Annotated in this window: 102 protein-coding genes, 11 tRNA genes and 1 rRNA gene (1 of these 114 running past the window's edge); 32 read left to right on the top strand and 82 right to left on the bottom strand. The window is 57.2% G+C overall.

The features are described from left to right. The 5 genes from EP166_RS00570 to ccoM all read left to right on the top strand — a co-directional run. Positions 1-350: the 3' portion of a gamma-glutamylcyclotransferase family protein gene (locus EP166_RS00570; RefSeq protein ID WP_127554872.1), read on the top strand. It extends 232 nt beyond the left edge of the window; the window shows 350 of its 582 coding nt (coding positions 233-582); the start codon falls outside the window, past its left edge; it ends in the stop codon at positions 348-350. 83 nt (positions 351-433) lie between these two features. Beyond that, positions 434-976 carry an adenine phosphoribosyltransferase gene (locus EP166_RS00565; protein WP_127554871.1) on the top strand — a complete coding sequence of 181 codons (543 nt, stop codon included), beginning with the start codon at positions 434-436 and terminating at the stop codon, positions 974-976. Positions 977-1,089: 113 nt separating this feature from the next. Then, positions 1,090-2,046: a tRNA 2-thiocytidine(32) synthetase TtcA gene (gene ttcA / locus EP166_RS00560; RefSeq protein ID WP_127554870.1), complete on the top strand. Its 957-nt coding sequence runs from the start codon at positions 1,090-1,092 to the stop codon at positions 2,044-2,046. Between the two features lie 115 nt (positions 2,047-2,161). After that, on the top strand, positions 2,162-2,902 hold the full coding sequence (gene fnr, locus EP166_RS00555) for a fumarate/nitrate reduction transcriptional regulator Fnr (protein ID WP_127554869.1): 741 nt from the start codon (positions 2,162-2,164) through the stop codon (positions 2,900-2,902). Between the two features lie 137 nt (positions 2,903-3,039). Next, a complete protein-coding gene (ccoM, locus tag EP166_RS21590; protein ID WP_281276727.1) occupies positions 3,040-3,162 on the top strand; it encodes a cytochrome c oxidase subunit CcoM in 123 nt (40 codons plus the stop codon). 26 nt (positions 3,163-3,188) lie between these two features. Here ccoM and nudC read toward each other — a convergent pair whose 3' ends face one another. Further along, positions 3,189-4,004 (bottom strand): NAD(+) diphosphatase, encoded by an 816-nt coding sequence (gene nudC, locus EP166_RS00550; RefSeq protein ID WP_220432463.1) that lies wholly within the window; start codon positions 4,002-4,004, stop codon positions 3,189-3,191. Further along, the gene (locus EP166_RS00545) at positions 4,005-6,707 is read right to left on the bottom strand and encodes a bifunctional acetate--CoA ligase family protein/GNAT family N-acetyltransferase (RefSeq protein WP_127554868.1); all 2,703 of its coding nucleotides are present in this window, start codon (positions 6,705-6,707) and stop codon (positions 4,005-4,007) included. Positions 6,708-6,802: 95 nt separating this feature from the next. Between EP166_RS00545 and EP166_RS00540 the strand changes: the two genes are divergently transcribed. Next, positions 6,803-7,741 carry a histone deacetylase family protein gene (locus tag EP166_RS00540; protein WP_127554867.1) on the top strand — a complete coding sequence of 313 codons (939 nt, stop codon included), beginning with the start codon at positions 6,803-6,805 and terminating at the stop codon, positions 7,739-7,741. A 205-nt stretch (positions 7,742-7,946) separates the two neighbouring features. Here the strand turns inward: EP166_RS00540 and ylqF are convergent, their stop codons facing one another. The 21 genes from ylqF to EP166_RS00435 all read right to left on the bottom strand — a co-directional run bounded on the left by ylqF (position 7,947) and on the right by EP166_RS00435 (position 24,681). Next, positions 7,947-8,819 carry a ribosome biogenesis GTPase YlqF gene (ylqF, locus tag EP166_RS00535; protein ID WP_127554866.1) on the bottom strand — a complete coding sequence of 291 codons (873 nt, stop codon included), beginning with the start codon at positions 8,817-8,819 and terminating at the stop codon, positions 7,947-7,949. A 37-nt stretch (positions 8,820-8,856) separates the two neighbouring features. Next, a complete protein-coding gene (locus tag EP166_RS00530; RefSeq protein WP_164743768.1) occupies positions 8,857-9,789 on the bottom strand; it encodes a 1-aminocyclopropane-1-carboxylate deaminase/D-cysteine desulfhydrase in 933 nt (310 codons plus the stop codon). Continuing rightward, entirely contained in the window at positions 9,786-11,216 is a 1,431-nt protein-coding gene (locus EP166_RS00525) for a hypothetical protein (RefSeq protein ID WP_127554864.1), read from the bottom strand. Before EP166_RS00525 ends, EP166_RS00530 begins: the two co-directional genes overlap by 4 nt. Before the next feature lie 359 nt (positions 11,217-11,575). Then, positions 11,576-13,594 carry an oxidoreductase gene (locus EP166_RS00520; protein ID WP_127554863.1) on the bottom strand — a complete coding sequence of 673 codons (2,019 nt, stop codon included), beginning with the start codon at positions 13,592-13,594 and terminating at the stop codon, positions 11,576-11,578. Between the two features lie 321 nt (positions 13,595-13,915). Beyond that, positions 13,916-13,992 (bottom strand) — tRNA-Asp (locus EP166_RS00515). Positions 13,993-13,999: 7 nt separating this feature from the next. Then, a tRNA-Val gene (locus EP166_RS00510) sits at positions 14,000-14,075 on the bottom strand. Positions 14,076-14,333: 258 nt separating this feature from the next. Further along, positions 14,334-14,410: transfer RNA gene (locus EP166_RS00505), tRNA-Asp, on the bottom strand. Positions 14,411-14,417: 7 nt separating this feature from the next. Further along, positions 14,418-14,493, bottom strand: a tRNA-Val gene (locus EP166_RS00500). A gap of 60 nt (positions 14,494-14,553) precedes the next feature. Continuing rightward, a tRNA-Asp gene (locus EP166_RS00495) sits at positions 14,554-14,630 on the bottom strand. Between the two features lie 71 nt (positions 14,631-14,701). Then, positions 14,702-14,778: transfer RNA gene (locus EP166_RS00490), tRNA-Asp, on the bottom strand. Between the two features lie 7 nt (positions 14,779-14,785). Continuing rightward, positions 14,786-14,861, bottom strand: a tRNA-Val gene (locus EP166_RS00485). Positions 14,862-14,974: 113 nt separating this feature from the next. Continuing rightward, a complete protein-coding gene (locus EP166_RS00480; RefSeq protein ID WP_127554862.1) occupies positions 14,975-16,252 on the bottom strand; it encodes a TRAP transporter large permease in 1,278 nt (425 codons plus the stop codon). Further along, on the bottom strand, positions 16,249-16,731 hold the full coding sequence (locus EP166_RS00475; protein ID WP_246026191.1) for a TRAP transporter small permease: 483 nt from the start codon (positions 16,729-16,731) through the stop codon (positions 16,249-16,251). The genes EP166_RS00480 and EP166_RS00475 overlap by 4 nt, the downstream gene beginning before the upstream one ends. Beyond that, positions 16,728-17,726, bottom strand: a complete 999-nt coding sequence (locus EP166_RS00470; RefSeq protein WP_127554861.1) for a TRAP transporter substrate-binding protein — start codon at positions 17,724-17,726, stop codon at positions 16,728-16,730. The genes EP166_RS00475 and EP166_RS00470 overlap by 4 nt, the downstream gene beginning before the upstream one ends. Before the next feature lie 66 nt (positions 17,727-17,792). After that, complete coding sequence (locus EP166_RS00465; RefSeq protein WP_127554860.1) at positions 17,793-18,668, bottom strand: TRAP transporter TatT component family protein; 876 nt, start codon at positions 18,666-18,668, stop codon at positions 17,793-17,795. A 135-nt stretch (positions 18,669-18,803) separates the two neighbouring features. Then, positions 18,804-19,343 (bottom strand): hypothetical protein, encoded by a 540-nt coding sequence (locus EP166_RS00460; protein WP_127554859.1) that lies wholly within the window; start codon positions 19,341-19,343, stop codon positions 18,804-18,806. 1 nt (position 19,344) lies between these two features. Next, a complete protein-coding gene (locus EP166_RS00455) occupies positions 19,345-20,046 on the bottom strand; it encodes an OmpA/MotB family protein (RefSeq protein ID WP_127554858.1) in 702 nt (233 codons plus the stop codon). Continuing rightward, complete coding sequence (locus EP166_RS00450) at positions 20,043-21,287, bottom strand: hypothetical protein (RefSeq protein ID WP_127554857.1); 1,245 nt, start codon at positions 21,285-21,287, stop codon at positions 20,043-20,045. The genes EP166_RS00455 and EP166_RS00450 overlap by 4 nt, the downstream gene beginning before the upstream one ends. Positions 21,288-21,431: 144 nt before the next feature. Then, complete coding sequence (locus EP166_RS00445) at positions 21,432-22,598, bottom strand: sodium ion-translocating decarboxylase subunit beta (protein ID WP_127554856.1); 1,167 nt, start codon at positions 22,596-22,598, stop codon at positions 21,432-21,434. An 11-nt stretch (positions 22,599-22,609) separates the two neighbouring features. Then, the gene (gene oadA / locus EP166_RS00440) at positions 22,610-24,409 is read right to left on the bottom strand and encodes a sodium-extruding oxaloacetate decarboxylase subunit alpha (RefSeq protein WP_127554855.1); all 1,800 of its coding nucleotides are present in this window, start codon (positions 24,407-24,409) and stop codon (positions 22,610-22,612) included. 41 nt (positions 24,410-24,450) lie between these two features. Beyond that, positions 24,451-24,681 (bottom strand): OadG family protein, encoded by a 231-nt coding sequence (locus tag EP166_RS00435; protein ID WP_127554854.1) that lies wholly within the window; start codon positions 24,679-24,681, stop codon positions 24,451-24,453. A 334-nt stretch (positions 24,682-25,015) separates the two neighbouring features. On the opposite strand from EP166_RS00435, the gene EP166_RS00430 reads away from it, so the two are divergent. Further along, on the top strand, positions 25,016-25,978 hold the full coding sequence (locus EP166_RS00430; protein WP_127554853.1) for a tRNA-dihydrouridine synthase: 963 nt from the start codon (positions 25,016-25,018) through the stop codon (positions 25,976-25,978). Between the two features lie 113 nt (positions 25,979-26,091). Here the strand turns inward: EP166_RS00430 and EP166_RS00425 are convergent. The 9 genes from EP166_RS00425 to EP166_RS00385 all read right to left on the bottom strand — a co-directional run bounded on the left by EP166_RS00425 (position 26,092) and on the right by EP166_RS00385 (position 33,614). After that, a tRNA-Arg gene (locus EP166_RS00425) sits at positions 26,092-26,168 on the bottom strand. A gap of 145 nt (positions 26,169-26,313) precedes the next feature. Beyond that, a tRNA-Arg gene (locus EP166_RS00420) sits at positions 26,314-26,390 on the bottom strand. A gap of 86 nt (positions 26,391-26,476) precedes the next feature. Then, positions 26,477-26,566: transfer RNA gene (locus EP166_RS00415), tRNA-Ser, on the bottom strand. 106 nt (positions 26,567-26,672) lie between these two features. Then, positions 26,673-26,867: a carbon storage regulator CsrA gene (csrA, locus tag EP166_RS00410; protein ID WP_028670139.1), complete on the bottom strand. Its 195-nt coding sequence runs from the start codon at positions 26,865-26,867 to the stop codon at positions 26,673-26,675. Between the two features lie 251 nt (positions 26,868-27,118). Next, positions 27,119-28,351, bottom strand: a complete 1,233-nt coding sequence (locus EP166_RS00405; protein ID WP_127554852.1) for an aspartate kinase — start codon at positions 28,349-28,351, stop codon at positions 27,119-27,121. A 112-nt stretch (positions 28,352-28,463) separates the two neighbouring features. Continuing rightward, on the bottom strand, positions 28,464-31,067 hold the full coding sequence (gene alaS / locus EP166_RS00400; RefSeq protein WP_127554851.1) for an alanine--tRNA ligase: 2,604 nt from the start codon (positions 31,065-31,067) through the stop codon (positions 28,464-28,466). A 335-nt stretch (positions 31,068-31,402) separates the two neighbouring features. After that, positions 31,403-31,879 (bottom strand): regulatory protein RecX, encoded by a 477-nt coding sequence (locus EP166_RS00395; protein WP_127554850.1) that lies wholly within the window; start codon positions 31,877-31,879, stop codon positions 31,403-31,405. Positions 31,880-31,950: 71 nt separating this feature from the next. After that, the gene (gene recA / locus EP166_RS00390) at positions 31,951-33,039 is read right to left on the bottom strand and encodes a recombinase RecA (protein ID WP_127554849.1); all 1,089 of its coding nucleotides are present in this window, start codon (positions 33,037-33,039) and stop codon (positions 31,951-31,953) included. Between the two features lie 86 nt (positions 33,040-33,125). Further along, complete coding sequence (locus EP166_RS00385; RefSeq protein WP_246026190.1) at positions 33,126-33,614, bottom strand: CinA family protein; 489 nt, start codon at positions 33,612-33,614, stop codon at positions 33,126-33,128. Between the two features lie 69 nt (positions 33,615-33,683). Here EP166_RS00385 and mutS point away from each other — a divergent pair, with 69 nt between their 5' ends. Together mutS and fdxA are read left to right on the top strand one after the other, a co-directional pair. Further along, positions 33,684-36,266, top strand: a complete 2,583-nt coding sequence (mutS, locus tag EP166_RS00380) for a DNA mismatch repair protein MutS (RefSeq protein WP_164743854.1) — start codon at positions 33,684-33,686, stop codon at positions 36,264-36,266. Between the two features lie 157 nt (positions 36,267-36,423). After that, positions 36,424-36,747, top strand: a complete 324-nt coding sequence (fdxA, locus tag EP166_RS00375) for a ferredoxin FdxA (protein WP_127554848.1) — start codon at positions 36,424-36,426, stop codon at positions 36,745-36,747. A 92-nt stretch (positions 36,748-36,839) separates the two neighbouring features. Here fdxA and rpoS read toward each other — a convergent pair whose 3' ends face one another. The 29 genes from rpoS to rpsB form a co-directional block, all read right to left on the bottom strand. Further along, positions 36,840-37,871, bottom strand: coding sequence for an RNA polymerase sigma factor RpoS (gene rpoS, locus EP166_RS00370; protein WP_246026189.1), 1,032 nt, complete (start codon positions 37,869-37,871; stop codon positions 36,840-36,842). 54 nt (positions 37,872-37,925) lie between these two features. After that, on the bottom strand, positions 37,926-38,237 hold the full coding sequence (locus EP166_RS21400; protein ID WP_246026188.1) for a peptidoglycan DD-metalloendopeptidase family protein: 312 nt from the start codon (positions 38,235-38,237) through the stop codon (positions 37,926-37,928). A gap of 725 nt (positions 38,238-38,962) precedes the next feature. Next, a complete protein-coding gene (locus EP166_RS00360) occupies positions 38,963-39,856 on the bottom strand; it encodes a DUF368 domain-containing protein (RefSeq protein WP_127554847.1) in 894 nt (297 codons plus the stop codon). Positions 39,857-39,924: 68 nt separating this feature from the next. After that, on the bottom strand, positions 39,925-40,605 hold the full coding sequence (locus EP166_RS00355) for a protein-L-isoaspartate(D-aspartate) O-methyltransferase (RefSeq protein WP_342775565.1): 681 nt from the start codon (positions 40,603-40,605) through the stop codon (positions 39,925-39,927). Then, on the bottom strand, positions 40,602-41,627 hold the full coding sequence (gene truD, locus EP166_RS00350) for a tRNA pseudouridine(13) synthase TruD (RefSeq protein WP_164743767.1): 1,026 nt from the start codon (positions 41,625-41,627) through the stop codon (positions 40,602-40,604). Before truD ends, EP166_RS00355 begins: the two co-directional genes overlap by 4 nt. Beyond that, complete coding sequence (gene ispF / locus EP166_RS00345) at positions 41,627-42,112, bottom strand: 2-C-methyl-D-erythritol 2,4-cyclodiphosphate synthase (protein WP_127554845.1); 486 nt, start codon at positions 42,110-42,112, stop codon at positions 41,627-41,629. Before ispF ends, truD begins: the two co-directional genes overlap by 1 nt. A gap of 36 nt (positions 42,113-42,148) precedes the next feature. After that, positions 42,149-42,856, bottom strand: coding sequence for a 2-C-methyl-D-erythritol 4-phosphate cytidylyltransferase (ispD, locus tag EP166_RS00340; RefSeq protein WP_220432461.1), 708 nt, complete (start codon positions 42,854-42,856; stop codon positions 42,149-42,151). Between the two features lie 27 nt (positions 42,857-42,883). Further along, complete coding sequence (locus EP166_RS00335; RefSeq protein WP_246026187.1) at positions 42,884-43,198, bottom strand: septum formation initiator family protein; 315 nt, start codon at positions 43,196-43,198, stop codon at positions 42,884-42,886. A 186-nt stretch (positions 43,199-43,384) separates the two neighbouring features. Next, complete coding sequence (eno, locus tag EP166_RS00330) at positions 43,385-44,680, bottom strand: phosphopyruvate hydratase (RefSeq protein WP_127554844.1); 1,296 nt, start codon at positions 44,678-44,680, stop codon at positions 43,385-43,387. A gap of 190 nt (positions 44,681-44,870) precedes the next feature. Next, entirely contained in the window at positions 44,871-46,493 is a 1,623-nt protein-coding gene (locus EP166_RS00325; protein WP_127554843.1) for a CTP synthase, read from the bottom strand. Between the two features lie 174 nt (positions 46,494-46,667). After that, entirely contained in the window at positions 46,668-48,020 is a 1,353-nt protein-coding gene (tilS, locus tag EP166_RS00320) for a tRNA lysidine(34) synthetase TilS (protein WP_127554842.1), read from the bottom strand. Then, positions 48,017-48,499, bottom strand: a complete 483-nt coding sequence (locus EP166_RS00315) for a GNAT family N-acetyltransferase (protein WP_127554841.1) — start codon at positions 48,497-48,499, stop codon at positions 48,017-48,019. Before EP166_RS00315 ends, tilS begins: the two co-directional genes overlap by 4 nt. Positions 48,500-48,650: 151 nt before the next feature. Then, on the bottom strand, positions 48,651-49,607 hold the full coding sequence (gene accA, locus EP166_RS00310) for an acetyl-CoA carboxylase carboxyl transferase subunit alpha (protein ID WP_127554840.1): 957 nt from the start codon (positions 49,605-49,607) through the stop codon (positions 48,651-48,653). Between the two features lie 462 nt (positions 49,608-50,069). After that, on the bottom strand, positions 50,070-53,579 hold the full coding sequence (gene dnaE, locus EP166_RS00305; protein WP_127554839.1) for a DNA polymerase III subunit alpha: 3,510 nt from the start codon (positions 53,577-53,579) through the stop codon (positions 50,070-50,072). Positions 53,580-53,663: 84 nt separating this feature from the next. Continuing rightward, the gene (gene rnhB / locus EP166_RS00300) at positions 53,664-54,278 is read right to left on the bottom strand and encodes a ribonuclease HII (protein ID WP_127554838.1); all 615 of its coding nucleotides are present in this window, start codon (positions 54,276-54,278) and stop codon (positions 53,664-53,666) included. Beyond that, positions 54,275-55,429: a lipid-A-disaccharide synthase gene (gene lpxB / locus EP166_RS00295; RefSeq protein WP_127554837.1), complete on the bottom strand. Its 1,155-nt coding sequence runs from the start codon at positions 55,427-55,429 to the stop codon at positions 54,275-54,277. The genes rnhB and lpxB overlap by 4 nt, the downstream gene beginning before the upstream one ends. Then, positions 55,429-56,199, bottom strand: coding sequence for an acyl-ACP--UDP-N-acetylglucosamine O-acyltransferase (gene lpxA, locus EP166_RS00290; RefSeq protein ID WP_127554836.1), 771 nt, complete (start codon positions 56,197-56,199; stop codon positions 55,429-55,431). Before lpxA ends, lpxB begins: the two co-directional genes overlap by 1 nt. After that, positions 56,196-56,654, bottom strand: a complete 459-nt coding sequence (gene fabZ / locus EP166_RS00285) for a 3-hydroxyacyl-ACP dehydratase FabZ (protein ID WP_127554835.1) — start codon at positions 56,652-56,654, stop codon at positions 56,196-56,198. Before fabZ ends, lpxA begins: the two co-directional genes overlap by 4 nt. Next, positions 56,651-57,712, bottom strand: a complete 1,062-nt coding sequence (gene lpxD / locus EP166_RS00280) for a UDP-3-O-(3-hydroxymyristoyl)glucosamine N-acyltransferase (RefSeq protein ID WP_127554834.1) — start codon at positions 57,710-57,712, stop codon at positions 56,651-56,653. The genes fabZ and lpxD overlap by 4 nt, the downstream gene beginning before the upstream one ends. A 20-nt stretch (positions 57,713-57,732) precedes the next feature. Then, positions 57,733-58,302: an OmpH/Skp family outer membrane protein gene (locus tag EP166_RS00275; RefSeq protein ID WP_127554833.1), complete on the bottom strand. Its 570-nt coding sequence runs from the start codon at positions 58,300-58,302 to the stop codon at positions 57,733-57,735. 122 nt (positions 58,303-58,424) lie between these two features. Then, positions 58,425-60,545 carry an outer membrane protein assembly factor BamA gene (gene bamA / locus EP166_RS00270; RefSeq protein WP_425470005.1) on the bottom strand — a complete coding sequence of 707 codons (2,121 nt, stop codon included), beginning with the start codon at positions 60,543-60,545 and terminating at the stop codon, positions 58,425-58,427. Between the two features lie 300 nt (positions 60,546-60,845). Continuing rightward, the gene (gene rseP, locus EP166_RS00260; protein ID WP_246026186.1) at positions 60,846-62,195 is read right to left on the bottom strand and encodes an RIP metalloprotease RseP; all 1,350 of its coding nucleotides are present in this window, start codon (positions 62,193-62,195) and stop codon (positions 60,846-60,848) included. After that, positions 62,192-63,394 (bottom strand): 1-deoxy-D-xylulose-5-phosphate reductoisomerase, encoded by a 1,203-nt coding sequence (ispC, locus tag EP166_RS00255; RefSeq protein WP_127554830.1) that lies wholly within the window; start codon positions 63,392-63,394, stop codon positions 62,192-62,194. The genes rseP and ispC overlap by 4 nt, the downstream gene beginning before the upstream one ends. Positions 63,395-63,396: 2 nt before the next feature. Continuing rightward, positions 63,397-64,221, bottom strand: a complete 825-nt coding sequence (locus EP166_RS00250) for a phosphatidate cytidylyltransferase (RefSeq protein ID WP_127554829.1) — start codon at positions 64,219-64,221, stop codon at positions 63,397-63,399. Positions 64,222-64,223: 2 nt separating this feature from the next. Further along, entirely contained in the window at positions 64,224-64,979 is a 756-nt protein-coding gene (uppS, locus tag EP166_RS00245; RefSeq protein ID WP_127554828.1) for a polyprenyl diphosphate synthase, read from the bottom strand. 182 nt (positions 64,980-65,161) lie between these two features. Continuing rightward, on the bottom strand, positions 65,162-65,719 hold the full coding sequence (frr, locus tag EP166_RS00240; RefSeq protein ID WP_127554827.1) for a ribosome recycling factor: 558 nt from the start codon (positions 65,717-65,719) through the stop codon (positions 65,162-65,164). Next, positions 65,716-66,456, bottom strand: a complete 741-nt coding sequence (gene pyrH / locus EP166_RS00235) for a UMP kinase (protein WP_181952696.1) — start codon at positions 66,454-66,456, stop codon at positions 65,716-65,718. The genes frr and pyrH overlap by 4 nt, the downstream gene beginning before the upstream one ends. A 205-nt stretch (positions 66,457-66,661) precedes the next feature. Next, on the bottom strand, positions 66,662-67,528 hold the full coding sequence (gene tsf, locus EP166_RS00230; protein ID WP_127554825.1) for a translation elongation factor Ts: 867 nt from the start codon (positions 67,526-67,528) through the stop codon (positions 66,662-66,664). A 169-nt stretch (positions 67,529-67,697) separates the two neighbouring features. Next, positions 67,698-68,444 (bottom strand): 30S ribosomal protein S2, encoded by a 747-nt coding sequence (gene rpsB / locus EP166_RS00225; protein WP_127554824.1) that lies wholly within the window; start codon positions 68,442-68,444, stop codon positions 67,698-67,700. Between the two features lie 351 nt (positions 68,445-68,795). On the opposite strand from rpsB, the gene map reads away from it, so the two are divergent. The 5 genes from map (at position 68,796) to dapD (ending at position 74,995) form a co-directional block, all read left to right on the top strand. Next, entirely contained in the window at positions 68,796-69,572 is a 777-nt protein-coding gene (map, locus tag EP166_RS00220; protein WP_127554823.1) for a type I methionyl aminopeptidase, read from the top strand. A gap of 76 nt (positions 69,573-69,648) precedes the next feature. Next, positions 69,649-72,330, top strand: a complete 2,682-nt coding sequence (gene glnD, locus EP166_RS00215; protein WP_127554822.1) for a [protein-PII] uridylyltransferase — start codon at positions 69,649-69,651, stop codon at positions 72,328-72,330. Further along, entirely contained in the window at positions 72,327-73,514 is a 1,188-nt protein-coding gene (gene dapC, locus EP166_RS00210) for a succinyldiaminopimelate transaminase (protein WP_127554821.1), read from the top strand. Before glnD ends, dapC begins: the two co-directional genes overlap by 4 nt. Positions 73,515-73,569: 55 nt before the next feature. Next, the gene (locus EP166_RS00205; RefSeq protein ID WP_127554820.1) at positions 73,570-73,923 is read left to right on the top strand and encodes an arsenate reductase; all 354 of its coding nucleotides are present in this window, start codon (positions 73,570-73,572) and stop codon (positions 73,921-73,923) included. Positions 73,924-73,963: 40 nt separating this feature from the next. Then, a complete protein-coding gene (gene dapD / locus EP166_RS00200; RefSeq protein ID WP_127554819.1) occupies positions 73,964-74,995 on the top strand; it encodes a 2,3,4,5-tetrahydropyridine-2,6-dicarboxylate N-succinyltransferase in 1,032 nt (343 codons plus the stop codon). A gap of 192 nt (positions 74,996-75,187) precedes the next feature. Here the strand turns inward: dapD and EP166_RS00195 are convergent, their stop codons facing one another. Together EP166_RS00195 and EP166_RS00190 are read right to left on the bottom strand one after the other, a co-directional pair. Beyond that, a complete protein-coding gene (locus tag EP166_RS00195) occupies positions 75,188-75,976 on the bottom strand; it encodes a DeoR/GlpR family transcriptional regulator (protein WP_127554818.1) in 789 nt (262 codons plus the stop codon). 6 nt (positions 75,977-75,982) lie between these two features. Beyond that, the gene (locus EP166_RS00190) at positions 75,983-76,873 is read right to left on the bottom strand and encodes a hypothetical protein (RefSeq protein WP_127554817.1); all 891 of its coding nucleotides are present in this window, start codon (positions 76,871-76,873) and stop codon (positions 75,983-75,985) included. Positions 76,874-77,071: 198 nt separating this feature from the next. Here EP166_RS00190 and EP166_RS00185 point away from each other — a divergent pair, with 198 nt between their 5' ends. Further along, the gene (locus EP166_RS00185; protein WP_127554816.1) at positions 77,072-77,653 is read left to right on the top strand and encodes a superoxide dismutase; all 582 of its coding nucleotides are present in this window, start codon (positions 77,072-77,074) and stop codon (positions 77,651-77,653) included. Between the two features lie 81 nt (positions 77,654-77,734). Here the strand turns inward: EP166_RS00185 and EP166_RS00180 are convergent, their stop codons facing one another. After that, the gene (locus tag EP166_RS00180; protein ID WP_127554815.1) at positions 77,735-78,049 is read right to left on the bottom strand and encodes a YqcC family protein; all 315 of its coding nucleotides are present in this window, start codon (positions 78,047-78,049) and stop codon (positions 77,735-77,737) included. A gap of 425 nt (positions 78,050-78,474) precedes the next feature. Here EP166_RS00180 and EP166_RS00175 point away from each other — a divergent pair, with 425 nt between their 5' ends. The 3 genes from EP166_RS00175 to moeA all read left to right on the top strand — a co-directional run bounded on the left by EP166_RS00175 (position 78,475) and on the right by moeA (position 81,253). Continuing rightward, on the top strand, positions 78,475-79,509 hold the full coding sequence (locus EP166_RS00175) for a DUF3549 family protein (RefSeq protein WP_127554814.1): 1,035 nt from the start codon (positions 78,475-78,477) through the stop codon (positions 79,507-79,509). Continuing rightward, a complete protein-coding gene (locus EP166_RS00170; RefSeq protein ID WP_127554813.1) occupies positions 79,506-79,937 on the top strand; it encodes a YchJ family protein in 432 nt (143 codons plus the stop codon). Before EP166_RS00175 ends, EP166_RS00170 begins: the two co-directional genes overlap by 4 nt. A gap of 83 nt (positions 79,938-80,020) precedes the next feature. Then, positions 80,021-81,253 (top strand): molybdopterin molybdotransferase MoeA, encoded by a 1,233-nt coding sequence (moeA, locus tag EP166_RS00165; protein WP_127554812.1) that lies wholly within the window; start codon positions 80,021-80,023, stop codon positions 81,251-81,253. A gap of 290 nt (positions 81,254-81,543) precedes the next feature. On the opposite strand, the gene EP166_RS00160 is transcribed toward moeA, so the two are convergent. The 3 genes from EP166_RS00160 to EP166_RS00150 are packed head-to-tail and all read right to left on the bottom strand — an operon-like array spanning position 81,544 to position 83,432. After that, positions 81,544-82,095, bottom strand: coding sequence for a biotin transporter BioY (locus EP166_RS00160; RefSeq protein WP_127554811.1), 552 nt, complete (start codon positions 82,093-82,095; stop codon positions 81,544-81,546). 9 nt (positions 82,096-82,104) lie between these two features. After that, positions 82,105-82,737: an energy-coupling factor transporter transmembrane component T family protein gene (locus tag EP166_RS00155; RefSeq protein WP_164743765.1), complete on the bottom strand. Its 633-nt coding sequence runs from the start codon at positions 82,735-82,737 to the stop codon at positions 82,105-82,107. Further along, positions 82,734-83,432: an energy-coupling factor ABC transporter ATP-binding protein gene (locus EP166_RS00150; protein ID WP_127554809.1), complete on the bottom strand. Its 699-nt coding sequence runs from the start codon at positions 83,430-83,432 to the stop codon at positions 82,734-82,736. The genes EP166_RS00155 and EP166_RS00150 overlap by 4 nt, the downstream gene beginning before the upstream one ends. A gap of 197 nt (positions 83,433-83,629) precedes the next feature. Here EP166_RS00150 and EP166_RS00145 point away from each other — a divergent pair, with 197 nt between their 5' ends. Further along, positions 83,630-84,391, top strand: coding sequence for a sulfite exporter TauE/SafE family protein (locus EP166_RS00145; protein ID WP_127554808.1), 762 nt, complete (start codon positions 83,630-83,632; stop codon positions 84,389-84,391). Between the two features lie 34 nt (positions 84,392-84,425). On the opposite strand, the gene EP166_RS00140 is transcribed toward EP166_RS00145, so the two are convergent. The 5 genes from EP166_RS00140 to EP166_RS00120 form a co-directional block, all read right to left on the bottom strand. After that, positions 84,426-85,289, bottom strand: coding sequence for an alpha/beta hydrolase (locus tag EP166_RS00140; protein WP_127554807.1), 864 nt, complete (start codon positions 85,287-85,289; stop codon positions 84,426-84,428). Positions 85,290-85,361: 72 nt separating this feature from the next. After that, positions 85,362-86,846 carry a 2-methylcitrate dehydratase gene (gene prpD / locus EP166_RS00135; RefSeq protein WP_127554806.1) on the bottom strand — a complete coding sequence of 495 codons (1,485 nt, stop codon included), beginning with the start codon at positions 86,844-86,846 and terminating at the stop codon, positions 85,362-85,364. Between the two features lie 271 nt (positions 86,847-87,117). After that, the gene (gene prpC, locus EP166_RS00130) at positions 87,118-88,242 is read right to left on the bottom strand and encodes a bifunctional 2-methylcitrate synthase/citrate synthase (RefSeq protein WP_127554805.1); all 1,125 of its coding nucleotides are present in this window, start codon (positions 88,240-88,242) and stop codon (positions 87,118-87,120) included. A gap of 102 nt (positions 88,243-88,344) precedes the next feature. Then, positions 88,345-89,235, bottom strand: coding sequence for a methylisocitrate lyase (prpB, locus tag EP166_RS00125; RefSeq protein ID WP_127554804.1), 891 nt, complete (start codon positions 89,233-89,235; stop codon positions 88,345-88,347). Then, positions 89,232-89,891: a GntR family transcriptional regulator gene (locus EP166_RS00120; RefSeq protein ID WP_127554803.1), complete on the bottom strand. Its 660-nt coding sequence runs from the start codon at positions 89,889-89,891 to the stop codon at positions 89,232-89,234. The genes prpB and EP166_RS00120 overlap by 4 nt, the downstream gene beginning before the upstream one ends. Before the next feature lie 199 nt (positions 89,892-90,090). Between EP166_RS00120 and EP166_RS00115 the strand changes: the two genes are divergently transcribed. Then, positions 90,091-90,765, top strand: coding sequence for a hypothetical protein (locus EP166_RS00115; protein ID WP_127554802.1), 675 nt, complete (start codon positions 90,091-90,093; stop codon positions 90,763-90,765). A 4-nt stretch (positions 90,766-90,769) separates the two neighbouring features. Here the strand turns inward: EP166_RS00115 and EP166_RS00110 are convergent, their stop codons facing one another. Continuing rightward, positions 90,770-92,251: a sensor domain-containing diguanylate cyclase gene (locus EP166_RS00110; protein ID WP_281276762.1), complete on the bottom strand. Its 1,482-nt coding sequence runs from the start codon at positions 92,249-92,251 to the stop codon at positions 90,770-90,772. 274 nt (positions 92,252-92,525) lie between these two features. On the opposite strand from EP166_RS00110, the gene EP166_RS00105 reads away from it, so the two are divergent. After that, complete coding sequence (locus EP166_RS00105) at positions 92,526-93,764, top strand: MFS transporter (protein WP_127554800.1); 1,239 nt, start codon at positions 92,526-92,528, stop codon at positions 93,762-93,764. A 5-nt stretch (positions 93,765-93,769) separates the two neighbouring features. Here the strand turns inward: EP166_RS00105 and EP166_RS00100 are convergent, their stop codons facing one another. Then, positions 93,770-94,105, bottom strand: coding sequence for a chaperone modulator CbpM (locus tag EP166_RS00100; RefSeq protein ID WP_127554799.1), 336 nt, complete (start codon positions 94,103-94,105; stop codon positions 93,770-93,772). Next, on the bottom strand, positions 94,102-95,070 hold the full coding sequence (locus EP166_RS00095) for a DnaJ C-terminal domain-containing protein (RefSeq protein ID WP_127554798.1): 969 nt from the start codon (positions 95,068-95,070) through the stop codon (positions 94,102-94,104). Before EP166_RS00095 ends, EP166_RS00100 begins: the two co-directional genes overlap by 4 nt. 207 nt (positions 95,071-95,277) lie before the next feature. Between EP166_RS00095 and EP166_RS00090 the strand changes: the two genes are divergently transcribed. Next, positions 95,278-96,318, top strand: a complete 1,041-nt coding sequence (locus EP166_RS00090; RefSeq protein WP_127554797.1) for a GGDEF domain-containing protein — start codon at positions 95,278-95,280, stop codon at positions 96,316-96,318. Positions 96,319-96,333: 15 nt separating this feature from the next. Here EP166_RS00090 and EP166_RS00085 read toward each other — a convergent pair whose 3' ends face one another. Together EP166_RS00085 and EP166_RS00080 are read right to left on the bottom strand one after the other, a co-directional pair. After that, entirely contained in the window at positions 96,334-97,665 is a 1,332-nt protein-coding gene (locus EP166_RS00085) for an amidase family protein (protein WP_127554796.1), read from the bottom strand. A 49-nt stretch (positions 97,666-97,714) separates the two neighbouring features. Beyond that, positions 97,715-99,211, bottom strand: coding sequence for an adenylate/guanylate cyclase domain-containing protein (locus EP166_RS00080; RefSeq protein ID WP_127554795.1), 1,497 nt, complete (start codon positions 99,209-99,211; stop codon positions 97,715-97,717). A gap of 107 nt (positions 99,212-99,318) precedes the next feature. Between EP166_RS00080 and EP166_RS00075 the strand changes: the two genes are divergently transcribed. Then, positions 99,319-99,912, top strand: coding sequence for a nitroreductase family protein (locus tag EP166_RS00075; RefSeq protein ID WP_127554794.1), 594 nt, complete (start codon positions 99,319-99,321; stop codon positions 99,910-99,912). Positions 99,913-100,049: 137 nt separating this feature from the next. Beyond that, positions 100,050-100,137: transfer RNA gene (locus EP166_RS00070), tRNA-Ser, on the top strand. A 655-nt stretch (positions 100,138-100,792) separates the two neighbouring features. Here the strand turns inward: EP166_RS00070 and queF are convergent. Genes queF through EP166_RS00055 form a run of 3 tightly spaced genes read right to left on the bottom strand, consistent with a single transcriptional unit; the run spans position 100,793 to position 103,347 of the window. Further along, on the bottom strand, positions 100,793-101,623 hold the full coding sequence (queF, locus tag EP166_RS00065; protein WP_127554793.1) for an NADPH-dependent 7-cyano-7-deazaguanine reductase QueF: 831 nt from the start codon (positions 101,621-101,623) through the stop codon (positions 100,793-100,795). Positions 101,624-101,647: 24 nt separating this feature from the next. Further along, positions 101,648-102,418 carry an ABC transporter permease gene (locus tag EP166_RS00060; protein ID WP_127554792.1) on the bottom strand — a complete coding sequence of 257 codons (771 nt, stop codon included), beginning with the start codon at positions 102,416-102,418 and terminating at the stop codon, positions 101,648-101,650. Beyond that, positions 102,415-103,347 (bottom strand): ABC transporter ATP-binding protein, encoded by a 933-nt coding sequence (locus tag EP166_RS00055; RefSeq protein WP_127554791.1) that lies wholly within the window; start codon positions 103,345-103,347, stop codon positions 102,415-102,417. The genes EP166_RS00060 and EP166_RS00055 overlap by 4 nt, the downstream gene beginning before the upstream one ends. Before the next feature lie 166 nt (positions 103,348-103,513). Here EP166_RS00055 and EP166_RS00050 point away from each other — a divergent pair, with 166 nt between their 5' ends. Continuing rightward, complete coding sequence (locus tag EP166_RS00050; protein ID WP_127554790.1) at positions 103,514-104,401, top strand: TIGR01777 family oxidoreductase; 888 nt, start codon at positions 103,514-103,516, stop codon at positions 104,399-104,401. Between the two features lie 90 nt (positions 104,402-104,491). Then, positions 104,492-105,103, top strand: coding sequence for a beta-phosphoglucomutase family hydrolase (locus EP166_RS00045; protein WP_127554789.1), 612 nt, complete (start codon positions 104,492-104,494; stop codon positions 105,101-105,103). Positions 105,104-105,108: 5 nt separating this feature from the next. Here the strand turns inward: EP166_RS00045 and EP166_RS00040 are convergent, their stop codons facing one another. Beyond that, positions 105,109-106,128 carry an asparaginase gene (locus EP166_RS00040; RefSeq protein WP_127554788.1) on the bottom strand — a complete coding sequence of 340 codons (1,020 nt, stop codon included), beginning with the start codon at positions 106,126-106,128 and terminating at the stop codon, positions 105,109-105,111. 151 nt (positions 106,129-106,279) lie between these two features. Between EP166_RS00040 and EP166_RS00035 the strand changes: the two genes are divergently transcribed. From EP166_RS00035 to EP166_RS00010, 6 genes are all read left to right on the top strand, one after another. Further along, positions 106,280-106,732 (top strand): dCMP deaminase family protein, encoded by a 453-nt coding sequence (locus tag EP166_RS00035; protein ID WP_127554787.1) that lies wholly within the window; start codon positions 106,280-106,282, stop codon positions 106,730-106,732. A 502-nt stretch (positions 106,733-107,234) separates the two neighbouring features. After that, positions 107,235-108,050 carry a carbohydrate ABC transporter permease gene (locus EP166_RS00030; protein ID WP_246026184.1) on the top strand — a complete coding sequence of 272 codons (816 nt, stop codon included), beginning with the start codon at positions 107,235-107,237 and terminating at the stop codon, positions 108,048-108,050. 3 nt (positions 108,051-108,053) lie between these two features. Further along, entirely contained in the window at positions 108,054-108,905 is an 852-nt protein-coding gene (locus tag EP166_RS00025) for a carbohydrate ABC transporter permease (RefSeq protein ID WP_127554786.1), read from the top strand. Between the two features lie 2 nt (positions 108,906-108,907). Beyond that, positions 108,908-111,013: an alpha-galactosidase gene (locus EP166_RS00020; RefSeq protein ID WP_127554785.1), complete on the top strand. Its 2,106-nt coding sequence runs from the start codon at positions 108,908-108,910 to the stop codon at positions 111,011-111,013. A 142-nt stretch (positions 111,014-111,155) separates the two neighbouring features. Next, positions 111,156-112,373 carry an ABC transporter substrate-binding protein gene (locus EP166_RS00015; protein ID WP_127554784.1) on the top strand — a complete coding sequence of 406 codons (1,218 nt, stop codon included), beginning with the start codon at positions 111,156-111,158 and terminating at the stop codon, positions 112,371-112,373. Between the two features lie 136 nt (positions 112,374-112,509). Further along, positions 112,510-114,681, top strand: coding sequence for a LemA family protein (locus EP166_RS00010; RefSeq protein ID WP_127554783.1), 2,172 nt, complete (start codon positions 112,510-112,512; stop codon positions 114,679-114,681). A 378-nt stretch (positions 114,682-115,059) separates the two neighbouring features. Here the strand turns inward: EP166_RS00010 and rrf are convergent. Beyond that, a 5S ribosomal RNA gene (gene rrf / locus EP166_RS00005) occupies positions 115,060-115,175 on the bottom strand. Positions 115,176-115,343 lie beyond the last annotated feature (168 nt).

The following is a 115,343-nucleotide window of genomic DNA, read 5'->3' as shown; positions in this document are numbered from 1 at the left end:
AGCGCGGCTATGACCGACTTCGCATCGATTGGAGCCAGGTCGAAAATCTGGGTGATATCCCGCTACCCACACACCGGCCATTGTGGGCCTATGTCGGTACCCGCGCGGATGATCCGATTCCCGAACGTCCTATCCTGCAAACCTATCTGGATGTCATTCTGAACGGCTGCCTGGCGATCAGCCCGGACTTTGCGGAACGGTTCATCGCCTCGACAACGCCGTGGCAGCACCTGCGCGATGACCGCCAGGCGCCTGCCTATCCGCGCGCCCTGTCGGATCACAGCCGACGCCCGGACATTGATGCCCTGCTGCATCGCAGTCTGCCCGAGCTTATCGGGGCCCGTCGCTAAGTCTGCTAAACTCTCGGTAAATGAACAGCCAAGCCAATGAACGGCCAGAAGACTTGTTTGCAAACCGACCCGGAGAATCGACGATGCGCTTTGACCAGATCACCCTGAAAAACCGGATCAAAAGCTACCCGGACTGGCCCGAAGCCGGTATTACTTTTCGCGACCTGACCCCACTGTTCAACGATAACCGAGCCCTGCACCTGTGCGCTCACGCCTTTGTCGAACGCTACCTGGACGCAGACATCACCCACGTTGCCGCCCTGGAAGCCCGGGGTTTTATTCTGGGCAGTATCATCGCCTACCAGTTAAACTTACCCATTATTCTGGTGCGCAAAGGTGGCAAATTGCCGGGCAACGTCGCCAGCGAACATTTTACTCTGCCTCACGGTGAACGCAGCCTGGAACTGCAGAAAGGCAGCTGTGGCGACGGTGACCGGGTACTGATTTTTGACGACCTGATCGCCACCGGCGGTTCGGCGCTGGCCGCCTCCACATTGATTCAGAGCCAGGGTGCTAGCGTGGTCGAGGCCGCCGCTGTGGTGGATCTCCCCGACATGGGCGGTGTAAAGATTCTGGGTGAAGCCAGCATACCCACTTTCACCCTACTGGCTTATGAGGGCAAATAACGACTGCTGTACTTTGAGCAGACTTTTTTATCGCAAAGCTTGTTCCCTGGGAGCGTAGGTGGTAGAACACGCGCCCGCATTGTCGCTACAGCTATACAGGTATGGATTCAGGCATGACCCTCACGTCAAACCACCCGACTACAGACGCAGCCGCCCTCGCTGAACCCTCTGCAGACTCGCCGACCGTCGCAGCCGAAAAGAAGGCCAAAACCGAGTTCAACAAGGTGCAGAAACGCTTGCGCCGTGAAACCGGCCGCGCCATTGCCGACTTCAACATGATTGAAGAAGGCGACAAGGTCATGGTATGCCTTTCGGGCGGGAAAGATTCCTACACCATGCTGGAAATCCTGATCAGCCTGCAGCGCAGCGCGCCGGTGAATTTCGAACTGGTCGCGGTGAACCTGGATCAGAAACAGCCCGGCTTTCCCGAAGAGATTCTGCCCAACTACCTGAAACAGCGCGGCGTGCCATTTCACATTCTGGAACGGGATACCTACAGCATCGTGCAAGACATGGTACCCGAGGGCAAAACGACCTGCGGTATCTGCTCGCGTCTGCGTCGCGGCACCATCTATGCCTTTGCCGATCAGATCGGGGCGACCAAGGTCGCCATGGGTCACCACCGGGATGACATTATGGAAACCCTGTTTCTGAACATGTTTCACGGCGGCAAACTCAAAGCCATGCCACCCAAGCTACTGAGCGACAGCGCCACCAATGTTCTGATTCGACCACTGGCTTACTGCCGGGAAGCCGACATCGAACGCTACGCGGCCTTTATGCAGTTTCCGATCATCCCCTGCAATCTCTGTGGCTCTCAGGAGAATCTGCAGCGCCAGTCGATCAAGGCCATGCTACGGGGCTGGGAGAAAGAATTTCCGGGTCGGGTGGAGAACATCTTCCGGGCGATTCAAAACGTCGCGCCATCTCAGCTGGCGGACCGCTCCCTGCACGATTTTGTCTCGCTACAAGCAACCGGTATCCCATTGGCACCGGTCAGCGATGGCGGAGAATTCAGTCCCATGGCACAGACATCGGTCAATACCTGGGTTCCGGGCAGTGAACACTGAGTTCACCCTGCGCGATTAACCGCATGGGGCTGGTAATGGACGTTGATTCAGCTACCATGGCTGATAGACAAAACCGACCTGCATCTACGGTCAAACCGCCTGGAGCGAGCACACTGTGAAGCTGAATACTCATTGCAACACCTGCAGCCTGCACCCTCTTTGCCTGCCGTTGGCGCTGAACAACCAGGAAATGGATCAACTCGATTCCATCATCCGGCGTGGGCGCCCTGTGCAAAAAGGTGACATTCTGTTCCATCAGGGTGAAGCCTTTCATTCCATTTTTGCGGTTCGCACCGGCACCATCAAAACCTTTACGCTGACCCAGGAAGGTGAAGAACAGATCACTGGCTTCCACCTGGCCAGCGAGCTGGTCGGTCTGGACAGCTACGACGCCGTCAGCTATTCCGCCACCGCCCGGGCACTGGAAACCTCGAATATCTGCGAGATACCGGTTGACCGCCTCGACGACCTTTCAGGACAGATGCCGGAGCTGCGCCGTCATCTCATGCGGCTGATGAGCAAGGAATTGCGTGAAGAACAAAAAATGATGCTGTTACTGAGCAAGAAGAGCTCCGAAGAACGCCTGGCTTCATTCCTGCTCAACCTGGCTGCCCGCTACAAGCGCCGGGGTTACTCAGGCACCAGTTTCCGGCTGACCATGTCTCGCGGCGACATCGCCAACTACCTGGGTATGGCCGTGGAAACGGTGAGCCGGGTGTTCACTCGCTTTCAGAAGCAAGGCATTCTGGGTGAGAGTGACAGCGCCAAAGACATCGTCATTGACGACTTCAACGCCCTGACCCGCCTGGCCAGCCTGGCTGATTGCGAACGCATCGAGCTCGGCATCAGCGCCTGAGCCAAGCCTGCAGACTACCCTCCCGGATACTTGATCCAGATCAAGTATCCGACGTGCTTTGCCTGACAGACATCAAGCCCCACACGCCTACCGCTCCCTATACTGATCTCAAACATTCTGAACTGAGGAGTCTGATCATGTATATGGACACAGTTGTATTCGCAAGCTTGCTGACCGTAGGTCTTATCGTCGGCTTTATGGGCATATGGGGCTATGTGGTCTATCAGGGCCTGCACAACGACCACAACAGCGACGAATAGGCATCAGATGGCGCCAGGACGACGAACTATACCGTCCCCGCCTGTCTGGCCTGGCGATAACGGTTGATCAGCCAGCCGGCGATTGAAAACCCCGGAGGTACGGTTGGTAGCGCATCCAGCGAAAACCAGCCCGCGTCGGCGATTTCGTTTTCCTGAAGCCGGATATCGCCGCCGTCGTAATCGGCCCAGTAGCCCAGCATCAATTGATGTGGGAAAGGCCAGGTCTGGCTTCCCTGATACCGCAAATTGGTCACTTCAACGCCCACCTCTTCGCGCACCTCACGGTGCACGGCCTGTTCGGCCGATTCACCGGTTTCGATGAAGCCCGCCAGGGTGCTGTACCAGCCTCGAGAGCGATTTCGAACCCCTTGCGCCAACAACACTTCAGACCCTCGGGTAATCAGCACAATGATGCACGGGCTGACTCTGGGGTAAAACCTCAGCCGGCAGGGTTCGCACACCATGGCTGGCTCTCCGGCCAATGACTGGGTGGGTTGACCGCACTGGCCGCAATAGCGGTGCTGGCGTCGCCAGTCGAGCAGGCCCCGGGCGCGGGCCGCCAGCATAAAGGCGGTTTCGCTGACGGAGGCAACGTCACGCAGGGCCTGGGTAGTCACCGGACTGGTCGATTGTAAGCGGCCAGTGTAATAGCCATGGCCATCCAGCAATCCGACAAATTCCTCCTGGTGCCACTCAAAACGGCACTCACGGCGCTGGTGGATATGGCTGTCGCCGTTCAACACCAGTTCATCACCCTGCCACAGCATCAGCCGATCGGTTGGCGCTGGTGCCGGCGCATAGCCCGGCAGTTCTATGCTGTGCTGACCCAATTCGTATAGCACTTACTTGCCTCTGTTGTTGGTGTTTCCTGAGCGATTCGGCAACTCTTCAGCCCTGTCTCTGGTTGCGTTCAGCGGCAATGTCAGGCGGACCGTTCCATCCTGCTCATGGTGAGCCTTGAAGCCAAACCGACGCCCCAGCATCAGCATGGGGGTGTTCTCGGGCAGAACATCCGCCACAATGCGGGCAATGCTCTGTGCGGCTGCGTAATCCAGCGTCTTCTGCATCAATTGGCGGCCGAGCCCGGTCCCCTGAAACGCCGATTCGACCATGATGGCGAATTCCATCTCATTGGTATTCACGTCGGTCCACAGCCGCATTTCACCCACGATGTGTCGCTTCGATAAGGCCACGAACACCATCTCGCGGCGGTAATCGATCTGGCACAGGGTGGCCAGCTCCCGGTGTTCAAAATGCAGTCGACTGCCAAAAAAGCGCAAGCGCAAGGCGTCGGCATCAAAGCGACCGTAAAAGGCTTTCAACTGGGGCTCATCCTCGCCCCGTATCGGCCTCAGAATAACAGACTGGTCGTTTTTCAGCGTAACGGTCTCGATCAGTTCGCTCGGATAGGGGTTCAATGCTGGCCGTTGTGGTTCGCCAATGCAGGCGGCCACGCCAATCACCAGCAAGCCCTCACCGGGTTGCAGCAGCACGTTGGCTTCCAGCCCGGCCAATTGGGGCCAGTCGATCACCATCTGCGACAGTGCCTTCAGCGCCCGCACCAGTTGAGTCAGGTCTTGCTCCAGATTGTCACTGCGCTCGGCCAGTACCTGATAGCCGTGTGACCGCATGATCATTTGCCGGGCCAGTGAACTGTTCAGCGGCGGCAGCGCCACCTGGCGGTCGGCCAGCATGTCGGCCCGGGAACCGCCTTCTCCAAATAAAATTAGCGGGCCGTAATCGTCATCCCGGGTCATACCCAGGCTGAATTGCAGATGATCGATCTTGCGCCGCATGGGCTGAACGCCCCAGCCCAGAGTGCGACTGTTTGGAAACTGCTCGGCTTTCTCGGCAGCGAGCGATTCACGGGCTTCCCGCAAGGCGGCTTCATCGGCCAGTTCAATGCGAACACCACGCCAGCGCTCTGAGGGGGCTTCATTGTAAGCAAACGGATAGCAATAGGCTTCATGTACCAGGCGCAGAGACGCCGGGAAATACCGCGGCGTCAGACGCTGAACCACCTGGTCAAAATCGACCCCAAAGGTACTGTCGACCAGGGTAAAGCCATAGAGTCGCATCAGTGCACGGGCTTCGGCCCAGGTAAAGTAGCGGCGCTTCTGGTCTTCAATCTGCCGGAACAGATCCTGCCCCTGCTGACGATCCGGGGTAAAACCCAGAGACGTTGATGTCGGGGTTTCTCGAAGGCGCTCCTGCGCCAGCTCGTGCCGGGCCACCGTGAAAAAAGCTTCAACCGCATCGTTGGGTGAATCGAAATTCAGCAAGCCGGCCTTGTCGAACTGCTTGCGCGCCTCGACAATGCTGACACCGCCCATAAAACAGGTCAGAAACATGCGTCGGCTGCGTTTGATGTAGGGCTGCAATAACCGGGCTACGTCAGTGCTGTCGGAGCGCTGATTGGGGCTGTGGATGACCAGAATGCCGCCAATCGCCGGGTCCCGCTCCAACACTTTCAATACATCCAGATAATCCTGACCGGTGGATTCGGGGGGTAGGATCGCTGGGTTGTAACCAGTCTCCTCGGCGTACCAGAGAGTTGGCAACTTCGCCTTGTGATCTTCAATGTGAGCCAGCTCGCCCCCCAGAGCCTGCAATTGCTGACTGGCCAACATGGCCGTGCCCAGGCCGTTGCTGACAATGGCCAGGTTTGCCCGGTGCAGCGGACGCGCCCGCGACAACACTTCCAGCCCGCTGAACAAGCCATCGGCACTGTCGACCTGCAATACACCGGCACGATTGAAGTATTCATCGTCCACCGGTCGCCGATCGAGCAAGCCCGGTGGCACACTGCGCCGGGCCTGGGTGCGGATCGCAAGCACCTTTTTGGAGCGGGCAGCGGCCCGCATCGCAATCAGCAACCGGTTGGCATCACGGATGTGCTCCAGATGAATCAGAATGGATCGTACCCGGCGATCGGTAGACAGATGGTCGACAATATCGGAAATGCGCAGATCAGCGCTCGAACCGACCGTCATGAAATGGGAAAAACCGATGCCTCGGGCGCCGGCCCAGTCGAGCAGGGCCGACCCCAGGGAAGCCGAATGGCCGACATAGGCCGATGGCCCGGGCAACGCGTTCAGGTGGGCAAAGCTGGCGTTGAGGTGTTCATCGGGCACCAGGATGCCCAGGCAATTGGGGCCCAGAATGCGGATATTCAATTCACGGGCCAGGGCTAGAATGCGTTCGTTCCGTGCGGTACCCAGCGACTGACGGCGCGACAGGCCGCCGGTCAGAATGATGGCCGCTCGAATACCGACCCGGCCTAACTGGCGCAGGACGCGCATCAGCGATTCGGGCGGCAAACAGATGACAGCCAGATCAACCGGATCACGGATTTCACGTACATAGCGAAACGCCGGACAGCCAAATACGCTGGCGTAGCCTTTGATATTAACGGCATACAGCGGGTGCGGGTATTCACTCTGGCGCAGGTTCTGCATGACCACCGCGCCCATGCTGCCTTCCCGCTCCGATGCCCCGATGACGGCGATGCTCTTGGGTTGAAAAAAGTTGCTCAGGTCGGGCATGCTACCACCAAAGTAGAAGGGGTTTGGGCGGGGTGCGCAGTGGCCCCTCGCCTAATGTAGTCGTATACTGCCTTGCCTTTCAACGGTGATGCCTGATGATTCCAACAGCCTTACTCCATCATGCGGTTTACCACCTGCACGATATGGGAAACGACCATCCCGAGTCGCCCCTGCGTCTGGATGCCATTCTCAATCAGCTGGAAGCCAGCGGCCTGAGCCAGCAAATGGATCACCGCGAAGCGCCCCTGGCCAGCAAAGAGGCGGTGCTGCGAGTTCATCACCCGATTTACGTTGAGCAGCTGGAACGCATCAGCCCCTCACACGGTCTGATTCAGGCAGACCCGGATACACTGATGGGCCCCTATACCTGGGAAGCGAGCTACCGCGCGGCCGGGGCCGGCATTCAGGCCGTCGACGATATCATGGCTGGCCAGTATCAACGGGCTTTTTGCGCTGTCCGCCCGCCCGGTCATCATGCCGAACCCGCCTCCACCATGGGGTTCTGTTTTTTCAATAACATTGCAGTGGCCGCTCAGCACGCCCGTCAGCACCATGGGTTGAAACGCGTAGCGATTATCGATTTTGACGTCCACCAATGCAACGGCACCATCGAAGCCTTCACCGACGAACCCGACGTACTGGTGTGCAGCAGCTTTCAACACCCCTTCTACCCCAATACGCACTGGCAAAGTGAGCACCCGCACATGATCCTGACCCCTCAGGTCGCTTTCGCCACCATCGATGATGTTAAGGACGACTGGGAAGCCCGCTGGAAACCTGCGCTCCAGGCCCACAAACCCGAGATGATCTTCATCTCCGCAGGCTTCGATGCTCACACACTCGACCCCATGGGTCAGTTGAACTGGCAGACCGAGGATTATTACTGGATCACCCAGGTGATTATGGAGCAGGCCGAGCAGCTGTGTTCGGGACGTGTCGTCTCAATGCTGGAAGGTGGCTATCACCTCAAAGCTCTGGCCGCCTCGGCCGAACAACACATTCGGGCCATGATGGGGCTAGAGTCGAAAGACTAGTTAGGTCAAATACATTTCAGTGGTTCTTTATAGTTCGTTGCCTGAGACCCGTGCCAGATACCGGGTATGCCGCTCCGGGGTCGGCGTAAACCCTTCCATGGGGCCTAGACCGCAGCATCCTTGCTGCGGACTACCCCGGATCGGCATACCCGGCACCTGTCACTCTGTCGGTTGCAAATTCCGAGACTGTGTTAACACTGAGAATTCAGATCGCGTGCGGATCCACATCAAGCTCACGATATGGCACATCCCGGTCAGGCTCTTCCAGGCTGATTCGGCCCAGTACCCCACTGCGCATTTCCTTCAGAATAATTTCACTGACCTTGTGCCAATCGACGTCGCGACCCTTGATGCAGGCGCGTTTGCGGGCAATGGCTTCCATACATTCCATCGCACCGTCGGGAATACTGCCCAGCTTATAGCGCTCGATCAGCCGCTCAGGATAGCGCTGCATCAGATAGTCGACCGCGAACAGGGCAATGTCTTCATATTCGACGGCGGTATCACGAATCGCGCCGGAGGCCGCCAGACGGTAGCCGCCAACTTCCGATTCCGGTGATGGCCACATGATCCCGGGCGTGTCCATCAGGGTGAAATCGTCGGCGATCTGAATGCGTTGCTGCCGGCGGGTGACGGCCGGTTCATCGCCGACTTTGGCAATGCGACGCCCTACCAGCCCGTTGATCAGAGTCGATTTACCCACGTTGGGGATGCCCACCACCACGGCGCGTACCGGCTTGCCGATACCACCCCGGTAAGGCGCCAGCTTGCGGCACAGGTCGGGGATTCGGGCGAGTTGGCGGCGGTCGGTCATTACGATGGACAAGACCGTCATGTTGACGTCATCGCTGTAGTAGCGGCGCCAGGCCTCGGTAACCTCCGGGTCGGCCAGGTCATCCTTGCTCAACAGGCGCACCACGGGTTTGTCTCCGCGGGCTTTGGCGATCACCGGATTCATGCTCGATTTTGGCAGGCGAGCGTCCAATACCTCGATCACCACGTCGATGGCGGGCATGATTTCTTTGATTTGTCGCCGGGCCTTGTTCATGTGCCCCGGGAACCAGTTAATTTTTGCCATCGAGCCTGTTACCTGCGCTTTAAAAACGCGCAGTGTATCACAGCCCGGTCTTGCTGCGCCGTCCCTGCAAGCCGCCGGTGTGCAGAATGCCCAGGCGTTGCTCGACCAGGCCCGGGTCGTCGTTCAGGCGTTGCTGCAGTGCCATAAAGGTTTTACCGGTGTAGACCGGGTCCAGCTCAATGCCCTCCCGCTGCTCAAAATCGGCCATAAAGGCGGTTTGCTTCTCGGTTACCCGGCCGAAGCCTTTACCTGCGGCGTCTGTCCAGAGGGTGTAGCTGCCAGGCTGAACGCCCACTGAGGCGAGCTTTTCGATCAGAGAGATGTAGTGGTCCGGGTCGCGATACACCGGCACGCCGATGACACGGGTTGATTCTGGTGCGGTACGGACAAGCCCAGCCAGAGTGGTTCCGGACCCCACCGGGCAGACAAGAGCATCCAAGTCGGTTCCGGCCAATCGCCACCAAGCGCCAGAACCGTCGATCGCCTGCGGTGACCAGCCTCCTTCGGGAATGAACAGGGCGTTTTCCAGGCTGTGGCAAGCCCAGGCTGCGAATTCGCTGGTTTCGCGTTGCCGGTAGTGCTCACGGTCGATGAAGTGCAGCTTCATGCCCCAGCGCTGGCAGTCGAGAAGCGTGGCAGACCAGGTCACAGGCTCCGGCCCCCGCACCCACCCTGTTGTCGCTAGCCCCATCACATATCCGGCATAGGCTAAGGCATGGAGGTGATTGGAATAGGGCCCACCAACCGACACCAGATGACGGGCACCCTGCTGTTCGGCTCGAACCAGCCAGGCACGCAGCTTGAACCACTTGTTACCGGAAATAATGGGGTGAAGACGGTCGCCACGGACAGTGAAGACCAGCGGTGATGCCGCCCAGGGGGTTCGGTCAATAACCAGTTGGCCGGGCTCTGCAGGCAGGCGGGGAACGCCGGTCGAGGTGACCGCTTCCTGGTTACTGATCCGGGTCAACTGGACTTGCGAAAGGCCGTGACGTTTCCGGACACCACCCGATGACGGGAGCAGAAGTTGTGAGTGCCCGATTCGAAGTCACTGGGCTGGTCGACGCGCTTAACCGGCACGCCGCATTCGTTGCATTCCGGGCTATCGTAGTGAACCAGCCAGGCTTTGTATTGCTCCAGTGTGACGCTGCATTTTTGGGCGGCAAACGCCATCGGCCGCTCCAGATAATCGGCCAGCTGCCGTGAAGGCATACTGATGTGGCCAGCACCGGGGTGATAGGCCACAAACACCAGGTCGAGCCCATCCAGCCGATCCATTAGGTCATCGTTGTTGTCTTCACTCTGTTCAAGTTCAGCGACCTGATCGGTCAACGCCTCAATCCTGGCCTCGGCATTGCGCAATTCTTCTTTGAACTCGTCGATTTCGAAATTCTTTTCGGTCAATGCCTCTTTCAACGCAACCACCTTGTCCTGCTCATCGGCAGTCGAGGATTGCTGGGAATGCAAGGCGGCCAGATGTTCTGCTTTCAGTTCATCGTGTCGCTCTTTCAGGGTATCGAACTGCTCCTGCAACACCAGGTTATCCCGCTCCAGCTTGCGAAAGCTGCTCTGGAGTTTATCGCCCAATACGCTGGACTGATTGGTTTGCTGCTCGAGTTCCTGAATACGGTTGCGATAGGTCTGCGCTTCATTGCGCATGGCCCGCTTAACCTGCTCAACCTCCTCCTTGTGCTGCTCTTCCAGCCCATGAATACGTTGTTTCTGGCGACGTGTCAGTAAGGCGAGCTTTTCCTGATACTCCCGGGCCTGTTTGGCCAACTCTGCTTTCAGGTCTGCTTCGCTGTATCCGGTGAGTGCCTGGGGTTCCACCTGGTCGGAAATGACCGGCAGGTCTTCGAAGTCGCCAACGTCGTCGACTTGCTCACTGATGGTGGGTGGATCTGCCGGGGCCTTGGCCGCCGGAGACGCCAGGGGTTTAGTGGGCTCGTCGTCGGTAATGATGCCCAGTTTGTTGCGTCTGACGGCTTCGTGAATCAGTTGAAAGTGGTTAAGTCCGTCACGGATCTTGGGCTCCCAGAGTTCTCGCTGATACCAGGATACTGAACATTGGCTGCGGCAGGCCAGCCGAATCGGCCCCTGTCCAAGATCCGGCCCCGGACCGGCGGTGTCTGCCAGGTGACGTAGTGGAATGTTCCAGTCTTGATCGGCAAAGCCGCGATCATCGAATTCAATCAGAAAGAGAACAACGCTGTGGACTTCAAGTGACGGCGTGATTTTAAGATAGGCAGCCTGGACCTCGCGCGACGACAGGCCAGTCATACCGACCACACCATCGAGCACGGCTTCGAACTCGGTATAACGCATTTCTTTGGTGATGCCTTTGCGCCCAAAGAAAAAGACCGCTTCGATCAGTTCTTTGCTGTTGCGATATGCCATACCTTACCTCTATTCATCCCCACACCCTTTAACAACAACCGGGTCTGACCCTCTCGCCATTAAAAGACCCATGCCTGTCGGGCCAATCTGCCCGAGACTCAGAGTAGCACGCATGCCCGGCATACGTAATTTCAGAGAGTGACCCCAGACGCACAAGTCTACCCCCTGAAAGTCACTGGAAGTGTGACCTGATCGTCACTTAAATGGCCATTTAGGGGTCAAAACGTCAGAGTGTGACCAATGTTGTGGAAAAAATGTCGATTGGGCAAGGTTGTTGTAGGAATTTAGAGAGGATTTTACGGCAAGATGACCCTGAATCACCGCCGACAAGGCGGTGATTCATCTGAGTAACGGTCTTTCTAAAGCGATGCGGCCAGTTCGGACCCTTGCCGGATAGCCCGTTTGGCATCCAGCTCACCGGCTTGCATCGCCCCGCCGACCCGGTGTGCTTCGATACCAAGTTGCGCGAGGTCATTAAACAGTTCCAGGCGCGATTCCTGACCGGCACAGATGACAACCTGATCGACCGGCAAACACCGGTATTCGCCATCAACCATCAGGTGCAAGCCTTCGTCATCGATACGCTGGTAGTCTGCGCCGGTTACAAAGTGGACGCCTTTGGCCTGCAAGGTGGCCCGGTGAATCCAGCCGGTAGTTTTACCGAGGTTCTTACCCATTTTGCTGGACTTGCGCTGCAGCAACCAGACCTCGCGCGGGCTAGGCTCCGGTTGCGGTGCCACCAGTCCACCGCGACCTGAGACGGTCAAGTCCACGCCCCACTCCCGGGAAAATGCATCGATATCGAGACTGGGTGACTGATCACCGTGAATCAGTACTTCGCTGACGTCAAAGCCAATGCCACCAGCGCCTACGACAGCGACCCGATTGCCCGGCGCGACAGCACCACTGACCAGGTCGGTATAAGACACCACCATAGGATGGTCAATGCCGGGGATAGCCGGCGTACGCGGTACGATGCCGGTGGCGACCACAACCTCGTCAAAGTCGGCCAGGTCGGCCGCCGTCACGCGCTGCCCCAGCTTGAGTTCGACCTTGTTGCGGTCCAGCTGAACCCGGAAATAGCGCAAGGTCTCGTAGAACTCTTCCTTGCCGGGAATTCGTTTTGCCAGATTAAACTGACCGCCGATGTCGTCATGCTCATCAAACAGGGTAACCTGATGCCCCCGCTGCGCAGCAACCGTCGCTGTTGCCAGCCCACCCGGGCCGGCGCCGACAACAGCTATTCGCCGGGCTTGCGTCACCGGAAGATAATTCAGCTCTGTCTCACGGCAGGCACGGGGGTTTACCAGGCATGAGGTCAGTTTCATCTCAAAGATGTGATCGAGGCAGGCTTGATTGCAGGCAATGCAGGTGTTAATCGCCTCTGCGTCGCCCTGCTCAGCCTTGTTGACAAAGTCCGAATCCGCCAGAAAGGGACGCGCCATGGACACCATATCGGCCTGACCGGAGGCAATGATGGTCTCGGCGATCTCAGGGGTATTAATCCGGTTACACGCCACTACCGGTATGCTGACCTCCTTGCGAATGCGCTCGGTAACCCGGGCAAACGCAGCCCGGGGCACCGAGGTGACGATGGTCGGTACCCGCGCCTCATGCCAGCCGATGCCGGTATTCAGCAAGTTGACTCCGGCAGACTGCAGCTGCTTGGCCTGAAGCACAATTTCATCCCAGGTATTGCCGTCTTCTACCAGATCAATCATCGACAGGCGGTAGATCAACAGGAAATCATCGCCACAGACGTCACGAATTTCCCGAACAATACGCTCGGCGAGCGTTATACGGTGCTCAATATCACCGCCCCACTCATCGGCGCGGTGATTGGTGCGCAAGGTGGTGAACTGATTGATCAGGTACCCTTCAGAGCCCATCACCTCTACCCCGTCATAACCCGCCTGCTTTGCCAGGCGTGCACAGCGGACAAAGTCGGCAATGGTTTTCTCAATGTCCTCACCGGACAGCTCGCGTGGTTTGAAGGGGTTAATGGGCGCTTGCAGGGCTGACGCCGACACATTGTTAGGAACATAAGCGTAACGACCGGTGTGCAGGATTTGCAGGCAGATACGGCCTCCCTCAGCCTGAACCGCCTCAGTAATTAAACGGTGCGACGCCACTTCGGCTTCGCTGGTCAGTTTGGCCGCACCCGGGTATGTAACCCCCTCGTCGTTCGGTGCAATGCCACCCGTCACAATCAACGCCACCCCACCCCGGGCTCGCTCGGCATAGAAAGCCGCCATGCGCTCAAAACCCTGCTTGGCCTCTTCAAGACCCGTATGCATTGACCCCATAAGGAACCGGTTCTTGAGTGTGAAGGGGCCTACATCCAGTGGTGTAAACAAAGCGGGGTATGTCTGGGTCATAGCGAAACCTATCATCCGTTTCAAACGATCGTTTTAATCGGGTTATAGCACCATAGGCGATAGACTGAGTCAAGCAAGTTTAGACCGGGGATGATGCAGTCAATTCAGAACAGATGGGCTAGTCGGGGGATTGTTCTTTGAAACAGGACAGCAGAATTAAAAGAAAGCAGGAAGTTTAGAATAAAGAAGACAGGGCTGGCGTTCCAGCTCGCGACCAGGGTCTTACTTTGGAATTTGGAATAAATGGCGGAACGGACGAGACTCGATCGGGCTGGCGCTCCAGCTCGCGACCAGGGTCTTAGCTTAAAATGGGAATAGAAATGGCGGAACGGACGAGACTCGAACTCGCGACCCCCGGCGTGACAGGCCGGTATTCTAACCAACTGAACTACCGCTCCACGGTATTGGTGGGTGTGAACGGGATCGAACCGCTGACCCTCGCCTTGTAAGGGCGATGCTCTCCCAGCTGAGCTACACACCCGGGTAAAACTGGATATAAGGCCTCCCGGCCACAACAAAGGTTGGTGAGTCTATAGCACTTCGTGCCCCAGCTGCACCCTCCGGGCATAAAAGCTACACACCCGGGTAAAACTGGATACAAGGCCTCCCGGCTTAAAATCATCACTTTCCTAATCAAAGGAAATGGCGGAACGGACGAGACCCGACCGGGCTGGCGCTCCAGCTCGCGACCTTGGCCTTACCTTTCCTTACTACCCTTGCACTTCTTCTTTAGAAGAAGTGGCGGAACGGACGAGACTCGAACTCGCGACCCCCGGCGTGACAGGCCGGTATTCTAACCAACTGAACTACCGCTCCACGGTATTGGTGGGTGTGAACGGGATCGAACCGCTGACCCTCGCCTTGTAAGGGCGATGCTCTCCCAGCTGAGCTACACACCCGGGTAAAACTGGATATAAGGCCTCCCGGCTTAAAATCATCACTTTCCTAATCAAAGGAAATGGCGGAACGGACGAGACTCGAACTCGCGACCCCCGGCGTGACAGGCCGGTATTCTAACCAACTGAACTACCGCTCCACACTCAGTTTACAGTCCTGCGACCACTGCACTTAACTCACTTACCTTTCCACTTCTCCTATTGAAGGAAGTGGCGGAACGGACGGGACTCGAACCCGCGACCCCCGGCGTGACAGGCCGGTATTCTAACCAACTGAACTACCGCTCCACGGTATTGGTGGGTGTGAACGGGATCGAACCGCTGACCCTCGCCTTGTAAGGGCGATGCTCTCCCAGCTGAGCTACACACCCACACCAAATCGGATACAATGCCTCCCGGCCCCTTCCAAAGAACCACTCTGTGATCCTCGAAAGTGGAGCGCATTTTAGCGATTTTCCCAATTAAGTCAAACGTTTAGCGCAGATTATTTTACCAGAAACAGCACCATGTCGGGCCAGTAGGTAATCAGTAGCACCACCCCCATCAGTACGAGCATCATCGGCAAGGTCGCCACGTAGAGCTCGGTGATGGATCGTTTGAACCGGTAACTGGCAATAAAGAGGTTCATGCCGACCGGTGGCGTAAAATAGCCGATCTGCATGTTGGCCACAAAGATGATGCCCAGATGAATTGGGTCAATCCCGTATTCCAGAGCAACCGGCAGTATCAACGGCACGATGATAATCAGGGCAGCAAAGATGTCGAGTACCGCGCCCAGCGCCAGCAAACCCACATTCAGGAACAACAGGAACGCCCAACGACTGTCGATGTGCGTACTGACCCAATCAAACACCTGTGCAGGCACCTGCAGATCAATGAGCAGATTGGTAAACGCCAGAGCAACGCCCAGAATCAGCAGAATGCCACCCACCATTTTCATCGATTCTGCCGCAACGGCTGGCAGTCGCCGTAACGGTATCTCGCGGTATACGGCGACTTCAATGATCAACACATAGAGCGCGGTGATCGCGGCGATATCCGATACCACCAGCCAGCCACTGAACAGCCCTCCCATAACAATGGCCGGAATGCCCAGCTCCCACTTCGATTCCCACACCGCACTGACCAGTTCGCGCAGGTTGAAAGGCGTCAATGGCACCGGCTGGTGCCGTTGCTGCCACAGCCCCAGTAACCAGAGCGAGATGATCATGATCACCGCGGGAATGAATCCAGCCAGAAATAACGATTGGATATCAACGCCCTGCACGTCCATTTGCTGAGCGACAATGCCGTACAGGATCAACGGTATGGCGGGTGGCAGTAACAAGCCCAGACTGCCGGAGGTGGTGATCAGCCCCAGCGAGAAACGCTCGGAATACCCTGCCTGGGTCAGCGCCGGTAACAATAGCGCACCAAGCGCGACGATAGTGACCCCTGAGCCACCGGTCAGCATGGTGAAAAAGGCACAGGCCAGCAACGCGATGAGAATCATGCCACCGGGCAGCCAACCCAGCGCCGCTCTCGAAACTCGAACCAGACGTTCCGCCGTGCGCGACTCACTGAGCAAGAAACCGGCAAAGGCGAACAGGGGCAACGCCATCAGCAGGGTATTTTCAGTAAGCCGGTAGAGCTCGATAGGCAGAACCATCAGGTCGATTCCGCTCACCCAGAAGCCCCAGGCCGCTGCGGCCAGAATGATAACAAACAGAGGCGCGCCGAGAGCGGCAATGAGTGCCAGCAGCGCCGAAACTAGAGCATTCATATCGCAGGTTTCACCGGTGGTTTAACAGTATTGAGCCCAAAGCGGAAACACATCCAGGCGAACCCCAGTGGCATGATCAGTTCAAACGGCCAGACGGGCAGCCCGGAAAAGGTCGTACCCCCATAGTGGAATTCATCCAGTACGAAACGGCTGGCGTGCCACGCCATCAGGCCGGTGACTAGCGCCGCAAAGGCATTGGCCAGAGCGCTTATCAGCCTCGCCATGCGCGGCTTCAAAAAATGCCCGAGCGCATCGATGGCAATGTGCTCCCCGGTTCGAGTGGCGACCATGGCCCCCAGTACGGCCAGCCAGAGCACCAGCAGGCGTGTGAACGGGTCTATCCAGTACCAACTGGTATCCGCCAGGTTGCGCAAACCAATCTGCAAGACACTCAGACTGATCATCGTCAACAGTATGGCCGCCAGCAAGACTCGCTCAGCCGTGGCCATCCACCGGTCCAAAAAACGCCAGACTGTCACAGCGCATCCCGGTGACGGGTCAGGATGTCACTGACTTTCTGATAGATATCGGCCGAGAACTGATCGCGTTCGATCAGCAGGCGAGTGGCCGCTTCCGATTCAGCTTCCAGGGCCGCCCGGTCGGCGTCACCCGGTTCAACGATATCGATACCCAATGTCTCCAGCGCCGCGAATGATCTCAGGTTGTCGACGCGCGTTTGCTGATCAATGGTCTCGCTGGCCTTGCGGAATTCAGCCTCAACAATGGCTTGGTCCTCAGGTGAAAGCCCACTGTACGCGCGCTCCGACAAGGCCAGCACACCGTAGGTATACATAAAGGGCGCGTCCGTCAGGTAATCGACCCGGCTGTACCATTGCAAGGTAATGGCACCTACGGGCGGTGCAACGATGGCGTCTATTGCGCCAGTCTGCAGTGCCGTCAGCACATCGCCAATGTTCAGAACAATGGGGTTGATGCCAAAAGCCCGGGCTATCTGTTCGGAAAACGGATCGTTAGCAGGCAACCAGAGTTTCTGGGCCTTTAAGGTATCCATGGAGCTAATGGGTTGCTGGCTCATGCCGTAGGCAAAGCCTGCCTCGATCAAACCAAAGGTTTTCCAGCCACCCTCGTCAAACCCCTGTTCAATGTCACCGTCCAGCTCCTCGCGAACGGCATCGACCTCATCATAATCGCGAAACAACAGGGGAGCATTAAGCACCTGGGAATCCCGGAAGGCGCTGGCAAGGGCGCCACTTTGCACAAAAGCACCCTGCAACTGGCCAATCCGGATTTTGCGCTGAACCGCTTGATCATCGCCCATGACGCCACCCGGGTAATAGCGGATATCGACCCGGCCATCGGTTTGCGTCTTTATGGCTTCCCCGGCCCGGCGCAACTCATTCAATACCGCATTACCATCGGGGTACTGTGTGGAAATCTTCAATTCTTCGGCCTGTGCCATCAAGGCAGTAACGGCCAGAAAGATGCCGGCAGTCAGCATTCGAATGGGTGTCATCGTGTCCTCACTGGGGTGCGTACACCCCGAATCAGTCGCCGCGGCCGGCGCTCTGCCGGTAACGGATTAAAAGTAATCATCAGCGCTGGCCAGCAGTTGCTCGGCTTGTTGCTGGGCGTATCGGTTTTGCAATGTCAGGCCTTCAACATACGGATCGCGGCTTAACGCATCCTGAAGCAGCCGGTCGTGAAGCTCCCGGTCAAAGACCAACCGGGCAAACTGGGACGCATAATACACCTGAATGATCAGGTTCTGGCCATCGGCTGCGTCAAGTGCCTGCTCATAATAGGCCTGAGCGACGCCGGGCTTGCCACCCAGGCTAGGCGGCAGGATGCTGTTCATCACCCCCAGATACAACAGCGCGGTACCCCGTTCATAGCCGGGTTCAATAGCCACTGTGCGCTCAAGCACCGCCTGGGCCTGGCCCAATTGAGCGACGGCAAGCCAGTCGTCGCTGTTGTTTTGAATGTAACTGGCCCAGGCGGTTCCCAGGGTGTAAAGGTAAGGTAAGTCATTGGGGTGATCCCACTGCGACAGCGCCGCTTCGATCTGATCTGGCTTTACTTCACGCAGGCCGCAGGCGTCGTCATCGTAAGTGCAAAAGGCCGAAAAGGCATAGTTCAGCGCCTTTGCCGACATGGCACGGCGACGCTCAGCTTGCTCTGGCGGAATGAACACACCGGCATAGGCACTGTTCAGGGATGCAGCTGTCAGTTGCATCTGCTCGCTGTCGGGGTAGGTCTCGACCAAGGCATCAATCATCAGCAGATAGCTGGGCAGCCCATCTTCGACCGTTTGCAGGTCATCGTTGTTTAGAATGGCGCTGGAGAGATTGGACGGGAGCTGCCGGGTTGCACAACCGCTCAGCACAAGGCCGAGTAGCAGCACCAGAAAACCCCGTAAGGCGAGTGGTTGTATCCGGTGATAATGGATGACAGGCATCGGTACTTTCCCCTGAATATTGGATGTAATGAGCTGTACAAGAACAAGGCAGTGGCTACAGGCACCGGGAACACCAGCCTGACCGCCAACAATGCGGCTACAGTAGTAACAGATTTCTGTTGCCGTTGTGTGTTTCTATTCGGCGTCCGCAGCGCCCTTTAATTCGCCCGCATCGTCTGAGCGGTCGAGCAGCTTTACTTTTTCGCGGTCCCGGTTCAGCGGGTACAACAAATAGCCGGACCAGAACGCGTCCAGGGTGAATCGCTCAACGACCTGCCGGTTATAATGCTCCTTGCGGGCCTTGTGTTCGTCATACCCTTTGTAGTTAAGAATCTGCAGGCAGGCTGTGCATACCAGCGGCTGCCCTTCAAAGGCTCGCGCACTGGTACCTGCCCGGTACTGGTCGCGCTCAGGGAAACAATCACAGCGTGCCACATGCAGGACATCGTCGACCGTAATCGCCACCCGGGAATTTTTATAGCACAGGCAATGGTCAAGCAGACGCCCCAGTTCAGACCGGGGCAAGGGCATTCCCTGCCGGGCCAGTTCGGAACGCTCGTCACCGGTAAGGTGGCGCTCGGGGTCGAACAACTCAAATTGTCCGAGCTGATCCGTTCCCATCCGCTCGCGCATTTGGTTGAAGGGTTCAAATTCGAGGAAATTGATCAGCTCCATGCTACAAATCCTGCTCTTCGAGCATGGTGGCTATGCGGCTCTCGGCATCGGTTCTGAGCCGGAATTCAACGCGGCGCGAACGTTCTCCGTCTTCATTTCCCGTACTGTCGGTGATTGGTTTGGATGAGGACAAACCATTCGCCGTCATGTGCTCCTTTAACCAGTCGCGCTGGTTACTGACCGCCGGTAAATTGAGCACATAGGCCAGCGTTGACCGGGTTCGTTCCTGGCTGAGCCCCATGTTCAGAATGTAGGCCTCGTCCTCGGTCTGCCCTAGCCAGCCACTGGACGTGTGGCCTTCGATTCGCACTTCAGCGATATCATCCCGGTATCGCTCCGCGGTGATGATTCGCATGTATCGCGGGAAAAACTCGGCAAGAATGGATTCAAAAGCCGGGCTCAGCTCACTCTCCCCCCGCCCGAAGATCAACGATTCACGATTGAATCGAATGCTCAGGTCCGGGTTGACCTCGGCTCCCCAGCGCTCCAGGTCCGGTTCAAACTCTTCCAGCAAATCCTGGTACAACTGGGTTCGCAGTCTGTCATAAAGAACGGCCACCTCACTGACTTTGTTACGTTCAATTTCTGCATCGACCATGAAGACAATCGCCACCAGCAAGAACACCATCATCAGGCCGGCCATCAGATCGCTGACTGAGACCCAGTGCTCCTCCTGTTCGATGTGCTCAGCGTCGTCTCTCATTTCGATTGCTCGGCCAACCTGACCAGATCGTGCAGCTTGTCGGTCAATGGGGTGTAATCGTTGACGAATTTCTCAGACAGAGCCGTCAGCTGATAACCGAAAGATTTCATGGCACGGTTCAATTCCGCCTCAAGCGCCTGATCCATCTGTTGCATCTGCTTGTCGTTGCGTTCCAGCAACTGCGTCAGCTGCGCTCCCATGTTCTGCTGGGCTCGCTCGGTACCCTCCAGCAACACATCGCTGACGTTCTTAACGGTATCGCGAATATCGGTGGCCGAGCCCTCCAGCAGGGTTCGCATCTGTTTCCCCTGGGTTTCCACCAATTGCTGCATGCCTTCGGTGAGCTGCAGAATACGGGTTTCCAACTGCGGCAACCCCTGCTGGGCATCAACCACGAGGTTGGAGAACGTCGAGAGATACTCGCGCAGGTTTTCGCTCTGCGTTTGCAGGGTCGACAGCAACGCCTCCATGTCTTCGGCGACACTGGTGAAGGATCGGGTTTGTTGAATCAGCCGTTCGAAGGACTCCGCACCGAGTTTGGCGCTTTCAGCACTCTGTCGATTACTTTCTACCAGCGCCTCTATGGATTCCCGGTGCTCTTTTTGCCAGGTAACCATTTGCCCAACAGCCTGATTCAATTGCCTGAAATTCTCGCCATACTGCTCTTCAATTCGAGTATTAAACTCACGCATCACATGGCCAATGGCTTGCTGCAAGGCTTGCTGGTTGGCTTCGGTCATATCTGCCTGGTAGTTGCGAATGGTGCTTTCCAGCTGCTTCTGCTGAGCCATCTGGGCATCGTGTTGTTGCTTCAGCAAGGAACTGACCGGCTCAGCTTCTTCTGTGGCCAGATGATTGGATATGCGCTCTAGATGCCAGGCCAGGTCGTCCATGGTCGCGGTTTGTTTGGCCTCACGATGGGCACGTACGCGCATACTGGCCACGGCATAGCGGAACTTGATGGTCAACGCGCCGAGCAACCCGGCGATGGACGTCCAAAAGGCGGTTTTGAGCCCTTCCAGCAGCGCCGGTACGCTGGACTGGATCGACCCGGTATCAAACTCGGCCAGACCCAGGGCGACGCCCAGAAAGGTGCCAAAGATGCCAATGCTGGTGAGAATACTGGGTGTGTAATTGGCGGTATGAGCGGAATAGACTGGGCCATGAAAATACAGCAGCAATACGCTAATAACACCAATGAACACCCAGGTCAGGGTCGAAAATGACGCAATTATCTCCATGCCACACCTATTCCAAAGACAGCGATGGGCAGTATGCCACTGGCAGCCCCTTGCCTCAAAGGCTGAATGCCCGCTTGTCGTCGCGGCAGCCTACCCGAATAAAAAAAGGCGGCTGGTAGCCGCCTTTTTCAGTACTTTTCAGGGTTAGCCCAGATAACTGAGCAACACCCCAGCTGCTACTGCAGACCCGATAACACCGGCCACGTTGGGGCCCATGGCATGCATTAGCAGGAAGTTCTGGTTGTTGTTTTCCAGACCGACCTTGTTGGACACCCGGGCAGCCATCGGCACCGCTGATACCCCAGCCGAGCCAATCAGAGGGTTAATCGGCGTCTTACTCATCAGGTTCATCAGCTTGGCCATCAGCACACCGGTAGCGGTACCGACACAGAATGCCGCCAGCCCCAACACCAGAATGCCCAGTGTCTCGACGTTCAGAAACGCGTCCGCACTGAGTTTCGAGCCAACTGCCAGCCCCAGAAAGATGGTGACAATGTTCATCAGCGCATTCTGGGCAGTATCACTCAGCCGCTCGACGACGCCACTTTCCTTCATCAGGTTACCGAAACAGAACATGCCCAGCAGCGGCGCCGCAGATGGCAGGAACATGGCCACTAACACCAAGACCATCAGTGGGAAAACGATCTTCTCGCGTTTGCTCACAACCCGCAGTTGCGTCATGGTGATTTTGCGTTCTGCCTTGGTGGTCAGCGCCCGCATGATGGGCGGCTGGATCAGAGGCACCAGTGCCATGTAACTGTATGCCGCAACCGCAATCGCACCCAGCAGGTCGGGTGCCAGCTGACTGGCGACGAAGATCGAGGTCGGTCCATCGGCCCCGCCGATGATCCCAATGGCGGCAGCATCTGCCAGCGAGAAGTCCATCCAGCCCATCGAAGACATCCAGACCGCGCCGATAATGGTACCGAAAATGCCAAATTGAGCCGCTGCGCCAAGAAACAGCGTCTTCGGATTGGCCAGCATGGGACCAAAATCGGTCATCGCACCGACGCCCATAAAGATGAGCAGCGGAAAGACACCGCTTTCTATTCCGACGCTGTAAACGTAGTAGAGCAAACCACCCGCCGCTTCCAGATGACCATCGGCTGCGTAGATGGGTTCGGCATACATACCCGCCCCGGGGATGTTGACCAGAATGGCACCAAAACCAATCGGCAACAGCAGCAAGGGTTCAAAGCGTTTGTTGATCGCCAGGTACAACAGCACCAGCCCGATGATGATCATCGTCAACTGACCGATACCAAGGTTGGCGAGCCCTGACTGCCCCAATAATACAGTGAGCTTATCCATTCGTTATTCCCTCACAACGTCAGCAGGGTATCGCCAACGGACACCGAGTCGCCTTCTTTGACCTGGACAGCCCCAACCGTACCGGCCTGGGGAGCGCTGACTTCGGTTTCCATTTTCATGGCTTCCAGAATCATCACCACCTGACCTTCTTCAACGGTATCGCCTGGCTGAACCAGAATCTTGAAAATATTGCCGGCCAGCGGGGCAGGCACTTCTGTGCCACTTTCGGCGGGCGCAGCGGGCGCCGAGGAGACTTCCCCGCCCTCACTGATGTCCGTCTTATAGGTTTTGCCGTTGATCGACACACTGACGCCACCGGTTGCATCAACCTGGGCCACATAAGACTTACCATTGATGGCAACGGTATAGGTTGCCGCCTCAGCCTTGTCTGCTTTGGCCGGGCTGGACGGCGCTGCGGTGGGCACCGGCTCAAAGGCTTCGGCATTGCCACGATTTTGCAGAAACTTCAGACCGATTTGCGGGAACAGCGCGTAAGTCAGTACATCGTCGACAACGGCCTCGGCGAGTTTAATGTCTTTCTCTTTGGCGATGCCTTCCAATTCGCCCGTCAGCTTGTCCATCTCATCATCGATCATGTCGGCCGGGCGGCAGGTAATGGCCTCGCCACCATTGAGCACCTTAGCCTGCAAGTCGCTGTCGAACGGGGCTGGCGCAGAACCGTATTCGCCTTTGAGAATGGCCTGGGTTTCCTTGGAGATGGACTTGTAACGCTCGCCGGTCAGAACGTTCAACACGGCTTGAGTGCCCACGATCTGGGATGTTGGCGTCACCAGCGGAATGTATCCCAGGTCTTTGCGAACCTTCGGGATTTCATCGAGAACAGCGTCGAATTTGTCGCCAGCGCCCTGCTCTTTCAGCTGACTTTCCATATTGGTCAGCATGCCGCCTGGCACCTGCGCCACCAGAATACGCGAATCAACACCGCGCAACTGGCCTTCAAAAGCAGCGTATTTTTTGCGTACGGTCCGGAAGTAAGCAGCAATTTCTTCCAGCTTGAGCAAATCAAGCCCCGGGTCTCGATCAGTGCCTTGCAAGGCAGAAACAATCGACTCTGTCGGCGAATGGCCGTAGGTCATCGACATGGAAGAAATGGCGGTATCGACATGATCGATCCCGGCTTCAATGGCCTTCAGCAGCGTCATCGACGACAGACCGGCCGTTGCATGACAGTGCAGACTGATCGGGATATCCAGCGCCGCTTTGAGCTTGGTAACCAGCTCAAAGGCATCATAAGGCGTGAGGATACCGGACATGTCCTTGATCGCCAGAGAGTCGGCGCCCATCTCTTCGATTTCCCGGGCCAGTTGAACCCAGTTCTCGGTATTGTGAACCGGGCTAGTGGTATAGGAGATCGTACCCTGGGCATGAGCGCCGTTGGCTTTCACAGCGGCCATGGCGCGCTGGAGATTACGCGGGTCGTTCATGGCATCGAACACCCGGAACACGTCGACACCGTTGGTCACAGCACGCTCAACAAAACGGTCAACCACGTCGTCGGCATAATGACGGTAACCGAGCAGATTCTGACCCCGCAACAGCATTTGCTGACGGGTATTGGGCATTGCCTTTTTCAGTTCGCGGATGCGGTCCCAGGGGTCTTCACCCAGGTAGCGGATACAGGCATCAAAGGTTGCCCCACCCCAGGTTTCAACAGACCAGTAGCCTATACTGTCGAGCTTTTCACAAATGGGCAGCATGTCATCGATGCGCAGCCGGGTTGCGAACAGCGACTGATGAGCGTCGCGCAGTACGACATCGGTCAGCTTGATTGGATTCTTGTTAGCACTCATGGCAATCGCCCTTAGCGTTCAGTGAAATGGGTTGGCAATGGTCAGTGGCCATGCACGGCCTTGACAGCAGCGGCAACCGCCGCCAGTTCAGACAAATCCTCTGCGGCAGCGGGTCGACGCTTGCCTCTGGGTTCCGGTTCGGGCTGGCCAAAAAACCGGTTTATGACCCTGGACATCAGGGTGGTACCAATCACCAGAACGGTTAAGAATACGAAGACGGTACCCATTCCCATGATCAGGAGCGAAAACCCTTCTGTTAGCAATTCGGACATCAGGAGATCCTTATTGTTGGCGGGCCGTAGAGTTGCCCTTCAAACCACCGTTGCAACGGTGCGTTCAGCACCCTGACCGCCGGCCTGAATTCTGTCTCTGAATGGTTGATAGTGGCTGATTTTGCCGGTAGCAGCAAAGCGCCGAGCGACGGTAGGGTACCCCAAATCCGAGAATTGGCGCAACAGAGGCCAGTTCAGCAACTTTCGCAACAAACTGTTGCAATATACTGAATTGACAGGGATTTTCGGCCTTGATTCGACCTTGGTCTCAGGTAGACTCCGCGGCTGTTTTTCACTCAATTTGAGAGTACCACACCGTGAATACGAGCCTGACATGCGCCTGATTCTAGCCCCGATGGAAGGGCTTGCCGATGTTTATCTGCGTCGGCTGATAACTGCGCAGGGCGGCTTTGATCGCGTTGTCTCAGAATTTGTTCGCGTCGTGGACCAAGTGCTTCCGGAAAGTGTTTTTTACAACGTCTGTCCGGAACTTTTGCAAGGCGGACGAACGGACAGTGGTACCCCGGTTCGGGTTCAGCTCCTGGGCAACCATCTGGATGCTCTGGCTGCCAACGCACAACGCGCCATAGCGCTGGGCTCGGATGGTATTGATCTGAATTTCGGCTGCCCCAGCAAAACGGTAAACCGCAGCCAGGGAGGCGCGGTGCTGCTACGCGAGCCAGACACCCTGTATCAGGTGGTCAGAGCTGTCCGGGAGGCACTGCCGGCGCACCTTGTCGTTTCGGCCAAAATGCGCCTGGGTTACGACGATACCGACCTGATGCTCGATAACGCCAGAGCCATTGCTGACGCTGGCGCGACTGAACTGACCGTCCATGCACGAACCCGGGCTCAGGGCTATGCGCCACCGGCTCACTGGCATGAACTCGCCCGCATAAGGGCCGCGATAACCATACCACTGATCGCCAATGGCGATGTCTGGTCACCGGCCGATTACCGGGCATGTTGTCACATTGCAGGAACCCCGGACATCATGCTGGGTCGCGGTGCCATCCGGCACCCTGATCTGGCCCAGCGCATTCGCCATAATGACGAGACGCCCATGGCATGGGCGCGGTTAAGCGGCTTAATTGGTCAGTTCTGGCGCGAAGTGCGCCGGGATATGCCAGAAAAATACTGTGCGGGGCGCCTAAAACAATGGCTTAATCATCTTAGGGCAGTTCATCCGGATGCCGAACGCTTGTGGCAAAAAGTCCGCGCCGAACGTTCCCTATCAACGCTAGACACCCTGATCCGGGCTTTGGAAGCAGACCCCGAGGGCATGGCAAAAGACTGATCGAATAACGGCTTGCCACATTAGCAGCAGAATGGTGGCAATGAATAAAAGCGGGATAAAGCGCTGCAGTTGACTTAACAGACAAACCACAAGGTAGAAGGTGGAAGTAGAAATGGCGCGCCCGGCACGATTCGAACGTGCGACCGCCTGGTTCGTAGCCAGGTACTCTATCCAGCTGAGCTACGGGCGCGTACAACACCGAAGTTTTACCTCACCGGTGCGAGAGGTCTTTCAAGCAAGCTACGCTGGCGCGTACGCTGCACTGTCTGCTCTGTTGCTTTCTAACTCCACTCTGCCTGCATCAACAACCAGTAAGTTGGTGATACCAGTAGTAATGGCGCGCCCGGCACGATTCGAACGTGCGACCGCCTGGTTCGTAGCCAGGTACTCTATCCAGCTGAGCTACGGGCGCGTAGATTGGCGAAACCGTCTCCGTTTTCGCCTTGCTTTTCAGTCGGCAGCTTGCGGTTTTAAGCCTTCAGCCCTGACAGAAAACAATGGCGGAGAGAGAGGGATTCGAACCCTCGATAGGATTTCTCCTATACACCCTTAGCAGGGGTGCGCCTTCAGCCACTCGGCCATCTCTCCAAACAACGGCGCGCATGTTATCATGTTTTTCACAAAAGAAAAGGAAAAACTTCAATAAAATGAAGCGATTAGCTCCATTTCATCAACATGCTTGGGCCTTGGCTGCCTACAGATCATCCTCACCTTCGGGGTGACCCATCTCGCGCTGAATACGCTGATAGATTTCTTCACGGTGCACAGCAACGTCCTTGGGGGCATTAACACCAATACGAACCTGATTACCCTTGACCCCCAACACAGTCACAGTGACTTCATCACCGATCATGAGTGTTTCACCTACGCGGCGCGTCAAAATAAGCATCTAAACTCTCCTAAATGTTCTGGAAACTTCCAGTATCCAGCTCCTGGTTGTGCCATTTGTCAGTGGTGGCCCATTCCTGGGGACCAACATCCTTTTAACAAATACACATCAGAGTATTGACCACATACATTAAAAATAAAGCCGGACTGTCCACATTTCTGCAATAATCCGTCTTTATCCGCACTTTACAGCCTGACATTCCGGGCAGTGGAATGCAGGCCTTTCGCTATCGAAACCGATACCTGACCGGTTTAACGATTCTGCTCACGCGCATCCAGCTCAAAGGCAGAATGGAGCGCACGTACTGCCAGTTCAAGGTAGCGTTCGGCAATAACAACGGCGACCTTGATCTCAGACGTAGAAATCATTTGTATGTTGATGTTCTCTGCCGCCAGTGTATCGAACATTTTCGACGCTACACCAGCATGAGAGCGCATGCCAACACCAACAATCGAGACCTTGGCAATGTTGGCATCGCCGCGGACTTCACGCGCCCCCAGGTCATTGCCAACTTCGTTCAGCACCTTTTTGACACGTTCAAAGTCATTGCGGTGCACCGTAAAGGTGAAATCCGTGGTGTTATCATCGGCCACGTTCTGCACGATCATATCCACTTCTATATTTGCAGCACTAACCGGCCCCAGAATGCGACTAGCCACACCGGGGATATCCGGCACACCCAGCACGGTCAGTTTGGCTTCATCGCGGTTAAAGGCAATGCCTGAAATCACCGGCTGTTCCATTGGCTGTTCTTCCTCCAGCGTAATCAAAGTGCCCGGGCCATCGACGAAACTCGACAAAACCCGCAGCGGAACGTTGTACTTGCCAGCAAATTCAACCGAGCGGATCTGCAACACCTTAGATCCCTGGCTGGCCATTTCCAGCATTTCTTCAAAGGTTATCTTGTCGAGGCGCCGGGCACTGTCGACCACTCTGGGGTCGGTTGTGTAAACACCGTCGACATCGGTGTAAATCTGGCACTCATCGGCCTTCAGCGCCGCAGCCAGCGCCACGGCGGTGGTATCAGACCCGCCACGCCCCAGCGTGGTTGTGTTGCCCAGCTCATCAACCCCCTGAAAACCGGCCACGACGACCACACGGCCGGTCTTCAGGTCATTCTGTATTGCCTCGACATCAATATGCTTGATGCGCGCCTTGGTATGGGCGCTGTCGGTCACTATCCGCACCTGGTCACCGGTGTAGGACCGGGCCGAGCAGCCCCGCTTCTGCAACGCCATGCTCAACAAGGCAATGGTGACCTGCTCGCCAGTCGAGACCAGAACATCCATCTCGCGCGGGTTGGGCTGATCGGTAATGGCAGAAGCCAATGACAACAGGCGGTTGGTCTCGCCGCTCATGGCGGATACGACAACGACCACATCGTGGCCATTATCGCAAAACGATTTCACTTTATCAGCGACATGCTCTATCCGGTCGGTCGTACCAACCGAGGTGCCGCCGTATTTCTGGACGTACAGAGCCATGGGACCCGTTCCGAAACAGTAGCTGTATGTTAAACAGGGTTGATCGCACCCTGCCCCTCAATGTCTCAACCCCGCGAATGCCATACACCCGCGCGGTGACGACGATTAATGCTCAGGCAAGATGCTCTGTAACCCAGGGCACGACGCTAGCCAGTGCGGCAGCAAGGTGCTCTGGCTGACTGCCACCGGCCATGGCCATATCCGGCTTGCCACCACCCTTGCCTCCCACCTGACCAGCAACGTGGTTCACCAGATCGCCAGCCTTAATCTTGCCGAGCGTATCTTTGGTAACACCAGCGGCGATTTGAACCTTGGCACCGTCCTTTACCGCCAAAACGATAACGGCCGTACCCAGTTTGTCCTTGAGTTGGTCCATGGTAGAGCGCAGTGTTTTCGCATCAGCCCCTTCCAACTCAGCCGACAGAACCTTAACGCCACCGATGCTCTGAGCGCCGGCCGCCAAATCACTGCCTGCGGCTGAAGCAAGCTTGTTATTCACCTGTTCAAGGCTCTTCTCAAGCTCACGGATACGCTGCTGAGACTGCTGAGTACGGTCAACGAGCTGGTCCGGCGCGCACTTGAGCGTCGCTGCCAATTGCTGCAACAAGGCGTCTTGCTGCTGCATACTCGCCAGCGCATAGGGGCCGGTAACGGCCTCAATGCGACGTACCCCGGAAGCGATCCCGCTTTCAGATACGATGCGGAACAAGCCAATGTCGCCGGTCCGGCTGACGTGAGTACCGCCACACAGCTCTTTGGAAAAGCCTTCGGTACCCATGCTCAGCACCCGAACCTCGCTGTCGTATTTTTCACCAAACAGGGCCATGGCCCCGGCTGCCTTGGCAGCATCAATGCTCATCAGCTCGGTCTGCACCGGTGTATTGGCGAGTATTTGTTCGTTCACACGCTGTTCAATCACGGTGATTTGCTCTGCAGTGACCGCTTCGAGATTGGAAAAGTCAAAACGCAGCTTGTCGAAGGTGACCAACGAACCTTTCTGCTGAACGTGCTCACCCAGAATTTCTCGCAGGGCAGCATGGAGTAGGTGAGTAGCGCTGTGGTGACGGGCCGTGTTGCTGCGCTCTTCACGTGCAACGGTGGCACTCAAGCGGTCGCCCACGGCGATATTGCCCTGCACCACCTCGGCATGGTGCAGATGATGACCCTGCAACTTGGTGCAGTCGTCAACATTGACTACAACGCCGTCGGCACTCAGCTGGCCGTGATCGCCCACCTGCCCGCCCGATTCACCATAGAACGGCGTCTGATCCAGAATGACAACGCCCGAGTCGCCTGCCTGCAGACGCTCGACACGTTCGTTGTCACGCAACAGGGCGATGACCTTGCCTTCGCCCAGCAAGGAATCGTAACCCAAAAACCGGGTTTGACCTGGCAGCCCGAGATCGAGATTGCGATCCATTTTGAACTTGTTCGCTGAGCGGGCGCGATCGCGCTGGGCTTCCATGTGCTGGTCGAACCCGGCCTGATCAATCTCAAGATCCCGCTCGCGAGCAACATCCGCTGTCAAATCCGCCGGGAAGCCATAGGTATCGTACAGCCGGAACACCAGTTCACCAGGCAATACCTTACCGTCAATCCCTGCAATGCCGTCTTCAAGGACTTGCATGCCATGCTCGAGCGTCCGCGCGAACTGCTCTTCTTCCAAGCGCAGAACCTTTTTGACGTGATCTTTCAGTGTCACCAGCTCGGGGTAGGCACCGCCCATCTCGATAGCCAGCGCATCGACCAGGCGGAAGAAAAATGCCTCATTCTGACCCAGCTTGTGGCCATGTCGGACGGCGCGGCGAATGATGCGGCGCAACACGTAGCCCCGCCCTTCGTTCGAGGGAACAATGCCGTCAACGATCAGGAAGGCACTGGATCGAATATGGTCGGCGATAACGCGCAACGACCGGTTTTCAATATCATTGCACCCGGTCACGTCCATCGTCGCGCGAATCAGTTGCTGAAACAGGTCAATTTCATAATTTGAATGAACCGACTGCAATACGGCCGCCAGTCGCTCAAGGCCCATGCCGGTATCGACAGACGGCTTCGGTAATGGCACCCGAGTACCGTCTTCCAGTTGGTCAAATTGCATGAACACCAGGTTCCAGATCTCGATATAGCGATCCAGATCATCATCCGGACTGCCCGGAGGACCACCGGGAACCTCAGGGCCATGATCATAAAAGATTTCCGAGCAAGGACCGCAGGGCCCAGTATCGCCCATCATCCAGAAATTGTCTTTTTCGCCAAGCCGCGACAGGCGGTCGGCCGGCACGCCAATTTCATTGATCCAGATATCGGCGGCCTCATCATCGTCGTGAAATACCGTCACCCAGAGTCGCTCTTTTGGCAAACCCAGTTCTTGCGTCAGGAAGGTCCAGGCAAATCGGATGGCATCTCGCTTGAAATAGTCGCCGAAACTGAAGTTGCCCAGCATCTCAAAAAAGGTGTGGTGACGTGCGGTATAGCCGACATTCTCCAGGTCATTGTGTTTGCCGCCAGCGCGGACACAACGCTGTGATGTCGTGGCTCGCGAGTAGTCGCGCTTATCAGTTCCCAGAAAAACGTCTTTAAACTGCACCATACCCGCGTTGGTAAACAACAGCGTAGGGTCATTGCCCGGTATCAGAGGGGCACTGTCGACTTCGCTGTGGCCTTGGCTGATAAAATAATCCAAGAAGCGTCGGCGTATTTCAGAGGTTTTCATGGTCAGTCTGACGTCCTGTTCCGCACGTGAATAAACAATATCTGGGGTGGGGTTTAGTCCGAAAAATGCAACACAGAGTGCCTTACGCAGTGCACCAGCTGAACGATTGCCTTCAGACTGAAAACCCGAAAATTCTGTCAGCAGGCTTCGGGCCTTGCCAGCAGGGTTTAAAGGGCGCAATAGTACACAGATGCCGGGGCCGACACCAGTAGGGACGCCTGCGGACAGGCAGATAGGAAGGGGAGCAGGTCGTGTTATGACTGCGAAATAGCGCTTGGGCCATCAGCCCTATATTCGGCACTTCGCCCTGCTCTGCGGTCAGGAGGCTGGAATGGTCAGTCGAATCCGTCAGTGTCTGTTGAGTCTTCGCTCCGCAAAGCCTCCAGAGAGTGGCGAACATGATCCCCACTAAAACCCCGGTATGCCAGAAAGCGCGCGAGGCGCGCCCGGATTTTCTGATCGGCGGGATCGGATGACCCCAACTTGCGGCGAGCCGCATCCAAGGCCAGTTCAAACCAGTCGATATCCCACTCATCGAGTAACGGCAGGACCAATTCGGCCACCCCTTTTTGCCGGGCTTCGTGCTGTACCCGAACCGGCCCTCTCGACCGGTTGATCTGCGAGCGCAAAAAAGCTTCGGCGTAGCGTTCATCGTTCTGCAGGCCGGTCTCAACCAGACGCAACAGAGCTGCTTCAACGGCATCGGGCTGATCGGGAAACCGATCGGTTAACCGGGTTCGTAGCTCGGACTGGCTGTATTCCCTGCGCGCAAGCATATTCAGCGCCGTGTTCCAGGGTGTTTTCTCAGCCATGCCAGGTGCACTCCGGGCTCGCCAGTGCGAGCCCTTCAGCCAGGGGAAGGCAATGCAGGCAGATCATGCAATCAGACTTCCGCTTTACCTTTTTTAGCCGGAGTAGCCGCCGCCTCGGGGGCTGCCTCTGCGGCTTCAGTTTCAGCCTTGGCAGGGTCTTCCTTGGGTGCGTTACTGACCAGGTAGGCATCGCGGATTTTGCCTTCAATGGTCTTGGCAATTTCCAGGTTGTCTTCAAGGAACTTGGCGGCATTGGCTTTGCCCTGGCCAATTTTGTCGCCCTGATAGCTATACCAGGCACCAGCCTTCTCGATCAACCCGAGCTTGACGCCCAAATCAATTACTTCGCCCATGTGGTAAATGCCCTTGCCGTAGTGAATCTGGAACTCGGCTTGCTTGAATGGCGGGGCAATCTTGTTCTTGACGACTTTAACCCGGGTCTCGGAACCGACGACTTCATCGCCTTCCTTGATGGTACCGGTGCGCCGGATATCGAGGCGAACGGATGAGTAGAACTTCAGGGCATTACCGCCGGTTGTGGTTTCCGGGCTGCCGAACATAACGCCAATCTTCATACGGATCTGGTTAATGAAAATCACCAGGCAATTGGCTGTCTTGATGTTACCGGTGATCTTGCGCAGTGCCTGGGACATCAGGCGAGCCTGCAAACCAACGTGCATGTCACCCATTTCGCCTTCAATTTCAGCCTTGGGCACCAGGGCTGCCACGGAGTCGATAACGATCACGTCGACCGCGTTGGAACGGACCAGCATGTCGGCAATTTCCAGAGCCTGTTCGCCGGTATCGGGCTGCGACACCAGCAGGTCATCCACATTCACGCCCAGCTTGTTGGCGTAAGACGGATCCAGTGCGTGCTCTGCATCGACGAAGGCGCAGGTTCCGCCCGCTTTTTGGGCTTCGGCAATAACTTGCAGCGTCAGCGTCGTTTTACCGGAGGATTCAGGGCCATAGATTTCAACAACCCGGCCCTTGGGCAAACCACCAATGCCTAACGCGATATCCAGCCCCAGAGAACCGGTTGAAATGGACGGGATCTGGATGTGCTTCTGATCCCCCATGCGCATGACCGAGCCCTTGCCAAACTGACGTTCAATCTGGCTAAGTGCTGCCGTTAGCGCTTTTTCTTTGTTCGCGTCCATGGTGTTCCCCCATCAAAAGCCTGTATGAATGACCAGTATTCTTACACAGGGTGACCGACCCTGACAAGCCGGTTGACCCGATTAATTCAAAGTCTTTGCTGCAGGCCCTGTAACGCCTGCAACGCAGCCTGGTTGCGCACCCGGTTGCGGTCACCTTCAAAGTGAAATAACGTCGCCTCAATCCCGCCGGGCCAGGCCCAGGCGATCCAGACGGTACCTACCGGTTTTTCGGCACTGCCTCCGGCCGGGCCGGCAACCCCGGTTACCGCAACAGCTACGTCAACACCGGCTCGCAACCGGCCCTGTTCCGCCATAGCCAGCGCCACCGGTTCGCTCACGGCTCCGTGCCCTACTATCGCTTCGGGGGGCACTCCCAACTGCTCCTTAAGCGCATTCGAATAAGTGATCCAGCCGCCTTCATACCAGTCGGAGCTACCGGCAAGATCGGTAATCATTCCGCCAATCGCACCACCGGTACAGCTCTCTACGGTCACCATACGCCAGCCCGATGACATCAGTTGTTGCGCCAGTGCCGTCACCAGTTTTTCCGCTGCGGGCATTTCAGAAGCCGTCATGCATTTCATCCTGTCGGTGATTCGAATACCATGGGCGGTCGATCTAAAGCCAGCCATCAAGCCGACCCTATGCCGCCAACCAGTGCCAGTAAAATGCAACACACCCCCATGATGCAACAGTACCTGCAAATAAAGCAGGCACACCCGAACGATCTGGTGTTTTATCGCATGGGGGACTTTTACGAACTGTTTTATCAGGATGCCAAACAGGCCGCGCGCCTGCTTGACATCACCCTGACCCAGCGCGGACAAAGCGCCGGTGAACCCATCCCCATGGCTGGCATTCCCTACCACGCGGCCGAAGGGTATATCGGCCGCCTGGTGCGCCAGGGCCATACCGTGGCCATTGCCGAACAAATCGGCGATCCGGCTACCAGCAAGGGGCCGGTGGAGCGTAAGGTCGTACGGGTACTGACCCCCGGCACGCTGAGCGATGAAGCCTTTCTCAGCGACCGGCAGGAAAGCTTGCTGGTCGCGGTCTGGCCCGGGCACAATGATTACGGACTGGCCGCGCTGGACATGGCCTCCGGCCGCTTTACTGTTCAGCTACTGAAAGACGGGGAAGCGCTGAGCGCGGAGCTAGAACGCCTGCGCCCGAGCGAATTGCTGTTACCTGAAGACCACCCGGCTCCTGAACTCATTACGCGCACGGCTATCCGTCACCAGCCCGTCTGGCTGTTCGATCTGGACAGCGCCCGTCAGGCGCTGACCCAACAAATGGGGACCCGCGATCTGAGCGGGTTCGGCGTCGAGGACATGCCGCTGGCGCTGCAGGCCGCCGGTTGCCTGCTCAACTACGCCAGCGATACGCAAAAAAGCGCCCTACCCCATATTCGCTCCATTGTCCCGGAACGCCAGGATGAAGCCGTCATACTGGATGCCGCCTCGCGCAGGAATCTTGAGATCGACATCAATGTCCGCGGCGAGGAAGACAATACGCTGTTCCAGTTAATGGACCACTGCGCCACGACCATGGGCAGTCGACTGTTGCGTCGCTGGCTAGGTCGCCCCTTGCGTGACCGGACCGAGCTGCAACATCGCCACCATGCCGTCACCACCTTGCTGACCGACTTTGTGTTTGAAGAGGTCAAATCAGCACTCAAGCCCATTGGCGATATCGAACGGGTTCTGTCACGCATCGCCCTGGGCTCGGCTCGGCCCCGCGACCTGATCCGCCTGCGCAGCACTCTGGCCCAACTGCCCGACCTGCAGCGCTTGCTGACCCCGCTCGACTCGCCCCGCCTGCAACAACTGCGCGACGACCTCAAGGAACAGCCTGTCTGGCTCGATACACTGGACCGCGCGCTGATTGACAACCCGCCGGTGGTGATTCGTGACGGCGGTGTCATAGCGCCTGGTTTTGATGAAGAGCTGGATGAACTGCGCGGGCTCGACACCAATGCCAGCGACTTTCTGATCCAGCTGGAAACCCGGGAGCGGGAGCGCACCGGCCTGAGCACCCTGAAAGTTGGCTACAACCGCGTCCATGGCTATTACATCGAGATCAGCAAGGCACAGTCTGCACAGGCACCGGTCGATTACAGCCGACGCCAGACGCTGAAAAACGCCGAGCGGTTCATTACCCCGGAACTCAAACAATTTGAAGACAAGGCACTCAGTGCCAAAAGCCGGGCGCTGTCGCGCGAGAAGTTCCTCTACGAGCAATTGGTCCGGTCGCTGGCCGACGACCTGCTTACCCTGCAGCAACTGGGTCGCGCCCTGGCCCAGCTGGATACCCTGATGGCGCTGGCTTCCTGCGCCGACCGCTATCAGTGGACAGCCCCTACCCTGAGCGACGACGCCGAACTGATCATCCGCGAGGGTCGCCACCCGGTCGTCGAGGCCGTCACTGAAACGCCTTTTGTGCCGAATGATCTGGAGCTGAACGGCGACATCACCCTGAAGGTAATCACCGGCCCCAATATGGGCGGTAAAAGTACCTACATGCGCCAGGCCGCTGTTATTGCGTTGCTGGGGCACATAGGCAGCTTTGTACCCGCTCGGGAAGCGCGCATCGGCAAACTGGACCGCATCTTTACCCGCATGGGTTCATCGGACGACATCGCCGGCGGGCGATCGACCTTCATGGTAGAGATGACCGAAACCGCGAACATTCTGCACAATGCCACGCCCAACAGCCTGGTCATCATGGACGAAGTCGGCCGGGGTACCAGCACCTTCGACGGTTTGTCGCTGGCCTGGGCCGCTGCCGAACACCTGGTGCAGCACACTCACGCCCTGACCCTGTTCGCGACCCATTATTTCGAAATGACCGCCCTGCCCGAGCACAACCGCCAGGCCAGCAACCTGCACCTGGATGCCACTGAGCACGACGATAAACTGGTGTTCCTGCATCGGGTGCAAGCTGGCCCGGCGAGCCAGAGTTTTGGTATTCAGGTAGCACGACTGGCAGGCGTACCGGACGGAGTTATCGCCAGTGCCCGCGCCAAACTGAGCGACCTGGAACGCGCACCCGCACGCCCGGAGCCTCGATCAGGCCGGGCAACCGATCCGGCCCCGGCACCCCAGCAAAATGACTTGTTCGCCGCGGAGACTCACCCATTGGTTGAGGCACTGCGCGAGCTTGATCTGAGCAGAATGACGCCACTGCAGGCTCTGAACTGGCTGGCCGAACAGCAGGAAAAACGGTAAGCTGCCGGTTTTAGAGCCATTAAAGTCTAAAAACACCATTTATATTCTAATTGGCTATAAAGCCTTGGGTATTTGGTCTTAGATCTCACTTGAGGGGGTCTGAACCTGCCACTAGAATACGCACACACTCAGCATCAGGTATTGGGAGAAGGGCCCGATGACATTCGTTGTTCTCGAGAACTGCATCAAGTGCAAATACACCGACTGCGTGGAAGTCTGCCCGGTGGATTGCTTCTACGAAGGCCCGAACTTTCTGGTCATTCATCCGGACGAGTGCATCGACTGTGCGCTGTGTGAACCGGAATGTCCGGCCGAGGCCATCCTCTCGGAAGATGAGGTACCAGAAGACCAAATTGAATTTGTAGAACTGAATGCCGAACTGGCAGAAGTTTGGCCCAATATTACCGAGCGAAAAGACCCGCCCGCCGATGCCGACGAACAAAACGGTGTACCCGGCAAGCGAGCAGCCCTGGCCCGGTAAACGGCTGACTGTTCCTCATAAAAAAAGCGCCCTGAGGCGCTTTTTTTTAGGCTTTGACTATTACTGAAATACCAGTCGCCGAGTCTATAAATTCAGGCGCCAAACAGTGCGGTGGCCGACAAACCCTGTTTTTCCATAATGTCACGCAAGCGCCGCAGGGCTTCTACCTGTATCTGCCTCACGCGTTCACGGGTGAGGCCGATTTCGCGCCCTACCTCTTCCAGAGTACTGGTTTCAAAACCGCGCAGACCAAACCGCCGTGCGACGACTTCCCGCTGTTTTTCGGACAGTTCATCAAGCCAGTGATCGATACTGAGCCGCAGGTTATCGTCTTGCAGGGTTTCGGACGGGTCTACCGATTTTTCATCGGCAATGGTGTCGAGCAAGTTCTTCTCGGAAGATGGCCCCAGGGGTGTATCTACCGAAGTCACACGTTCATTCAGCGCCAGCATGCGCTTCACGTCTTCAATGGGCCGCTCAAGCAGCTCGGCAATGTCTTCTGCCGTTGGCTCGTGATCGAGCTTTTGCGTCAGTTCACGGGCAGCGCGCAGATACACATTCAACTCTTTAACCACATGAATGGGTAAACGAATGGTGCGCGTCTGGTTCATGATAGCGCGCTCTATGGTCTGGCGGATCCACCAGGTCGCGTAGGTTGAAAATCGGAAGCCACGCTCCGGATCAAACTTTTCAACCGCGCGAATAAGACCGAGATTGCCTTCTTCAATCAGATCAAGCAGCGTCAGCCCGCGGTTGAGATAGCGCCGTGCGATTTTTACCACCAGCCGCAAGTTGCTCTCAATCATCCGCTTACGCCCCGCCGGCTCTCCTTTCTGCGCCAACCGGGCAAAATAGACTTCCTCTTCGGGGCTGAGCAGCGGTGAAAAACCGATTTCATTCAGGTACATCTGCGTCGCGTCGAGCGAGCGTTGCATGCCACTGAGATTATTGACGGCATCGCGAAATTCGGTGTCGGAATCGGCCTCGCAATCGAGCTCGGTGGCGTCATCCGCCTCCGCCTTCTCAGTGGCGCTGACCTCATCGTTGGGGGTATCGAGTAAATTGGTATACGGAGTGAACGTATCTTCTGCAATGTCAGAGTTGAGTTCCCGGAGTGCTGCCATAGTCATTCACCTGTGCGATATAGGGCATAAGCCCTGTGGCCGGAAAAAACCCGGTTACCGCCGAGGCAAAAACCTCATTGGATCGACGGGCTTACCCTCTTGCCGTATCTCGAAGTGCAGGCTGGGCTGGTCACCCTGCCTGCCCATTCGGGCAATGGCTTGCCCTGCGCTGACCTGATCCTGCTCCGCCACCAGCAATTCCTGATTGAATGCGTAGGCACTCAGTAGGGAGCCCTGATGTTCGAGGATGATCAGGTTGCCATAACCAGGCAAACCATTTCCTGCGTAGACAACGGAACCCGCTGCCGCCGCAACCACAGAATCTCCAATCTCACCGGTCAGATCAACGCCTTTACGATCGGACACATTAGAGTCAAATGTTCGCACTATTTTCCCATCGTGCGGCCACACCCAAGTTAACTGATTATTATTACTGGCATTTTCCGACGAAGAAGGCGCTGCTGCAATTCTCGGGGTCGAATTTGTAACAGTTTGTGAAGACGTGTTATTGACTGTAGGCCGAGACGGCGAAGGCGAGGTGGACGAACTCGACGGAGCGGGCGCTGCAGCGGATGGACTGGCCTCTCTGAGCGCCAACACCTGACCCGGATAGATGGTGTAGCGACTGTCAATGTCATTGGCAGCGGCCAGTCGCCGGAAATCAAGACCAAACCGAAAAGCGATGGAGTAAAGCGTATCCCCCCGACGGACCTGATACTGATCTGGGCGCGACTCGGGCGACGCCGTCCGGGCGTTTGACGCCGGTGAGGCCCCCGCAGGGCGGGACTGGACCACCGGCGAACGGGTATTGCTAATGCTCGAACCACGGGCGCTACTTCCCGCCGGCTCCAACGAACGGTAGGCACTGCTGGTGCAGCCCGCCAGCACCAGCAGAGTGCACAGGCATGTCCAGAAAATTGACGCCCCCCGTACGAGATTCGTCACGCTGGATTCCTTCTCAATATCGCTTTCATCCACCCCTCAAACGCCGTTCACAAAGCTGCAATATAGCCCAACCTTAATACAGGGTAATTTATTAGGTTTAATTAATCTAAAAACCGCCGAACGCAAGGTTAGAACCGAGTACTGCTTCATGTTTCTGATTTGACAAGCCCGGAACCGTCCGATTTAAGACTCAATAAGGTCACCAGCGCCGCCCCAATGATCGCTGCCAGCAGGGCTGTAAAAAACCAGGATGGCTGGCCAGACAGATTCACGTAGTTGTCCGGCATCAGCCATTGCTGATCGTGCTGCCAGGGCCAGACTTTCAACAAGGCGCCCAGCACAAACCCCAGCATGAACCCCATCACCCGATCGTGCCAGCGTGCCAGCACCCATTGCAAAAAACGGCTGAACACCAGCAAACCGATCAGGCAACCCAGAGCCACCCAGGCAATCGTGACCAGGTCCCGGGCATGAACCGCCTCTGTAATCGCGGGGTACAGCCCTAAAAGCAGCAAAATGAAACTGCCGGAAATACCGGGCAACAACATCGCCGATATGGCCAATGCTCCGCCTAAAATCAGTGTCAGGGGCGTAACTGCGAGCGCCATCTCGCCCAAAAAGGAAATACTCGCGGCGATCGCCGTTCCGGTAATGAACAGGCCAATATCGACTTTGCGCCAGCGATGCTCCTTCAACAACATGATCAGCGAGGCTACGATCAACCCGCAAAAGAAAGCCCACAATACTGGAGGTGCCTTGCTTAACAGCCACTGAACGAGATTCAGAACCGTTATCAGACTGACAATAATGCCGGCTCCCAGGCTGACCAGGAAGGCGCCATCAACCTCACGCCAGACCACGATGAATTCGCCTCGTCTGAGCAGTCCCAGCAGGCCTAACCGAAATGACGCCAGCGCGTTGATCAACCGCTCATAGATGCCGGTAATCAGTGCCATGGTACCGCCGGAAACACCTGGCACGGCATCGGCAGCTCCCATCACGACCCCTTTAAAAAACCAGCTCACAACTAACTTAATCACGCAGTATCTCCCTGCTCATGATATGGATCCCTTCAAGGCTGTATATCGACGGGCCAGATAGCAATACCTCAGAGTCGCAGCGCATCGGAATCGCCGGTCTGAATGCCCGCAAGCATAGGCACGAAGCGCACAGCTTCAATGCGGCGCTCGGTAAATTCATCACCCTGGCGCTCCACCACGGTCAAAAACTGCTCCTCGGTACCCACCGGCAGAATCAGCTGCCCGCCATCGGGGACCAGTTGATCCAGCAGGGATTGCGGAGCCGTTTCGGGGGCCGCCGTCCCGATAATGACATCAAACGGTCCTGCGTCGGGCCAACCAAGGAAACCGTCATCGAGCTTCAGGCGTACGTTATACAGTTTTTGCAAACGCAGCCGCTCTCGAGCTTTCAATTGCAACGGTTTGATGCGCTCTACCGAGTAGATTTCATCCACCAGATGCGCTAAAACCGAGGTCTGAAACCCGGAACCGGTGCCAATTTCAAGAATGCGCTCATGGTGGGGTGCAGCCAGCACCAGCTCGCTCATGCGTGCGACAATATAGGGTTGCGACAGGGTCTGACCGTAACCGATGGGTACCGCAATGTCTTCGTAGGCTTTATGGCCCAGGGCCTCATCAACAAAGATGTGCCGAGGGACCTTCATAAAGCAATCCATGACCCGGGCATCACGAATGCCCTTGGCAAAGAGTCGCTCAATCAGACGCTGGCGAGTCCGCTGGGACGTCATGCCGATACCGGACAGATTCACTGAGACTCCTCCTCACGCCAGTCTGACAGTTCACGCAACAATGCCGTAGCGTAACTGCCAGCCGGCAAAAAGAAACGGAATTGCGGATTCGTTCCCTGCCAGTCAAGCTGACCCTGCTCCGGATAAACCCGCAACTTGCGCAAGCTGCGCTGAATGCGCAGCCGTATCAGCGCTTGCGTCCATTCTGACTGCTGCGCCAGCATAGGCGCTTCGCGTTCATCGAGCAGAGAAAAGATTTCCGTTTGCTCACCGGGCAAACTCGCGCTTGGCGATAACTGACCCGATGCTACCCGCGACCATTCACTTTCGGTCGGCTCCAGACATTCAAACCCCCGTTTGCCTTCCTTGAATTGCAGGAAATCACCGGGGAGCAGCTGGTTCCAGGTACCCTGCTGCACTCGCTCGGCCAACAAGTGATTGAACAGTAAGCTGCGCATCGCAGACACATGAATGCCCTGCTGCCCTCGGGGTAACCGGCCCTCACCGCGTATCCAGGCCAATGCCCGGCTTAAATTCTGACCCTGGTCACCAAACCGTTGCGGACCAAAGTAATTCGGGAACCCCTGATCAACCAGTATTTGCCAGCGGTGTGCCAGGGCATTGGCATCCCCTTGCCAATCGCGCAGCCTGATCACGAAATGATTGCCAATCAGTTGACCGGTACGCAACTTGCGTCCATGTCGTTTGAGCGACAGCACCCGAACACCGTCCATAATCAGCGGTTCTGAGGGGTCCGGTTTACCGGGCAGATGCAGGGAGAAGGTCTGGCGAGTTACGGCATGGCGGTCTTTTAAACCCGCGTAACTGACGTCCCTTGGGGGAATACCCGCCCAGCGAGCCAGTTGCTTGCCAAGCCAGGCGGTATTCTGGCCGGTTTTTTCCAGGGTGACCCATAAATGTTCGCCCTCGCCAGAGGCTGTCTCTGGCAGGGCCTCCTCAACGTAAAAATCAGCCGGTTCGGCTTTTAACCGCCCCGACCCGACAACATCACCCCAGGCTCTGGGCCACTGCGGCAGCTCCATCAGGACACCACCTCCAGCAGGCATACCGCCTCGGTGGCGATACCCTCCTTGCGGCCGGTAAAGCCCAACTTCTCGGTGGTTGTCGCCTTGATGTTTATCTGACCCGGGTCACACTGCAGCGTTTCGGCAATGGTCAGTTTCATAGCGCCCTTGTAGTCGCCCAGGCGAGGGGCCTGGGCAATGACAGTGACGTCCAGATTCACCAGCCGGTAACCCAACCCGGTTATGCGATGATAGACATCCGTCAGCAAAGCACGGCTATCTGCCCCGGCCCATTGTGCATCCGTATCCGGAAACCATTCGCCAATGTCACCCAGTGCGGCAGCGCCCAGCAGGGAGTCGGCGATGGCATGCAACACAACGTCGCCGTCGGAATGCGCCAACAAAGGATGCTCCGCCGGTACTCGCACGCCACCCAGCGTTATGTCCATGGGACCGGCATTCAGGTCGAACCGGTGTACATCAAAACCATGGCCTATTCGCATGCCCTGCTTCACTCCAAGTAATCGCTGATAAAAAGCTCAGGTCGGCGTCAGCCGACCCTGTTGTTGCAGATAAAACGCCACCAGGGCCAGATCGTCCGGGTGCGTTACCTTGATGTTATCGCCACTGCCGCTGACCAGACCCACCGGGTCACCCATCCACTCCATCGCCGAGGCTTCATCGGTCAGGGGTACGGCATTGGCCAGACCCAGGGACAAGGCACGATATAAGCGCCCGAATCGAAAGCACTGAGGCGTCAGGGCGGCCCATAACTGCCGTCGGTCAACCGTCGAGACCCGGTCGCCCTGCATACGTTTTATGGTGTCTGTCAGTGGGCGCGCCAGCGAGGCGCCCCGGCCTTCAGACTGGCAATGGTCGAGCAAGGCCAGAATATCTGCGCGGCGAACGCAAGGACGTGCAATATCATGCACCATCACCCAGTCATCATCCGCTGCGTTCATGGCAGCCAGCCCGGCCAGAACCGAGTCGGCGCGCTCGGCCCCTCCCTTCACACAGTTCAGGCCCGGATAGCGCGCCGCCAAAGCCCGGCCTCGCTCGTCGTTACCCGACAATACCAGTATGCGTTCGCCCTGAAACGGCACATCCTTCCAGGCATCGAGCGTCCATTCCAGCAGCGTTTTGCCGGCCAGCAGGGTGTACTGTTTGGGGTGTGGCTGGCCAAACCGCTGACCAACGCCAGCGGCCGGGAATACCAGGTGTACTCGGGAGGGATCAGTCAGGTTCATAACATCCAAATCAGCGGCCACACCGCTTTATTCGGCAGGTATGACGTAGAAAACCTCACCCGGCCTGATCAGCCCGAGGTCACTTCGACCCAGTTCCTCGACCGCATCAAGCCCGGACTTCAGATCGGCAACTCGGGCACTCAAAACCTCGTTGCGTGCCCGTCGCTCGGCATTAATGCTTTCCTGGGCGGCCACATCCGCTTCCAACCGACTCACATCGACCCAGCTGTTTTCGCCCAACCACCAGCGGAATTGCAACATCACCAGCAACACCAGCAAGCCAATTTGCAGCCAGCGCAGCGGGTTCTTGCGTTGCAGTTGTGGCACAGCCGTGGCTTTCAACGGTCCGGTTCTCTCTATTGGCCACTCAGCAGTGGCAATGGGTAATGACCCCAGGGTTTCAGGGGAGGCACCTATTGGGCATCATTGTACAACTCTGGCGGCATTCTGACTCAAACAAAAAAGGGGGCCAAGCCCCCTTTTTGCATTTACCGCTCAATTTCCGCCAAAACGGGCATTAAAACGGGCTCAGCCCTGGCCTTTGATCTCTTTAAGACCGTTATAGATGGCCTTGTCACCCAATTCCTCTTCAATACGCAGCAACTGGTTGTACTTGGCAACACGGTCAGAACGGCACAATGAGCCGGTCTTGATTTGACCAGCCGCGGTACCGACCGCCAGGTCGGCAATGGTGGCGTCTTCGGTTTCACCTGAGCGATGCGAAATGACGGCGGTGTAACCGGCATCCTTGGCCATCTTGATGGCGGCCAGCGTTTCGGTCAGTGAACCAATCTGGTTGAACTTAATCAGAATCGAGTTGGCGATGCCCTTGTCGATGCCTTCCTGCAGAATTTTGGTGTTGGTCACGAACAGGTCGTCGCCCACCAGTTGAATCTTGTCGCCCATCAGGCGAGTCTGATAGGCAAAGCCGTCCCAGTCAGACTCGTCCAGACCATCTTCGATCGAGACGATGGGGTACTCTTGGGTCAACTGCTGCAAGTAGTTGGAAAACTCTTCAGAGGTGAAGACCTTGCCTTCGCCCTTGAGGTTGTACTGGCCGTTTTCATAAAACTCGGAGGCCGCGCAATCCATCGCCAGCGTGATGTCTTTACCCAACTGGTAGCCAGCCGCTTCAACCGCTTCTTTAATGGCCGCCAGCGCGGCTGCATTGCTTTCCAGGTTCGGTGCGAAGCCGCCTTCATCGCCCACAGCGGTGTTCTGACCCTTGGCGTTCAGCACTTTTTTCAGGGCATGGAAGATTTCAGCACCCATGCGCAGTGCTTCGCTGAACGATTTCGCGCCCACCGGCTGCACCATGAATTCCTGAATGTCGACGTTGTTATCGGCATGCTCACCGCCGTTGATGATGTTCATCATCGGTACCGGCAGGCTGTACTGGCCCGGTGTTCCGTTCAGGTCGGCGATGTGTACATACAGTTCAACGCCTTTAGACAGTGCTGCCGCCTTAGCAGCCGCGAGAGAGACCGCCAGAATGGCGTTGGCGCCGAAGTTGGATTTATTCTCGGTGCCGTCCAGTGTGATCATGGTGGCGTCGAGACCAGACTGATTCAGGGCGTCAAAGCCGAGCAGTGCGTCGCGGATCGGGCCGTTAATGGCGGCCACCGCTTTCAGTACGCCCTTGCCGAGGTAACGGCTTTTATCGCCATCACGCAGCTCCAGCGCTTCGCGGGAACCGGTAGAGGCACCAGAGGGTGCGCAGGCACGGCCACGAATGCCGCCTTCAACAATAACGTCCGCCTCAACGGTCGGATTACCGCGTGAATCGAGCACCTCACGTGCTTTGATGTCTAGAATCTTGGCCATCTGTGACTCTCCTGATTGTTCAATAAGCCGTGTTGTGGCGCCCGAGCCTTAACTGCCGCAGTGTCACACCGGCTTTTCAGTTGTGACTCTACCCAAGTCTCGACCGCTCAAAAATGTAGTTTTATTACAAAACGGACAGCGCCGGATTATAGGGGAAAACCCTCCAAATACCACCCCTCACCACCCTGCATTACTTCGCCATAGCGCGCACTGCGCCAATGAAACCACTGAACAAACCGTGGCCATCACGGGGTGTGGAGGTGAATTCAGGGTGAAACTGGCAGGCCACAAACCAGGGGTGATCGGGCACTTCGATGATTTCAACCAGGGCTCCATCGACGGAGCGACCGGCGATGATCAGACCCGATTTTTGTAAGTCTTCTACATAATGGTTATTCACTTCGTAGCGATGGCGGTGGCGCTCAACAATACGCGGCTTGCCATAACAGGCTTCTGAGCGGGAGCCTTCGGTCAGCATGCACTCCTGCCCGCCCAGCCGCATGGTACCGCCAAGGTCGGTTTTGTCATCGCGTTCGACTTTCTTACCGTCGGCTTCAATCCATTCGGTGATCAGACCGACCACGGGGTGGCGGGTCTGGCGATCGAATTCAGTGGAATGCGCCCCGTCGAATCCCGCGACGTTGCGGGCGTATTCGATAACGGCGACTTGCATCCCCAGGCAGATGCCGAGGTAAGGGATTTTGTTTTCACGAGCGTACTGCGCGGTGGCAATCTTGCCTTCCACGCCGCGGTAACCAAAGCCACCCGGCACCAGCAGTCCCTGCACACCGGCCAGGCAGTCGGTGCCCTGTTTCTCGACCTCTTCGGCGTCGATAAAGCGGATGTTGACCTTGGTTCGCGACCGGATGCCGGCGTGATCGATGGCCTCGATCAGCGATTTATAGGCATCCAGCAATTCCATGTACTTGCCGACCATGGCGATGGTGACTTCCCCATCCGGGTTGAGCTTGCGATCGGTGACGTCTTCCCAGTCGGCTAAATCCGGCTGCGGGCACTCCAGACCGAATTTTTCAACGACAATGTCGTCCAGTCCCGAGCGGTGCAGCATACCGGGAATGCGGTAGATGGTATCGGCATCCGGCAGGGGAATAACGGCGCGCTCTTCGACGTTGGTGAACAGGGATATTTTACGAAGTTCGCTCTTGCCAATCGGACGTTCGGAACGACACACCAGGATGTCGGGCTGCAGACCGATGGTGCGCAACTCTTTGACCGAATGCTGGGTAGGTTTGGTTTTCACTTCACCGGCGGTGGCAATGTAAGGCACGAGCGTCAGATGCATCGACAGTGCCCGGCGACTGCCTAGTTCAACTTTCAGCTGGCGCACGGCCTCAAGAAAGGGCAGCGATTCGATATCGCCCACGGTGCCACCCACTTCCACCAGGGCGACATCGGCATCACCGGCGCCTTCAATGACGCGGCGTTTGATTTCATCGGTGATGTGCGGAATAACCTGAACCGTACCGCCGAGGTAATCGCCACGGCGCTCTTTGCGCAGCACATCCTGATAAATTCGGCCGGTGGTGAAGTTATTGCGCCGGGTCATGGTAGTACGGACAAAGCGTTCGTAGTGGCCAAGATCGAGGTCGGTTTCAGCACCGTCTTCGGTCACGAAGACTTCACCGTGCTGAAACGGGCTCATGGTGCCCGGGTCAACGTTGATGTAGGGATCCAGCTTGAGCATTGTCACCGACAGCCCCCGCGCCTGGAGAATGGCGCCCAGCGAGGCCGATGCGATGCCCTTGCCCAATGAAGACACCACACCGCCGGTGACAAAAATATAACGCGTCATAATAGATCCCATCCGATAGTCGCAAAGTTGGTCTGCCGCAAGCAACCCCCCAACACAACGCAAAAGCCCGCCCGATGGCATTTTCACTGGCCATAAGACGTGTTGCGGGTGTGGGAATTTGTGCGACTTAAGATGGGAGGCCAGATTAGCAAAAAAGCCTCACTGCCTCAATCTTTAATCGTCGCCATTGTCGTGCCGGGAAGGGCCTGTTGGTTTGGATGATTGCCAGTCTACCACCCAGCCCGGCTCGCCGGAGTCTGCCTGCCAGGCAAGGTCCACCGCCAGGTTGGCAACGGCAATGAGCTGGTCGCCGGAAAACAACAGCGGCACCCGGTCGCGCTGCCAGGGCGGCAGCCGGTATTCCTGCAGCAGGCGCTTCAGGTCCCGCCGCGCCGAACGCCCGGCTGGCCATAGCGATTCCCCCCCCTGGCGCAATTGCCAGCGCCAGCCAGCCGGCTCGCCCCGGAGCCGTCCAGGCTCGTCAGCTGCGCGTCGTAATCGCAGCCAGCCAATCCCCGGCCAGTGCTGCCAGTCTTCACTGACCGCACAAGGCGAGTCAGAGGGCTCTACCGGGTTGGGAACCCAATACAGCGCGGTTCGAAAACGCCGGACTGACCCGTCACCCAGAGCGACTTCAGGCTGGGCATCCACCCGGGCATTAACCACTTCGCGGACGATGCGTTGCAGTGCCGCTTCACTGGGGGATCTCACATTCTGCCGGTACAGCCAGCGGTGAATCAGCGCCTGCACCTGCTCCGCCGACCAATCGTCCAGCTGCACGGCTTTCAGGGCGCCATCATGCGCCAGCCGATGCTCCAGTTCGAGGTCGAGCTGGCGTTGCTGTTCACGGGCAGCCTGATCGAGGTGCCCGAGTGACCGCGATAGCGTCTGTCGGTACTGGGGCCAGCGCGTGGCAATGAGCGGCAATACCTGCTCACGCAGAAAATTGCGATCAAAACGCACATCGCTGTTGCTGTCGTCGGTTATCCAGTGCAGCCCCAGCTGCCGGGCCCGGTTCTCGATGCTTACCCGAGAGGTCGTCAGCAGGGGGCGCAACATCAGCCTCTGTTGCCGACTCGTTTGATCCGACATGGCCGACAGACCGGTCAAACCACTGCCCCGCAGCAGTCGTAACATGAAGGTTTCCAGCTGATCATCCAGGTGATGCCCGAGCCAGAGGCTATGGCCCGGGGGCACCCGACTCAGGAAAATGCGGTAGCGTGCTTGTCGTGCTGCCGCTTCAAGCCCCTCACCCTGGGCCGAGACCGCCACCGAATGCGCTTCGAAGCCACAACCAAGTGCTGCGCAGTACTGTGCACAATGCGCTTGCCAGTCGTCAGCCTGGGGGCTGAGGCCATGATTGATGTGAAGGGCAATAACGTCGCCGGGTGGCAGCCGACTGCAGAGTTCATGCAAGACCAGCTGCGAGTCGACACCACCACTGTAGCCAACAAAGACCGGTCGCTCAGTACAGTCGGACAACCAGGCATCAAACCGTTCACCGGCGGCGTAACCACTCCCGGTCATGCCATCTCCATGTCGGCCAGACCCCAGCGATAGCGCAATTTCTCACGGTCTCCGCGACGCCACAGTTCGGTACCACGAGGCACCGACACCCGCTCAACAAAGCGAGCACCAATGCGTTCGCAGGTGCGCACAGAAGCAATGTTGTCGGGGTTGCAGGTAATCCAGAGTTCTGTCATGCCGTGATCGAGTGCGACCGTTCGAATCAATTCGCAGGCTTTGGCAGCGTAATGATGGCCTCGGTATGGGCGGTCGATGCCATACCCTATCTGACCGGCATAGGTTACCAGGGCCGGTGTATCGCCCACTCGCAGATCAATCTGGCCAATCAGGGTGCCATCGTGCAGCACGACGTCGAACAGGTAGGCAGGTGCCCCTTCGAGTGCGCGCGCGCCTTCCAGATAACGGTTGAGCAACAGCGCAATGTCGTCTGAGACCAGGGGGTCGTAGTGTCGAAACGCAAAGGAATAAGCCGCCGTCATCTGTTTCTGCCATGCTGGGATCTGTCATCCGGGCTTTGGCGACCGGAGCCGTTACGATAATACGAACCACGGCCGGTTGCAGACCAAAGCTAAAACGGCGTCGCCCGACGCCGCCTTGAACAGCTTAGTTGCTTTGCAAGCCTGTTTCGAGTCAGGCCGATTCGAGCCCGAACGACATCAGGCGCTTGTAACGGTTTTCGAGCAGGTCGTCCAGCGCCACTCCGCGCAGCTTATCAAGCTGGCCAATGAGTGCGTGGCGCAAATCGGCCGCCATGGCTTCGGGGTTGCGGTGCGCGCCGCCCAGAGGCTCTTTGATAACGGTGTCCACAAGGCCCAGTTCACGCAATTTTGGCGCGGTGATGCCCATGGCTTCGGCCGCATCGGAGGCCCGCTCCGCCGTCTTCCACAGAATGGAGGCACAGCCTTCCGGGGAAATCACCGAATAGGTGCTGTATTGCAGCATATTCAGATGATCGCAAACCCCGATCGCCAGCGCTCCGCCCGAGCCGCCCTCTCCAACAACCGTTGAAATGATCGGCGTTTTCAGGGACGACAGTTTCAACAAATTGTAGGCAATCGCCTCGCTCTGACCACGCTCTTCAGCGCCAATACCGGGGTAAGCGCCCGGGGTATCGATAAAGGTCAGTACCGGCATTTTGAACCGCTCTGCCATTTGCATCAGGCGCAGTGCCTTGCGATAGCCTTCAGGCTTGGGCATGCCGAAGTTGCGGCGCACTTTCTCTTTTACATCCCGGCCTTTCTGGTGACCAACCACCAGCACTGGCTCTTCATTCAGCCGCGCAACGCCAGATACAATGGCGGCATCGTCGCCGTAATGGCGGTCGCCGTGGAGCTCATCCCAGTCGGTAAAGATGTGATTGATGTAATCGAGCGTGTAGGGACGCTTGGGATGACGCGCCAGCTGGGAAATCTGCCAGGAGGTAAGGTTGGAAAAGATCTGCTCGGTCAGTTTGATCGACTGGGCGTTCAGCTTTTCGATTTCGCCTGAAATGTTGAGATCATTGCGGTTGCCAACCAGTCGCAATTCTTCAATTTTGGCAATCAGGTCTGCAATGGGTTGTTCAAATTCCAAGTAATCTGGATTCATGCTGTTTCCCTAGTGTGCCGTCAATGGTGTACTGCGTGCCCGCCAAGCGCCAAGTAAAGCAGGCTGGGCAGCAACGTCAACTGTCTATCAGGGCTGACCTTGCCATTCAGGACCGCCGTACACCCCGGGCGGTTCAATTCAATGATGCGATCAGCCTAAAGGGCCGACTGCCATTGAGCAAGCGTATCAAACCTTATTGAGCTTTGAACAAACGGAAACAATCAGCAGAATTACCGTTTACTAGGGACTCAAGATTCGGAGTTCACTCAGGAGACTAGCGGCGGGTGCCGGGTGTACCCCTGTGGGGTAGTCCGCAGCAGGGACGCTGCGGTCTAGGCTCCATGGACGGATCTACGCCGACCCCACAGGGGTATACCCGGTAGCCGCTGCGGGCCACCACCTCCCAAGTAACCCGAACTCCGGAACTTCAGCTACAGACGGTGCTCCGTACGACTGCCCGGGTCAGTCCTGATATCGAAACCGGTAGGCCGAATCCTCAAAGGTCTGTCGAATTCGGTGCAGCACCTCATCTTCCAATGGAATTCGATGCGCCGGATTCAGCCGCACCTGGCCCTGAGCCACGCGGGATTCGTATCTGATCCAAACTGGGGTGCCCTGCCCGTCTTCCAGGTCGCTGCGCACCAAATCGTTCAAGCGCTTGAGGAATTCCTGCGTTTGGGCTTCAGTGACCCGGAACTCAATGCCGCGAATCAGCTCCTGGCGTGCCTGGGCTAGGGTGTAGATGTTCTGTGCGCGGATTCGGGCCCGCTCGGCGTAATCGTCCCAGCCAATTTCGGCTTCGACGAAGATCACCTGATCGGGTTCCAACAATGGCTTGAAGCGCTGGTAGTCCTCACCGAACAGCGTCATTTCGATGCGTCCGGTCCGGTCGTCCAGCGAGACAATGGCCATGGTATCGCCGCGCTGGGTCTGGCGGGTGCGAACACCGAGCACCAGACCGGCCAGGGTTTTGGTCTGCTTGCGCAGGCGCCGCAGCTCTTCTGGCGGCATATCGAGCTCACCGAGGCGCATTGAGGCGATTTTGTTGACTTCCGACTCGTATTCGTCAATCGGGTGGCCGGTCAAATACAGGCCCAGCGTTTCTTTCTCACCCATCAGGCGCTCTTTCAGCGAATGCTGCATCACCTCTTCATAGGGCGCATAGGGCGCTTTCTGGCTTTCCACCTGCAGGTCGTTGAACAGGTCGATCATGCCGGCGGCCTGGTTGCTGGCCGACTGCTCGGCGGTACGCACCGCATCTTCCATGGCGGCCAGCAACATGGCCCGGTGCGGGGCAAGCCGGTCCAGTGCGCCGGCCTTGATCAGCGCTTCGATACAGCGCTTGTTTACCTTACGGCTGTCGACCCGCTCGCAAAAGTCGAACAGGTCGGTAAAGGGTCCGCCGTTCGATCGGGCGGCGACGATCGCCTCTACCGGGCCTTCGCCAACCCCCTTGATCGCCCCCAGCCCGTATATGATCTGATCGTTTTCGTTCACCGTGAACATGTAATCACCGGCGTTCACATCCGGCGGCAGCACGTCGATGCCCAGTTGCCGGCAGTCTTCGATGAAGATAACCACCTTATCGGTGTTATCCAGTTCCGACGACATGGTCGCGGCCATAAAAGCGGCCGGGTAATGGGCCTTGAGCCAGAGCGTCTGATAAGACACCAGAGCATAGGCTGCCGAGTGCGATTTGTTGAAGCCGTAACCAGCAAACTTTTCCACCAGATCAAAAATCTTGGTCGCCAGTTCCGCATCCACGCCTTTGGAGGCCGCACCAGCGGCGAAGACTTCACGCTGCTTGGCCATTTCCTCGGGCTTTTTCTTGCCCATCGCCCGGCGCAGCAAGTCGGCGCCGCCGAGCGTATAACCCGCCAGTTCCTGGGCGATCTGCATCACCTGCTCCTGATACAGAATGATGCCGTAGGTTGGCGCCAGAATCGGCTTCAGCCATTCATGCTGATACTGCGGATCCGGATAGGCCATTTCCTCGCGTTCGTGTTTCCGGTTGATGAAGTTATCCACCATGCCCGATTGCAGCGGGCCCGGCCGGAACAGGGCCACCAGAGCGATCATGTCTTCCAGACAGTCGGGCTTCAGCCGTTTAATCAGGTCTTTCATGCCGCGCGATTCAAGCTGGAACACCGCCGTGGTGTGAGCTTTCTGCAACAACTGAAATGAGGGTTCGTCATCGAGCGGAATGTGCGCGATGTCGATGGCGGGTTGACCCTTGGCGGCCAGTCTGGGGTTAATAATTTTCAGCGCCCAGTCGATGATGGTCAGAGTACGCAGACCGAGAAAGTCGAACTTGACCAGGCCAGCGGATTCCACGTCGTTTTTATCGTATTGGGTAACCAGGCCGGTACCGTCTTCTTCGCACAGCAAAGGCGAGAAATCGGTCAACTTGGTTGGCGCGATCACCACCCCCCCGGCATGTTTGCCGGTCTGGCGAGTTATGCCCTCGAGCTTGAGCGCCATCTCCCAGATTTCCATGCCTTCTTCGTCATCAGCCAGAAACTCCTTGAGCTCGGCGACATCGTCTATGGCCTTGGTCAGCGTCATACCCGGGTCGGCGGGAATCAGCTTGGAAATTCGGTCAGCCAGACCATAGGCCTTGCCCTGTACTCGGGCAACGTCTCGCACCACGGCCTTGGCAGCCAGGGTACCGAAAGTAACGATCTGGGAAACCGCCTGGCGGCCATACTGGTCGGCCACGTATTGAATAACGCGGTCGCGCTTTTCCATGCAGAAGTCGACGTCGAAGTCGGGCATCGATACCCGCTCCGGATTCAGGAACCGCTCGAACAGCAGATCGTATTCCAGCGGATCCAGGTCGGTAATATCGAGCGAATAGGCAACCAGTGAGCCGGCACCCGAACCCCGGCCCGGCCCAACCGGAATATCGTGCTCTTTGGCCCAGCGAATGAAGTCCATCACGATCAGAAAGTAGCCGGGAAAGCCCATCTGAATGATGATGTTTAGTTCGAATTCGAGTCGAGTGACGTATTCGGCGTGCTTGCTGGCGTACTCCGGATCATCCTGCTTCAGGCTGACCGCCAGGCGCCGCTCCAGGCCTTCAAAACTCAGTTGGCGGAAGTACTCATCCATGGTCATGCCATCGGGGATGGGATAATCCGGCAGGAAGTACTCGCCCAGTTTTACCGTTGTAGAACACCGCTCGGCAATCAACAGGCTGTTATCGATGGCTTCGGGCAAATCGGAGAAAAGTTTCGCCATTTCGTCGGCGCTTTTCAGGTATTGCTGATCGGAGTATCGGCGGGCGCGCTTCGGGTCGTCGACCGTCACACCATCGTTGATACAGACCCGGGCTTCATGGGCGTCGAAATCATCCTGAGTCAGAAACATGACATCGTTAGTGGCGACTACAGCGATATCCAGTTCGCGCGCCAGCAACAAGCTGCCCTGAACAATGACTTCATCCTGGTCACGCCCGGTGCGTTGCAGCTCCAGGTAATAACGATCGCCGAATACCGACTGCCAGTGCCGGGCCAGCTCCCCCGCAACATCCGCCTTGCCACGGCTCAGCGCCTCACCGACGTCACCAAAGCGACCACCGCTCAGCAGGATCAGGCCCTCGTTTTTCGCCTTAATCCACTCCGCTTTAATCACCGCGCGGTCCTGTACCTGGTGCGTCTGATAGGCGTCGGAAATCAACTCGGTCAGGTTACGGTAACCCTGGGCATTTTGTGACAGCACCGTCATCCGGAACGGCGCCGCCGCATCGGCCGGGTTCTCCACCCACAGGTCTGCCCCTAGCAAGGGCTTGATGCCCGCACCCAGCGCCGCATTGTAGAACTTGATCAGCCCGAAAAAGTTGGTGATGTCGGTAATCGCTACCGCCGGCATCCCCTGCTTGAGCGCAGCCTGCACCAACGCCTTGGGGCGAATCAGGCCGTCGACCAGTGAATATTCGGTATGAACTCTGAGATGTACAAATTGAGCGGGCACGCTGGGCTTTCTCCTTCTTGACCGGCCACCATGGTACTACTTGAAGCGGCCGGTTGGCAGGTACTGATGAGGGGAATTGTGTATTCAGGTTGAACGGTTTGTGGTGAGTATGGCCCTAACTGGCGCATAGCTGCGCCGGTGCGCGGCTATGACGCCGTGGGCCTTCAAAGCCGCCAAATGAACCGGCGTCGGGTAGCCTTTATGGCGGGCGAAGCCATACTCTGGGTAGCGCTGGTCGAGCTCGACCATTTCGGCATCCCGCTGGACTTTGGCGAGAATGGACGCCGCACCGATGGCAGGGATCAGGCTGTCGCCTTTGACGATGGCTTCCGCCGGGCAAGGCAGGCCTTTGGGCAGCTTGTTGCCATCGATCTGGCAGAATTCGGGTACCACCGATAGTCCAGCGACCGCCCTACTCATGGCCAGTAGACTCGCCTGTAAAATATTCAGTTCGTCAATTTCCGCGACACTGGCGCGGGCGATACACCAGCTCAGGGCCCGGGCTTTGATCTCTTCACTGAGCTGCTCCCGGCGTTTTGCCGTGAGCGCTTTGGAATCGGTGAGGCCTGCAATGGGTTTTTTCGGGTCCAGTATGACGGCGGCGGCTACGACATCGCCCGCCAGCGGCCCGCGTCCGACTTCATCGACACCCGCCACAAGGTCGGTAGCGCTCTGAAAAACCAGGCCTTGCTGTGTCATTCGGGTGAGAGCCCGGCGACGGCCAGCACCGCTTCGGCTGCCTGCTCATCGGCGCCTCGCGCCAATTGACGGTGCAGGAAACTGGAGCGCTGTTCAAACTGGTCTCGGTAGTCGGCGTCGGTGAGAATTTTTACAAGATCGGTTGCCAGGCGTTCAGGCGTCGCATCGTCCTGCAGCCTTTCCGGCACCCAGTCGCTCTGGGTCAGTATGTTGGGCAATGAGACCCAGCGTGTGGTCGCCATGGCACGCATTATCCGAAACGTAAGCGCCGTTAACCGGTAGGAAACCACCATGGGGCGTTTCAGCAGCATGGCTTCCAGCGCCGCCGTGCCGGAGGCCAACAAGACGCCGTCACTGGCGATCATGACATCGGTCGACTGACCCGCATAGAGCTGGATGTGCAGCCCATTGCCGTGCTGACGCACGGCCGCTTCAATCTGCTCCCGGCGAAACTCATTGGCCGCCGGTATGAGCACCGTGAGCGGGCCCAGCGATTTCTGGGCCAGAGTAGCCGCTTGCAGAAACAGCGGCGCCAAGCGCCCAACCTCACTGCCCCGGCTGCCCGGCAACACCGCCAGACACAGACCCTGCTCCGGAACACCCAGGCGTTGCCTCGCTGCCGACCGGTCGGGCTCCATCGGCAGCTGATCCGCCAAAGTATGGCCAACAAAGGTAACCGGCACCTGATGCTCTCGGTAAAAATCGGCTTCAAAAGGCAGCAAGGTCAGCATGTGATCAACACTGCGGCGGATTTTCTTGATGCGGCCCTGCCGCCAGGCCCAGACTGAAGGCGAAACGTAATGAACAGCCTTGATGCCGGCATCCCGCAACTGGCGCTCAAGTCCCAGGTTAAAATCGGGGGCATCAATGCCGATGAAGACGTCCGGTTGCCAGTGTATGCACCATTCCCGGTAAGCGGCCCGTATTCGGAACAATTCGCGCAGCCGGCCTACGACTTCAGTCAGCCCCATCACCGAGAGCCGTTCCATTGAAACGCGGCTGTCCAGCCCTTGGGCAATCATGCGCTCACCGCCGATACCCCCAAATTCAATATCAGGGTGGCGCGCGCGCAACGCGCGCATCAGACCGGCACCGAGAATATCGCCGCTGGCTTCACCGGCCAGCACGGCCACGCGCAAAGGCCGGGACATCAGCGCACAATACCCCGGCTAGCGGTTTCTATACTGCGCACGAACAACGCCACTTCCGGAAACTGCTCGGCAACCGGCGCCAGCTCAGCCAGTGCGGCCTTGGTGGTCTTGCTCTGGCGATAAACGGTTTTGTAAGCATTGCGCAGCGCTTTGATCGCCTCCGCAGAAAAGCCACGCCGACGCAGCCCTTCGGTGTTCATGCCATGGGGCGCAGCCGGATAACCCTGCACGGTCACAAAAGCCGGAACGTCTTTAAGCACCGTGGAACCGGCACCAATAAACGTATGCTCACCAATAGAGACAAATTGATGAACACCGGAATGCCCACCGACGATCGCGTAATCACCTACCTTTACGTGACCCGCCAAACCCGCAGAGTTGGCGAGAATCACATGATCTCCGACTATGACGTCATGGGCGACGTGAGTATAAGCCATCAACAGGCAATGGTTTCCTACTCGGGTCTCTCCCTTATCCTGAATGGTGCCGCGATGCAGAGTGGCACCTTCACGAATGGTGTTGTGATCACCGATGATCAGCCGAGTAGGCTCACCCTTGTATTTGAGGTCCTGACACGCCTCACCCACGCTGGCAAACTGGAAGATTTTATTGTGTCGTCCAATAGTCGTTGGTCCGTTGATGACCACATGCGGACCAATCCAGCAACCTTCGCCTATCTCAACATCCGGGCCAATAACGGTGAACGGGCCAATACTGGCTCCATCAGCAATGCGTGCTTTTTGATCGACCAGTGCAGTAGGGTGAATCACGACGTTGCCTTCCGCTCAGCACACACAATATCGGCAGTGGCCGCTAACTGACCGCCCACTTCCGCCCGACAGTTGAACTTAAAAATACCGCGACGTTCAGACACCAGCGTACTGAACAGATCCAGCCGGTCGCCGGGCACAACCTGCCGCTTGAATTTAACGTTATCGAGCCCGGCAAACAAATACAGATACCCTTCACTCGGACGGTTACCGGATGTCGCAAACCCCAGAATAGCCGAAACCTGAGCCATAGCCTCACACATCAGCACACCCGGAAAGATGGACTGTCCCGGGAAGTGTCCGTTGAATAACTCTTCATTGCCCGTGACATTCTTGAACCCGGCAATGGCTTCACCCGGGGTCAGTTCGGTAATGCGGTCAACCAGCAAGAACGGGTACCGGTGCGGCAAAAATTGCTTAATGGCTTCATGATCCAGGGGCAGTTCAATGCTCATTCCGAGTCCTCAGATTCCGGAGCGACGGGCTGCGTTGCCAGCGCCTTCTCCAATGACTTCAATCGTTGTTCATACTGGTCTAACTGGCGCAGGCGCGCAACGGTACGACGCCATTCCCGACTGGCCTGCGCTGGCCAGCCCGAGGAATAGACGCCGGCCTCTTTAATGCTTTTGGTCACCATGGCCTGGCCGGTAAAATGCGTGCCGTCGGCAATGTCAATATGGCCTGCAAACCCGGCCTGGCCACCGACGGTACAACCAGCACCCAGCGTGGTACTGCCAGCAATGCCCACTTGCCCGGCCAGTGCTGTCGCCTTGCCGATCACAACGTTGTGTGCAACCTGAACCAGGTTGTCGATAATGACATCGTCTTCAATGCAAGTATCATCAATGGCTCCCCGATCGATGGTCACATTGGCACCGATATCGACCCGATTGCCAATGCGCACCTTACCCAACTGGGCAATGCGCTGCCACTGACCCTGGTCGGGTGCAAACCCGAAGCCATCCGAGCCGATGACCGTTCCTGGTTGAACCCGGCAATCATCGCCCATCACCACTCCGTGACACAGCGTAACGTTCGCCATAATCCGGGTGTTCCGGCCAATCCGAACACCGGCATCGAGTACCGCCCCCGCACCGATCTGACTGCCTTCGCCTATGCTCACGCCAGAGCCGATGATCGCACCGGGGCCAATGGTTACCCCTGCGCCTATCACCGCATCCTCAGCCACCACAGCATTGACGTCTATATGGCCGGTCGGTGCCGGCTCGCGGCTGAAGTAGTGGGATACACGGGCATAGCTAAGGTAAGGGTCGGCCACCAAAATCAGGGCAGCCGCTCCCGGAGCCTGCTCGGCCATATCCGGTTTCAGAACGATGGCCGTGGCCTGGCTGTCTGGCAGCTCTGCCAGATACTGCAGGGATGCCAGGAACGTCAGGCTCCCGGACTGGGCCTTATCCAGAGCAGATACTCGCTCCAGAGGCATATCCCAGGCCTGTTCATTGCCGCCCAGCTGCGCATCGAGCTGGTCAGCCAACTGTCGGGCTGTGATCATCCGTATGACTCGTCAGCTTGTTATTGCGCCTGGTACAGCGCATTGAATTCTTCCAGCACCGCTTCGGTAATATCGAGCGAATTACGATGATAGACCACGGCGCCTTTGTCCAGGATCACGTCGTATTCCTGGCCGTCAACGGCGGCTTCTATCGCCTGGGCCATCATTGGCTGATACCGTTCGATAAAAGCATTGCGACGCTCGCCCTGCACTTGCTGCAGCTGTCGCACCAGTTGGTCGCGCTGGCGTGCTCGCTGCTGCAGTTCGTTTTCGAGTTCCGACAACTCATCTTCGGTCATGATGTCGGCATCGGTCCGGGCCCGGCTCTGCAATTGCTGGATCGCCTGCCCCAGCGTTTGCACTTGCTGTTCTTCCTGTTCGAACTCGCGTTTTAAATCGGCCGTTGCATCCTGGGCGGCATCGCTGTTGAACAGCACATAATTCTGGTCCAGCAGAGCCACTTCCGTCGCCTGAACAGAGGCGGTCATGCCAATGGCAATCAGTGCGAAGGCTATTCGGCTCAGCCAGCCAGGTTCAAGTGACCGACCAGTCGCTTTGGTCCGGGCAATGCGTTGTGCTGAAGTCTTCATACTCTCTCCTTCGGTTCGAGTGGTGCAATACCAACCTGCCAATCACGCAGCAGGTCATTGTAGTGTGAACGGCCAGTCCTAGTTAGTGGGCTCAACCGCTTGCCTTTTCAACCAGCCTGACCTCAGTAACCGATGCCAATGGTAAAGGCGAAGTTCTTTTCCAGATCCCCATCGCGCGCATTCAGCGGCCAGGCGTAACTGAAACTCAACGGTGCAATCGGCGTGATCCAGGTAATATCAACCCCCGCCGCGTATCGCAGGTCGGACAAGTCCACACCATTGGTGCAGTTTGCATTGCCGGCTCGACATTCATCGGAATAGACATTGCCACCGTCAATAAACAGCGACGCTCTGAAGGCATCCTGGTTCTGTACAAACGGCATGGGTATCAGCAACTCGGCGCCGTACTCGATCTTAATGTTTCCACCAATGGGCGATGGGTCGTCCAGCGGATCACTATTCCCATCCAGATTGGGCGTGCTCAGCGGCCCCAACGACCCATACTGATAACCACGGACCGACCGGACACCTCCGGAATAAAAATGCTTGTAAAAGGGCAGCCGGTCAGCATCGCCATAACCGCTGCCATAGCCAACGTCCGAGTGTAGACGAATACTGTACTGATCGTTGACCGGAAAGTACTGCTCTGCACTGCCTGTCAAACGATAGTAAGTCAGATCACCCAGTGGCGTGGCTACTTCACCCGACAAGGTCAGTTGGCGACCCCGATTGGCCTTGAAGGTGCCGTTCAGGCTGTTGAGGTTCCAGGTCAGACGGGTATCGATGATTTCATAGTCAGTGCCGTTGTTGTCGCGGAAATCCGTCATTTCCTGGGGGGCACTATCACTGAGAAACAATTCATCCTGGCTGTAGCCAACACCGTAGGTAATTCGCTGATTTTCAGACAGCGGGTAGCCCAGTCGCAACCGGCCACCGGCGGTATTGGTCGCATAGGTTCTGAAGGTTTGTTCACTGAAATCGGTACGGCGGTAATACAGGTCAATACCGCGACTGACCCCGTAAATTGTGAAATACGGGTCTTCGAACGACAGATTGTAGTTTTGCTCGGCGTTGTTCACCGTTACCGAGGCTGAAAAATCGTAGCCTTTACCCTGAAAGTTCTTTTGCTCAACCTTGGCTTCGGTAAAAAAGCCGCTCTGATCCGAGTAACCGATGGAACCGGTTATCTGACTGTTGGTGGTTTCTTCAACGGTCACGATCAGATCGACCAGGTCATCCCGGCCTTCGATGCGCTGGGTCCGAATATCGACCTGGCTGAAATAACCCAGCCGCTCCAGGCGCTGGCGCGACCGCCGAATGTTACTGTTGATGACCAGTGCCCGTTCTAGTTGCCGCATTTCACGGCGGATGACTTCGTCATTGGTTTCCGAGTTGCCTCGAATCTCAATTCGATTCACATACACAGGTTTGCCTGGAATGACGCTGAGTGTGACATCCACGGCTCGGGCATCCCGATCGGGATCGAGTTCGCTGTTGACCTCGGCGAAGGCATAGCCCTGATCTCCGAGCACATCGTTCATTCGTGACGACAGATCGCTGATCACAACGCGGGAATAGACATCCCCTTCCCGGACGTCGATCAGCGCTTCAAGCTCATCACCCAAGTCGACCAGATCGCCGGTCAGCGACAGCCCCGACACCCGGTAGGGCTCACCTTCAAACACGTTAAGCACCAGGGTGATGTCGGCTTTGTTGTCCGAGATTGAAACCTGGTGGGACTCCAGCCGGAAATCCAGGTAACCCCGATCAAGATAGTAATCTTCCAGGCGCGCCAGATCGCCCGTCAGTTGGGCTTGTCCAAAGCGATTTCGGCGTGCAATAAACTGAAACGGGTATCGCTTGCTGGTTTCACGCAAACGCAGTGCTGCCTGCAACTCGTCGTCGGTGAAGACCGAGTTACCAGTAATTTCGATGTGGTTGATCTTCGCCACCGGCCCTTCGCTGATGACCAGTTCAACGTCGACCCGGTTCAGCGACAGCGGCGTCACCTCTGGCACTACCGTGGCGTTATAACGGCCCTGAATGCTGTACTGGCGCTCCAACTCCAGCTCAATGCCCTCAAGCAGTGACTGGTTGAAAATCTCACCTTCTTCCAATCCGACGTTCGACATGACGCGCTCCAGCGTCTCAGTCGGAATCACCTTGTTGCCGGAAAAATCGACACTGTTGATCGCCGGGCGTTCAGTCACTTCAAAGACCAGTGTGCCGCCATCGCGCAGCACCTGCACATCACTGAAATAGCCGGTGCTGTAAACCGCACGTAACCAGTCGTNCGTCGGCAGCGTCAGAATCAACCTGATCGCCTTCCTGAATGGGTAGCGCCTGCAAGACCGACCCCAGCGATACCCGCTGCAGGCCGTTGACGGTCAGGGCATCAACCCGAAACGGTTCCGCCATGGCACCTGCACTGAACATCAGCGCCAGGGCTGCCGCGACAACAAATCTCATAGTTACTCCTGTTCGTTAAAATCGGGACTGTCGGGGCAGCAGCCGGGACAGGCACGTCGACCGATCACTGACCGTTATAACCGGCCGATATCATTTACAAACGCCAATACCATCAGCCCGACAATCAGCATCAGGCCAATTTGAGACCCTATCACCTGCAAACGTTCCGACAGGGGCTTGCCACGCATCCATTCGACCGCATACATCACGATATGCCCGCCATCCAAAATCGGGATGGGTAATAGATTGACCACCCCGAGACTGATGCTGATGAACGCCAGAAAGCGAATGAAGCTTTCGGCGCCGCCCTGAACCGAATCACCGGCCATCTGCGCCATGGAAATGGGACCGCCAATTTGCTCAACCGACACCAGGCCCGTCACCATCTTGCCCAGCATGGCAAAGCTGAGCCCGACCATTTCAGCGGTGTCCTGCAAGCCGAGCCAGATGCCGGTCCATGGCCATTCGCGCTGGACGATAATCTGTTCTTCCGGCCAGGGGGTGGGCGCGGCGATAGCGCCGATGTAGCCCTGGCTTTGGCCTTCAACGTCACGCTCAGCGGGTGTGACTGTCAGTGTTTGCCGGGCCTGATCACGCTCCAACACCACGGACAAGGGTCGGCCGCCATTGGGCTGAATAATAGCGACCCAGTCCACCCAATTTTCAATCATTTGACCATTGACCGAAATAATCCGGTCTCCGCCCTGCAAACCAGCAGCCTCCGCCGCTCCACCCGGAACCACCTGACCAATCATTGCTGGCGTTTCAGGGCGACTGGGATACAGCCCCAGGCTGGCCATGGGATTGGGTTCGCTGTCGCGGGCCATCCACTGACTAATCGGCACCGCCAGCTCTTGCAGTTGCCCGTCCCGGCGCACGGTCAGCTCAATGGTGCCACTGTCGCCGACACGCCGGGCCAGCGCGAGATTGATATCGGTCCAGTTGTCAACGTTACGACCATCAACCTGCTCAATAACGTCACCACGCTGCACACCGGCTTCCGCCGCAGGTGTTTGCGCCGGCGGTGTATCGGCCCAGGGGGCAAGCCCCTGGACACCAATACTGTACAACAGAGCAAAGGCAAGAATGGCGAACAAAAAGTTGGCGATGGGCCCGGCCGATGCGACGGCAATGCGCTGAGCTGGCGTCTTACGGGTAAAAGCCTGGTCGAGTTCGGCGTCATCTACCGGACCTTCCCGCTCATCAAGCATTTTCACGTAGCCACCCAGCGGAATCCAGGCGATCACAAATTCGGTGCCATGGCGGTCGTACCAGCGGTACAACGGCTGACCAAACCCCACCGAGAAACGTAATACCCGAATGCCATTGCGACGGGCCACCCAGAAATGGCCGTATTCATGCACGGTCACCAGAATACCCAAAGCCACCAGAATACCGAGAATATTGGTCAGAATCGCCATCATGTTCGTGCCTCTATCGCGGCCTTCGCCAGTGTTCTGGCGCGCGCGTCAATACCCAGCAATTGCTCAACCGACTCCGCGGGTTCGTGAGCCAGTTGGTTGAGCACCTGTTCATTAATGTGGGCGATTTGGGGAAATGACAGGCGCCGTTGCAAGAAGGCTTCAACGCTGATTTCATTGGCCGCATTCAACACCGCCGGGCAGGTTCCGCCAACGGCGATGGCCTCTTCAGCCAGGCGCAGGCAGGGAAACCGGGCCCGGTCGGGCTGATCAAAACTAAGCCCCAGCTGGGCCGTAAACTCAAGGGCGGCACTGCCACTGTCTATACGATCCGGATAGGCCAGTCCGAACGCGATGGGGGTGCGCATGTCAGGCGAACCCAGTTGCGCGATCACCGAGCCGTCGATGTAACGCACCATGGAGTGAATGACACTCTGTGGGTGCACCACGACCTCAACATCAGCCGGTTGCAAATCGAACAGCCAGCACGCTTCGATCAGTTCCAGCCCCTTGTTCATCAGGGTGGCGGAATCGACCGAGATTTTCTGTCCCATGGACCAGTTTGGATGTGCCACCGCCTGCTCGGGCGTCACCTGCTCCAGCTGCCCGGCGGTAAAGTTCAAAAAGGGGCCACCGGAGGCCGTCAGCAAAACGGATGCAACCCCCTGACGCCGGTGCTCACCGGGCATGCATTGGAAAATGGCATTGTGTTCGCTATCGATGGGCAGTAATTCGGCACCGGACCGCTTCACCGCCGACATCAGCAGGTCACCCGCTACCACCAGGCTCTCTTTATTGGCCAGCAGCAATCGCTTGCCCGCCCGAGCTGCCGCCAGTGAGGACAACAAACCGGCAGAACCGACAATGGCTGCCATCACCACCTGGACATCCGGATGCTCGGCCATGGCTTCCAGTGCGGTAGTACCGACCAGTATTTCAGTACTGGTATCAGACAGACGATCCATCAGCGCCCGTTGGCCATTAATATCAGCCACCACGGCATAACGTGGCCGGTGCTGTTCAATCTGGCGGGCCAGTAATTCAATGTTGCGGTGACCGGACAACGCAAAGACCCCAAATCGATCCGGGTGGCGGGCGATAACATCCAGGGTATTGCAGCCAACGGACCCGGTGGATCCAAGCACGGTCACCCATTGGCGGGGCGCGGAGGTGGGTTCTGAAACGCCGATTGAGGTGGTCATAGCTAGAGGATCACCGCCAGCAAGAGCACGCAAAACATCGGCGTGGCAGCACAAAGACTGTCGATCCGGTCCAGAATGCCACCATGCCCCGGCAACAGGCCAGAACTGTCTTTGACGCCCCGGTAGCGTTTAAGCAGGCTTTCGAACAGATCACCCAAAACGGATATGGCTACCACCAGCGCGCTGATGATCAATAACAGCAACCATTGCACCGGTGTCAGGCCGGGCAGAAAGATAATCGCCATTGCGGCGGACAGAACGACCGATGTAGCCATGCCGCCGTAGACGCCGGCCCAGGTTTTACCCGGACTTACCGAGGGCGCCAGTTTGCGATTGCCGAACGCCTTGCCGGCAAAATAAGCACCGATGTCTGCACCCCAGACCAGCAGCATCAGCCAGGTCAGCACCAGATTGGCGTTCGGCTGACCTTTCAGCACATTCAACCCAAGCCAGAGCGGCAGCAACACCGGCAACGCCATCAAAAGACGTACCCACCGGTGCTGAATCCAGCTCTGGCTGGCTGGGTAGCGCACCACCATGACCAGCGCAAACAGCCACCACAGCAGCGACCATAACGTCAATTGCAACCAGGTCAGGGTGGTTCGGGTCTGCAGCCACCATAGCAAGCCAAGCGCTGCCGCCGTAAGTGCCGCCATGCCTAGGCGGGTGGTCAACCGCTGAAAACCGGCCAGATTGGCCCATTCCCAGGCCCCCAAAACAACAATGGCGCCAATGAAGGCGGCAAATCCGGTCTCCGGCAGCCAGTAAATGCAGGCCAGCATCAGCGGGGCCAGTACCAGCGCGGTCAACACGCGTGTGATCAGCATAATCAGGAAGTCACTCTTTGTTCCAGTTGCTCGTCAGTTCGGCCAAACCGGCGCACCCGACCGGCGAAACTGGCGAAGGCTCGCTGCAACGATTTTTTGTTGAAATCCGGCCAGAACTCATCGGTGAAATAGAATTCGGTATAGGCGAACTGCCAGAGCAGGAAGTTTGAGATGCGCTGCTCGCCAGCCGTTCGAATGCACAGATCCGGCGGTGGCAAATCACCCAGTGCGACCCGGGCCTGCATGGCCGCTTCGGTCACGTCATCCGGCGTCAGCCTGCCACAGGCCACATCACGGGCCAGACTTCTGGCGGCCTGGGTAATGTCCCAGTGCCCGCCATAATTGGCCGCAATCACCAGCGTCATGCCGGTGTTATTGACGGTCAGTGCCTCCGAGCGCGCAATGGCCGCCTGAATGGCCGCGCTGAAGCCGGTCTTGTCGCCAATGATGCGTAATTTCAAATTATTCTCGTGCAGCTTCTTTACTTCACGGTTCAACGCCATCAGGAACAACTCCATCAGGGCGTTTACCTCGTCTCGGGGGCGGCGCCAGTTCTCGGAACTGAAGGCGTACAGCGTCAACACCTCGACCCCCGCCCTGGCGCTGTGCTCAACGACGGTTCTCACCGCCTTGGCACCAGCTTTATGCCCTGAAATACCGCCCAGCAATCGTTTTTTTGCCCAGCGATTGTTTCCATCCATGATAATGGCCACATGGCGAGGAACAGAACTGTCTCCTGCTGAGTGTGCTGTGGTCATAATTGTCCTTTACTGAATCAGGGCGGCGTTTGCGGATGTCGATTCGCGAGCAACCATCCTGAATCTGGCTGTTCATTTCAGCGGCGACGGCACTCTCTTATTGTTTGTGCTACGCCGTCCCTACAAAAAACAAAGGCAACATGGGGGTCCCATGCTGCCTGAGTCAAGGTCCCGTAACGGTATTAAACCGTCATCAGTTCCTTTTCCTTGCTGGCCAGGTGCGCCTCGACCTGAGCGGTCGCGGCATCGGTCAGCTTCTGGATCTCATCTTCGGCGCCGCGGCCTTCATCTTCGGACAGTTCTTTCTCTTTAACCAGTTCCTTGATGGTGGCGTTGGCATCGCGGCGACCACTGCGGATCGACACGCGTGCTTTCTCGGCTTCAGCGCGGGCGACCTTGATCATGTCCTTGCGCGACTCTTCCGTCAGCGCCGGCATGACCACGCGAATTTTGTCGCCGGACGTCGCCGGGTTCAGCCCCAGATCGGCCTTCATGATGCCACGTTCGATTTCCGGCACCAGATTTTTCTCCCAGGGCACAATCGCCAGGGTACGGCCATCTTCAACGTTGATGTTCGCCACCTGCTTCAGTTGGGTGGGCGTACCGTAGTAGTTGACCATGACGCTGTCGAGAATGGCAGGGTTGGCGCGGCCGGTGCGAATCTTGTTGAAGCCGTCATCCAGTGCGCCAATCGCCCTGCGGTTGTGCGCCTCAACTTCTTTCTTAATGTCTTCGATCATGCAGTTATATCCTCTACCATCAGCGTTCCTTCATTACCGCCTACCATCAGCGATATCAACGCTCCCGGTTTGTTCATATTAAAGACCCGGACCGGCATTTTATGGTCCCGCACCAGACAAACAGCGGTCAAATCCATCACACCCAACTGTTTCTCCAGTGCCTCGTCATACGTCAGACGGTCATATTTTACCGCATCCGGATTGGTTCGGGGATCATCATTATACACGCCGTCGACGTTCGTTGCCTTGAGTACCAGATCTGCTTCGATTTCGATGCCTCGCAGGCAGGCGGCCGAGTCGGTGGTGAAGAAGGGGTTGCCCGTGCCAGCGGCAAAAATAACGACATCTCCCTGGGTCAGATAGCGAATGGCGCTGCGCCGGTCGTAGTGCTCTACAATACCGGACATGGGAATGGCCGACATCACCCGGCTGCGAATGTTGGAGCGCTCCAGTGCATCCCGCATGGCCAGAGCATTCATAACCGTCGCCAGCATACCCATATGGTCGCCGGTTACCCGGTCCAACCCGGCTTCATTAAGGGCCTTGCCGCGAAACAGATTGCCACCGCCGATCACCAGCCCTACCTGCACCCCAATACCCACCAGCTGACCGATCTCCAATGCCATTCGGTCCAGCACTTTGGGGTCAATCCCGAAGCCCTGTTCGCCGGACAGCGCTTCACCACTGAGTTTGAGTAGAATGCGCTTATGGCGCGGGTGGGGGTCTTTCGTGGGCATGGTCATCTCCTAAACTGGGTCGCTGGTATCGGCTACCGGGGGACGTTAACTCCGCGCCGCTACTGTGCGACGCGAGCGTCGCCGGTGCAAGCGGGATTCGCGTAAACAGACCCGACAGGGAGCCCTGGGTTACGCGCTGTCGGCACAGGCTTGACGTGCAGACAAAAAAAAGGGCAGTCAGACTGCCCTTTTTAGAAACACTTGATCAGTTGCCTTTGGCAGCAGCAGCGACTTCAGCGGCGAAGTCGACTTCTTCACGCTCAATGCCCTCACCCACTTCCAGACGCAGGAAGTTGAGAATTTCGGCACCCGCGTTCTTCGCCAGGGTTCCGACCTTGGTGTCCGGATCCTTAACAAAGGGCTGTTCCAGCAAAGAAATTTCAGCAACAAACTTCTTCAGGCGGCCCTGAACCATCTTCTCGATGATTTCAGCTGGCTTGCCGGAGTTCTCGGCCTGGGCGGAAACCACTTCTTTCTCGCGGTCCAGAACTTCCTGAGGTACCTGATCGGCCGAAACGAACTGCGGGTTGATCGCAGCAACATGCATGGCCACATCACGACCCAGCTCTTCATTGCCACCGTTCATTTCAACGGCTACGCCAATACGGCCACCGTGAACATAGGTTGCAACGGTTTTGCCTTCGCCACCGAGCAGTACTACACGGCGCACGGAGATGTTCTCACCGATCTTCTGCACCAGGGCTTCACGTGCAGATTCCAGTTCACCGGCCATCAGTGCTTCAACATCGCTTTGCTGGTCGGCAAAGGCTTTGTCGGCGACGGTATTGGCAAAGTCGAGGAAGTTATCGTCACGGGCGACAAAGTCGGTTTCGCTGTTGACTTCCAGCAGCATGGCGCGGCTGTTGTCAGCGGACTGACGAGTCACGATGATGCCTTCGGCAGCCGTACGGCCTGCTTTCTTGGCCGCCTTAAGACCAGATTCCTTGCGCATGGTGTCGATGGCTGCTTCGATATCGCCGTTCGACTCAACCAGGGCCTTTTTGCACTCCATCATGCCAAGACCGGTACGCTCACGCAGTTCTTTTACCAGGGCTGCTGTGATGTTAGCCATAGTGTATTCCTCACTCATTAAATGGATTCGGTTCACTCGCCGGGCGCCTGCGGCACACGAGAGTCCCTACAATTCGTTTCACGACCAGCGACAGGTGCATCGCAATCGGGCGTCTGTATAGCAAAAAGGGGCCTAGGCCCCTTTTTCACTTGCCTGAGCCGTGCGCCGATTACTCGGCTGGGGTGTCTACAACCGCGTCAGCGACTTCAACAAATTCGTCAGCCTGGGTGGCATTGGCCGCCTTGGCTTCCAGAACAGCGTTAGCGACTGAGCTGGCGTAGATTTCGATGGCGCGAATGGCGTCATCGTTACCCGGGATTACAATGTCCACACCGTCGGGGTTGGAGTTACTGTCCACAACGCCGATGACTGGAATGCCCAGCTTGTTGGCTTCCTGGATGGCAATACGTTCGTGGTCTACGTCGATCACGAACAGGGCATCGGGCAAGCCGCCCATGTCCTTGATACCACCGATGGTCCGCTCCAGCTTCTCGATTTCACGCTCACGCATGAGGCGCTCTTTCTTGGTCAGCTTGTCGAAGGTGCCGTCTTTGCTTTCGGCATCCAGATCACGCAGACGCTTGATCGACTGGCGGATGGTCTTGTAGTTGGTCAGCATGCCACCCAACCAGCGGTGTGCCACATAAGGCATGCCGGCACGGGTTGCTTCTTCACGAATGATGTTGCTGGCAGAACGCTTGGTACCCACGAACAGTACCTTGTTCTTGGCTGCAGCCAACTCACCGATCTGTACCAGCGCCTTGTTCAGCGCCGGAACGGTATGTTCAAGGTTAATGATGTGAATCTTGTTACGGGCACCAAAGATGTATTTACCCATCTTCGGGTTCCAGTAACGGGTCTGGTGACCGAAGTGAACACCTGCTTTGAGCAGGTCACGCATAGAAACAGTAGCCATAGTATCCTCACTGGTTCGGGTTAAGCCTCCACACACCCCATGATTCAACCCCAGACCAATCTTGGCCAAAGGCACCCGGAATCATGTGCCGGTGCATGTGAGAGTTAATAGACACCGCCCGGATCTCAGTCGACTCAGGCGGCATTCCTTTGAACAGTCCGTCCAAAGCGGCGCGCTTTATACCATAAACGAGGGCTGATTCAAAGTTTTTTGACACCATCCCGAGGCGCTCCAGCCCCGTTAGAAGCACCTCTCAGGGCAGCCCCAGGCAGGTTTGCGGCGGCGGTGCTGCAAGTCGCAGCCAAAAGCTTTAGAATGATGCGCCATTATTCATGTTCGCCTGGGAAACTCATGTCTGTAACCATCAAGACCGCCGAAGAAATCGAAAAAATGCGCGTGGCGGGCCGGCTCGCCGCTGAAGTACTGGAAATGATAGGTGAGCATGTTCAGCCGGGTGTCAGCACCGGGGAACTGGACCGGATCTGCCATCATCACATTGTCGAGGTTCAGGGAGGCATCCCTGCACCGCTCAACTACGGCAACCCGCCCTTTCCCAAATCGATCTGCACCTCGGTCAATCATGTTATCTGTCACGGCATCCCCAGCGATGACAAGATTCTGAAAAAAGGCGACATCGTCAACATCGACGTAACCGTTATCAAAGACGGCTACCACGGCGACACCAGCAAGATGTACTTCGTCGGTGAGCCGCAGCCACACCTGGAGCGCCTGGTGCGCATCACCCAGGAATGCCTGTATAAAGGCATAGAACTGGTGCGGCCCGGCACTCGCCTGGGCGATATCGGCCATGTGATTCAGCAACATGCAGAAGCCAACTATTACTCGATTGTTCGAGAATACTGCGGGCATGGTATCGGCGCTGTTTTTCATGAAGAACCGCAGGTACTGCATTACGGACGCCCCGGCACGGGCATGGAATTAAAGGAAGGCATGACCTTCACCATTGAACCCATGGTCAATGCTGGCAAACCCCAGTCGAAACTGCTCGGTGACCAGTGGACTGTGGTGACTCGCGACCGCAAAGCCTCGGCCCAGTGGGAGCACACCCTGCTGGTAACGGCCACTGGCGTTGAAGTATTGACCCGCCGCCAGGAAGAGTCCTTTTAAACCGGAACAGTACCCAGATCCCTCAAGTGGACCTTTTTGTCAACGCACCGTGATGTCGTCTCTTTAGGATGAGTGCATGAATCTGAACGATTATGCCGATGCTGACCTGATTGATGCAGACAGCCTGACGCAGGTAACGAACGAAGCCCCGCCGATAAAGGCGTTGCGCCAGGCTCTGGATCATCTCTATCAGACGCTGGATCGCCGCTTCCTGCAAGGCGAGCCCATACGCACTCTGGTGTTCGGCCGCACCTGGGCCATGGATCAGATTCTGACAGCCGCCTGGCACCACTTCGACTGGCTTAACGAACAGAACATCGCTCTGGTTGCTGTCGGTGGTTACGGGCGCGGAGAATTGCTGCCCAAATCCGACATTGATTTGCTCTTGCTGTTCGATACCGAAGCAGACATCGACGCCAACGTTGATTCAATACAGGCGTTTCTGACCCTGATGTGGGATTTGAAACTCGATATCGGACACAGTGTCCGTACGCTGGAGGCCTGCCAGGAAGAAGCCAGGGGCGATGTCACCATCACCACCAACCTGATGGAAAGCCGCACCCTCAGCGGCAACCCGACGCTGCGCCAACGCGTTTCCGGGTTGATCAGCCAGGCGCACATCTGGCCCAGCGACGATTTCTACAAAGCCAAGCTGAACGAACAGACCCACCGCCACCAGAAGTACAACGAGACCGAATATAACCTGGAGCCCAACGTCAAAGCCGGACCGGGCGGGCTGCGTGATATCCAGACCATTGCCTGGGTAGCGAAACGGCATTTCGGCGATACCGACCTGGCCGAATTGGTCGAGCGTGGTTTCCTGACCGATGCCGAATACCAGGCCCTGATCGACGGACAGGACTACCTTTGGCGCATTCGCTACGCCCTGCACCATTTCAGCGGGCGCGAAGAAGACCGCCTGTTGTTTGATCTGCAGGAAAAAGTCGCCGAGCAGTTCGGCTACCAGGACCGCGAAGGCCAGTTGGCGGTCGAGCACCTCATGCAGGATTACTTTCGCCAGGTGTTCAAGCTGCGCGCTCTGAACATCATGTTGCTGCAACTGTTCGACGAAGCCATTCTGCACCAGAACGAAGACGACCAGCTGATTCCCATTAACTCCCGGTTTCAGGTCCGTAACGGCTACATAGAGACGCTGAACGAGACGGTGTTCATTCGCACGCCGTCAGCGCTGCTGGAAATCTTCGTGCTCTGTGCACAACGACCGGATACCAAAGGCATTCGCGCTTCAACCATTCGCCAGATTTTCGCCAACCGGCATCGTATCAATGGCAAGTTCCGCCAGGACCTGCGCAACATTACCTTCTTTATGGAGCTGCTGCGCAGCCCGGCCGGCGTATCCACCAACCTGATGCGGATGAACCAGTACGGCATTCTGGGGCGGTATTTGCCCGAGTTCGGGCTGATTGTCGGGCAGATGCAATACGATCTTTTCCATGTCTTCACCGTCGACGCCCATACCCTGCTGACCATTCGTAACCTGCGCCGCTTTCGCCACGCGAACAACACCGTTGAATTCCCCATCGCGACCAAGGTAATTCACCAGTTGCCCAAGGTGGAACTGGCCTACATCGCCGCCCTCTATCACGACATTGGCAAGGGCCGTGGCACCGACCATTCAGTCGAAGGCGCCGAAGAGGTCCGTCGTTTCGCACTGCGCCATCGCATGACGGCCTGGGAGAGTGACCTGGTAGTTTGGCTGGTGCGCAATCACCTGCTGATGTCGATCACCGCCCAGCGGCTCGACATTTCCGACCCGGAAGTGATCAACCACTTCACCCAGCAGGTTCGCGACATTCATCGGCTCAACTACCTGTATGTATTGACCGTTGCCGACATCTACGCCACCAACCCCAACCTCTGGAACAGCTGGCGCGCCTCCCTGCTGAAAAAACTCTACCACGAAGCCATGGCCGCCCTGCGACGCGGGCTGGAAAACCCCATCGACAAGGAAGAGCGCATTCGCGATGTTCAGTCAGCCGCCATGGCCATGCTGCGCGACGATGGCTTTACCGAGGCTGAGATCCTGCAGCTCTGGGACAATCCGGGGGATGACTATTTTCTGCGCGAAAGCCCGGAGAACATCGCCTGGCATACTCGTGCCATCGCTAACCATGGTCTCAATGTGCCCTTGGTACTGATTCGCGAAACCGACGAGCACAGCTTCGCCGGCGCCACCCAGATCTTCATATACGCACCCGACAGACCGCATTTGTTTGCCGACATCGCCGCCTGCCTCGACAGTTGTGAACTGGACATTCAGGACGCACGCATCATGACGTCCTCTGCCTCGGATTTCAGTCTCGATACCTTTATCGTGCTCGATGAAGAGGGCCACAGCATCGGCAATAACCCGGCGCGCCTGCGCGATGTACAACACCGGCTGTTGCTGGCCATTCAAGACCCGGAAGACACCGCCACGCCCAACCGGCGTCTGTCGCGCCGTTTGAAACACTTCAGCATTGCGCCGATCATTACCGTCAGCAACGATCCGGCCAATCACCGCACCGTGGTCGAGGTGATCACCTCAGACCGCCCCGGTCTGCTGGCCGACATTGGCCGGGCCTTTAAACGCCTTGATCTGCGCATGCAAAGCGCCCGCATTTCAACGCTGGGCGAACGGGTGGAAGACGTCTTCTTTGTGGTCGACAACCAAAATGAACCCCTGCACGACTCCCACCGCGTGGCTGAATTGCAGAAACAACTGACCGAGACCATCGACCAGGGACAACACCCATGAATCCGTTAATGGCACGACTGATGCCGTACCCCTTTGAGAAACTCAAACAACTGACGGCCAATATCACACCGGCCAACCTGCCCGAAGTCGCCTGGTCCATCGGCGAACCCAAGCACGCTGCGCCGGAGTTTCTAAGCCCTGTTTTGAACCAGAATCTGGGGGGCTTTTCCCAATACCCGGCCACCAACGGATTGCCGGCATTGCGTGAAGCGATCAGCCAATGGTGCCAGCGCCGCTTTCACTTGCCCGATAACAGTTTAACCGCCGACAAAAACGTATTGCCAGTCACCGGCACCCGTGAAGCGCTGTTCTCGGTGGTACAAGCTTTGTTCGATGCCAGCTCCGCCAAACGCGACGTCTGGATGCCCAACCCCTTCTACCAGATCTACGAAGGCGCCACTTACCTGGCCGGTGGCGAACCGCGCTACCTGCCCTGCCTGGCCGAAACCGGCTATCTGCCCGACTTTAGCGGCCTGACCGACGCCGACTGGGACAACTGCCAGATGCTGTTTCTGTGCACACCGGGCAACCCCTCTGGCCAGCCGTTATCGCTAGAGCAGCTGCAACACCTGATCCGCAAAGCCATCAACCACGATGTGCTGCTGATCAGCGATGAATGCTACAGCGAGCTCTATCGCGATGAAGCAAATCCGCCACCCGGACTGTTACAGGCCGCGGCGGCCATGGGCCATACCGACTATCGCAACTGCCTGGTGTTTCACAGCCTGAGCAAGCGCAGCAACCTGCCTGGCTTGCGCAGCGGCTTCGTCGCTGGCGATGCGCAGCTAATTGCCGAGTTCCTGCGCTACCGCACCTACCATGGCTGTGCCATGCCAATACCGCACCAGCAGGTATCCATCGCCGCCTGGCAGGATGAACACCACGTTGCCGCCAATCGCGCGCTCTACAACCAGAAGTACCAGGCGCTGCACGACATCCTGTCCGACAAGATGCCGGTGCGCATTCCCGAGGCCAGCTTTTACCTCTGGCCCAACCTGGAGCGCGACGACACCGAGATTGCCTGTGAGTGGCTGGAAAAAGCCAACATCCGGGTCTTGCCGGGTCAGTACCTGTGCCGGACCATCGACGGCGTCACCCCGGGGTATGGGCACGTTCGCATTGCCCTGGTCGCCGAACTGGACGCCTGTATCGACGCCGCCGAACGCCTGCGCCGCCTGCTCTAAGCGGCCTACTGTGAATAACGGGCAACCCCCTTCCAAGAGAGGAAACCGAACCACCATGATCCGTATTTACGGCATTCGCAATTGCGACACCATCAAGAAGACACTGGCCTGGTTTGCAGACCAGCAGGTCGACATAGAATTCATCGACTACAAGAAAACCCCACCAGACGAGGCACTGGTGCGCACCTGGCTGACACAACTCGACTGGGAACAACTGATCAACAAACGCGGTACCAGCTGGCGCAAACTGCCTCAAGAACAGCGCGACGCCCTTACTGAAGCCGGGGCCATCGAACAGATGATCGCCAACCCGTCTTTGATCAAACGGCCACTGGTCGAGTATCAGGGCGCTGTGAGTGTTGGTTTCGATGAAGCGCACTTCGCACGCTTGGCAGCGCAGGTTCGCTAACACTTTTTTAAACGCTAAAACGACATTAAGAGGACAACCCATGAGCTATTTTGCAGTGGCGATCGGCACCGCCACCCGAAACAAAGACGGCAAGATCATTGAAGCCTGGTACCCCCAGCCGATTCTGGCCCCGTCCGACGACCTGATCACCACGCTCAGCCAGGTCGCCAAGCTCAATGGTGGCAATGAAGCGCTGGTGGTCGAGAACGCCCTGATGAGCCCCCTGGCCGATGGCTTCGACAAAGCCGGCTACCGCGAAAGCGCCCAGTTCTGCCGCGCTGCAGAAAGCAGCCGCCAGACCCTGGTTCTGACCGTACTGGAAACCGACGCCGCACCGGTGTCTGTCGCCGAAGGCTATCTGAAGCTGCATTTGCTGTCGCACCGCCTGGTCAAACCCCACGGCTGCTCACTGGACGGCTTGTTCGGCCTGCTGCACAACATCGCCTGGACCAACGAAGGCCCGATCGACCTGCCAGAACTCGCCGACCGTCAAATGGAAGCCCGGCTGGCGGGCCGCACCCTGGATGTGAAGTGCGTCGACAAGTTCCCGAAAATGACCAACTACGTCGTGCCCAAAGGCATTCGCATTGCCGATACCAGCCGGGTTCGGCTTGGCGCCCACATCGGTGAAGGCACCACCGTCATGCACGAAGGCTTTGTGAACTTCAATGCTGGAACCGAAGCGGTATCCATGGTCGAAGGGCGCATTACCGCCGGCGTTATGGTCGGCGACGGTTCTGACGTCGGGGGCGGGTCATCGATCATGGGCACCCTGTCAGGCGGCGGTAAAGTCGTGATTTCCCTGGGCAAGAACTGCCTGCTCGGCGCGAACTCCGGTATCGGCATCCCGCTGGGTGATCGCTGCACCGTTGAAGCTGGCCTGTATGTCACCGCTGGCACCAAGGTGGCCATGCTCGACAACAAGAAACAGCTGGTCAAAACGGTTAAAGCGCGGGAACTGGCGGGTCAGTCAGATTTACTGTTCTGGCGTAATGCCGAAACCGGTCGGGTAGAATGCCTGTCGAACAAAACGGCGATTGAATTGAACAGCGAGTTGCACAGCAATAATTAACCCTACAGGTTTTGGAGTTCGCCAAAGAGACTAGCGGCGGGTGCCGGGTGTGCCCCTGTGGGGAAGTCCGCAGCAAGGATGCTACGGCCTAGGCTCCATGGATGGATCTACGCCGACCCCACAGGGGCATACCCGGCATCCGGCGCGGACCAATGCCACTCGACCGAACCCGATTGCCGGATCTTGAGTAAACTAGTCGCAGACAAACAGTCTGACCTGATGCTCGGTGAGCAGATCCTGGAAGACTTTGGGGGGTGGGCTGTCGGTGTAGAAGGCATCGGCCTGGGCAATGCTGCCCAGCCGCACCATGGCCTGGCGGCCAAACTTGCTGTGATCGGCTGCCAGTAACACCTGGCGGCTGTGTTCGATAATGGTTTGAGCAACGCGGACTTCCCGGTAATCGTAATCCAGCAAGGAACCGTCATCGTCGATGCCGCTGATACCGATGATGCCGTAATCGAGTTTGAACTGGCGAATGAAATCCAATGTCGACTCACCGACAATGCCACCATCGCGAGCACGCACCTCCCCACTGGCCACAATGACCCGAAAATCTTCCTTGCCACTCATCAGCGTCGCCACGTGCAGATTGTTGGTCACAATTTGCAGACCCTTATGGTGCATCAGGGCATGAGCAATGGTCTCGGTTGTGGTACCAATGTTGATAAACAGGCTGGCATGGTCTGGAATCTGGTCTGCCAGTGTTCGGGCGATGCGCTCCTTGGCAGACTGATTCAGAATTTGCCGGTCAAAATACGGCAGGTTCTCCGTAGAATTAACCGGGCTGGCCCCACCGTGAAACCGCACGATGAACCCGCTGTCTTCCAGTAACGTCAGATCCCGGCGGATCGTCTGGGGCGTTACGCCGAAGTCTTCGACCAGATCGTCAATGGTCGCATGACCGTCTTTTTCGACGCGCCGTACTATGGCGGTCTGTCTTGGATTCAGCGGCTTGTCCAGTCGGGCATCACGTAGTGTCATGCAGGCTTATTGCACCCCCCCGGACATACGGTCTTCCAGGGCATCCACTCGCTCGCTGACAGCGACCAGGCGGCGATTGGCTTCCAGCCTGCCCGCATCGATAGAACGCAGAACCTCATTCAGTTCATCGACTTCGTCTTGCAGCAGTTGCTGGTTCATGGTCGCTGTACCTTGCTCAACCAGCAGGTTTTCCTGTGTCAGCGTCAACGACAGCAAACGCTCTTCCAGACTGGCCGGGTTCAGGTTCTCAAGGCTTGCCTGCAACTCGCCAAAGGCTTCAGACGTCTGGTCCAGTTCAGACTGCAACGCGGCCAGCAACTCCGCCTGGGAACCATTGGCAGCCGCCTGCTCGTCCACCCGGCTGGTCAGCGCTGCGAGCGCCTGCTCACGCGCCTCGATCTGGCTTTGAACGTTGGACTGCAGTTGCGCAATATTCTGCTGATTGGTCTCGATCCACTCGCGGTTACGCTCGTTGGCGACCGCCCAGAGTTTGCGAATTTCGCTCATCTGCATATCGGTTTCAGCCTTGATGGCCCGAAACTGATTGTTGATGGCCGTTTCATTCATCACCACCGATTCATCGGTCTCGGTCATTGAACGCTGCACCGATACGATGCGGTCATCCGCCAGTTGCAGCCGCTCATCAAACATCGCCAGCGTCTGTTGCTGGCTGTAGGCCATTAGCCCAAGACCCGCGCTGATGGCAAACAGCACCAGCACCAGCCCCCACAGCAGCGCTGGCGTGTTACTGCCACCATTGCGCGCTGACGGCTCCGCCCGCCCTCCGGACGCCGTGTTGCGTGGTGTGGACGAAGCGGTCGTCGACTGACGACCGCGGATCTGATCACGGTCTGGTACCATTTTGGGCAGGTCACTGCCCGGCTTGGAGTCCGACATTGAAACAACCTGTGCAATAAATAAGTAGGGTCATTATAGGGACAGCCCCCCGATGAACAAGAGAGGCTCGGTAATTGTGCCCAATCGCATTAAAATAGCCGCCTGGCCGCACTTGAAACCGGCCCCAACCGACCAGATAGTACAGACACGAACGACAACGTGCTAATACACCCATCGAAAAGACAGAGGGAGAACACCATGGCTTTTGAACTGCCAGAACTGCCGTACGCGATCAACGCACTTGAACCCCACATTTCCCAGGAAACCCTGGAATACCACCACGGCAAGCATCACAACACCTATGTGACCAAGCTGAATGGCCTGATCCCGGGCACCGAGTTTGAAGGCAAGAGCCTGGAAGACATCATCAAATCCTCTTCCGGCGGCGTGTTCAACAACTCCGCTCAAATCTGGAACCACACCTTCTACTGGCACAGCCTGAGCCCGAATGGCGGTGGTGCTCCTACTGGCGCCCTGGCTGACGCCATCAATGCCAAATGGGGTTCATTCGAAGCCTTCCAGAAGGAATTCGACGAAAAAGCCGTCAACAACTTCGGTTCAAGCTGGACCTGGCTGGTCAAGAACAGCGATGGCTCACTGGAAATCGTTAACACCAGCAACGCCGGCACCCCCATCACCGAAGGCCAGACGCCAATCATCACCGTCGACTTGTGGGAACATGCCTACTACATCGACTACCGTAACCTGCGCCCCAAATACCTGGAAGCGTTCTGGAAACTGGCAAACTGGGACTTCGCAGCGGAGAACTTCGCCAAGTAAGGCGACGTTCAGAGCACCGTCCTACCCGGCCCGCCTTGCGGGTACGGGCCCTGAAAGGTGGCTTCGGCCACCTTTTTAGTGTCAGGGCTTCCCCAGACAGCCATCAATCCGGTCAATAATCACCAGCAACTGCTGAGTCGATCGCTTCTCAAACTTCAGCGCTTCTTCCGCATAAGGCTTTACCTGAGCCCCGGTGGGCAGCGGCAATTCAGCCTCAATCAACGCTCGCAAACGCTGCAAATAGATCCACTGTAACCACTCCGGCAAGGTTAGTGTATCCACCGCAAACGGCTGAGCACTTGCCAGCGCCTCGGGCGACGGCGGCACATCACTCCAGAAACCCTGCTCTCTCAGCTCCGCTTCCAGTTCGTCCAATAGCGTCGACAATTCAGACAAAAACCTTCCTCCCGTTCCGCAATAATTTGGCGGATTATCAAAAAAAGCGCAGTGTAGACGCCTGATCAGGTGAAGCAAAGCATTGAAGCGTTAACAAACCTGACTTGAATTAAATCCGAAATTGGCAATAAACCAAGTGCTGGCTGCCGGGTTGGCCTGGACGGGGTAGTCCGCAACATGGACTAAAACGCCAGGAGCGTTTTAGCATGAGCGCAGCGAGCCCGAAGGGTGAATCCTAGGGAGGGGATTCATATCATGCGGCCTAGGCTCCACGGAAGGATTCACGCCGACCCCGGCCAGGCCAACCCGGTTGCCAGCACGAACCAATGGCACAAAAGCCCACCAAACGGTTCAACCTCCGGGATTAATAACAAGACTCATATCCGGTACACTGCGCCACCCATGACCGATACCAGAGCCGCTGTATGAGCACCTCAAATACCCAGACCACACCCGGACTTGTTGATTTTCTCGAGCGCAGCGGCGCCCGTTACCGGGCTTTTGATCTGGGCAGTCAGTTGCGTAATCTCAGCAAGGACCAGTTTGCCCGGTTCGACCAGGGACAGCCCTACCCTTACCCGCACCTGAGTCATGCCTGGCTGATCCTGCTGCTGTGGAACCCCGAACAGCGCGAGCAACACAGCATCTGGTTTATGAAACTGCCACTGGACGAACAGGGCGGAATGCCCGCCGCCGTCATGACCGATGTCCTTGACCGGCTGTACCGCTCGCTCGCCACTGCTGATCCCAAAGAGCGCCAGCGCCTGCTGACCGACCACCCCTATCAGTTTACGCCTCCCGACAACAAAATGGCCGCCTTGCACGCCCGCGCCAGCCGTATTCTGGGTGCATCACCCAGCGCCTTTTACGCCGATGCCCAACGGCTGCTGACAAAAACAGGCGCGTCGGAAGACTGGGCCAGCATTGGCCTGCAAGGCCTGTTCGACGTGCTGGAACGGCGCAGCCCGGCCGATGAGCAAGCACTCACCCGGCAGCTGCCCGAGATACCTGACTTCGCACGCCATCAGGTGCTGAACGCCCTCGAACACCACAAACCGGGCGTCGCTCTGACGGAACGCATTATCGAACTGGGGCACCAGCATCAGGACGTCGCCACACGCGTCGCGGCGCTGCGCGCCCTGTCTCAAAGCCCGGCAACAGGCCTGGTAGAAGCTTTCGTCAGCGACTCGCTGAACCACTTTACCGACGAACTGGACGTAGTACTGGCCGTGCTCAGCCGGCATCCGGGTCTGCTGGCCAATACCGACCTGGCGCTGGTGGCACTGGACCGACTGGCCGTATTGGCCGATACAGACGGCTTCAACCGGGTCGTTCAAGGGCTCGCACTGCAACCCGGCTTGTCGGGTCTGATTCTGCAGGCACTGCGCCACCCGCATCGCTCAGACGCGCTGGCCAGCGCCATCGGCCATTTGATCAACAGCACCCGGACCGTACAATGACCGACGCATCCAACAAAAAACCCGCCGATACAAACCCCGGCTCCGGCCACTGTCATTGCGGCCAGACAGAACCCTATCTCAGCTGCTGCGGCCGGTTTCTAGAGGCCGGTGCCTACCCGCGTGATCCGGAGACGCTGATGCGCAGTCGCTTCACCGCCTACCGCCTGCAACGGCTGAATTATCTGATCAGGACCTGGCATCCCGACACTTGCCCGGCGCTGACCGCTGACCACCTTGAAGGCACCGATTGGCAACAGCTACAGGTCATCCGCAGCAAAGCCGGTTTAAAGAAAGGCTGGGTGGAATTCATCGCCCAGTATGTGGATGAGCAAGACAAGCCCGAACAACTGCACGAGATCTCGGAATTCCGCAAAGTGAAAAATCGCTGGGTCTACCATTCAGAACTGCAAAGCTGGCCCGGCGAATAAGCCTGGAGAGTGGTTTTTCAACAGCCACCCGGCCACAATACCCTGCTGTCACAACACCGATTAATCCGCCGACGGAGCCTGATATGAGCTGTTACGACCTGCCCGGATTGTTGCCCTTGGACCAGGCGCTGACGCGGATGCTGAGCCAGTTAACACCCGTAGAGGGCGAAGAAACGCTGGCGATTACCAGGGCGGTCGGTCGTGTAACGGCCCAAGCCGTGTGCGCACAGGTAAACCTGCCTGTGTTTGATAACTCAGCGATGGACGGCTATGGACTGCGACACCAGGATGCCGTAAATGGCAAACCGCTACCGGTTCAGGGAAGGGTATTGGCTGGCGAGACACTGGATGAAGCCTTAAAACCGGGCCATTGCGTGCGCATTATGACCGGCGCCCCCATGCCAGAAGGGTGCGATACCGTGGTGATGCAGGAAAACGCCCGGGTTACGGACCAGGGCATCACCTTCGATCCGCTGCCGGAGCCCGGCGCCAATGTCCGTCTACACGGCACAGACCTGAAAGCCGGTGATGTCGTCCTGCCCGCCGGTCATCGATTACGCCCCATTGATGTGGCGCTTCTTACCAGCATTGGCCTGGCCGATGTGACCGTACGCAGACGCCTTAAAGTCTCTGTCTTTGCCAGTGGCGATGAACTGCAATCGGCGGGCACCACGCTCGCGCCCGGGCAAATATACGATTCCAACCGCCCAGGCCTGCATGCCCTGCTCGACAAACTCGGTGTCGAGGTACTGGATCTCGGCGTCATCCCCGACAATCCCGATGCCCTGCGCCAGGCCTTCAGAACCGCCAATGAATCCTGCGATTTGGTGATCAGCAGTGGTGGCGTCAGCGTGGGCGAAGCCGACTTTACCCGGGACATTCTGGACGAAGAAGGCGACATAGAATTCTGGAAACTTGCGATCAAACCCGGCAAACCCCTGGCTTTTGGCCGCCTAAGCCAAGCCTGGTTTGTCGGCCTGCCGGGCAACCCGGTCTCCTCGCTGGTGACCTTTCATCTGATTGCAGTGCCCGCCCTTCGCTGCCTGATGGGCATGCCCCACCAACCGCTCGCACAACTGAACGCCATCACCCGAGAACCCTTGCATAAAACGCCTGGGCGTATGGATTTTCAGCGTGGATACTGGGATCTGCAGGATGGCACGGTTCAGGTGCGCTGCACCGGCTCCGGCCAGGGCTCACACCAACTGAGTTCCCTGACCGAGGCCAATTGTTATATTGCGCTGGAGCAAGACCGCGGGCCGGTTACACCTGGCGAGACTGTCACGCTCTGGTTGTTTGATGATGTTATGGCCTGACCCATTCTGATTATTGCTAACCAAGTTTTGAAGTTCGCGCAACGCGAGCGACGGATGGCAGGGCTGCTTTTGCGGGGGTATCTGAGGCATGGACTAAAACGCCGGGAGCGTTTTAGCATGAGCTCAGCGAGCCCGGAGGGTGAATCCCAGGGATGGGATTCATATCCCGAAGTTAAGCCTACAGGGCGGTCCGACGTCTCGGTGTATTTACGGCGCCCCCGCAGGAGCAGCCCTGACATCCGTCGCGGGCTCTAGGCGATACAGCCAACCCGAACTCCGAAACGTGTGTATTAAGCCTGTCGGGTAGCCACTGCCCCGGGAAGCCCTTTGTAAACCGCTTGAGCCACCAGCGCTGTTAACACGACTTTGACGCTGTCACCGGGCACATACACGGCCATGACCTGTACCGAACGCAGCCACTCACTGCCCGTCACCAACTTGAAACCAACAATACCAAAGACGTAGAGCACCAGAATCCCGCCCACGAACGCGCCAACACCGGCCGCGATCAGAATCGACTGACGCTGCAGCAGGCGGGCCACATAGCCGGCCACCTGTGCCGCCACCGGAAACCCGATGATAAACCCCGCAGTGGGGCTGGCAAAGACACCCAGTCCACCACGCCCACCCGACAATAAAGGAGCCCCCAGAGCCACAACACCCACAAACAACAGCATCGACAGAAAGCCGCGCCTCGGGCCAAGCATCACCCCGGCCAGCATCACGCCCAGCGTTTGTGCGGTAATGGGAATGCCGGTCACAAAAGGCACAGGCGGAATCAGGCCGAGGGCTGCGACGAGGGCGGCGTACAAGGCCATTTGCACAAGGGCTTGGTCTTTCACTGCTATCTCCTATTGGGGTTGAACCATTGAAACAGGGGTTTCGGGGGATCGCACACCGCCCCGGGCTGCCAGAGCCTGGGCAACGTGATCGGACATGCGAATGGCATTGATCAGCATGGGAATCGCCAGGCGCCAGACCGCGCGGCCACCGCCACGCGATTTCCAGGCCTCGAGCAGGCTGTTCAACACCGCCATCAATACCGGTACAAAACGGACGAATAACGCCACGGTAAAGGCAATACGGTGTGGCGCCACACCGACGCGCCTGAAGGGCGACAATATGGGCATCACCGCATCCATCATGGCGTCCATCCGGGTGGTGAGAGTGACCAGGTTGGCCAGCCAGATCAGCGTCAGCATGCGCAGCAGCATCAGAATGGCGGCACTGACAGACTGACTCCAGGTCTGCACCACGAAAATTAGAATGAACATTGGGAGGAGCGGTTTGACCACCCAGAGGTATGTCCAGCCGGCCGGCCCCAGGCTCCGGTACGCGAGAATGACGGCGATCAGCGCCGCGCCGGCAGTCCACAAAGACGTCAGAGCATAGAGCGCGACGCTGGTTGCCATCAGTACCAGTAATTTTAGCCCGGCTGGCTGCCGGTGCAGCCAGGATTGACGATGCACGTAGAGCGTCATCATAAGCTGAACGCTTCTTTGCATGCGGTCCGGTAATCGGCAATGACGGTCTCTGGGTCGCCATCGCCCTGAACCTGGCCCTGTTCCAGCCAGAGTACCCGGTCAAACGCGGCCAGCACGTCCAGATCGTGGCTGATCATGATCAGTTGTTGCGGCAAACCCAGCAGCCAGTCGGTCAGAAACTGACGGGTGGGCAGATCCAGCGCCGAAAAGGGTTCGTCCAGAATCAACACGGCCGGGTTCATGACCAGCACCGCCATGATGCAGACCCACTGCTTTTGACCTTCCGACAGTGAGTGCACCGGTCGCTCGGCCCAGTCGAGCCGGCGGTGTTCGCGCAAGCAGTGCTCGGCACGTTTGCGCGCGTCTGCCTTGCTCAGGCCCTGATTGCGCAGCCCGAACATCAGCTCCTCAATCACGGTGGGGAAAATCAGCTGGTGATCCGGGTTCTGAAAGATAAAGCCAACCTGATCGGCCATGGCTTCAGGCCCGTCGGCCGGGTTATGGCCCCGCACCTGCAAGCGGCCTTGGCTGGGTTGAAGCAAGCCATTAAACAGGCGCACCAGTGAACTTTTGCCCGCGCCATTATTGCCGATCAGGCCGATACGGCGCTCGCTCAGCGTCAAGTTGAGGTCGCTCAGCACGGTTTGATCGTCGCGCTTCAGAGTAACCTGGTTCAGCTCAATGGTCAGGGTCATGCCGTGTCGGGCCTGGTTCAAATTTGATGCGGAGCATACCAAACTGAAAAATAATAGAACCCCGGCATTTATCAAATGATTATAAATTAACCTAATCTAACCTTATTGCGCTGAACAACACTGCGTTGCCAAAGCCGGCACTGCGTCCGTGCACCAATACGGTACACTGTGCATCACTCTTTGGGACGCGACGACCGATGTACGAACTCACCCCCTTTTTCATTGCCCTGCTGCTTTCGACGGGCTTATTGGCCGGTATCATTAATGTGATGGCAGGCGGCGGCTCTAACCTCACCCTACCCGCTCTGATGGCGCTGGGGATGCCCGCCGACGTGGCCAACGCCACCAACAGAGTCGGGGTTTTTCTGCAGGGCATCGTCGGGCTGCGCGGCTTTCACGCCAAGGGCAGGCTCGATACCGACGACAGCAAGGCGATTCTGATTCCGATGATGGCCGGCGGGGCCGTCGGAGCAGCCTGTGCCTCCTTTCTACCCAACACCCTGCTCAAACCCATTTTGCTGATCACCATGATTACTCTGGCCGTGATTATGCTGGTGCGGCCCAGCATTGTGATTCCCGGCCCCGATGAACAGCCCTACACCGTCAAGCAACGCCCCAGAGCGCGTTGGGGGTTGTTTTTAACCGGTGTTTACGGGGGCTTTGTTCAGGCGGGTGTTGGGTTTTTACTGATCGCTGCAGTGGCAGGCGCCCTGCGCTATGACCTGGTCAAGGCAAACGCCTATAAATTGCTCGGCACCATTGCCTTTACCACGGTGTCGCTGGTGATCTTCATCGCCCGGGGTCAGGTCGCCTGGGTGCCGGGTCTGGTGCTGGCGGTCGGCACCATGATCGGCGCGCAACTCGGCGTACATCTGGCGATCAACGTCAGTCAGCGCACCATGAAATGGTTTTTACTGATCATGACGCTGGCGGCCAGCGCGGCGGCTGTCTGGCTATAAATCCAGCCACCCGGTTCGCCAGGTTTTGGGCTTGTCACTGAAGCTTTCGCAGATAGGCCAACGTATCGTCAAACCCCGGTGACCGGTCACGCAAGCGAACCGAAAACGAGGCGACCGTATCGTTGTGATTGACGCCTTCATAGCGGTGCGTCTGAACCGGTACACCATTTTGACGATAGGCTTGCTCCAAATTGGGCAGATTGCGCGGGCGAACAATGGTGTCATCGAGCCCGTCGATCAGCAGCGCCTGCGGATCATCGGCGCTGACAAAGTTGATCGGCTGTGTTTGGGGAATTCCGTCGGTTCCGCCAAAGAGGTCGATTAAATCCGGGTCCGACAGTGGCAGGAAATCATAGGGGCCGGACAACCCGACCCAGGCGAGAATCTGCGAACGCTCAACACCGACCGTGTTCAGGTACTGCTTATCCAGCGCCAGCAAGGCGGCGATGTGTGCACCGGCCGAGTGCCCCATTAATACCAGTCCGTCATCAGCCAGGCCTTCTCTCACCGCCCAGGCAACGGCCGCCGCGCCATCCTCGACAAAGGCTGGAAACGTTACTTCCGGGTACAGCCGATAATCCGGCACCACAACCCGATACCCCGCATCGGCCAGCGCCTGAGCCACAAAGCGATAACCGCCTTTGTAACCTTCCTGCCAGGACCCGCCGTAGAAAAAGATCAGCGCAGGGGCGCCCGCTTCGGGTTCGGTTGGCTGGTATAGATCCAGCCGCTGGCGGGACTGGCCACCATAGGCAATGTCAACGGTGCGCTCATAGCCGTGGTGAGGGGTAATCAGATTAAGGGCAGGCAAGGCGCACCCGCTCAGCAAGAGCATTAAGGGAGCCAGCCAAAAAAAAGGCCGGTACCGCCAGGTACCGGCCAGAGCATGCAGAAACATCGAGAGGAACCTGAAATTGCGTATCTAATCTACTCTACGCTCTCCGGACGAATCCGGATGCGTATTGGAGTGCTAGATCACCATCAAGTCCATAAAGCGGTGCACCGGGGTTTTCTTCAGGCGCTCGGCATCCTTGCACAACTCAAATATTTCTGTGGTGCGGCTTGCCGGGAAACGGGTGGCCAGATTGGCCCGGAATTTCTGCTCCAGCAATGGAATGCCCTCGGCACGGCGACGACGGTGGCCGATCGGGTATTCCACAGCGACCTGCTCGGTGCTGCTGCCATCCTTGAAAAAGACCTGAATGGCGTTGGCAATGGAACGCTTGTCCGGCGCGTGGTACTCGGCGCTGTAGCGCTGGTCTTCAACGATCTCCATTTTCTCTCGCAAGGCATCAATTTCCGGATGGGCCGCGTGAAACTCATCTTCATACTGCTCGGCCACCAGGTTGCCAAACAACAGAGGCACCGCCGCCATGTATTGGAGGCAGTGATCGCGGTCGGCAGCGTTCGCCAGCGGGCCAACCTTGCTGATGATGCGAATCGCCGATTCATGCGTGGTGATCACAATGCGATCGATCTCATCGATGCGGTCTTTCACCTGGGGGTGCAGGGTAACGGCCGCCTCGGCGGCCGTCTGCGCATGAAATTCAGCCGGGAAGCTGATCTTGAACAGAATCTGCTCCATCACATAGCTGCCGTAGTCGCGCTGAAATTTGAACGACCGGTCGGCCTCGGGTTTAACTTGCTGATCCTTGTTGGTTTTACTAAACAGCACATCGTAAAACCCCCATTGCGGCGCGGTCAGCGCACCGGGAATGCCCATCTCGCCGCGCAGAGCGATGTCGACCAAACGCACTGCCCGGCTCGTGGCATCACCCGCCGCCCAGCTCTTGCGTGAACCGGCATTGGGGGCATGGCGGTAGGTGCGCAGCGCCTGACCATCAACCCAGGCATGAGACAGCGCACTGAGCAATTGCTCACGATTCGCGCCCATCAGTTTGGCCACCACCGCCGTAGAGGCGACTTTTACCAGCACCACATGATCCAGACCCACACGGTTAAACGAATTTTCCAGAGCCAGCACGCCCTGAATTTCATGCGCCTTGATCATGGCTTCGAGTACGGCGTCCATGGTCAAGGGCGCTTCACCCTGACTGACCCGCACCTGCGACAGGTGATCGGCCACGGCCAGAATACCGCCCAGGTTGTCCGAGGGGTGGCCCCACTCGGCGGCCAGCCAGGTGTCGTTGTAGTCAAGCCAGCGCACAATGGCGCCAATATCCCAGGCGGCTTTCACCGGATCGAGCCGCAGCTGTGTGCCCGGTACGCGCGCGCCATTAGGCACAACGGTACCTTCAACAATAGGCCCCAGGTGTTTGGTGCATTCAGGGAAACGCAACGCCAGCAGGCCACAACCGAGCGTGTCCATCAGGCAGTTACGGGCGGTATCCCAGGCTTCATTGCTGTCGATTTTGTAGTCGAGTACGTAATCGGCAATGGCTTGCAAGACGTCGTCGTATTCAGGGCGGTTGTTCAGGTCTACGTTGGAGCTCATGGTCGGGTCCTGTTTCTAATAAAAAAAAAGTAAATGCAAAATGAGGCTAACAATCTAAGTTTTGGAGTTCGCTGTTGTGACGAGCGGCGGCTACCGGGTGTGCCTCTGTGGGGTAGTCCGCAGCAAGGATGCTGCGGTCTAGGCTCCATGGAGGGATCTACGCCGACCCCACAGAGGCATACGCGGTAGCTGGCGCGGGCCAGTGCCCTCTAGACGAACCGAATTCCGAAACTGGCATTAGCCACCAAAGTTCAGTTTCTGCTGAGATCAGTTAACGTTTTTCCAACGGCACAAAATCACGCATTTCCGGGCCGACGTAATCCGCATTCGGTCGGATAATACGGTTTTTGGCGCGCTGCTCTTTTATGTGCGCCGTCCAGCCACTGACTCGAGCCATTACAAAAATGGGCGTGAACAAGGGTGTTGGAATTCCCAGGGCGTGATAGGCCGGTGCGTGGAAAAAGTCGGCATTTGGAAAAAGTTTTTTCTCGTCCCACATGACCGTCTCGCACCGTTCAGCAATGTCGTACAAATGGCTGTCGCCACTTTGGTCGGCAAGCCGTTTTGCCCAGGCTTTGATAATGGCATTGCGCGGATCGCTGGTGCGATAAACCGCATGGCCAAAGCCCATGATTTTTTCCTTGCGCGAGAGCATGCCCTGCAATTGCTTTTCGGCATCGTCCGGATCTTTAAACCCTTCGATCATCGCCATCGCCGCTTCGTTGGCGCCACCGTGCAAAGGCCCTCGCAGTGTACCAATGGCACCGGTCACCGCGCTGTAGATATCCGTCAGAGTACTGGCGGCGACGCGTGCGGCAAAGGTTGAGGCATTGAATTCATGCTCGGCATACAGAATCAGCGATGCGTGCATGACTGCAATGTGCACCGGATCGGGAGTTTTCTGATGCAATAAGGTCAGAAAATGCTCGGCTATGCTGTCGGCTTCGCTGAACGTTTCTATACGACGATTGAAATGCGAAAAGTGGTACCAGTAGCAGATGATTCCCGGAAAGGCGGCCAGCATGCGCACGATCTCGGCATCCTGCTCTTCAAAGCTGTGCTCGGGCTCCAGCACACCCAGCATGGAACAGCCAGTGCGCATCACATCCATTGGGTGAGCACTGGCCGGAATGCGCTCCAGCGTCTCGAGCAATGCCTGCGGCAGTTCGCGTTTTTCTTTCAGACTGCTGGCATAATCGGTCAGTTGTTCGGCCGTTGGCAATTCACCAAATTGCAGCAAATAGGCGACCTCTTCGAACTGGGCATTGTCGGCCAGGCTTTGAATATCGTAGCCCAGGTAGGTCAGGCCACTGCCTTCTTTACCGACCGTGCACAACCGGGTTTCTCCGGCCACCTGGCCGCGAAGTCCGGCTCCGGATACGGGTTTGTCCACCATGATCAGCCTCCTGTACGTATCGTAATGTCTGTGTTTTATAGTGCGTTCTGAAACCGTTTTATGCCCTCAATAAAAGGGCTCACAGAATGCCCAATGCCCCTGCTAGCGAGCGCCGCCTTCAGTGAACAGGGCATCGAGCTTCGCTTCGAAATCGTGATAGTTCAGCACGTCGTACAAGTCCATTCGGGTTTGCATCATGTCGACGACGGCCTTCTGATCGCCCTCTACTTTAATGCTCTGATACACCTCCAGTGCCGCCAGGCTCATCGCACGGAAAGCACTCAACGGGTACAGCACCAAGGCAACGCCGGTGTCGGCCAGCTCTTTCTGGTTAAACAGAGGGGTTTGTCCGAACTCGGTAATGTTTGCCAGAATGGGCACATCCATGGCATCGGCGAATGCTTTGTAGTCATCCAGGGTGTGGACGGCTTCAGCGAAAATGCCATCCGCACCGGCGTCGACGCAAGCCCGGGCACGGTCGATGGCCGCTTGCAGACCTTCCTGGGCGAAGGCATCGGTGCGGGCCATGACGAAGAAGTCATCGTCCTGACGCGCATCCACACAGGACTTGATCCGATCGACCATTTCCGCCTGGCTGACGATGGCTTTATTGGGCCGGTGACCACAGCGTTTTTGCATCACCTGGTCTTCAATGTGAATGGCCGCCACCCCGGCCCGTTCCATCTCACGAATGCAGCGGGCAATGTTAAAGGCACCGCCGAACCCGGTGTCGATATCGACCAGCAGTGGCAGGTCACAAGCGCCGGTTATGCGCCGCGCGTCTTCCAGAACATCATTCAGGGTAGTGACACCCAGGTCGGGCAAGCCAAAGGAGGCATTGGCCACCCCACCGCCCGACAAATAGATGGCCGAATGACCGGCCCGTTCTGCCAGCATGGCCGTGTAAGCATTGATGGTGCCAACGATCGGCAAGGGGGTTTGTGCCGCAAGGGCCTCGCGGAAGCGGCGGCCGGCTGTAGTTGCAGCCTTCATAGCAGAGTCTCCTCAGTCGTTTGTTCGAGTACCCGGCGTGCCGAGCGAATGTGTCGTTTCATCAGCAACGAGGCGAGTTCGCCGTCGCGTTGTTGCAGTGCTTCAAAGATGCGCTGGTGTTCTTCCAGCGCCTGCCGGGGTCGCCCGCGCCGGTGTGCGGACTGAAACCGAAACATGCGCACTCGCTGGTAGAGCTCATCACACAGCAGGCTGATCAACCAGCGATTACCGCTGGCCTGAATGATGTTGAAATGAAAATCCAGATCCCCTTCCTGCTGTATGTAAAACTGGTCGTTCTGGTCATCCAGGTAGCGTTCGTGCCGGACGAGGACTGCGCCCAGTTCCTGCAGGGCCTCGTCGGTCATGTGCTTTGCCGCCAGCTCACAAGCCAGCGACTCAAGATTTTCCCGAATCTGATACAGCTCGATCAGCTCCTGACGATCCACACCGACGACCTGGGCTCCGACGTGCGGCACTTTGCGCACCAGACGACGGCTTTCCAGACGATGCAGCGCCTCACGCAGCGGGCCGCGGCTAATGCCCAGTTCAGTCGATAACTCCGACTCGCGCAACCTTTCATTGGGCGCGATATCGCCGCGCACGATGGCTTCCAGCAATTGCTGGTAAATGCGGTCGACCTGAGTGCGTGCTTCCATAGATTGTCTACAATAGAAGGATATTTAGCCCATTAAACGGTTATAGCGCCGTACTTTCAACCTAAATTGTAAACAATAAGACTATTGGACGACCAACAATGACCCGGTGGGCACCAGAGAGACTGTGGCCGGGGTCACTGACACCAAAACCCGTAATCCTCTATACTGCCCACAGGCTCCCAGTGACAGGACCAGCACCATGAGCGAAGCGCGTTACGACATCTATTTCCGGGGCGATCTGCTCGAGGGGTTTTATGCCGACTTCGTGAAAGCGGATATGGCTCAGCTGTTCAAGACTGACCCCGCCCGACTGGAGGCGTTTTTTTCCGGCAAGCCGCAACCGGTCAAACTAAAAGTCGACCGGCCGACGGCGGCCAAGTACAAGGCCGCGCTTGAGAAGATCGGGGCCAAGCCGATTATCGTGCCCATGGGCGCGTCCATACCGGCAGGAGCCGCGCGCTCTGGTGCATCCGCTTCAGCATCGCAACAACAGGGTTCCGACGCCGGCTCTGTTAACCAGCCGGCAACAGAGCCCGGTAGCACCTCCGACTGGACAGTCCTGCCGGCGGGAAGCGACATCGGCGAACACAGGGACATTCAGCCGGTAGCAGTCGATACTACCGGCTTTAGCCTTGCGCAGGCGGGCGCCACCCTGGTTGAACACCCGGAACGCCCGGCTCCCGTTCAGGTCGACATTTCAGGGCTGTCACTGGATGAACCTGGGGTCACCCTGGTGGAGAACCTGGAACGACCGGCACCGGCCCAGGTCGACCTGTCCGGTTTGTCGCTGGATGAACCGGGCGTCACACTGGTCGACAGTGATCGGACAGCGCCGCCTCCGCCCCCGGACGTTTCGCATTTAACGCTGGAATAGCAGCTCAGCGGTACCGTTGGCGCTCGCGGTACCAGCGCTCCTTGTCGGCATACATTCGCTCATCCGCCAGTTTCAATACGTCTTCCGGCGGTACCTGATCGGAGCTGGCAAGGCCGACACTCATTTGAATGGGGGTTTCAACCAGGGTACCGTCATCGGTGGTCAGGCTGATGTTTTTTTGTTTTACTTGGCGGTCAATACGCTGCATCAGAGCTGCGGCTCCACTCTCACCTTCACTGCGACAAAGAATCACAAACTCATCGCCCCCGTATCGGAATACCTGATCCTGATCGCGGCAGATGCCCTTTAGCGCATCGGCCACAAAGCGTATCAGCTCATCTCCTGCTGCATGCCCGTACTGATCGTTGACCGGTTTGAGGCCGATCAGATCGATCAGTATCACGGAAAAGTGGTCATTGGCATCGACTTTCAGGCGGTTCTGCGCTTCGGCCAGTTCCGATTCCAAATGCCCGCGATTGTAGATTCCGGTCAGCGCATCTCGCTCCGCAGCTGCCTTGAGCTCAAGCGTCAACAGTTTGTTGGCAACCGCCGTGCCCAGTTGCTTGATCAGCAATTGCAGTGCCTGACGCTCCTCCTCGGGCAGGGTTGCCCCCTGTATCAACAGCAAGCCCTGAAACCGGTCGAAGCGCTCACGCAGGGGAAACACAAAACTGCCGGTGTGCTGATCGGTCGTATTGAGAAAGTACCCTTGCGGCAGATGCTCTCTGATTCGGGCCAGACGGCGCTTGAGAATGGTCTGCTGTTCCTCATCCAGGTCTGGCGTGAAGACAGAAAAGTAGAGTTCATCGTGTTCCCGCGGGTCTTTCAAAACAAAACCGAACGACTGGTCCGGATACAGTCGTTGCAAAACATCCAGTGCGGCGGCCACCAGTGACTCGAACGACTCTACCTGATCATTCAAATCACTCAGCTCCAGCATGGCGCTAAAAATCACGTTCTTTTGCTCGGCGTTCTTTTTAGTGCCAACCAGCCTCGTTTTCTGGATATAAAACACCCAGGCGATGCTGAATATATAGAGTTGAAGCGAGACCATGGTTAACACATTGATCCCCAGCGGGGCCTCTGGAGACCACGCGATCTCTGAGAGTAACGCTACCAGAGCGATACCAGAGGCAAAATAAACCAGAGCCAAGGCGCACTGGCGTATACCACCGGTCATGGTATTGTTAAGAATAACAGCCGCCAGCAAGGTAAAGGATATCCAGCCAGAAAAGTGGATGTGGGCACACCAGGCACCCAGCACCAGCCCGTCAAACATCATGGCACGGCGCTCGCTGCTGACAGTCGACCGGCGCCAGTAGTCATACCAATACACAAGATGGGGGTAAACCAGAAAATACAGCGCGGCGACGGGCAGGTTCCAGAACGACCAGCCTCGCTCAAGCGTCAACCACGAAATAGCAACGAAGGTGGCACCAAACCCTAGAACCCTCGGGGTGTAATTGACCCGAGTAAGCCTGGGCAGGCGATACTGAGTTGCTGAAGCAATAGACGTAGGCAGAGTAAAACCTCCAGTGTCGAATCGCTACTTAGCCTTCCGTGCCCTAACGCACCAGCCTTTAGTGGCCCGGCCCTCAAAAAGCCGCCCTGTGAAGACGCTTCGTTGCACCCTTGGCAGAGCTCGTCTGCGTTATACTAATGAGTACAGTGTGGTCCATGCGCCAGGCCGGGGCAAGCTGTCCACCCTATTGAATTCATGTAAACCTCGGGAGCCATTGTGCACCAGCCAAATACACCCTATGACAAGTAATCCAGGCGACTCTGCCAAGCAACCACCGTCGCGTTCGGCACTCTCGTCCCCGATTTTCCGGGACTATTTCATTGCCACCAGCTTCGCCACCCTGGGGATCTGGATCGCCCGCTTTCTGATCGGCTGGAGCGTGTGGGAAGTTACGCTGTCCCCCTTATGGGTCGGTGTTACCAGTGCCATTCTGCTGGCCCCGACCTTTCTGTTGTCACCCATATTCGGGGTGATTTCCGATCGCATCGACCCGCGCAGTGGCGTCGTTATCACAGCGTTACTCAACACATCGATTTGCGTTGCCATTGCCCTATTGTTCTTCGTGGATGCGATTAATCTCGCTGCGTTGCTGACGTCTGCTCTGGCGTTCGGGTGTGTCACCGCAGCCCATCACCCAATGCGCCTGGCCCTGGTCCCTAAAATTCTGAGCCGACACCTGTTACCCAGTGGCATCGGAATGACCGCCATCGCCTTCAATGTCTCGCGAATTATCGGCCCGGCGCTGGGCGCCGGCATCATCAGCATTGCCAATGTCGGGGTTGCCTTTGCCCTCTCGGCCCTGTGTTTTTCCGGTACCCTGACGTTTCTGTTGCGCGTTCCACGGGTGGCCCCGGCTGCCCGGGACCGCAGTATCAGCCTGCTGGGTGACCTTCTCGCCGGCTTTCGCTTCATTCGTCAGGCACCACTGGTACGACTGGTATTGCTGATGACGCTAACCAATGGCCTGGTAGGCCGTTCCGTGCTTGAACTTTTACCCGCCATTTCCGGTGAACTGACCAGCGGCAGTGCGCAGAACCTGGCCGTGTTGACCGGTGTCGCCGGTGCCGGCTCCATCATTGGCGGCGTCATAGTCTCACGCCAGCGAGGCGACCTTGCCCGCATCAGCCGACTGGTACTGCTGGCTCTGGTGATCAGTTCGGCTGCTTTGCTACCCCTGCTCAAGCTGAACAGCCTGGTGTGGCTGATCGGCATTATCTGCCTGTGCAGCCTGGCCATGACGGTCATCGGTACCGGTTGCCAGGCGCTGATCCAGATGATGATAGATGACCAGTACCGGGGGCGTGTCATGAGTATCTGGACCGTGGTCAGCATGGGTAGCCCGGCCATCGGCGCCCTGGTAATCGGGAGCCTGTCGGAATGGTTTGGTCTGATCCCCACTCTGGTCAGTCTGGCTGCCCTGGCTCTGGCGTTCAGCCTGAACCTTACCCGGCAACGCCGGCGGTTTGCCAATGTCTGATCAACCTATCTGACGCCCAACTGTCGCTCCAGGGAGTACACCTGCTGACGAAGCGCCTGCAACTCTTCCAGCAGGTCCATCGCCACCGCCACCCCTTGCCAGTCGAGATCCAGCTCCCGTTTGAGGCGAACTGCCTGATGCAAAGTCGGCACCACCGACACCTGAAATTGCCAGCGATCGGCGGCGACGGTTTCTGGTGCAATCAACCCCAGCTCCACCAACTCAACCACCAGTGTCTGCTTGAGTCCGCACCGTTCGCATAGATCATTCAAGCTCAGCCAGACCCCGGTTTCATGCAATTGGTGTTCATCAATAATGACGGTGTTGATGTCTTTGCTCATAACCCTTTCTCCAGCGATTTTCTGGGGTTAAACCCCGATTCCGCGTCGGCCAGCTCCCGATACAGCGATTCCGCCCTGGCCGAGTGATGGGCAGGCAAGGTCAACTGCACAGTAACGATCAGGTCCCCGGTTGGATTTTGACCCAGGCCCCGTCCTTTCAGACGCAGCTTTTTGCCGCCCACCGAGCCTTTGGGAATGCTCAGGTTGACCGGCCCGGTGAGTGTCGGGACTACGACCTTTGCACCCAGCGCCGCTTCCCAGGGGGCAACAGGAAGCGTTAACAACAGGTCTCGCCCATCGACCGCGAACACAGGGTGTGGCGCCAGTTCTATTTCCAGAAACAGATCGCCGGCAGCTCCCCCGCTGTGCCCCGGGCCACCCTGTCCAGCCAGACGGATGCGCTGTCCGGCAACGACGCCGGCCGGTATTTTCACATTCAGCGTTTTGGTTTTGTGATACATCTGCCCACGGGCATCGGCCGCCGGCATGTCCAGCTTCAGGGTGCGCTGAACCCCTTGCACTGCCTCTTCCAGAAACAGGGCCAACCGGTGATGCATATCCTGCCCGCGATGACTGAAAGAACGTCCCCAATCGCTGGCACCTGACTGACGAAACCCGCTACCCGTCATACCCTCTCCAGCCATGCCACCGCCAAAGACAGACCTGAAAAAGTCACTGAATTGCCGGCTGGCTTCGTCGTCACTCATGCCGGCACCGGCGCCTGCAGAGCGGCGGCCACCTGCGCCAGCGCGCAAAGCCCTGATTTGATCATATTCAGCCCGCTTTTCAGCATCGCTGAGGACTTCATAGGCCTCTCCAACCTCCTTGAACTTTGCTTCGGCGTCCTTTTCCTTGCTGACATCAGGGTGGTATTTTCTGGCCAGCTTGCGATAGGCCTGTTTGATCTCGGCCTGGGTCGCCTTGTCCGCAACGCCCAGCACCTTGTAGTAGTCTTTAAATTCCATAATCTGAGCTAAGCTCCTGAATCATCGAACCAGCCGGACGACTGGCATAGCGGTATACCCTGGATAAGTCCCCACAGTTAAGCCTCTGAAGCCAAAAACAGCAATACACCGGGCTGAGTCGTGAAACAGCCTCACCCTGCAGCATGACTTTCAATTAATCGCTGGAATGCTATTGTTTGCAAAACAGACAGGCGAGACCTTTCCAGCGTGCAATTGGGTAGTACACCAGAACAAATCGAGCTGAGGCGCACACTGGTGCTGATGCGCTTTTTCGCGGTTTCCGGCAATTTGATCATGGTGCCCTTTGCCTTGCTGGCCGTCTGGCAGGGCATCTGGATCCGTTTCTGGATTTTGCTGCTGGTTATTTGCGTCATCACCACCCTGGTAGTGACCGCACATGTTCGCCAGCAGACACGCCTTGCCAGAGTCGCACTGGCCTTAGTGCTGTGCCTGTTTGCCCTGCATTTGACCGTCTCTGGCGGACAGGATGGCACAGGCGTCTACTTTGCCTTTACGCTGATCCCGATGATGATCGTCATTGCTGGCTGGCGCTGGGGTCAGATACTGGGTGGCCTGTACACGCTGATGCTGATCGCCGCCATTCTGATCGACTGGCCCTGGCTGTACCCCTATACCCTGGAAGCCGTGCCCCGCCTGATCGCTGCTACGCTGTTTATTGTATTGCTGAGCCTGCTCATCGAATGGACCCACGTGCAGTCTTACCTGGCGATAAAACACACGGCTGACGTACACCGGAAAAACTCCCTGACCGATCCGCTGACTGGCCTGATGAACCGGCTTGGGCTGGAGCGGCAGCTGTTAAAATGGGAACAGACTGCTCAATTGGCCACTGTTGCCCTGATCGACATCGACCATTTCAAGGCCGTCAATGATCGCTATGGCCACGATGTGGGAGACAGGGTGCTCTCCACCTTTGCTAAAGTTCTGCGCAACAACTTGAAGGAATCCGACAGCGTCTGCCGTTGGGGTGGCGAGGAGTTTGTGCTGGTGATGATAGGCCTGACTGAAGCGGAGGCGTTGCCGATCGTCGACGAACTGCGCAAACTCATCGCCAGTCGCCGGTTTCAGTTCGATGAGCACAACATCGGCCTGACCTTCAGCGCCGGTCTGGCGGCGTTTAACGGCGAATCGGAATTCAAACGAGCGCTGAAACTCGCTGACCAGCGGGTATACCAGGCCAAGTCCAGTGGGCGCAACCGTGTTGTCTCGGGAGATAGCGGTCACTGACCGCTTCAGTTTCTCTTACTGGCAAGTCAGCACAACTCGCTTTAGATGTTCATCCTGACCGGCAAGCCCCATCAACTGAACGCCGATGTGCTGTCCGTGAGAATCAACCCCGGCAGGCATTGTAATAGCCGGGCTGTCGAGCAGACTGGCCACCATACTCAACCTGAGGCAGGCTGTATTGGCCGCCCGATAGGCCTCATCGTCCTGCAACAAGGGCGCCAGGAACGGGGCCGTTTGCGCCACCGTCGGTGACAGCAACACAGCCGAACCCAACTGCTCTTCTAATGCCTGCTGCAGAACGCGCCGCTCACGATACAGCCACACCACATCGGCTGCAGAGCGTTGTTCAAACGCCAGAATCCGGTCCCGAACCCGCGGGTCAAACCGGTCCGCAGGTACCCGCTCGAGCAACTCCTTGTATTCAGCCAGGGCTTCAAACCCACCCAGCCAGCCAAAACGGGCGGTTAGCTGATGACATTGCCCGACAACCGGCACGGCCTTGCGCACCACTCTGATGCCCCTCGACTCCAGTTGATCGGCGTACTGCCGTGTTGCCAGCCCGACTGCCTCTTCCAGACGGTCATCGTCCAGTGCCTGTTCATCCAGCACGACGGTTACCTGGTCGGATGCCAGAGGCCAGCGAGGCTCAGAGACCTGGTTGCGAAAGACATCATCCACCGCCAGGCAGTCTTCCAGCGTACGGGCGATGACGCCTGGCGTATCCAGGCTGCGCCCTAGGGGCACCACGCCGCGGGTCGAGTGTTGGCCAGTCGTCGGTCGGTAGGACACCAATCCATTAAAAGCCGCGGGTATGCGCAGCGAACCGGCGGTATCGGTGCCCGCCGCTACCGGAACCAGTCCCTTGGCAACGGCAACGGCCGAGCCGCTGCTGGAGCCACCGGGCACGCGGGGTTTACCGCTACCAGGCGTTGCATCCGGTGTGCCGTAGTGCGGGTTCATGCCCAAACCGGAAAACGCCAGCTCCGTCAGATTCGTCTTGCCGATGCTAACCAGGCCTGCCTGGCCGGCCCGGTACACAATGTCGGCATCCCTCGAGGCCGGTTCACTGAACACCCGCCCCCCGGCGGTGGTGACTTCACCGGCCACATCGAATAAATCTTTCCAAGCAATCGGCACCCCATCCAGAGGCCCCAGGCGACAACCATGCGCTTGTCGCCATGCCGATTGTTCCGCTTCGCGGCGAGCCCGGTCATGAAGAACCTTCAAATAAACGGCGGGGTATTGGTCTGCTTGCTTGAGCGCTTGTTCGGCCAACTCGACCGGGCTCACCTCGCCTCGGGCTATGGCTTCCCCAAGTTGCAGTGCGGTTGAAGACTGAATTGACATCAGAGGGCTCCAGGGTCAGGCGACCGGAGCAGAACGCCGGCGGCCCCGCTCAGGGCGTAAGATTGTTGAGTGACTGTTTGACTTTATCGATGGCATCCATGATGCGGTCGCGGTCATAGTTGCGCACTTTTTCAACGTCCATCGACAGTGAAAACCCTTCCAGATCCACTTCGGTGTAACTGTGACGGGCGCCCAGGTCCTTGCGGAAATCGACGACCTGATAGACCGGCACGGGACGGGAAAACCCCTTGGCATTTATCCGGCCTTTCTCGCGGCACAGAATGGTGTCTTTTATCAGGGCATAGGTTTCATAGGAAACCAGAATTTCACCGGGCTCAGCAGACGATTCGAGCCTGGAAGCCAGGTTCACCTCTTTGCCGAGAATGGTGTAATCCATACGGGTTTCGGCACCAAAGTTGCCCACGGTACAGTAACCACTGTTAATACCCATGCGAATTTCCAATGGGTGCTGTATGCCCTGCGCTCGCCAGCGCTGTCGCAATATACGCATCAGCTTGCGCATCTCGATCGCCATCGATACGCAAGCCAGGGCATCCTTGCGCACCCCTTTGGATTCCGGGTCGCCAAAAAACACCATGATGGCATCGCCGATAAACTTGTCGATGGTGCCGCCGTACTTCATGACGACACGGCTCATTTCGGTGAGGTAGGTGTTGATCAGTTCAGTCAGCGCTTCAGCTTCCATCATTTCCGAAATCTCGGAAAAGCCTTTGATGTCGGAAAAAAACACTACCAGCCGCTTGCGCTGAGTTTCCAGCTTCACATCCCGTTTGCCCCGAAAAATGGTCTCCCAGACTTGCGGCGACAGGTATTTCGACAACTTTTGAGACAGCCCCCGATATTGCTGGCTTTGGCGCTGCAGCTCCTGTCGCGTCATTTTCAGGTAACGGGCTTGCTGCGCCGTGTAATAGGCATTCACGCTGACATGCAGGCCCGCGCCAAAGGCCGCAATAACATTGGTCAGCACGGTGGTTTCAGTGAATACAGGCTGCGGTTCGATGAAGTACATCACCCCCGCGCCCAGCGCCACAAAGAGCAAACACAGCACGTACGACGAGGTTCGCCCCACGCAAATGAAACTGGCATTGGCCATGATCAGCAATAGCATGGTTGGTACCAGCGGTGACCCCATAGCAACCAGGATGGCACCGATAAAAAACGCATCGAACAACATCAGCGTATAACCCACATGCTTCGGGAAGCGCCGGCGCATGGGAAGGCTGAGAAAGCGGATCAGAGTTGGGTACAGCAAACAGAACCCGACAATGATCGAGAACTGATTGGAAATCTGGCCCGCATACAAAATACTCACCAGGGTGCCGGCCAGAGTCAGGTAGATCAACGAGCGGGAATTGAACTCGGCCGAGATCGGAAGCACGGTAAAATCATCAGTCAGCTCAATATCGGCAACCGATTGGGTGTCTGTACCCCGGGGAGGCACCTTGCCTTTCGGGTCTGTTGCCCGACGCCCGCGAATGGGGGCCGACGGCCTGGGTGTGCCATTCTTTTTATTGTCAGTGGCCATGTGCCGTTTCTGCATCCCGTAGCAACCCCAGTTGGCTCAGGGGCTTATGTTAAACGAATCAGATGGGTACGATAACTGAAAATGTGCGTTAAATCACTGAGTGGACCATGACCCAAAACCCCGAATCCAAAGCTCCGGCACAGCCGGCACTCGCCCTGCTACAGCAGCGGGTTTCACACCCACGGCTGACCGACCCTGGTCCCAGTCAGGCACAAATGGCCGACCTGTACAGGGCCGCGATGCGAGCACCAGACCACGCCTGGCTTCGCCCCTGGCGATTCATTGACGTCAGTGGCGACGACCGCACCCGTCTGGGTGAGCACATGGCCCACAGCGCCCGGACAGACGACCCTGGCCTGACCGACAAGCAATACCAGAAACTCCTCAACAGCCCACTGCGGGCGCCCCTGGTGCTGATCGCCTGGGCCAAGATAAGTGAACACCCCAAAGTACCCGCTATCGAACAGGTACTTGCCACCGGCGCCGCCGTCACCAATCTGATCAACGCCGCCCACGCCCTGGGCATAGGCGCCGTCTGGCGCACCGGTGCACCGGCCTACAGCCCCACGCTCAAGCAGACCCTCGGACTGGCGGCAACCGACCACATAGTAGGTTTCATCTACCTCGGCACGCCTTCAGGCGAAGACAAGCCCATTCCAGCCCTAAACCCCGCCGATTTCGTCAGCCAACTACCGGCCTGAGCAACCCCGCACAGCGCGGTCATAGAGACCGCGCCACTTTAGACCTAACTGGTTGTTTTACCTCAAAAACTTGCAAAACCACCAGCCATCCTATAACCTTCGCCGCCGTTGTTTGCCGCTGTGCAAACAACCGATATGGTGAGGTGGCCGAGTGGCTGAAGGCGCACGCCTGGAAAGTGTGTATACGGAAACGTATCGAGGGTTCGAATCCCTCCCTCACCGCCAGATTCCACAAAAAAGCCCCCGCTCCGCAAGGAGTGGGGGCTTTTTTGTGGAATCTCGGCCGTGCGGGCGGTGTGGACGAACCCTCCGGTTCGACTGAACGCCAGGAGCGTTCAGGGCCGCCAAAGGCGCACGCAGTGCGGGGCACACGGATGTGCCCCGGCCAATCCCTCCTCCGTCGGCCCCCGCTACCGTGCCAACTCATCTCCGCAAGGAGTGGGGGCTTTTTTGTGGAATCCTGGTTGTGCGGGCGGTGTGGACGAACCCTCCGGTTCGACTGAACGCCAGGAGCGTTCAGGGCCGCCAAAGGCGCACGCAGTGCGGGGCACACGGATGTGCCCCGGCCAATCCCTCCTCCGTCGGCCCCCGCTACCGTGCCAACTCATCTCCGCAAGGAGTGGGGGCTTTTTTGTGGAATCCTGGTTGTGCGGGCGGTGTGGACGAACCCTCCGGTTCGACTGAACGCCAGGAGCGTTCAGGGCCGCCAAAGGCGCACGCAGTGCGGGGCACACGGATGTGCCCCGGCCAATCCCTCCCTGGTCGGCCCCCGCTACCGTGCCAACTCATCTCCGCAGGGAGTGGGGGCTTTTTAGTGGGTTCCCGGCCGCTAGGGCGATATGGATGAACCCGCCCGTTACAGTCCTAACCAATAAAACGCTTACTGCCGCACCAACCGCCGGTTATCCACCACAAACCCCTCATCATTCGACCGGTACGGGTTAATATCCAATCCACCCCGCCGCACATACCGTGCATAAACGGTCAAACGCTTGCAGCCGCAATACCGCCTTAAATCCTGAAAGATCCGCTCAACACACTGCTCGTGAAACTCATTGTGCTGGCGAAACGAAATCAGGTATTTCAGCAGTGATTCACGATCGATGCGTGGGCCGCTGTAGTCAATCACAACGCTGCCCCAATCTGGCTGGCCGGTTACCAGGCAATTGGATTTCAGCAGGTGGCTATGCAGCACTTCCTCGACATCCCGGGTAGCATCCGCATGCAGCAAATCGGGCTTGGTCTGGTAGTGTTCAATCTCGATGTCGAGTTCATCCAGGCACTCACCCGGCAGCGTGGTGATGTCTGCGCTGTGGCCCATCTGATTCAGAGGTACCAGCGTTACCCGAACCGGTGCTCCTGCGGCTGCCGACAGGTCACGCTCCAAAAGCTCGGCCACGGCGCGCAGGCTGTCAAACCGGGTCTGATTAAACGAATTCAGATACAGCTTGAACGATTTCGACTCAATCAGCCGCGGTGACTCGGCCGGTATGAATATCTCACCCATAGCCACGAGCGGCTTGCCACGATGGTTCAGCCAGGACAACTCATACGCATTCCACACATCAACGCCACGAAAGGGTAGCTGTTGCGAGTCGATGCCAATTTCATCCCGCTTGCCCTGTCGCTCTATCGGAAACAGCAGGCTCGCATCGTAGTGATCGATGTAGGCGCTGGTCTTTCCCAGCGGTGAAGCTTCAGGGGTAGCCATGGTCAGTCTCCGTGGTCGAACGTATTAGCTGCGCAGGCCTCGCCCGGTGTGCAACAGGTAAAGTGCCCAGCTCATCAGCAGGGCAACAAACATCAGTAACATGCCATAGGCCGCCAGCACCGGTATGTCGCTGTGCCCGATAATGCCATATCTAAAGGTGTTTACCATGTACAGAATCGGGTTGAGCTTGCTGACCCATTGCCAAAAGTCGGGCAACAGTGACACCGAGTAAAATACCCCCCCCAAATACGTCAGTGGCGTCAGAATGAAGGTGGGCACGATGGTGACATCATCGAACTTGGTGGCAAAAATCGCGTTGATGAGACCGGCGGTTGAAAAGACAACCGCCGTCAGCAAAATAACACTGAGCGTCACAAAAGCATTGTGTACTTGCAAGTCAGTAAACCAGAGACTCAACAGTGTCACAATAAAGCCACAGGCCAACCCACGGGCAACACCGCCGACCACGAAACCGAGCATAATGACCCAGTTCGGAACCGGTGCGACCATCAGTTCTTCAATGGATTTCTGAAATTTGTTCGAGAAAAAACTGGAGCTGACGTTACCGTAACTGTTGGTGATTACCGTCATCATGATCAGGCCAGGGACGATGAACTGCATGTAATCGTAACCGTCCATGGTACCGATGCGGCTACCAATCAGATTGCCGAAAATAATGAAGTACAACACCATGGTAATAGCCGGTGGAAGCAGCGTCTGCATCCAGATACGGGTAAAACGGCGAACTTCTTTATAAACAATGGCCGAAAATGCGACCCAGTACGGATGATTCACGCGCCGGCCTCCTGTTTGCTGTGGGTGGTGAGATCAACAAAAAGCTCTTCAAGCCGGTTCGTCTTCGGTCGAATGCTGACAACCTCCAACCCCTTGGCTTCCAATTGGGAAAACACCTCATTCAGGGATTGCTCGCGACTCAGATCGAACTCGATGCTGTGCTCGTCCAACAGCCGGCTATTGAAACCATCCAGGTCAGGGGCAATGGTCACGGTGCCACGCACGTCGACCACATAGGTCGAGCGTTGTTTGCCTTTCAGTAAGGTCTTCGTTGGTGCCTGTGCGACGATTTCGCCGTTATCGATGATGGCGATGTTGCGGCAGAGGCTTTCCGCTTCTTCCAGATAGTGAGTCGTCAGAATAATGGTGGTGCCCTGCTTGTTCAGCCGCTTCAGAAACGCCCACATTGACCGGCGAATCTCGATATCGACGCCCGCAGTCGGTTCATCCAGAATCAGCATACGGGGTTCATGCACCAGCGCCCGGGCAATCATCAGGCGTCGTTTCATGCCTCCGGAGAGCATGCGCGCGGGCACATCGCGCTTGTCCCACAAATCGAGCTGTTTCAGGTAAGTTTCAGACCGGGCTTCGGCCAGCTTGCGCTTGAGGCCATAGTAGCCTGCTTGCTGGATAACGATGTCCTGCACTTTCTCGAACGAATTAAAGTTGAATTCCTGGGGCACGACACCGAGGCTGCGCTTTACAGCTTCCCGCTCGGTGGCCAGATCATAGCCACACACCTTCACGCTGCCCTCGCCTTTATTGACGAGGGAGGACACGATGCCCAGGGTGGTCGATTTACCGGCCCCATTAGGGCCGAGCAGGGCAAAAAAATCGCCCTCTTCAACGCTCAGGTCGATGCCCTTCAGGGCGACAAAACCATTGTCATAGACCTTGCGAAGCTGTTGGATTTCGAGCGCTTTAGTCATGAAAGTCCTGTTCTGGTAGTCAGTCGCGACGCAGCGCCCGGATCAGCAGGGTGATCGTGGTGGCACGGCGATTGAAACTTTGCTGCTATGCTGGTGATCAGGCAACCTGACCGGCAATGTGGTGCGTATAAGTGGTTGCTAAAGTCATTATTTCAATGGAGCCAAGATGAAAGTCCTGATTACCGGTGTCACTGGCCTGCTGGGCTCGCAACTCGCCCGGCATTATTCCCAACACGGGCACGAGGTCTGGGGGCTGGTACACAGCACCCCCGTGCCCAGCGACCTGGCCCGGCACATAACCCAGGTTCGAGCGCCCAGTGAATTGACCGGGCATTTTAACCTGGCCATCAATCTCGCCGGGGCCAGTATTGCCGGTGGACGATGGTCGGCCAAGCGCAAGCAACTGTTACGAGACTCACGCATCGGCTTTACCGACTCACTGCTCGCACCGCTACCGACCGAACAATACCGTATAGACCATCTTATTAGCGGTTCCGCCATCGGTTACTACGGTTCCACCACTGAGACGGTCACTGAACAATCACCAGCCGGGTCCGATTTTTCCGCCCGCATGGTGGCTGACTGGGAAGCCAGTGCTCTGGCAGGCCAGGCACACATCGATAAAATCACCTTAATCAGAACCGGTCTGGTGCTCAGCAACCGGGGCGGGTTGTTAAAACAGCTGGCGTTGCCTGCCCGGCTCGGTCTGGCGGCCAGACTGGGTAAGGGGAATCAGGGTCAATCCTGGATTCACGAGGCCGACTGGCTCGCAGCGGTCACCTGGTTGCAGGAACAGGGCCACACCGGAGCTTTCAATCTAACGGCACCGGGGCCGGTATCACAGGATACGTTCAGCCGCACACTGGCCCGGCAGCTGAACCGCCCTTACTGGCTGAAAGTCCCTGCAGCGCCTTTGCGCTGGGGTATGGGCGAGCTGGCTGACCTGGTGCTCAATGGCCAATGGGTGATCCCCGCCGGATTAAAGGAACAAGGTTTTAACTTCGCATTTCCGGATCTGGAATCGGCCTTACGCGACCTCTTTGGCGAGCACTGATAAGCGTCGATATTTGCCGTATACTCCCGGCCTTCAACAGCCCGGCTGACTGTTAAAAGCCCGGGCAAGCACGTCGCTCAGGAACTCACAATGTTTGATGTCACGCCGTTTCGCGGCCTTGTTTTTGATATGGATGGCACTCTGGTCGAAAGCGGCCCGCTGCATGAAATTGCCTGGCGGGAAACATTAGCCAAGTACCATCTTCCAGTAAATGCCCGGCTGATGCATAGCCTGGCCGGTGTTCCCACGCGTGAGACCTTGCTGCGGGTCGCGGCGGAAACCGGGTATCCGCTGAGTGCCCCGGTAGAGGAAATGAACGCCTTTAAAGAAGCTCTGGTCGCCGATCTGGCACCTCGTTACGTCAAGGCCACTCGCCTTGAGGAACTGGCGCGCGAGCATTTTGGCAAGCTGCCCATGGCGGTTGGCACCGGCGCTTACACCGCCGAGGCACGGGACATTCTGAACCACTGCGGTATTTTGTCATTATTCGACGTTGTGGTCGGTGCCGACCAGGTAACCCACCCGAAACCCGCGCCGGATACCTTTCTCGCCTGTGCTGAGCAACTTGGCTGCTCACCCGGAGACTGCGTGGTTTTCGAAGACGCCGATCTCGGGTTGGAAGCTGCCCGCGCCGCGGGCATGACAGCCGTAGATGTACGCACTGAATTTCAGTTCATTAACGACTACTTCCTCAATGGCTGATTCCATTATGCATGGCGAGACAACGGCGATAAACTCGAATAGCTGTCATCCACTGGTCGCCAGTACCCTGTGAGACGCTGATTCCAGTTACGGATTTCCGGCGCCATTCTCAAGTCACTGACGTTCAGCCCCAGCCGGGCAAGTATCGCTGTCATGGCGGTTTCGGCTGCGGGCGCTGATCCGGTATCCATTTTCAATGCGATACCGGCGTTCAATTCAGGAATAGCCGCAATATAAACGCCCTCAGCGCCGACTTTGAGAAAAGCACGGCCTTTCAGTTCCGACATCACTTCACTGCAATAGCGCCCGGTACCGGCCACCATCATCGGTTCGCTGACGGCGGCGTCGTACAGTTGCAACGCAGCCTGCTGATACAGGCCCGGTAACTGATCCGGGTCGCCGAAGCGGGCAAACCCGAGCGCCAGGTTTTTCAGTGGCATCGCCCAGGTTGGCACACTGCAGCCATCTGGCGCCATGGGCGCCCCTTCAAGACGAGTATCACAGCAGGTTTCAATGCATTCTCGAATGGCAATCTGCACCGGATGATCTACCTCAATGTAGCCCTCTGTGTCCCAGCCCATGTGTCGCGCCAGCGCCAACATACCGACATGCTTGCCAGAGCAGTTGTTGTGCCGGGCTCCTGGTGTCTGTTGCTGCCAGGCAAGGTCGATCAGCGCCTGTTGCTGCATGGGCCAGTGTTCGCCGCATTCCAGTGCCGGCTCGGCCAGTTCCAGCTTTTGCAACATGGCCAGAGCCGTGTTCGTGTGAAGCGCCTCGCCGTTGTGCGAGGCGCAGGTCAGTGCCAGTTCCGCTGGTGTAAAGCCAAAGGCTTTGGCCGCACCACTGGCCACCATGGGCAGTGCCTGAAAGGCCTTGATCGACGAGCGCGGATACGTCAGCGCATTCACATCCCCAACGGACCACAACGTCTCACCGCTGCTGCGTACGATAACTGCCCGCCCGCGATGGGTGCTTTCAACAGCATCACCACGAACCACTTCAACCAGAACAGGGTTGGCTGACATGACTTTGAACTCCAGCGACTGATAACAAAAGGTCGGTCACAGTACCAAAAATTAACAGAGACGAGTACGAATTCCCGGATCCAACGGGACAGCATCGCGCCACACCGGTAAACTGGCTCTCGGTTCATTCCCGGCAAAAAAGGAGCAACGTATGGCGAGCAAGTGGGCACAGCGGTTTTTCCAGATGGCGGAGCTGGTCGGCTCCTGGAGCAAAGACCCGTCTACGCAAGTAGGTGCGGTGATCACTCAGGGCAACCGCGTTGTATCGCTTGGTTTCAATGGTTACCCACACGGGGTGTCAGACCGTGCCGACACCGATGACCGCGAAATGAAGTACGCCAAGACCATTCACGCCGAGGAAAACGCCATCCTTTTTGCCAAGCGGGATCTGGCCAACTGTGAAATCTGGGTCACGCACTTCCCCTGCCCCAACTGCGCCGCCAAAATCATACAAACCGGGATTACCATGGTGCACTGCCCGGTTCAGACAGAAGACTTCCTGTCGCGCTGGGGAGAGAAAATCACCATCAGTGAATCCATGTTTGAAGAAGCCGGGGTCCAGGTACACTGGTTCAAGGAAGCACTGGCAGGGCACCCTGCCTGACGAATAGAGCCGTCAACAGTCAGTTCGTCACTCTCGCATGGCACCGGCAGTTGATTGGTGCACTTCCCCGACTGCCACGCAAAAGTGCCGCTCCCCGCAAGTAGCGAGTTTCGGCCAGATCAGCCTTTGCCTTGACACCTCAATGTCAGACTTGCAGCCATCAGTGCACTCGCTGAGGGTACCGGTAACAGACTCCTGCTGGTAAAGCTGAGACAACAACACTTCCCCTCCAAGAAAACGATTTCAACCATCGGTCCCCATGACCAATCCCTCGTTATGCGGGGCTATCAGCCTTATTCTTCAAGCTTGATCACTTTCATAAAAAATTTTCTTGAAAACGTTACCAAGCGTGCTCATACTCTCTTCCAATCTAAAATTAAAAGCGTCGATCACAGTCGCCAAAAATAACCACAAGAAAGTAAACGAGGTATTGCACGTGCAGGAGACATCTGGTCAAAGCAGATGGCATGCACTGACGCCATGGCTGTTTATGTTGCCTGCCATGTTGCTGTTCGCTGTTTATGTCATCATTCCTATCTTTCAAAGCATCTGGATCAGTTTTTTCGACTGGGACGGTATTGGCGATAAAGTCTTCATCGGCTTTGGCAATTACGCAGAACTGATGGACGACCCCCAGTTCTGGACAGCTCTGTGGAACAACGTTCTCTGGCTGCTTTTCTTTATGCTGGCCGTCCCCATCGGCCTGGGCGTCGCCCTCTTTCTGAACCAGCAAGTACTGGGCATTCGCGCCGTCAAGTCACTGTTTTTCTTCCCCTTTGTAATCTCTCAGGTCATCGTCGGCGTGGTTTTCTCCTGGTTTTACGACCCAAGCTCCGGCCTGCTGCAAGACATCATCGGCATCTTCGGGTTCGAACCCCTGCCCATTCTTGCCAGCGAATCCATGGCTACCTACGGCATCATTGCTGCCGGTCTCTGGCCGCAAATCGCCTACACCATGATTCTCTACCTCACCGGCCTCAATAACCTGAGCCCGGACCAGATCGAAGCGGCCCGTATGGACGGCGCGCACGGCTGGAGCATGCTGTGGAAAGTCATCATTCCGCAATTGCGCCCGGCGACCTTTATTGCCGTGGTGGTTACCGTCATCGGCGCGCTGCGCTCCTTTGACCTGGTCGCCACCATGACCGGCGGTGGCCCCTATGGCAGTACCACGGTACTGGCTTTCTTTATGTACGAGCAATCCATCTTCAGTTATCGCATGGGGTACGGGGCTGCCATCGCGACCGTTCTGTTCCTGCTGATGCTGGTGTACATCGCATTTTTCCTGTGGCGCATGCTGCGTGCGGAACGAGGGTAAGACATGTTTCCGACTCCCATACAACAAACGTCCCGCTTTACCCAGATCAGCTACAAGGTCGCGCTGCCGCTGACCATCCTGATCTGGCTGCTGCCGCTGGCCGCCATCATGATGACCTCGGTGCGTTCCATTGCCGACATCAATGCCGGCAACTACTGGGGCTGGCCCGAGCAATGGATGCTGATCGAGAACTACACCGAAGTCTTCGCCCGAACCAACATGGGCCGCTACCTGCTGAACAGTGTGCTGATTACCGTGCCGGTCATGATCTTTTCGGTCGGTCTGGCCACCATGGCTGGCTTTGCCCTGGCCAAGTACAAGTTCCGGGGGCGCATCGCCATCTTTGCCGTCTTTATCGGGGGAAACTTTGTTCCGTTCCAGATTCTGATGATTCCGGTTCGCGATCTGACCATTCAAACCGGCTTGTACGACACCATCTGGGCGCTGATTATTTTCCACACCGCCTTCCAGACCGGCTTTTGCACGTTGTTTATGCGCAATTTTATCGTCGGTTTACCGGATGAACTGTTTGAATCCTGCCGCCTGGAAGGGGCCAGCGAATGGCAAATTTTCACCAAGATCGTTCTGCCTCTGGTACGGCCTGCGCTGGCTGCGCTCTCGGTGCTGATTTTCACCTTTATCTGGAACGACTACTTCTGGGCACTGGTATTGGTTCAAAGTGATGAGGTGAGGCCGATCACTGCGGGTATCAGCGCCCTGCGAGGTCAATGGCTGGCGTCGTGGCAACTGATTTCAGCGGGCTCCATTGTGGCCGCGCTGCCACCGGTAATTCTGTTTTTCGCCATGCAACGCCATTTCATTGCCGGCCTGACGCTGGGCGCAACCAAGGGGTAAACATGACGGTCTACGCACTGCATTCAGAGTCGTCTACCCTGCTGATCGAGGCACTGCCGAACGATGCGCCTGTCGTTCGCTACTGGGGCGCCCGGCTGCATCAGTCGCCGGACCCTGTATTGTGGCAACCCGCGTTGCCCCAAGCAGGTCTCGATGAAGTCCGGCCATTGAGCATCGCGCCGACACTGGCCGACGGTACCTTCCTCGAACCCGCCTTGCGTTCGCATCAGCATGGTCAGGGCTGGGCGGAGCAGTGGCAATTGACCGCCACCCAGGCAACAGACGCTGAACTGGCCTTCGTGCTCATCAGTCGTTCAGGCCTGGTCCGGCTTGACTGGCAGGTCACCCTGGATACAGCGACCGATGTTCTGTCGATCCATACTACCCTGACCAACCAGAGCGATGCCGAGCTCGCCCTGGAGCAGTGGCTGACCACCTGGCCACTGCCTCGTGAGCACAACGACGTTCTGTCGTTCACAGGCCGCTGGGTCAACGAATTCCAGCCTCGCCGTCAAGCACTGCCCATTGGCGCACTGGAACTGACTAACCTCAAAGGCCGTACCTCGCACGATCACTTCCCAGGTCTGCTCACCGGATCTCCGGGTTTTACGGCGGAACAGGGTGATGTCTGTGCCTTTCATCTGGGCTGGAGTGGCAACCACCGTCTACGTGTTGAACGTAATCAGCAGGGCCACACCCAATTTCAGGCTGGAGCACACCTGCTGCCCGGCGAAATACAGCTCAAACCCGGCGCGCACTTTACCGCGCCGGTGCTCTACGCCACCCGATCGTCATCGGGCTTCAATGGTATCGCTGCTAATTTCCAGCAATTTGTACGCAGTAACCTCCTAAACTGGCCCGGCAAAGGTTCGCGCCCGGTTCATATCAATACCTGGGAAGCGATTTATTTCGATCACACCCAGAAGGCGCTGGATGACCTGGCCGAGGCCGCCGCTGCCGTTGGTGCCGAGCGTTACGTGCTCGACGATGGCTGGTTCCGGGGTCGCCGTGACGACACCTCTGGGCTCGGAGACTGGACGGTTGACGAAAGCATCTATCCAGACAAACTGCACCCGCTTGCAGCAACATTGAAACGTACCGGCCTTGAATTCGGGCTATGGGTGGAGCCTGAAATGGTAAACCCGGATTCAGATCTGTACCGCGAACACCCGGAATGGGTGTTGGCAATCGCTGAGCAGCATCAGCCTCTGGCACGCCAGCAGCGGGTACTGGATCTGACCAGGGTCGCGGTTCAGACCTATCTGTTTGATCACCTGAATGCCCTACTCGACGAATACCCCATTACCTACTTGAAATGGGATATGAATCGCGACCTGGTTCAGGCCGCCGATGCCCGGGGCCAAGCAGCCACCTTTCGCCAGACCGAGGCACTCTACGCCTTGCTGGCGAAACTGCGTAAAGCGCACCCCGGGGTCGAAATCGAATCCTGTGCGTCCGGCGGTGCCCGAATGGATTACGGCATTCTGCAGCATACTCATCGATTCTGGCTGAGCGACTGCAACGACGCGCACGAGCGCCAGCGCATGCAGCAATGGGCCGCCCTGTTTTTTCCGGCCGAAGTGCTCGGCAGCCACATTGGTCCATCGCACAGCCACACCACAGGCCGTCAGCACACCACAGAGGTTCGAGCGGGGACCGCCCTGTTCGGGCACATGGGCATCGAATGGGATGTTCGTCATCTCAACGATGCAGACCGGCAAGCACTGACAAACGCCATTGACCTGCACAAGGAATGGCGACCGGTCATCCACAACGGGATTCGCCGTTCCCTGCAGCCTGTAGATCCGAATCAAATCGCTTTTCAGATCACTGCTGCACCGCATCACATGATCAGCGTATTTCAGCAGAACATGCCCGAATTGTCGGTTCCGGGATCAATGCGACTTTTAGAGCTACAGCCCGACAAACGTTATCGGCTCTCAATCATCCTTCTGCCCGCAAAAACAGGCCACCTGATGAAAACACGCCCAGCCTGGATGACCCGCGATGAAGTAAGGATTAGCGGTGAGAGCCTGATGAGAGTGGGACTACCACTGCCAGTTATGGACCCGGACAGCTTGCTGGTGCTGGCGGTGAGTGAAGATTAGGTAAATCGATTTGATGCGCTGGCCCAGGCCAGCGACGCAAAAGAAAGCGCTCGAGCGCGAAGAACCGTGTCACCGGACTACCGGTACACATTGAAATGGGGCTCGCCCCAGATGTATCACAACAAAAAAGAAGGACGAGGCTATGAAACTGAAAACCTTACTGACAGCCAGTGCCATCGGGGCCTTATTCATGACCCAGGCCAGTGCTGGTACGCTAGTCATCAACTCCAACCAGTCTGACCCGGCGCCCAAGGCCGCCTGGGGAGAAATCATTGCCGATTTCGAAGCCGCCAACCCGGATATCGAGGTGCGGCTAAACGAATACGACCACGAGGGCTACAAAAGCGCGATTCGCAACTGGCTGGTAACCTCACCACCGGATATCGTGTTCTGGTTCGCTGGCAACCGGATGAAGTACTTTGTCGACCGCGGTCTGTTTGAACCTGTGTCAGACGTCTGGGCCGATAACAATATGGATCGCACGTTCGCCTCCACCCGTGCATCCATGAGCGTTGAAGGCGAGCAATACGGTGTTCCGGCCACTTACTATCAATGGGGCATTTATTACAACGCCGATATCTTTGATGAGCTGGGGTTGAGCGAACCAACAACCTGGGACGAGTTCATGAACGTCAACCAGACGCTCAAGGACAACGGCTACACCCCAATCACCATCGGTACCAAGTTTCTGTGGACGGCCGCCGGCTGGTTTGACTACCTGAACCTGCGCACCAACGGCCTGGATTTCCACATCGACTTGATGGACGGAAAAATCCCGTACACCGATGAGCGTGTCCGTGCGACTTTCGAAAACTGGCGCCAACTGATTGATGCCGGCTACTTCCTTGAGAACCACGCCTCTTATAGCTGGCAGGAAGCGCAAGCTCCTTTGCTTAATGGCGAAGCGGGTATGTACCTGATGGGTAACTTCCTGACGCCGAGCTTCCCCGAAGGTTCTAACTTCGACTTCTTCCAGTTCCCGCAGATCGACCCAAGCGTTGGCATGTTTGAAGATGCACCGACCGATACCGTGCACATTCCTGCTCGTGCGAGCAACAAGGAAGACGCCAAGCGTTTTCTGGCTTATGTTGCTCAGGCAGACGTTCAAACCAAGCTCAATCTGGGTCTGAACCAGCTGCCGCCAAACGCCAACGCTGAAGCCGGTGACAATACGTTCCTGCAACAGGGACTGGACATGCTGTCAGAAGCAGATGGCACCGCACAGTTCTACGATCGTGATACCGATCCGGCCATGGCCGCTGAAGGTATGAAAGGGTTCCAGGAGTTTATGGTTAACCCAGATCGTCTGGATGCCATTCTGACCAACCTGGAACGAGTTCGTCAGCGCGTCTTCCGTTAAGTTCGTTCACTGTCACACCTTTAGGCGACCTGCGGGTCGCCTTTTTTGTGCCCGGATTTTCGCAGCAATGAGCCGTATATAATCCGTAGTACTTGTTTTACCATGATTCTGAAACAGGGAATCACAGGGAAGAACCATGGGTTATTGGCTAAAACGTTTGCTGGTACTGGTGCTGGGTTCACTCAGCCTGCTATTGGCAACACTCTGCTTTAACTGGGGCTTTACCGCTCTCAGCGAATCACGGCAGATGGAGCGGTTACCGCAGTCACCCATTGCGGTTCTTGCCAGCGGCCCTTATGCCGTGGCCGGTCGCACAGAGCGTGAATTGAACGTGTTGACGGCGCCCTACTCCGGGCAATCTGTTTTGTATGTCCGGTATTTGCTGGAAGAGGAATACCGGGATTCAGACGGAGACCTGCGCACACGAACCCTCGACAGTGGGCAACGCAGTACCCGCTTTCAGTTGACGGACGACAGCGGCAATTTGCGCGTCGACCCGACCTTGTCGACCGGTAACATCAACTGGGACGTACAACGCACCTACCGGGTACGCCAGGGCGATTTGATCTACTCGGAATGGACCCTGAGTGAAGGGCAACGAGCTGAGCTTCTGGGTCGTTTTCAGCCCTCGAACCAGACGCTGGTTTTCAACACTCTGAATTTTAATTTGCCTGCGACTATTACCGACTCCAGCTTGCAAGCTGCCGGTGGGCAAAGCCTGTTACGTGCGGCCCTGATCATCTCTCTGGCTGCCGGCCTGGTATCTGTCGGCATCGCTCTGATCCTGATCGGCCTGGGCATTCATCGCTTTATTCTCTACGTCAGCGCCATGACCGTGATCATGATCGTCTATCTCTGGGGCCAGGGCCTTTATCAGCTCGAACAAGACTGGCAACGTGCCGCCTCTCTGTACCAGACCCGAATGACGGCGCTCGGCTCCTCACCCACCCTGGAACAACGAACAGACCTGCTGGCGATGCGATCGTTAATAGCCCGTGGCGCCGAACCCTGGCCAGACCGGTTGTTCTTCCAACAGCTGGCGTCCGATTATTTTCCAGCGCCGGAGGGTCTGGATTCAGCACTGCGACAGGCTGTTGCTGAGCGCATCGCGAACTATCCACGCAATCGTTTCGGCAATGGCTGGGTGGCTCTCCTGGCCAGTATTGGCGGCGCAGGCTTGTCAATCTTACTGCTGTGGCTGGGTATCAGGCGCATCAGACTTAAGCGCCTAATTGAGCATTTGCCTACCGCTGCTACCACGGGGCTGAGCTATGGGCTGGCAGAACTCAAAGGGAAGGTCGACCTGCAGGCAGAGCCACTAACGTCGAAACTGACCGAAAACCCCTGTGTTGCCTTCCACTACCTGGAAGAAGAGAAACGCGGCTCGGGCAAAAAGTCCCGCTGGGTCACTCTGGAAGAGATTGACCGTCGCCTGCCCTTTGAGCTGACCGATGAGTCGGGCAGCGTCTGGGTCTACCCTGAAAAAGCCACCATGCATTATTCGGATACGGTAACTCGCCGCGAGGGCAGACGCCGTTACAAAGAATCCTGGTTACCGCCCGATACCAAGCTCTATTGCCTGGGTTTCGCCGGGCTCGATGCAAACCGGTCAGACCGCCTGGCGTTGCAGCATGAGGACGAACAACCTTATATTGTGAGCACACTCGATGAGCAACGCCTCATCCAACGCAAAGGCGCCCAGGGCTTTCTGTTTACCTCCGTCAGCCTTGGCCTGCTGCTCAGTGCGTTCCTGATACTGCTGGCATATGCCGGCTCGCTAACGCCTGCCGATCTGCTGCTGACCGCTTTGCTCATTCCTGTATTTTTGTTCCTGTATACCCTGATACTTCACTACAACGATCTGATCTTTCTACGCAATCGATGTGACAAATCAAATGCCGACATTCGCACTATTCTGCAGAAAAGACATGATCTGATACCGCGCCTGAATCAGGTATTGCAGGATTATCTGGAACATGAACAGGAATTGCAGACCGCACTGACAAAGCTTCGTACGGCTAACCCTGAGTTAAGTGACAGCCCTGATCAGATTGATCAATACAACGATCAGGTAGAGGCACTTAATCGACAGTTGATCGCCCGGTCGGAAGCGTATCCGGAGTTAAAGGCCAACACCCTGGTAGCAGAGTTTATGGAACAGGTTGAAACTACCGAGAATTATCTGTCGTTGCTGCGTAATGGCTATAACGATGCCGTTGAGCTCTACAATACGCAAATACATTCTTTTCCCGACCTGTTGCTGGCCAAGGCATTTGGGTTTGATGAGAAGGCGTTGTTTAGGCGGTAATACTTGGCCAATTGCCACGTGGAGCATTCACCGGCTCAAGTATTCCCAGTCGCCCACAGAGTGGCCTCCCACAAAAGATAACCCCGCCGACTCCTGGCAGAGGGCAGATTTTTGCCACCCATAAAAAAATCGAAGCGTCGAACCGCCCGAACGATTTCTGTACTTGGGCTGTAAGAGAGTTGTATTCGGCGGTTGGGATGACCTACTCGGGGTGCCGAGCGGTGCTCGTCATCGCTGCGCGACGCGTACCGCGCCCCCGCTACGCACCTTCGGTGCATGGCGGTCACATGGGCCCCGGAATTAGGGAAAGCGCGTCATCCGGTATTCTAAATAAAAAACCCCCGATACCTTTCGGTACCGGGGGTGTTCTATTTAAAAGCTTGACGATGACCTACTCTCACATGGGGAGACCCCACACTACCATCGGCGAGGCTGCGTTTCACTTCTGAGTTCGGCAAGGGATCAGGTGGTTCCACAGCTCTATCGTCGTCAAGCAAACTGGTTGGTCGCTGTCATATGGCTCGGGCTTTCTTACTAGGCCCTGGCTCGTAACAGCGCACCGAATGCGCTCTAATCAAGTTCTTTGCTCTCAAAATTCCGTTCGTCAGTACCAAGCACTGTCGCAGTCTTGCTTTATCTATCCATCGGCGACCCAACACCCC

The sequence above is a fragment of the Saccharospirillum alexandrii genome, from assembly GCF_004000275.1.
GTDB lineage: Bacteria > Pseudomonadota > Gammaproteobacteria > Pseudomonadales > Natronospirillaceae > Saccharospirillum > Saccharospirillum alexandrii.
This window is presented reverse-complemented; position numbering and strand designations above follow the sequence as displayed.

Bases quoted from the DNA above. Each gene is read 5' to 3' on its own strand.
- EP166_RS00565 (WP_127554871.1), top strand. From the start codon at position 434: ATGCGCTTTGACCAGATCACCCTGAAAAACCGGATCAAAAGCTACCCG.
- ttcA (WP_127554870.1), top strand. From the start codon at position 1,090: ATGACCCTCACGTCAAACCACCCGACTACAGACGCAGCCGCCCTCGCT.
- ccoM (WP_281276727.1), top strand. From the start codon at position 3,040: ATGTATATGGACACAGTTGTATTCGCAAGCTTGCTGACCGTAGGTCTT.
- EP166_RS00545 (WP_127554868.1), bottom strand. From the start codon at position 6,707: ATGCCCGACCTGAGCAACTTTTTTCAACCCAAGAGCATCGCCGTCATC.
- EP166_RS00540 (WP_127554867.1), top strand. From the start codon at position 6,803: ATGATTCCAACAGCCTTACTCCATCATGCGGTTTACCACCTGCACGAT.
- ylqF (WP_127554866.1), bottom strand. From the start codon at position 8,819: ATGGCAAAAATTAACTGGTTCCCGGGGCACATGAACAAGGCCCGGCGA.
- EP166_RS00525 (WP_127554864.1), bottom strand. From the start codon at position 11,216: ATGGCATATCGCAACAGCAAAGAACTGATCGAAGCGGTCTTTTTCTTT.
- EP166_RS00520 (WP_127554863.1), bottom strand. From the start codon at position 13,594: ATGACCCAGACATACCCCGCTTTGTTTACACCACTGGATGTAGGCCCC.
- EP166_RS00480 (WP_127554862.1), bottom strand. From the start codon at position 16,252: ATGAATGCTCTAGTTTCGGCGCTGCTGGCACTCATTGCCGCTCTCGGC.
- EP166_RS00470 (WP_127554861.1), bottom strand. From the start codon at position 17,726: ATGACACCCATTCGAATGCTGACTGCCGGCATCTTTCTGGCCGTTACT.
- EP166_RS00465 (WP_127554860.1), bottom strand. From the start codon at position 18,668: ATGCCTGTCATCCATTATCACCGGATACAACCACTCGCCTTACGGGGT.
- EP166_RS00460 (WP_127554859.1), bottom strand. From the start codon at position 19,343: ATGGAGCTGATCAATTTCCTCGAATTTGAACCCTTCAACCAAATGCGC.
- EP166_RS00455 (WP_127554858.1), bottom strand. From the start codon at position 20,046: ATGAGAGACGACGCTGAGCACATCGAACAGGAGGAGCACTGGGTCTCA.
- EP166_RS00450 (WP_127554857.1), bottom strand. From the start codon at position 21,287: ATGGAGATAATTGCGTCATTTTCGACCCTGACCTGGGTGTTCATTGGT.
- EP166_RS00445 (WP_127554856.1), bottom strand. From the start codon at position 22,598: ATGGATAAGCTCACTGTATTATTGGGGCAGTCAGGGCTCGCCAACCTT.
- oadA (WP_127554855.1), bottom strand. From the start codon at position 24,409: ATGAGTGCTAACAAGAATCCAATCAAGCTGACCGATGTCGTACTGCGC.
- EP166_RS00435 (WP_127554854.1), bottom strand. From the start codon at position 24,681: ATGTCCGAATTGCTAACAGAAGGGTTTTCGCTCCTGATCATGGGAATG.
- EP166_RS00430 (WP_127554853.1), top strand. From the start codon at position 25,016: ATGCGCCTGATTCTAGCCCCGATGGAAGGGCTTGCCGATGTTTATCTG.
- csrA (WP_028670139.1), bottom strand. From the start codon at position 26,867: ATGCTTATTTTGACGCGCCGCGTAGGTGAAACACTCATGATCGGTGAT.
- EP166_RS00405 (WP_127554852.1), bottom strand. From the start codon at position 28,351: ATGGCTCTGTACGTCCAGAAATACGGCGGCACCTCGGTTGGTACGACC.
- alaS (WP_127554851.1), bottom strand. From the start codon at position 31,067: ATGAAAACCTCTGAAATACGCCGACGCTTCTTGGATTATTTTATCAGC.
- EP166_RS00395 (WP_127554850.1), bottom strand. From the start codon at position 31,879: ATGGCTGAGAAAACACCCTGGAACACGGCGCTGAATATGCTTGCGCGC.
- recA (WP_127554849.1), bottom strand. From the start codon at position 33,039: ATGGACGCGAACAAAGAAAAAGCGCTAACGGCAGCACTTAGCCAGATT.
- EP166_RS00385 (WP_246026190.1), bottom strand. From the start codon at position 33,614: ATGACGGCTTCTGAAATGCCCGCAGCGGAAAAACTGGTGACGGCACTG.
- mutS (WP_164743854.1), top strand. From the start codon at position 33,684: ATGCCGCCAACCAGTGCCAGTAAAATGCAACACACCCCCATGATGCAA.
- fdxA (WP_127554848.1), top strand. From the start codon at position 36,424: ATGACATTCGTTGTTCTCGAGAACTGCATCAAGTGCAAATACACCGAC.
- rpoS (WP_246026189.1), bottom strand. From the start codon at position 37,871: ATGGCAGCACTCCGGGAACTCAACTCTGACATTGCAGAAGATACGTTC.
- truD (WP_164743767.1), bottom strand. From the start codon at position 41,627: ATGGAGCTGCCGCAGTGGCCCAGAGCCTGGGGTGATGTTGTCGGGTCG.
- ispF (WP_127554845.1), bottom strand. From the start codon at position 42,112: ATGCGAATAGGCCATGGTTTTGATGTACACCGGTTCGACCTGAATGCC.
- ispD (WP_220432461.1), bottom strand. From the start codon at position 42,856: ATGAACCTGACTGATCCCTCCCGAGTACACCTGGTATTCCCGGCCGCT.
- eno (WP_127554844.1), bottom strand. From the start codon at position 44,680: ATGGCCAAGATTCTAGACATCAAAGCACGTGAGGTGCTCGATTCACGC.
- EP166_RS00325 (WP_127554843.1), bottom strand. From the start codon at position 46,493: ATGACGCGTTATATTTTTGTCACCGGCGGTGTGGTGTCTTCATTGGGC.
- tilS (WP_127554842.1), bottom strand. From the start codon at position 48,020: ATGACCGGGAGTGGTTACGCCGCCGGTGAACGGTTTGATGCCTGGTTG.
- EP166_RS00315 (WP_127554841.1), bottom strand. From the start codon at position 48,499: ATGACGGCGGCTTATTCCTTTGCGTTTCGACACTACGACCCCCTGGTC.
- accA (WP_127554840.1), bottom strand. From the start codon at position 49,607: ATGAATCCAGATTACTTGGAATTTGAACAACCCATTGCAGACCTGATT.
- rnhB (WP_127554838.1), bottom strand. From the start codon at position 54,278: ATGACACAGCAAGGCCTGGTTTTTCAGAGCGCTACCGACCTTGTGGCG.
- lpxB (WP_127554837.1), bottom strand. From the start codon at position 55,429: ATGTCCCGGCCTTTGCGCGTGGCCGTGCTGGCCGGTGAAGCCAGCGGC.
- fabZ (WP_127554835.1), bottom strand. From the start codon at position 56,654: ATGAGCATTGAACTGCCCCTGGATCATGAAGCCATTAAGCAATTTTTG.
- lpxD (WP_127554834.1), bottom strand. From the start codon at position 57,712: ATGATCACAGCCCGACAGTTGGCTGACCAGCTCGATGCGCAGCTGGGC.
- EP166_RS00275 (WP_127554833.1), bottom strand. From the start codon at position 58,302: ATGAAGACTTCAGCACAACGCATTGCCCGGACCAAAGCGACTGGTCGG.
- rseP (WP_246026186.1), bottom strand. From the start codon at position 62,195: ATGATGGCGATTCTGACCAATATTCTCGGTATTCTGGTGGCTTTGGGT.
- ispC (WP_127554830.1), bottom strand. From the start codon at position 63,394: ATGACCACCTCAATCGGCGTTTCAGAACCCACCTCCGCGCCCCGCCAA.
- EP166_RS00250 (WP_127554829.1), bottom strand. From the start codon at position 64,221: ATGCTGATCACACGCGTGTTGACCGCGCTGGTACTGGCCCCGCTGATG.
- uppS (WP_127554828.1), bottom strand. From the start codon at position 64,979: ATGACCACAGCACACTCAGCAGGAGACAGTTCTGTTCCTCGCCATGTG.
- frr (WP_127554827.1), bottom strand. From the start codon at position 65,719: ATGATCGAAGACATTAAGAAAGAAGTTGAGGCGCACAACCGCAGGGCG.
- pyrH (WP_181952696.1), bottom strand. From the start codon at position 66,456: ATGCCCACGAAAGACCCCCACCCGCGCCATAAGCGCATTCTACTCAAA.
- tsf (WP_127554825.1), bottom strand. From the start codon at position 67,528: ATGGCTAACATCACAGCAGCCCTGGTAAAAGAACTGCGTGAGCGTACC.
- rpsB (WP_127554824.1), bottom strand. From the start codon at position 68,444: ATGGCTACTGTTTCTATGCGTGACCTGCTCAAAGCAGGTGTTCACTTC.
- map (WP_127554823.1), top strand. From the start codon at position 68,796: ATGTCTGTAACCATCAAGACCGCCGAAGAAATCGAAAAAATGCGCGTG.
- glnD (WP_127554822.1), top strand. From the start codon at position 69,649: ATGAATCTGAACGATTATGCCGATGCTGACCTGATTGATGCAGACAGC.
- dapC (WP_127554821.1), top strand. From the start codon at position 72,327: ATGAATCCGTTAATGGCACGACTGATGCCGTACCCCTTTGAGAAACTC.
- EP166_RS00205 (WP_127554820.1), top strand. From the start codon at position 73,570: ATGATCCGTATTTACGGCATTCGCAATTGCGACACCATCAAGAAGACA.
- dapD (WP_127554819.1), top strand. From the start codon at position 73,964: ATGAGCTATTTTGCAGTGGCGATCGGCACCGCCACCCGAAACAAAGAC.
- EP166_RS00195 (WP_127554818.1), bottom strand. From the start codon at position 75,976: ATGACACTACGTGATGCCCGACTGGACAAGCCGCTGAATCCAAGACAG.
- EP166_RS00190 (WP_127554817.1), bottom strand. From the start codon at position 76,873: ATGTCGGACTCCAAGCCGGGCAGTGACCTGCCCAAAATGGTACCAGAC.
- EP166_RS00185 (WP_127554816.1), top strand. From the start codon at position 77,072: ATGGCTTTTGAACTGCCAGAACTGCCGTACGCGATCAACGCACTTGAA.
- EP166_RS00175 (WP_127554814.1), top strand. From the start codon at position 78,475: ATGAGCACCTCAAATACCCAGACCACACCCGGACTTGTTGATTTTCTC.
- EP166_RS00170 (WP_127554813.1), top strand. From the start codon at position 79,506: ATGACCGACGCATCCAACAAAAAACCCGCCGATACAAACCCCGGCTCC.
- moeA (WP_127554812.1), top strand. From the start codon at position 80,021: ATGAGCTGTTACGACCTGCCCGGATTGTTGCCCTTGGACCAGGCGCTG.
- EP166_RS00155 (WP_164743765.1), bottom strand. From the start codon at position 82,737: ATGATGACGCTCTACGTGCATCGTCAATCCTGGCTGCACCGGCAGCCA.
- EP166_RS00150 (WP_127554809.1), bottom strand. From the start codon at position 83,432: ATGACCCTGACCATTGAGCTGAACCAGGTTACTCTGAAGCGCGACGAT.
- EP166_RS00145 (WP_127554808.1), top strand. From the start codon at position 83,630: ATGTACGAACTCACCCCCTTTTTCATTGCCCTGCTGCTTTCGACGGGC.
- EP166_RS00140 (WP_127554807.1), bottom strand. From the start codon at position 85,289: ATGTTTCTGCATGCTCTGGCCGGTACCTGGCGGTACCGGCCTTTTTTT.
- prpD (WP_127554806.1), bottom strand. From the start codon at position 86,846: ATGAGCTCCAACGTAGACCTGAACAACCGCCCTGAATACGACGACGTC.
- prpC (WP_127554805.1), bottom strand. From the start codon at position 88,242: ATGGTGGACAAACCCGTATCCGGAGCCGGACTTCGCGGCCAGGTGGCC.
- prpB (WP_127554804.1), bottom strand. From the start codon at position 89,235: ATGAAGGCTGCAACTACAGCCGGCCGCCGCTTCCGCGAGGCCCTTGCG.
- EP166_RS00120 (WP_127554803.1), bottom strand. From the start codon at position 89,891: ATGGAAGCACGCACTCAGGTCGACCGCATTTACCAGCAATTGCTGGAA.
- EP166_RS00115 (WP_127554802.1), top strand. From the start codon at position 90,091: ATGAGCGAAGCGCGTTACGACATCTATTTCCGGGGCGATCTGCTCGAG.
- EP166_RS00105 (WP_127554800.1), top strand. From the start codon at position 92,526: ATGACAAGTAATCCAGGCGACTCTGCCAAGCAACCACCGTCGCGTTCG.
- EP166_RS00100 (WP_127554799.1), bottom strand. From the start codon at position 94,105: ATGAGCAAAGACATCAACACCGTCATTATTGATGAACACCAATTGCAT.
- EP166_RS00095 (WP_127554798.1), bottom strand. From the start codon at position 95,070: ATGGAATTTAAAGACTACTACAAGGTGCTGGGCGTTGCGGACAAGGCG.
- EP166_RS00085 (WP_127554796.1), bottom strand. From the start codon at position 97,665: ATGTCAATTCAGTCTTCAACCGCACTGCAACTTGGGGAAGCCATAGCC.
- EP166_RS00080 (WP_127554795.1), bottom strand. From the start codon at position 99,211: ATGGCCACTGACAATAAAAAGAATGGCACACCCAGGCCGTCGGCCCCC.
- EP166_RS00075 (WP_127554794.1), top strand. From the start codon at position 99,319: ATGACCCAAAACCCCGAATCCAAAGCTCCGGCACAGCCGGCACTCGCC.
- queF (WP_127554793.1), bottom strand. From the start codon at position 101,623: ATGGCTACCCCTGAAGCTTCACCGCTGGGAAAGACCAGCGCCTACATC.
- EP166_RS00055 (WP_127554791.1), bottom strand. From the start codon at position 103,347: ATGACTAAAGCGCTCGAAATCCAACAGCTTCGCAAGGTCTATGACAAT.
- EP166_RS00050 (WP_127554790.1), top strand. From the start codon at position 103,514: ATGAAAGTCCTGATTACCGGTGTCACTGGCCTGCTGGGCTCGCAACTC.
- EP166_RS00045 (WP_127554789.1), top strand. From the start codon at position 104,492: ATGTTTGATGTCACGCCGTTTCGCGGCCTTGTTTTTGATATGGATGGC.
- EP166_RS00040 (WP_127554788.1), bottom strand. From the start codon at position 106,128: ATGTCAGCCAACCCTGTTCTGGTTGAAGTGGTTCGTGGTGATGCTGTT.
- EP166_RS00035 (WP_127554787.1), top strand. From the start codon at position 106,280: ATGGCGAGCAAGTGGGCACAGCGGTTTTTCCAGATGGCGGAGCTGGTC.
- EP166_RS00030 (WP_246026184.1), top strand. From the start codon at position 107,235: ATGTTGCTGTTCGCTGTTTATGTCATCATTCCTATCTTTCAAAGCATC.
- EP166_RS00025 (WP_127554786.1), top strand. From the start codon at position 108,054: ATGTTTCCGACTCCCATACAACAAACGTCCCGCTTTACCCAGATCAGC.
- EP166_RS00020 (WP_127554785.1), top strand. From the start codon at position 108,908: ATGACGGTCTACGCACTGCATTCAGAGTCGTCTACCCTGCTGATCGAG.
- EP166_RS00015 (WP_127554784.1), top strand. From the start codon at position 111,156: ATGAAACTGAAAACCTTACTGACAGCCAGTGCCATCGGGGCCTTATTC.
- EP166_RS00010 (WP_127554783.1), top strand. From the start codon at position 112,510: ATGGGTTATTGGCTAAAACGTTTGCTGGTACTGGTGCTGGGTTCACTC.